The organism is Spectribacter acetivorans, assembly GCF_031846305.1.
GTDB lineage: Bacteria > Pseudomonadota > Gammaproteobacteria > Nevskiales > Salinisphaeraceae > Spectribacter > Spectribacter acetivorans.
Genome location: NZ_JAVRHY010000002.1, coordinates 56,526 through 170,794 on the forward strand (window position 1 = coordinate 56,526; position 114,269 = coordinate 170,794).

The window sequence follows — 114,269 nt, forward strand, 5'->3', positions numbered from 1 at the left end:
AGCACCGGGCCGGCCCCGACGGACCCGAATACGCCCTGCCTGCGTTATACTCGCCGCCCGTTTTTCGCGGCAGGAGAGGCAATGGTGGCACTGGGCGGGAGCATGGTTGCCCTGGTAACGCCGATGCACGCCGATGGCACCGTGGACTGGGACAGTCTTGGTGACCTGGTGGAATGGCACATCGCCGAGGGTACCGACGGCATCGTGGCCGTGGGCACGACCGGGGAATCCGCAACCCTGGGGTTTCGTGAGCACGACGAGGTGATCGAACGGGTGGTCGAACTGGTGGACGGGCGTCTGCCGGTGATCGCCGGTACCGGCGGTAACGCCACCGACGAGGCCATCCGTCTGACGCGCCACGCCAAGCGGGCGGGTGCCGATGCCTGTCTGTTGGTCTGCCCGTATTACAACAAGCCCACGCAGGAAGGGCTCTACCGGCATTTTCACGCGCTCGCCATGGCGGTGGACATTCCGCAGGTGCTCTACAACGTGCCGTCGCGCACCGGCGTGGACATGCTGCCGGAAACGGTGGAGCGGCTGGCCGCCATCGACAATATCGTGGCACTCAAGGAAGCCAAGGGCTCGCTCGAGCGCATCCACGAACTGATCCAGCGTTGCGGTGATGATCTGATGATCTTCTCCGGCGACGACGGCACCGCGATGGAGTCCATGCTGGTGGGTGGCAAGGGTGACATTTCCGTCACCGCCAATGTGGCGCCGCGGCTGATGCACGAGATGTGCACCGCTGCCATCAACGGCGAACGCGAAACCGCCGAGAAGCTGGATGCTACCCTGCAATGGCTGCATACGGCGCTGTTCCTGGAGCCCAACCCGATTCCGGTGAAGTGGGCGCTGTACGAAATGGGGCGGATCGGCCCCGGCATCCGGCTGCCGATGACGCCGTTGGAAGAGCGCTTCCACGAATCCGTGCGTGAAGCGCTGCGCAATGTGGGAGCGATAACGTGATCCGGATGTTGACTCTGACGCTGCTGCTGCCGCTGTTCGCGGCCTGCACCGGCCCGGCCTGCCTGAACGACCAGCCGTATCACACCGCCAAGGAGTTCCCGCCGCTGCGGGTGCCGGCGGGGATGCAGGCGCCCGAGCCCGACCCGAACCTGGCGATCCCGGAAGTGGCCGAGAACGGTCCCGTGGGCGCATTCCCGCCGGCCGAGGGTGAAGAAGAGTCGGTCGAAGACACCCGCCGCTGCCTGGTGTCTCCGCCCCAGATGCAGGATGCTCGTGGCTGATTCGCCTCTGTTAGAATGCGCGGCTCGCACCTGAATGTGCGAACGACGACTGGAGTAGCGATTACGCCAAAACGGAGAGGTGTCCGAGCGGTCGAAGGAGCACGCCTGGAAAGCGTGTGTGCGGTAACCCCGTACCGAGGGTTCGAATCCCTCCCTCTCCGCCATTTCCCTGATCGATCGCTTTCCATCGATCGATCGGCGGTTGGCGCACCACGGCATGCCTGCGGGCATCGCCGTTTCCGGTGCGCCCCGCGACAGGCAATGGTGGTCCGCGTCGGTCCCCCCGCGACGAGACGCCGTGAACCCCGTCAGGCCCGGAAGGGAGCAGCGGCAGCGGTGGCATCGGGCGCCGGGGTGTGGCTGGCGCGGTCCGCCGCCATTTTTGCGATTCGGCCCGGGGCGGCGGGCGCTGTGGTCATGCCGAGGCATCCGTGAGATGAGCTATCAAGCCCTGGCGCGCACCTACCGGCCCCGCCGGTTCGAGGACCTGATCGGCCAGGATCACGTGGTCCGGGCGCTGTCGCATGCCCTGACGTCCGACAAGCTGCACCATGCCCTGCTGTTTTCCGGCACCCGCGGGGTCGGCAAGACCACCCTCGGTCGGATTCTGGCCAAGTGCCTGAACTGCGAACGGGGCAGCGGGGCGAGTCCCTGCGTCGACGACCCCTGCCAGAGCTGCGCGGAAATCGACCAGGGCCGATTCGTCGACCTGATCGAGGTGGACGCGGCCTCCCGCACCGGGGTGGACGATACGCGCGAGCTGATGGAAAACGTCCAGTACGCGCCCACCCGCGGTCGGGTGAAGGTGTATCTCATCGACGAGGTGCACATGCTTTCGCGCCACGCGTTCAACGCGTTGCTGAAGACCCTGGAAGAGCCGCCGCCGCGTATCCAGTTCCTGCTGGCAACCACGGATCCGCAGAAGATACCGGTCACGATCCTGTCGCGCTGCCTGCAGTTTCCGCTCAAACGGCTAACGCTGGCCGACATTGGCGACCAACTCGAACGCATCCTCGGAATCGAGTCGATCAGCGCCGAATCGGGCGCGATTACGGCGATCGCCCGTGCCGCCGACGGCAGCATGCGCGATGCCCTGTCGCTGACCGACCAGGCCGTGGCGTTCGGCGGCGGCGCATTGCGGACTGCCGATGTCCACGAATTGCTCGGCAGCGTCGGCGTGGACCGCCTGACCGGTCTGCTCGACGCCATCGCCCGGGGTGATGCCGCCGGATTGTGGCAGGCGGTGGAGACCCTGGACGAGCGGGCGCCGGATTATGCCGGGCTGCATGATGCCCTGGCCGAGGCCTGGCATCGCATTGCCGTGCTGCAACTGGTGCCGGACAGCGGGATCGATGCCCCGGATGATTATCGAGCGCTGGCGGATCAGCTCGATCCGGCGGATGTACAGCTTTACTACGATATCTGCCTGGCCGGCCGGCGCGATCTCGACTGGGCCCCGGACCCGCGGACCGGTCTGGAAATGACCTGCCTGCGCATGCTCGCCTTTCGGCCGGCTGATACGAGGGGGCCGGAACCGACCACCGCCGGCACCGCGTCCACCCCGTCAGTAGGGCCGGTTGCCGGGCCAGCGCCCGACGCTGACTCGTCGGCGGCGCCGCCCGAGGAAACCGCCGCCCCCGAACCGATGCCGGCCGACTCAGCGCCGCCCGCAACCGACGCTGATCCCGTTTCCAACTGGGAAGGGCTGATTCCGCGCCTCGGTCTGCGCGGCATGACCGCGGAACTGGCTCGCAATTGTGTGTGCCGACAGCTGGACGGCGAGGCGCTGGTTCTCACGCTGCCGCCGGCGCTCCAGCACATGCGCACCGACCGCGCGGTCAAACAGCTGCGCGAGGGGGTTCGCCGGGAACTGGGCGAGTCGGTACGTTTCGAGCTAGGCCTCGGCGAGGGGAATGATAGCGGCGACGACTCACCGGCCCGGCGCGACAAGGTGCGTCAGACCGAGCGGCGCAGCGAAGCCGCGCGCGCACTGGCCGAAGACCCCAACGTGCATGCCCTGCAGAGCCTGCTGGGCGCGCAGCTCAACGAAGATTCCATTGAACCCCGCAACGGCGGTGGTGACGAACAAACCCCATGAATCGGAGGTGCGGCCAATGAAAGGTTCCATCGGCAAACTGATGCAGCAGGCCCAGGAAATGCAGGGCAAGGTGCAGGAGGCCCAGGAAGAGCTGGCGAACATGGAAGTCACCGGCGAGGCCGGCGCCGGGCTGGTCAAGATCGTCATGACCGGCAAGCACGAGGTGCGGTCGGTCCACATCGATGACAGCGTGTTCGAGGAAGACCGCGAACTGCTTGAAGACCTGCTCACGGCTGCCATGAATGACGCCGTGCAGAAGGTCAGTACCACCACGCAGGAACGCATGTCGGATCTGGCGGGGGGCATGAACCTGCCGCCGGGCATGAATTTCCCGGGCATGTAGGCAGGCCGGATTCGTGGCATTCGCCCCCGCACTCGATGCGTTGATCGACGCCTTCCGCGTGCTGCCCGGCGTGGGGCAGAAGACCGCCCAGCGCATGGCATTCCATCTGCTGCAAAGCGAACGGCAGGGTGGGCAGCGATTGGCCCAGGCGCTGGGCGAAGCACTGGAACGCATCGGCCACTGCCGGCAATGCCGCATGTTCGCCGAAGACGAGCTCTGCGACATCTGCCGCTCCAGCCGGCGCGATGCGCGGGTGCTCTGCGTGGTGGAGTCGCCGGCGGATGTGCTGGCGGTGGAACAGAACACCGACTTCCGCGGCCGCTATTTCGTGTTGATGGGGCACCTGTCACCCATCGACGGTATCGGGCCGGAGGAACTGGGCCTGGACCAACTGCGTGAACGCCTGCGAGACGGCGAGGTCAAGGAGCTGATACTAGCCACCGGCGCCACGGTGGAGGGCGACGCCACCGCCAGCTATATCGGCGACCTGGCGGCGCGTCACGGCGCGTCGGCAACGCGCATCGCCCACGGTGTCCCCGTGGGTGGCGAACTCGAATACGTCGATGCCGGCACGCTGGCTCAGGCCTTTTCCGGCCGCCGCCAGCTCTGAGTAGTCCGCCCGCGCGGCGTTCAGGCGCTGGCCAGATAGCGGGCCAGGTGTCGGAAACTGGCCAGCCGCCGCTTCGAAATGGTTCCGGCGGCCACGCCCTGCGCCACCGCACAGCGGGGTTCGCCATCATGCGCGCAATCGCGGAATCGGCATTGCTCGGCTGCCTGCGCCAGTTCCGGAAATCCGTGGATCAGTTCGGACGCCGCCATCGGCCAGAGGCGGATGTCGCGCACGCCGGGCGAATCCAGCACCGCGCCTCCGGCCGGCAGTGGATACAGGCGCGTCGTGGTCGTGGTGTGGCGGCCCTCGCCGCTGCCGGTGGACAGGGTCCCGGTCCGCGGCCGGGCGGCGGGAATCAGCCGGCCGGTCAGCGAGGATTTGCCGGCGCCCGACAGCCCCACGAACACCGCGGTGCCGTGGCCGATATGCGCCACCAGTTCGGTGAGCCCGGCATCCGTCTGGGCGCTGGTGGTCAGCACCGGATAGCCCAGGGCCCGGAATTCGTCGAGCCGTGCGTCCAGAGCCGAATCGGGCAGATCGGCCTTGTGACGCACGATTGACGCCGGCATGCGGTCGATTGACGCGATCGCCAGGTAACGATCCAGTTGCTCGGCACTAATCCCGGGTTTCGGTGCCGCCACCACCAGCATGCGGTCTACGTGGCTGGCCAGCAGCCGCTTGTGGCGTCGAGTGTCGTGCCGCCAGAGGCAGCCCTGGCGCGGATGGATGTGACACAGCCCGGGTGGATCGCTTTGCACCTCGATATCCACCCGGTCGCCCGCAACCGGCGTCAGCGCGCGACTGCCGATCAGTGCATCAATGCTTGGGCCGTCCGCCAGCCGCACCACCGCCCGGCGGCCGTGCACCGCCAGGACGGTCGCTTCCTGCCGGCTGTTCAGGACGCGTCGACCAGCCGGTCGATCTTGGCGGCGCAGATGAAGTCATTCTCCGACAAGCCGCCGATGGAATGGGTGCTGTAATGAATAGTGCAGTTCTTGTATCCGAAGGCGATGTCCGGATGGTGGTCGTCGGTATGCGCAATCCAGGCCACCGCATTCACGAACGCAGTGGTGTGGTAGTAATTCTTGAAGGTGAACTCGCCCCGGATGGCCTTCGCGTCATCGCTGATCGACCAGTTGGAAGACAACTCGCCGCAATGCTGCTCGGCGGTTGCGCGATCCATGGGGGCGACCCCCCCTTCGCAGGGTTGGCAGCGGCGTTGTGCCAGATCACTCATGGCAATGTCCTCGGTAGAATGCGGGGCTAAGTTAACACCCTGCGCAAGGTGGCATCAGCCCCGTCGCCGACCGTGACCGAACCGCTTCAACAAGGGACCGCATTCATGCAACCCAGTGCCGACAACCTGATCTGGATCGATCTCGAAATGACCGGCCTGGACCCGGCCAGTGACGTGATCATAGAGATTGCCACAGCCGTCACCGATGCCCAGCTCAATCTGCTCGCCGAAGGCCCGATCCTGGCCGTGCACCAGCCCGACGCGGTGCTCGACGCCATGGACGACTGGAACACCCGCCAGCACAACGGCTCCGGCCTGGTAGCGCGGGTACAGGCCAGCCGCATCGATGAGGCGGAAGCCGAGCGCCAGACGCTCGAATTTCTTGCCAAGTGGGTGCCGGCCGGCGCGTCGCCAATGTGTGGCAACAGCATCTGCCAGGATCGGCGATTTCTGGCCGGCTACATGCCCGAGCTGCAGCGCTACTTTCACTACCGCCATATCGACGTCAGCACCCTCAAAGAGCTGGCACGGCGCTGGGCGCCCGACGTGGCAGCCGGATTCACCAAGACCAGCGCGCACCTGGCGATGGATGACATCCGCGACTCCATCGCGGAGCTGGCGCACTACCGGGCAAATTTTCTGCGCGGATGAAGTTGCCAGTCAGTGACGTAGGCGAGCGGAAAGCTAACCGAATATGGTCGGGGTAGCAGAATTTGGTAAACGCGGCAGGACTGCCGCGTTGACGGCGCCGTCAGGCGCCGCCCGCAGGGTGCTCGCCAGGGATCGCGAGCATCAACCTACGACCGGGAAGCCGCGTTAGCGCTTCGGAATCGGCGTCACTCGTCTAGTAGTGACAGATTCACTGAATATGGTCGGGGTAGCAGGATTTGAACCTACGACCTCCACCTCCCGAAGATGGCGCTCTACCAAGCTGAGCTATACCCCGAAGTCTAGAAGCTGCGCCGAACAGCGAAATTGGCCAGTTCCAGAAGTGCGCGTTTGGAGGAGGAATCGGGAATCTGATCAAGGGCCGTTCTGGCCTTTGCTGCTTCATCCTCGGCGCGGGCGAGAGTGTATGCCATCGCCCGGGTTGATTCAATCGCTGATCGCACTGCTTCCAGTTGATCACAATCGCCATCCTCAATGGCGCGACGCAGGGCACTGGCATCCTCATCCGTGGCCTGGCTCAGGGCCCAGATAAGCGGCAGGGTCGCTTTGCCCTCGGCCAGATCGTCACCGACGTTCTTGCCGAAGGCATTGTCGGTGGCGTCGTAATCCAGCGCATCGTCCATGATCTGGAATGCAATGCCGAGGTGGCAGCCGTAACGGGCCAGTGCCTCCGACTGGGCCGACGATGCGTCCGCGAGCATGGCGCCGAGCCGGCAACCCGCCGAGAACAGGCTGGCGGTCTTGCGATCCACCACATCCATGTAATCGGCCTCGCTGATGTCCGCACGGTGGGCGTTCATCAGTTGCAGGACCTCGCCCTCGGCGATGCGGTTGGTGGTATCGGCCAGCACCTGCATCACCTGCGGCCGTTCCAGCGCGACCATCATCTGGAACGCGCGGGAGTAGAGGAAATCGCCCGTAAGTACGCTGGCGCTGTTGCCCCATACGGCATTGGCGGTATCCCGGCCGCGGCGCTGCCCGGATTCATCCACCACATCGTCATGCAGCAGGGTGGCGGTGTGGATGAACTCGATGATGGCCGCGAGCAGCCGGTGGTCGTCGTTGCCGCTGAAACCGGCCGCCCGTGCCGCCAGCAACACGGTTGCCGGCCGCAGCCGCTTGCCGCCGCCGGCGATGATGTAGTCGGCGAGGGTCCGGATCAGGACCACATCGGAGTCGAGATGGCGCCGGATGAGCGCATCGACGGCGCGCATGTCGGCTTCAACCGGCTTGAGTATCGGTTCGAGTTGCATGAATGGCCGTCGACGGGAACCGCGCAAACTTAGGCGCCGGGTCCGGGGCTGTCAAGAAAGCTTGCCGAGACCGCGGATTACATTGACCGACAGGCGGCTTGCGCGTAGACTTCGCGCCCTTCGATGAGCGTCATGCGCACTAGCGCCGCGCGCTCGACCCTAGATCAGGAGTTTGTTGAGATGCACGCCGTCATCAGGACCGGAGGCAAGCAGTACCGCGTCAGCGAGGGCGAGACCCTGCGCGTGGAAAAGCTGGATGTCGAGGCCGGAAAGTCTATCGATATCGACGAGGTTTTGCTGGTTTCCGACGGCGAGACTGCTCAGATCGGCACACCGCTGGTGGACGGCGGCAAGGTGACCGCGGAAGTCCAGTCGCATGGCCGCGGTGACAAGATCGACGTGATCAAGTTCAAGCGGCGCAAGAAGTATCGGCGCAAGCAGGGTCACCGTCAGGATTACACGGAACTCAAGGTCACCGGCATTGCCGGCCTGCCCGGGGGCGCCAAGAAGGCCAAGAAAAAGGCCGAGCCGGCAGCACCCAAACAGGATGACCAGGCGCAGGCATCCGACGAAGGCGCCGCCAACGCGGTGGCCAAGTCAGCCGAGCGCGCGGCGGACGACGCCAAGTCAACCGAATAGACTCACGGCATAATCTGAGGAGCCTCAGCGATGGCACATAAAAAAGCAGGCGGCAGTACTCGCAACGGTCGCGATTCCGAGTCGAAACGACTCGGGGTCAAGCGCTTCGGCGGTCAGTCGGTAGTGGCCGGCAACATCATCGTTCGCCAGCGCGGCAGCAGCTTCCATCCGGGCAGCAATGTCGGAATGGGCAAGGATTACACGCTGTTCGCCAAGACTGACGGGCGCGTTGAATTCGCCGTCAAGGGCCCGCGCAACCGCCGGTTCGTGTCCATCGTGGCGGACTGATACCGCAGCCTATGCGGATCTGAAACCCCGCCACCGGCGGGGTTTTTTGTGGGCAATGCCCGGGCAGGACTATGAAATTCGTCGATGAAGCCAATCTGCGCGTCGAAGCCGGCGACGGTGGCAACGGCTGCATGTCGTTTCGACGGGAAAAGTACGTGCCCCGGGGCGGGCCGGACGGCGGTGATGGTGGTGACGGTGGCAGTGTGTATCTGCTGGCCGAGCACAATCTCAATACGCTGTTCGATTATCGCGTCACCCGCCAGATCAAGGCCCAGCGGGGCGCCAATGGCGCCGGCGCCGAGCGCACCGGCGCGCGTGGTGACGATGTCATCCTGCCGGTACCGGTGGGCACGCTCTGTTTCGACGCCGATACCGGCGAGTTGATCGGAGATCTCACCGAACACGGCCAGCAACTCTGCGTGGCCCGAGGCGGCTTCCACGGACTCGGGAACACGCGCTACAAATCCAGCACCAACCGCGCGCCGCGTCAGACCAGCGACGGCTCCCCGGGGGAAAAGCGATCCCTGCGCCTTGAGCTCAAGCTGCTGGCCGAAGTGGGCCTTGTGGGGCTGCCCAATGCCGGCAAATCGACCCTGCTGGCTTCGGTTTCCGGCGCCCGACCGCGGATCGCGGATTATCCCTTTACCACGCTGCACCCCCAGGTGGGTGTGGTCGGGGTCGGGGAGCTGCGCAGCTTCACCATGGTGGATCTGCCTGGGCTGATCGAGGGTGCCGCCCAGGGTGTGGGTCTGGGGCACCGATTCCTGAGGCACATCCAGCGCACGCGATTGCTACTGCACCTGGTTGATCTGTGGCCGGTGGACGGCTCCTCTCCCGAGCAGGCCGTGGCCACCGTGGCCGAGGAACTCGCCGAGTTCAGTCCGGAACTGGCCGGGCGGGAGCGCTGGCTGGTCTGCAACAAGGCCGATCTGCTCGATCAGGCGGACGTCGCCGAGCGGGTCACGGCATTGACCGATGCGCTGGGCTGGACCGGGCCTGTCTACACCATTTCGGCAATCCGGCCCGACAGCGTACAACCGCTGCTGGGCGATATCATGACCTGGCTGGAAGCCCTGCGAGCGGCGGGTTTCACCGACGAGCAGGATCAGGACACGGACACGGGCGACGCGGATGACGACGACTGGATCCAGTAGCGACATGCGCCAGCGCGTGGGTGCCAGCCGGCGCTGGGTCGTCAAGGTCGGCAGTTCGCTGGTGACCAATGACGGCCGCGGGCTGGACCATGCGCGCATTGCCGACTGGGTAGCCCAGATCGCGGCGCTGGCCGAGCAGGGGTATCAGATCGTGGTGGTGTCCTCGGGTGCGGTAGCGGAAGGGCTGGTCCGCCTGGGCTGGCAGCGCCGGCCGGATACGCTCAACGGGCTACAGGCGGCCGCCTCGGTGGGACAGATGGGCCTGGTGGAAGCCTATGAACGGGAATTCCAGCGCCACGGCCTGCGTACCGCCCAGGTGTTGCTGACGCACGAGGAGGTGGCTGACCGCCGGCGTTACCTGAATGCGCGCGGCACGTTGCTGACGCTGCTGGACCTGGGTGTGATTCCGGTCGTCAACGAAAACGACGTCGTGGCCACCGATGAAATCCGGCTGGGTGATAACGACACCCTGGCCGCACTGACCGTCAATCTGGTGGATGCCGATCTGCTGGTGATCCTTACCGATCAGGCCGGCATGTTCGACGCCGATCCGCGTGGCAATCCGGACGCCAGCCTGATCGATACACAGCGGGCCGATGATCCGGCGTTGTTGCCCATGGCCGGCGGTGGCTCCGGCGCGCTGGGTCGCGGCGGCATGCGCACCAAGGTGCAGGCGGCGCAGCAGGCGGCCCGGTCGGGTGCTCACACGCTGATTGCCGACGGCCGCTCCGAGGCCGTGCTCGGGCGGATTGCAGCCGGAGAATCGCTGGGAACCCTGCTGACCGCTGGCGAGCGAAAACTGGCGGCGCGCAAACGCTGGATTGCCGGCCATCGCCAGACGCGTGGCCGCGTCCACGTGGATGCGGGCGCGGCCCGGGTTCTGCGCCAGTCCGGCCGCAGTCTGCTGCCCATCGGCATCACGCGGGTGGAGGGTGAGTTCCGTCGTGGTGATATCGTGGTGTGCGTTGACGCGGAGGGTCGCGACATCGCCCGGGGCATGGCCAACTACGATGCCGCCGAGGTGGCGCGGCTGGCCGGCCGGCCCAGTGGAAACATCATCGATATTCTCGGCTACGCCGGTGATCCGGAATTTCTGCACCGGGACAATCTGGTGCTGATCTGACCATCGCGGCAATTTTTCACTGCAATTCGAGGACTCGAGCCTGTGACCAACAGCAACAACGATCGCTCAACCAACGTGGTGTGGCACGAGCACCGGGTAGCGCACGAATCTCGCGTGCAACGCCTCGGCCAGAAGCCGGGCATTCTCTGGTTCACCGGCCTGTCGGGATCGGGCAAGTCCACGCTGGCCAACGCGCTGGAGGCCAGCCTGTTCGAACAGGGGCGTCTGACCTATGTGCTGGACGGTGACAACATCCGCCACGGACTCAACCGTGACCTGGGTTTCACCGATGAAGCGCGGGTGGAGAACATCCGGCGGATCGGGGAAGTGGCGAAGCTTTTCGTGGATGCCGGGGTGATCGTGCTGACCGCCTTCATCTCGCCGTTCCGGGCCGATCGCGAGATCGTGCGGTCACTGGTCGAGCCGGGTCAATTCATCGAGATACATGCCCGCGCGCCGCTGGATGTCTGCGAGCAGCGTGATCCCAAGGGGCTCTACAAGAAGGCACGGGCGGGGGAAATTCCGCATTTCACCGGCATCGACTCACCCTACGAGGCACCGGAGAATCCCGAACTGATCGTGGATACGGCGGATCACGGGCTCGAGGCGTGCGTGGCGCAGATCAGTGATGCCCTGCGTGAGCGGGGCATGATCTAGATAGTATCCGCGGTTGGGCAGGCTGTTGCGGGACGGCAACGAAAAAGGGCCCGCCGAAGCGGGCCCTTTCCGAGCTATTCGTGCGCGCTGCGGCTTAGCCGAGGGCGCGAATCTGTGCGTTCAGGCGAGACTTGTGCCGCGCGGCCTTGTTCGCGTGAATCCGCCCCTTCCCGGCAAAGCGGTCCAGAACCGGTTCTGCCGCTCGGAATGCAGCCATGGCCGCATCCTTGTCACCGGCGTCGATCGCCTTGCGAACCTTCTTGATGTGCGTACGGGCCAGCGAACGCTGGGCCATGTTATGGGTGCGCCGGACTTCGGACTGGCGGGCGCGCTTGCGCGCTTGCGGGGAGTTGGCCACGAAAAAAGCTCCTGAAGGCATCTGTTTCGGGCGCAGAAACCGCCCGGGAAAGCCCGCTATTATTGGTATTCGGCAGGCGCTTGTCAATGCGCGCGCCGACTTTTGCGCTGGAGGCCGGCGGAATGAAACCGCTATCATCGCGGATTCACGCCAAGGCGCTGTCTGATGTCGTCGTCCCTGCTCAAATCCACCGGCGTCGTGGGCGCCATGACGCTGCTGTCGCGCGTGCTCGGGTTCGCGCGCGACGTGGTGTTCGCCGTGGTATTTGGCGCCGGCGCGGGCATGGATGCGTTCCTGGTCGCGTTCAAGATCCCGAATTTCATGCGCCGGTTGTTTGCCGAGGGCGCGTTCGCGCAATCCTTCGTCCCGGTGCTGTCCGCTACCCGCAGCGGGGGCAGCCAGGCCGAGGTGCAGGCGCTGATCGACGTCGTCAGCGGCACCCTGGCAGTGATTCTGCTGGGAATCACCGTGGTGGGCGTGGTGGCCGCGCCCCTGTTCATCCTGATTTTCGCGCCGGGTTTCGTACTCACCGACGGGCCCGGCCCCCTGGCGGCGGAGCTGCTTCGCTGGACGTTTCCGTATCTGCTGTTCATCTCGCTGACCGCGATGGCGGGCGGCATTCTCAATACCTATGGCCGATTCGCGGTGCCGGCGTTCACGCCGGTGCTACTCAACCTGTGCCTGATCGGTGCCGCCCTGTTGTTGGCGCCGCGGCTGGCACAGCCGGAGCTCGGGCTGGCCATTGGCGTATTTCTGGCCGGGCTGGCGCAGCTGATTTTTCAGGTCCCGTTCCTGTGGCGTCTAGGTCTGCTCCCGCGCCCGCGCTGGGGCTGGCGGGATTCCCAGGTTCGCCGCATCCTGAAGCTGATGCTGCCGATCCTGTTCGGCTCTTCCGTGGCGCAGGTCAATCTGCTGCTGGATACTGCCATCGCGTCGCTGCTGGCGGCGGGCAGTGTCAGCTGGCTGTATTACTCCGATCGCCTGATGGAGTTTCCGTTGGGGGTGTTCTCGATTGCGCTGGGAACCGTCATCCTGCCGAGTCTGTCCGCCCGGCACGCGGAGGCCGAGCCGGCAAGGTTCTCGGCCACGCTGGACTGGGCGCTGAAACTGGTGATCGTGCTGGGCCTGCCGGCCATGGCCGGGCTGTTCGTGCTGGCCGGGCCGCTGATCGCCACGCTGTTCCAGTATCAATCCTTCGGCGTGCAGGACGTGCTGATGAGTCGGTACAGTCTGTGCGCTTACGCATTCGGATTCATGGGTTTTTCGTTGGTGAAAGTGCTGGTGCCGGGCTATTTTTCGCGCGAGGACACGCGCACGCCGGTCCGTTTCGGGGTGATCTCGCTGGCGGCTGCCATGGTCATGAACGTGGTCTTCGTCGGCGCCGTGGTGGCGCTTGACTGGCCCGCTCCGCATGCCGGGCTGGCGCTGGGGACGTCACTGGGGGCCTTCGTCAATGCGGGTCTGCTGTTTCGCGGGTTGCGGGCCGAAGGGGTCTACCAGGCAAGTGCCGGGTGGGTGCCGCTGCTTTCCCGGGTCATGGTGGCGACGCTGACGATGAGCGCCCTGCTGTTCTGGCTGGCCGGGGATATCGACAGCTGGCTGGCGGCGGGGGCGTCGGAGCGGGCGACGTGGTTGTTCACGCTCATCGGCGCCGGTCTGGCGGTTTATGCGGTCGTGATTGCGGTGCTCGGCCTGCGGCCGCGCCACTTGCGGGCCGCCTGATGGAGTTCGTCCGGCGCGTATCGGCGTTGCCGCCGTCGGGGCGCGGCTGCGTGCTCACCATCGGCAATTTCGATGGCGTGCATCGCGGCCATCAGGCGATCATCCAGCGGTTGACGGCGCTGGCGGCCACGCATGATCTGCCGGCGACGCTACTGACCTTCGATCCCACGCCGCTGGAATTCTTCAAGCCGGAGGCGGCGCCGGCACGGCTTTCCAGCCTGCGGGAAAAGATCGAGGATACCGCCCGCTACGGTCTGCACCGGCTGGTGCGAGCCCGGTTTGACGAGCGGTTCGCCGCCCAGTCGCCGGCGGAATTCGTGCGCTCATTGCTGGTGAGGCAGCTGGGTGTGGCGGCGGTGATGGTGGGTACGGACTTCCGTTTCGGCCGCGACCGCGCGGGTGATCTCGCCATGCTCGAGACACTGGGGCGGGAATGCGGTTTCGAGGTATTGCGGGTGCCCACGGTCTCGGTGGATGGCCGGCGCGTGAGCAGCACGCGGGTGCGCGAGGCCCTGGCCGACGGCAAACCGGATGTCGCTGAGACGCTGCTGGGGCGGCCCTACCGCGTTTGTGGGCGGGTGATCCGGGGGCAGCGGCTGGGTCGGTCGCTGGACGTGCCTACCGCCAATCTCGATTTGCGGCGCAAGGTCGCGCCCCGGCACGGGGTTTATGCGGTGCGCGTGCGGCTGACCGACGGTCGCGTGGTGGATGGGGCGGCCAGTCTGGGCACCCGTCCCACGGTCAACGGCCAGGGCTGCCTGCTCGAGGTGCATCTGCTCGATTTCAACGAGGACTTGTACGGCACCCGGATCGAGGTATTCTTCCACGCGTTTCTGCGGGGCGAGACCCGATTCGACAGCACCAGCGCATTGCGCGATGCGATGATGGCGGATATCGACCATGCCCGGGCCCTGCTGGCCCGAATCCATCCGGCCGACGAGCCTAACCCCGATACCAACCGAGGCACCCATGTCTGAGTCCGCGACCGGTCAAGCATTCCGCTATCAGAACGCCCACTGGCTCTGGATCTCGGCAATCGTGATCGTGGCCGACCAGATCACCAAGCAACTGGTGGTCCGCTCGTTCGAGCTCTACGACCGGCTGGTGATCGCGCCGTTCTTCAATCTGGTACGCCTGCACAACACCGGGGCGGCGTTCAGCATGTTTGCGGGGGCGGCGCCGCTGTTCTTCGTCGGCCTGACGGTGGTGGTGAGCATCGGCATCCTGATCTGGCTGCGCCGCAACCCGCATACGGACCGGCTGGTGGCCGCCTCGCTGGCGCTGATCCTGGGCGGGGCGCTGGGTAATGCCATCGACCGTGTCGCCCGCGGGCACGTGATCGATTTTCTCGATCTGCACGCGGCGGGCTATCACTGGCCGGCGTTCAACATCGCCGACTGCGCCATTACCGTGGGTGCCGCGCTGCTGCTGCTGGATATGTGGCGCAAGCGCGGGCCGTCCTGACGCCAGCGGTTACCAGCACTCGTCCGGCTTGTCGCCGGTGGCGCCGCGCGTGCCGGCCGCGGTGATGAACAGGGTGCCGCAGTCGTCGTCCCGCGTCTGCATGTTGGTTGGGACCGCTTCCACCCGGAAGTTGGTGTCCTGATCGAACGGCGCGGCGGACGATACCTGCAGGTGATAGACGATGTCGCTCGGATTGGGTGACGCGTCGAGATCATCCAGCGCGCCGTTGTTGCGGACACCGGTCGGGCTCGAGGGAAAGCCCAGCTCCCGAATGGTCTGGGCATAACGCTTGCGCTGGGTAAAGTAGTTTTCCTGTCTGGCGACCAGGTCACTAAGCGCCGCGTGGGCCACCGAACGGTTATTGCGCACCACTACGTTGACGTACGACGGGTAGGCCACCGCGGCCAGGATACCGACCACCGTGACCACGATCATCAGCTCGATCAGCGTCATGCCGCGTTGACAGCGGCGGAGGACGGCCGGGATGGAGCGAGGGCAGGGCATGCGACGCAATGATACGGGCCTGGCCGTACGGCCGGAAGCCGGACCCGCCGGTTACTGATCGCCGACGCGTTCGCGCCAGTAGGTGCGCCAGATGAGCCGGTGGTTGATGTCCAGTATCCCGAAGTCGCTGGCCAGGAAGGTTTCCGGCCGCAGATACTGCACTTCCGCCGGGATGCCGGCGCTGCGAAGCGGGGTGCTGCGGGCCATGGCCATTGATCCGCCAGCCGCTGCGCTGTCCCCGTCTTTCTCGAAGGCCGGCAGGGTGGGCGTGGCGTTGCGAATATCCACCGCATACAGCCGGCCCGTGCCGGTCCGCGGGGTACAGGCACTGCCGTCGGCGGCGGGCGGTACATAGCTGGTCACCAGTACCTTGCCGGCAATGGTGGTGGGGCTGGAGAGAATCTTCTCCCCGGCACTGCCCAGCACCATGTGCCAGCCGGCCGGCGAGAAGGCCGGGTCGAGCAGACTGTCGCACGTCCCGCCGGCGCAGTTGCCGGAAAAGTCGGCCAGGTCGCCCAGGGTGGCGGCGTCCGGATCGTCGGGCAGCGCCTCCCCATCCTTGATCACGAACAGGCGATTGTCGGTCGCCCGGTTGAGCGGGTCGGCGCGGTTACCCGACCCGATCACCACGGCGTAGAAACTCTGTGCGCCGGCACTCACGCGCACAACGTCGGGCGGATGGAAGAAGCGCCGGTCACCGGCGAGACCGGTACTCCCGGCATGCCGGCCCAGGCTGGCGATCGGCTCGGCCCGCCAGTCCGCGGCATCGGGGGCGCCAATGTCCGCCCGCCAGACGCGGCCGCCGGTATCGCCGACATAGAGGCGGTCCAGGTGACCGTCGCCGTCGGTGTCCAGCGCCGTCACGTCAGACGGGATGCTGTCATCCATGGCCGGGTGCTGCCAGATATCGGCGCCACCACTGGCGCTATGGCCGCGGCTGCCGTGCCGGGCCTTCCAGATCAGGGCGCCGGTTTCCGCGTCGACCACGAACAGCGCGTTGCCCTCGTCATCATCGCGGCCGATCAGCCCGCTATCGGACTGGCTCTGGGTCCCGGAGAGGCTGCCGCGGGCGGCGTCCTTGCCCAGCGGGTTGCCGGCGCTGGTGTAGCCGCCGTCATAGCCACCGGCGAAGACCAGGACCGGTCGCGAGCTGGTGTCCCCGTTGCTATCGGCCAGCCGGATGTAGCCCGCCTGCGGGGTGGAGAAGGTCAGGCCGAGTTCGGCGAAGTTGCTACCCGGAGCGCCCTTCTCGATGGACCAGAGGCCCTGGGGCGGGGCGTCGGGATTGGTGGCATCGAGCCCGTAATAGGCCTTGCCGCCACGCCGCAGTCCGAAATACAGCCAGACGCGATCACCCTGGCTGCTGCGGATGACGCCGTCACTGTCCCGGATCAGGGCAACCGGCGCGCCGTCCACGCCATAGGGTCGGCTGGCGGCGGTGGGGCTGCCGGACTGCCAGCGCTTGAAGCTGGCCATGACCGCGCGCGGGGCGAGCCGCCAGACTTCCTGCCCGGGGTACGTGGTGCCGCCGTTGCCGTCATCCCGGAACTGGTGCAGGAAGCCGCGGTTGGTGCCGGTGAATATGCGGATATCCGTGCCGATGTCGTCACTCCCGGCACTGCCACGGCCATAGTCGATGGCAAGCGGATGGCTGTGGAGCACGTCACCCATCTGCCAGTCCTGTGGTGGCGGTTCTTCCGCTGACGGGATGCTGCAGTTGAACCCCAGCACCACGCCGAGAAAGCCCAGAATCGGATTGCAGAACACGCCACTGAGCACATCCCGGACCAGATCGCGTACCAGGTTCGTCAGCCCCTGGACCTGGCTGTTCAGGAAGCCCAGCAGACCGCCATAGCCCTCGTCGCCCAGCACGGCGGGCGAGGTTTCATAACCGCGCGCCCAGGCGACCAGCTCCGAGGCATGGAGCTTGTCATCGGCGGCCAGCGCGGGCTGCGCCTCCTCGACCGTGGTGGTATCCAGGTTGAGCGGGGCCACGCCCATGCCGCTACCGGCGGTCTGGTAGAAAATCCGGGGCCCGCCGCTCCCGCTGCCGGCATTGCCGGGCGGGTTGGTCGGGCTTGGCGGGGTGGCGGGAGGCCGCAGGTACATACCGGCGCCGCCGCGCGTGACATGGCCGCCGTCGCGTCCGTTCACGGTACCGGTGACACCGGTATCGAGGTCGCTGGGTTTGGTCCAGAACGTCAGCGCGCCGTCGGCGATCTGGCCGTTCGGCCCCACCGCGGGTTGCCCGAGCGCGTCGACGACGATCGGACTGGCGCCGTCGGTTACGGCCAGCTTCTTGAGATTGCCGTTCCATGCCGGTGCCCGGTTCGGATCGGGCTGGAACAGGCCGGTGAACAGCGCGGGTTGCGCCTCGCCGGGACGGGCGCGGGAGAATACCGGTTGCGGGCCGCCCAGGGAGGCGCTGTCATTACTGACCGGCAGGAACGAGTCACGGCTGGCGAACGGGGTGGCCAGGGGATTCAGGCCGATGGGCAGGTTCATGGTGGTGCCCACGAGGTTGCTCAGCAACTGCGTGGGGCCGCCGCCCTCGATGCCGTTGATCAGGTAGTAGCTGTGCAGGCGATAGTTGCCACCGCCATGGTCGAAGCCCTGGTCGGCCAGATGGCGGGTCATTTCGGCAAAGGTAAAGCCCCCATCGCCGGGGCCATCGGCGCCTGCCATGCCGGGAAAGGCGAGGATGTCGGCATCCGACTCGTCCTGGCCGTCTGGATCGGTCAGCAGGATGTTGATGACCCGGATGTCGCCGCAGGTGGCGGCATTGAGCGGGCTGTTGTAGCTGGCGCCACTGGCGTTGGTGGCGGCCGGATCGGCCAGCAGAGGCAGGCTGTCGTCGTGGTTCAGGTCGGCGTTGTAGACCGAACCGCCGGTTAGATAGCGCAGAAGCTCGAAATAGACTTCCTTGCCCTGGAACGGATGCGGTGCAAGCTGGGGCGGGTCGCTGCAGGGGCCTATGTAGTCGCCATGAGCGAGGTGAGTGTCAACCGCATTGACGTTGATCGAGATATCGACATTGACGGTTTGTGGGTCGTCCGGATCGGTGGGTGGCTTGTGACACATCGTCACCTTGTTGCCGTTGGTGTAATCCTCGATCCGATTGCGTCGCTGTGTATCGACCTGGCCGACACGGTTGAGCAGGTTGTCGACGGTGCTGTCGAGATTGCTTTCCAGCAGTTCGGTTGCCCGCAGCAGCACCACCGCGCCGTTGCTGCAGTCATCGGTGTCGGCGCGGGGATCGTCGAAGTCCCCGGCTTCGCAGGTATTGGCGTGGCTGGCGAGCACGGCGACCCGAACCCCCACGAGCTGATGCAACACCCGGTATAGCAGCAGCCGGACGACATCCAGCTGGTCCAGGGCAACGCTAGTGCCGCTACCTTCGTCGCCGGTAATGCCGCGCAGGCCATCGGCCAGCGAACCCAGCGTGGCGCCGGTCAGGCCGCCAACCAGACCAACCAGGCCGCCGGTAACAGGATTGTTGCCGAGCAGCGTGTCCAGCAGTTCGCCTATCTGCAGGCCCAGCGCCTGTTCCAGCACCGGCAGTACGGCCACCTGCTGCAACAGTTCGCAGGCGGGTTCGCCCACCAGACTGCTCGGGTCGGCCAGCACGTTGCTGCAGACGATGTCGGTTGGATCGAGATTCAGATCGAGATTGAGTACTACCAGCGGCGGCTGGGTATCCGCGGTACCGGCCTGCTGGTAGATGTCGATGTCATCGGCCACCACCTTGGGTGCCGGCGACAGGGTCGCCACCAGCGACAGGCACATTCCGCCCAGCAGCGCGCGCCAGCGCGGGCCGGCGCGAGTGCGAATCGGTCGATTATCGCGGGTACGGCTCATCGGATCCTTTCCTGGCGGGGCACCAGTTTGATAACCCCTTGTTCTATATCGGCCGCGCCCTGGCCGGCTTGACCGCGCGAATACTGGCCGCGGACGGCAAACGCGGCACCGGAAAACCTGGCCATGCTGGTCAGCAGACCACCCGGCAACGGGGCCTGATCCGGCGGCAATCGCCGGACTTCGGCATGGATGCCTTTCTGGAACAGCGACGGCAGGGGCTGATCCGGACCGGACAGTGTTAATTGCGCCTGCTCCGGCGGGCAGAGGGCCTGGATGTCACCGCCGCCGCTGGCGAAACAATCTGGCGCGTCGAGATCCATCGTGAGCGGGAAGTTGTCGCTGTCGGCGAGTACCGTGTCGACGACGGATTGCGCGGTCTGCATGGCTTCCATGCGGACCTGTTCATTCCGAGCCAGACGCAGTTCGGTGGTACTGGTACGCATGGCCACCAGGCCCAACAGGGTGATGACCACCAGAAAGATCAGTGCCGTGGCCAGCGCAACACCGCGCTGGTTTGCCGGCATGGCCGGATTGCGGCGGATGATGCAGTGAGTCGTCATGGCGCGTTGCCCGACGCCAGCGCCGGGTTGTGAAGATTGATCGTGGTCTGCACCAGGCGCCGGTAGAAACGGTCATCCGGCGCGTAGCCGTCGCCGCTTTCATCGATCGCGCCGTCGCCATCGTCGTCGTGGCCGTGCAGGTCGTAGCGTTTGTTGTTGCGGTACGCGGGGTCTGCCGCGGTACTGCGCATCAGTAGCTGAATCCGGGCGGTAACGGCCCGGGCCAGATCCGCGGCGGCGGGGTCGGTGGCGTAGCGGTTGACGATGCCGTCGTCGTCGGTATCGATGCCGATGGCGATCTGGAAATTTTCCACCCCCTCGGCGATACACTCGGTGTCGGTCCGCGGTGTGGCCTGGTCGGCAAGGTAGCGGCGGCAAAGGGCCGGGATGCCGTCGCCTGGTGTCTGGCTGTAGTCCCGCACGAAATACAGGCGTGACTCGTATTCCCAGATGGACTTCGGCGGCAGCCGCGGCGCGTGCGATGTATCGGGGACTTCGGCATCGGCACCCGAAAAGAACAGGGAGCCGACTGTGCGGTTGGTCTGCAGGTAGAAGGTATTGGCGCGCAATGTTGCCGTGGCGCCGGTATCCAGCTCGGCTGCCGGCAGTCCGGCCACGTGGCGAACGGTGAGGACGTCGGCGTCGGGCACCACTGGTTCGTCGCCAAGGCAGGCATGGGTAGCGGTCGCACTCGTACCGGGCTGGTCGAGAACCTCGATCGGCGCATTATCCAGCGCCCAGCCGCCGCTGCCGTCGGCCCCGGGGCCGCAATCCGAGGCAATGGCGGGCAGGGTATCGCTGTCGCGAGCAATCGCGCCGACGTCAGTCATGCCACCCATGAAACCCGCCATGCCGATATCTCGCCCCAGCGCCTGCATGGCGAACCGGCTGTTGTCCTGCATTTCCGCAATCAGGGTGTTCTGACGGTAGTTGGTCTTGTTGGCGACGAACAGCGTGCCGATGGCGGCGGTCATGAGCAGGCCCAGGGTCATGGCCACCATCAGCTCGACCAGCGAGAAGCCCCGCGATTGATGATGCCGGGTGCAAATATTCATGAGGCGATGAAGGTTTCCAGCACGAGCGCGCGCTGATAGCTCTCGTCAGCCGCGCCGCCGGCGGTGTCGCTGGGGGCGCCGTACAGGCCACGGCCGGTACCGCAGGGAGTGACGCCGGCGGGGTCCAGCTGGGTGACACCGCGCCACGCAATCACGATGGTATAGAAGCCGCTGCCACCGCCGGCCGGTCCGGTGATGCAGGCGCTGGCGCGGCTCAAGCCCCCGGTTCGCGTGGTTTCGCCATCGGCGGTGACTGTCTCGCCGGCGCCATCCAGCGCCTTTTCCCATTGCCAAAGGTCGAATGCCGCCAGTTCGCCGGGCGAGCAATCGGTCTGGTAGCAGTCATTATCCGGCGTCGTGAGCTGTGCACGACTGCCCCGCGGGGTGCTCTGGCTGACAAGATAGTCGTCCAGCGCCGCGGGGTTGGAGCGCATGCTGGAGACGATAAAGCCAGCCAGGTTCGCGGCTTCCGTGCGCTGCAGGGCGTCGAAGTTGTTCTTCTTGGAAATGGCCTGCAGGCCGGCGACGGCGAGAATGCCGATGGAGAACACCAGCAGTGTGATCAGGATCTCGATCAGCCCGAAGCCGCGTTGTCTTGATGATATTGTGACCGCCACGTCATTCCCCGCAATCGAGATTCGCAATACGCGGCCGCCCGGTCGAGGTGATAGCCACCGCACGGCCCTTGAGGTCGGGGTCATCGGGGCAAAGCTCGAAGCGGCCCTGGCTGCGGCTGCGGCCGGAGGGCAGGAACAGGATCGGCGTGGTCATCCCGCTGCCGGTCAGGGAGAACTGGCCTTCGATCTCACCGTGGCTGGCGAGAATCGGTTCATCTGCATCCGGTTCACCACCGCTCGTACTGTTATCGGTATTGGCGTAAATCAACCAGCCGCTGCGCCAGTCGTTGCCGTCGGCGCAGCTGGCGCCATCCTCGCTGGGACATACCCCCACCTGCAGGTTGCGCGAAATGGCTTCTGCCCGGGCGAAAGCAAGGTCGCTGTACAGATCGGCGCTGTTAGCGCTGCGCTGATTACCCGCAATCATCTGCATGAAGGCCGGGATGCCGATCACCAGCAGGATGGTGGATACGGTGATGGCAACCAGCAGTTCCAACAACGTGAAGCCCCTCGAGAAGATAGGTCCGGACATGGCTGGCCTTGTTAACGGCAATTTCGGGTTGCCGCCCGGGGCAATTCCGACGAATGGTGGCAACTGGCCGACCAGCGTGCGGGCGTTAGAATGGCAGGCTCATGGCACGCCCCGATCACATCCTCATTGCCGGCGGCGGCCTGATCGGCCTTATGACGGCATGGTACGCCAGGCGCGCCGGATACGCGGTGACCCTGTTCGAGGCCGATCGCGTGGCCCGCGGTGCCTCCTGGGCCGGTGGGGGCGTCCTCTGGCCGATCTACCCCTGGCGCTATCCTGCATCGGTTCAGACCGCTGCTGCCGCGGGCGCCGCACTGTACCCGGCGCTCTGCCGGGAATTGCATGCCGCCACGGGCATTGAATGCGAACTGCGCCGGACTGGCGCGGTCATCCTGGATGCCGAGGAACAGCAACGAGCCCGGGACTGGGCGGCCGAGGCCGGTCATGCCGGCTCGGCCTGGCGGGCGGCGGATATCGCCCGCCATCTGCCCGGCAGCCAGCATCGGCAGGGCTTCTGGCTGCCCGACGTGGCTCAGGTCCGTAACCCGAGATTGGGCCGGGCGCTGGCGACGGCAGCGGCGATGGCGGGTGTCGATATTCGCGACCATTGCGCGGTTACGCGGGTGCAAGCCGGTGCCGACGGATTTGAGGGCTTCGAGACCACGCATGGCTGTTTCCGGGGCGATGCTGGCGTGGTTGCGACCGGTGCCTGGGCTGGCGGAATGCCGGGTACGCACGGGTACGCCGAGATTCGGCCGGTCAAGGGACAGATGCTGTTGCTTCGCAGCCGGCCCGGCGCCTTGCCGCACATACTGGTGCATGACGGTTGTTACGCGATTCCCCGGGCGGATGGTCGCATCCTGATCGGTAGCACAGTGGAAGAAAGTGGCTTCGATGCCCATCCAACCGAGGCAGGCCGCCGGATACTTCTGGCCGCTGCCGCCGCGTTGCATGCGCCGCTTGCGGACCTTCCGATCGAGGCGCAGTGGGCCGGACTCAGGCCGGCCGCCCCGGACGGCGAACCGATTGTCGGCCCTCTGCCGGGATGCCCCGGCGTGTTCGTCAACACCGGTCACTTCCGCAATGGTGTGGCCTGCGCGCCGGCGGCGGGTCAGGCGCTGGTCCAGGCCATCGACGAAGCTGCGGGAGCATCGCGTTCTACCAGCATTCCGCGCTGACATCCTTGCCGTCCTGGACCGCATTCGAGGCGGTACGTTGCCCGAGGTGATCGAGCCGCAGGACGACGCAGTCATCTTTGCGCTGGTCTTCGAGCGCCGTGGCTTCTAGCGTAAAGCCCTCATTGATGCCATCCGCATTGGTGTCAGTGCCATTCGCGACAATCTGATACCAGCCGCCTTCCGTCTCTAATTGGTCATTGGGATAATTTAGCCCCCCGGAGCCCATGTTGTCCGCATAGCTGTTCGGGCTCGACGTGGTATAGACCCGCTCCTGTCGATTCGCCGCCTCCAGCAAGAGCCGCTGCGCATCAGTGCGGCGCGACTCCCGCACCTGATTGACGTAACTCGGGTAGGCGATCGCCGCCAGGATGCCGACAATGGCGACCGCGATAACCAGCTCGATCAGGCTGAATCCGGCGCTATCGCGTACCCGGGATGTCATCGTCGCAACTCCCGCCAGCTACGGCGGCCGTCGGCTTCGTAGCCGGGGTTGATAGCTTGGCTGAACGTGGTGCCATCATTGAGTGGAATGATGGCGTTGTCGAACGCCGGAACATTCGCATTCGAGGCCGCCTCTCCCCGCACTATGCCCGAAGACAGCTCACCTGGCACGGCATTCAGCACGATGGCGGACGGTCGAATGAGATCCCCGTTGAGGGTGACCCGGTCCGCCCTGGTGAACAGGAAATCGCCGTTCACATCCAGCGCGGAAAATGGGGTTCTGCCGCCCGTCGCCGCGTCAATGAGGAAGACGGAGCCGTTGCCACCGGCGGCGCAGACGTCGTCTTCCGGGATATGTGTGGAGAACGTTAGCACCCGCCCCAACAGCCCAGGTTTGTCTTTGATCAGTTCACCGCTTGCCGTCGGCAGGTCCAATACCCAGCCGCGCCTGTCGGAACCGCCTTGCGTAGACTCGGCGTCATCGTTGCCATCCTGGTATTGAACGACAGCCTGGGTGACGCCGCGAAAGGACTGTCCGCCATCACCTAAGGCGGTTCCTTCCAGCACGCTTTGTCGGGTCAGACGGGTCCGTCCCGGAATTCTCTTCGTATTGGTCGTGAAAGGCGGATCGTCCGTGAACGCGAAAACGTCCAGATCCCAGAGGCCGTAGACGCTGTGAGTAATTGACGTGTTTGCGGCTTTATCGCCAAATTCCAGATATTTGCCGGTGCCGACATACACCATCACGCCGTAACCTCGCCCGTACGGGTGAATACCTACCTGCGGCTCCGTGGTGATGGGTTGGCGCTGGCCGGCGGAGTCGCGCGCCGTAAACAGGGGGTCACCGGAAAACCCGATGGCCCAACTGGCCGCGTCACTGGCCGTCAGATCGAACTTCCAGACATTGCCGTACAAGTCTCCTGCATAGAAGTAGTCGGTGACGAAATCGCCATCGAGATCGACCGGGAAAACGCTGCTTAGCCCGTTGCCGAAGTCAGGGGTCTCGTCACTGGGTGTGGCGCCGGTGTCGATTTTCCGGATCAGGCTGCCATCGGACAGATCCACTACGAACAGCACTGCTGATTCTTGCGCGCTGTTGTAACCGTTGCCGAATACGGCAGCCCAGCGGCCGTTGTGCAGCCGGACGATGCTGGGCTCGCTGAAGCTCTTGCCAAGGTCCGGATCCCGGAATTCCCACAACAACACATCCGACGCATTGCTTTCGGTGAGAGCGGAGGGATCGGTGACATCAAGTGCGAAGACACTGCGCCCGCCATTGCGCATGCCGGACACCAGAACCGTGCGCCACGCATTGGCGCCATTCCGCGTGATAACGGCATCAACCACGATCGGGTTACCGTCGACAAAGTACCGGTGCCTCTGGTCATAACCGGGTCGGCTCAGATCGAGAATGCTCGACTTGTCGTCGTCAGATGGATCGGGCAGCAGCTCTCCCGGAATAAACGCGAATTGCTCAACGCCATCAGCGGCCCGGAAGCCATGCAGCATGCCATCGTTGGCACCCACGTAGACCATGGGTGTACGGTTTGCGTAGGTCTGCACAAAATCGTTGTTAGTCAGGTGTCGGTAGGGCAGGGTAAGCTGGTCCTCTATCGTGTTCTCATTCCCGTCCTGTCGCAGATCATCCCAATCCAGCGGGTACCGAAGCCGGTTCGGCGCCCCAACATAGCTGGGGCTGGAATGGACGATATCGCCAAGCAGGGCTGAGCGGTTGCGGAATGGCCCGTTATTTTTTCGTTCGTTGTTCCGGTCCCCGCGCAAATACGCGAGTTCCTCCGGGGTCATGATAGCGTCTTCACCGGTCCCGACTTCCAGGCTCGAAGCGCGGAACGGCACCCCCTGGCCGGCGCCGTCGGAGGTCAAAATCTGGCGGGCGTTGGGCGCCAGCGTTTCCAGTTGCGCCGACGCGGACCAAGCATCCGGGCAGACCTGACCGATCGTGTCGTCAACGCTGCACGATCCATTTCCGGTGCCGTCGGAGATCGAGGCCGCAATCAGATCGCCCGTCCATAGCCCGGGGACGAAAGTCGCCCGGAATAATCGCGTATCTCCGGATACATTGCGGGAGGTTTGCGCCAGGGAAGAGGCTGCACCGCGGCGGCCGGAAATTTCGTTTAGCGTGCTGGCGAAATTGTCGGCGACCTCCTGTGGAGTGTTGGCGTTGAGCAGGGTGCCGCGGCCGTTGATGGTGGCGTGCCAGAGATCGTCTACCTGTCCCGGGCCGTAGGTGCTCAGTGACAGATCGTCCCAATTCGGGGGATTGGCATAGGGATCGTCAGTGGCTTGTTCGTCGGTGCCGAAGATGGTGCCCTGCTGTCCCAGCGTAACGGCAAATGTCACCATGTGCAGGTCGGCATTGCAGTCCAGCCAAGGGTCGGGATCCGGTTGGTCACAGCCGGGGGCTACGGCGACCTTTCCCGTCTCGAACCTACCCGCCAGCCGGTCCGCCAGTTCGCGGTAATAATACATTGCTGTATCGCCGAGTGTGTTCGACTTGCTGTCGGCAAATGGACTGCCTTGGCCACCATCGGCGTTATCGACACCTGCGGTGTAGTTGCGGTCACCGGTATAGCCGTCAGTGAACAGGATGCCGAAATTCTGCTGGCAGGCTTCAGTGATTACCTGCTCGTTACGCGCGAACTGTTCGCCCAGAAAGTGCAGGGCATGCCGGTTCGGCGTCCCCTGGGGTTGCGAAAAATCGATATCCAGAATTGAATCGATAAAAGTGCCGCGCTCACTGTCCAGATCCCGAATGGTGACGTCGAAATAATTCAGCGACCCGCTGTCCTGGCTACCGGTCTGATTAATGGTACAGGCCCCCACATTGAAGCCGCTGACCTGATCGAAGGCGCCCGCGATGCCACCGCGAGTGGCGAGATGACGCTTGCGGTAGTACGAGAACCAGTTGGCGAAATTCTGGATCATGGCCTCGTAATGAGCTCCGGTAGCGAAGTTTCCGGGACGGATTGCATAGCCATACATGTCGCTGCCGTCCGGTGCTTCGCCCGTCAACGGATCGGCGGAATAGCCGAAGTCAGCCGGAAGCGGCGATTCGAGATAGAACGTGGCCGGGAAGTACTCGATCGCGAGGTAGCGGTAGTTGTCGACCGTCGCATTACCGTTAAGGCGATACCAGCCGCCGCCGGCATCAATGATGAGACCAGCGGGCAGAAGCATATTTGGACCGATCACGAAGCTTTCGTAAGTATCGTTCTCACGGACGTCGTCGGTCAGATCGAAACGATCGCCGGCACGGGCCGGGTCCGCGTAAGCATCATCGGGATCCGCGTCGTCGTAGCCGACCCAGGGTTTGTAGGTGACGGATGGGTCGAAGTAGGACTGGTTGAAATCCGGCGATCGAGCGAACGCGAACTGCGGAATGGGGGGAATGGCGAAATAGTCGCTGTTGCTACAATACGCACGCCGGTCCCGGGCCCCGTTGCCGTTGCAGTTGTTCGGAAACAGATAGGTGTAGTTGTAATAGCTGCCTTGCTGGTCTCGGGGCGGTGAGTACAGATTGCCGTTGCTATCCGAGAAGCTACGCGTATTCCGGTTCCACCAGAGGGTGCCGCCATCGGTGCCGAATAGCAGTTCGAAGTCCATCGAACCGGAGTCGTCCACTGCCAAGATCACGTTCGGCTTGGCGCTATTGGTCACGAACAAAGGTTGATCAGCGATATCCAGCGGTGCCGCCAGCGCTGATGCCGTAGGCAGCAGGGTTGTGATACCGAACAAGATCCGGGCTAGCAAGCAGGACACGCGTTCGATCTGTGCAGTTTTCATGCTCAATATCGCTTCTGGTAGATACTCTGGGTAACCGCTGTTGCCGAAGGGTTGCCGCCCCTGGCGCGCCCGGTCACCCGGTAATGCGTGGACCCTTCGGCCCTGGCCGCGGTTTCAGGGTCGAGATCATCGGGACGGAAGGCTACTTCCTCGATATATAGGCGTGGCAACTCCGCCAGACCCAGAGTGCTGGCGTTGACGGTTTCGCCGGCTTTATAGAACTGGAACAGAATTGGCTCCGGCTCGTCGGATTTCGTGGCGCGGTCCCAGGGTTCAGCGGCAAGAAAACCGCCGGCATCCTGTGCCACGCCAGTTAGCGGGACATCCTCGAACCACAGTCGCCACGACTCGGTGTCGTCGGTCTCCTGTTCGGCTGGCGTCGGGTCGTACTCGTGATTCCTGCCGACCTCTGGGTAGTTGACCAGTTGGGCGAGACGCCGCTCGCCGTCACGCAGGGCGGCATCCGAGGCTTGCAGGGCGCGGAACTGCTCGCGCTGATTGGAGGTCATGCGTTCCTGCAACGTGGTGGAGCCCATGGTGGACAGGGCCAGCAGGGTGATGACGATCAGGAAAATCATGCCGGTGATCAGCACGAATCCCTGTTGCGGGTTTTGGCGGTATTGGTATCGCATCATGGCAGCCGGTTCTTGAGGGCGATTACACGATCGACCAGCACGCGCTGGCGCCGGTCGCTGGGCAGTTCCAGGTCGTCATCAAACAGTGTCTGCTTGAACTGCGGATCCTCGTTGGCATCGCGCGCGGTGGTCAGCACCTCGCCCTCGCTGGCGAGTACAACCTGTATGTGCACGCTGTGGACCCGATCAAAGTCGGAAACGGCCTTGACGCTGGCGGCATCGCCATAGCGATCCACGGACCCGTCTTCGTCCGTATCCATGCCGTAGCGAATCGAAAGCGCTGAAACATTCTCGATCAGGGGCAGAAAGCTGTCGCCCACGGTGCTGCCGTCGGCACGCTTTACCGCGCTGCCGTCGGCCTGTTGCAGCGACCGCTGGCACAGCAGGGTGGCGTTGCCATCGTCATCGGTGTCGGATACGTAGAAGCGGTTGGTGGAAATGACGTCTTCGTCAACCAGGCCACCGCCGCAATCGTTCAGGGCGCCATCAGACTGGAACCGGATGGTGACTTCGTCGAAATTGCCGTCTTCGCCCCGGAGCGGATCGCCGCCATTGCGAAATACCCGCTCGGTATCCAGAAACGTGTCCGGGTAATAGCCGGCGTGCGCCACGATGGTATCGAGAAAATAGGAGACCACACGGGCGTTCTGTTGCAGCGCCGCCTGCTGCTGCTGGACCTGGAAGCTTTCCCGGTTGCCGAGCAGGATCTCGAGAATGCCGGCCAGCAACAGCAGGCCGATGACCATGCCGATCATCAACTCGGTCAGCGTAAAGCCGGACTGGCGCCGCCGAGTGGTCATGGCACGAATTCCAGCTGGAAGCAGCGCTGGTCGATTTCGTCGGCCGCATCGTCGCAGGCGTCAAAGTCCTGGATATTCTGGCGTTCCACCTGCCGGTTGCGTTCTCGCCAGATCACCGTCACGCGGTGCGGAGACTTCCGGCTGCAGGCGTCGCCATCGGCCGGGTCGTTGTCGAGGCAATCCACCTGGCCACGTCCATTGGGTAGCCGCGCACTGATGGATTGATCCCAGGTATAGGCATCGACGGCCGCCATCTGCTCAGCGGAACATCGGTTAGTCACGCAGTCGACGCCCGGGGCCTTGCCGGCCGACGGGTTATCGATACTGGCGTAATGATTGGCGTCCACCCCCGCCAGATTACTGCGCATGCGCTCGGCAATATCCTCGGCCGCGTCATTGGCGGTCGTGCGGGTGGCCGACACATGCGTGTTGGACAGGCTTACGGCCTGCAATCCCAGCAAACCGAGCAGGCCGATCGACACCACCACCAGCGCAATCAACGCCTCCAGCAGCGTGAACCCCTGTTGTCGGATCATGACTTGCATGGGCTGGCCGGGCCGCATTTCTCGGTGCGCATGTTGCCGCTGAACAGAACCGTGATATCGGTGCGCTCGTCCGCGTTATCCGGACGCGCCACGCTGAGCGTGCCGACGGTTCCTTCAGCGAAACCGTTGGGGTCAAAGGTCACGCGCTCATCCAGCGTGCCGGTGCCGGAAATCGCCAGCCCCTGGTGCGCCTGGTTGTTGACCCGCAGAAGTGGCTCGTCGGCCGCTTTGCGGACGCCGCTGTTGGTCGGATCAACGAAGATGATCCAGCCCTGCTGCCAACCGCCATCGGCGGTGCAGGACTGGCCGTCGCCACTCTTGCAAACGGTCACGTCCCGGCCGCGGGTGACGGCTTCGCTGCGGGCGAAATGCAGGTCGGCGAGCAGGCTGTTGGCCTGGGACGCAACCAGATTGCGTTCGATCATGGCGCGATAGGCGGGTACGGCCACAACCAGAAGAACCGCCGCAACCGCCAGACCGACCAGCAGTTCGATCAGCGTGAATCCCGCCCGGCGGCAGGCTACGCTAGTCCCCATGGTGCTTCCCTCGACGCTTATATCCATTAGCATGAAACGGCATCAGCCTTCGCGAACAGGTCTTCGGTCCGACGAACGTGCCCGAATGTCCGATGAATGGTCACATCTACCCGGATTCCCACGCAGTCAGGCCGGCTTCAGCCTGCTCGAAGCTCTGATTCTGCTGCTCCTGGCGGGTGCGATCTGCCTGGCGCTCTGGCCGCATTATGCGAACTGGCAACGCGCACAGCACCGGGAACCCGCACGCCAAGCCCTGCAAGAACTGGCTCGGGCGCTGGAAGATCATCATCAGCGGACCGATACCTATGCCGGTGCCGCCGGGACCGACGGCGAGCCGCGGGACACCGGTGCGCCACGACTGGCGCCGACGGAGGTCGTGGATGACGGCACAACGTATTACCGACTGTCGATCGTGACCGCCAATCGGCGGGGTTTCGAAATCCGGGCTGCGCCAGTGGCGTCTCAGACTGCCGATACCTGCGGGACGCTGACGCTCACGGCATCAGGTCAGCGCGGGATGGTCGGCGCCGCGCCGGAAGCGCGCCGTGAGAACTGCTGGCCTCGGGCGCAATGAAACGGCGACAAGCCACCCCTGATGAAATTGTGGCCGCGAGGCGGTTTCTCTATAATCGCGCCGAGTTTGCGATCGACGTCGCTCCACCTCCGAATCTACAGCGGTTTTTACGTGCCGGCATGGCGTGATCAGGAGTATCGACACCGTCAAGTCATGTGGTATCGCACCAGGTAAGCGCCTGGCGAGGGCAGCACGCCCGAGCGACGACTGATGATCGACAATTTGATTAGCCGGGATAGCTCAGTTGGTAGAGCAGGGCATTCGTAATGCCAAGGTCGCAGGTTCGACTCCTGTTCCCGGCACCATTTAAAAGCCAGACCGTGCGCCGGCAAGGACGCCCGAGCGACGCCAAACCGCACCACGACTTAAAACGGAGAGGTGGCAGAGTGGGCGAGCCGGAGACAGACGAATCACGGATTCGTCCCGGCGAGCGCAGGGCAGGAGCCCGGCCGGAGAGCGCCGGATACCAGCGAGGGCAGGACGCCCGAGCGACGCCAAACCGCACCACGACTTAAAACGGAGAGGTGGCAGAGTGGTCGAATGCACCGGTCTTGAAAACCGGCAGGGGTTTTGCCCCTCGTGGGTTCGAATCCCACCCTCTCCGCCAATTTCCGTCAATCATTTGTGAAAAAAGAATGCCGCCCGATCCGGCGGCGCGAGACATGAGGAAGAAGAGCATGCAGCAGCAGTTGATTGATACCGCGCGGGCGCTGGTGGCGCCGGGCAAGGGTATTCTCGCCGCCGATGAATCGACCGGCACCATCACCAAGCGCCTGGACAGTATCGGTGTGGAGTCCACCGAGGCCAATCGACAGGCTTATCGGGACCTGCTGTTCACCACCGAGGGTGCCGAAGCCTTCGTCAGCGGTGTGATCCTGTTCGAAGAAACGCTGTTCCAGTCGGGCCTGGACGGTACCCCGTTCACCGATCTGCTGACCGGTAAGGGCGTGATCCCGGGTATCAAGGTGGACAAGGGCGCCAAGCCGCTGGCGGGCAGCCCCGACGAGAAGATTACCGAGGGTCTGGACGGGCTGCGCGAGCGACTGGCCGACTATGCCAAAGCCGGTGCGCGATTTGCCAAGTGGCGTGCGGTGATCACCATTGGTGACGGCATACCCACGGACTACTGCATCGATACCAACGCGCACGCGCTGGCGCGCTATGCCGCGCTCTGCCAGGAAGCGGGGATCGTGCCGATCGTCGAACCGGAAGTTCTGATGGATGGTCCGCATGACATCCACCGCTGCGAGGCAGTCACCGAACGCACGCTCGCGCGCGTATTCGACGAGTTGCTGGCCCAGCAAGTGCTGCTCGAGGGCATGCTGCTCAAGCCCAACATGGTCATTTCCGGCACGGAGTGTCCGCAGCAGGCCGGGGTGGACGAGGTTGCGGCCACCACGCTGCGCTGTCTGCGCCGCCATGTGCCGGCCGCAGTGCCCGGCATTGTCTTCCTGTCGGGCGGACAGAGCGACGAGCTGGCGACCCGTCATCTGAACGCGATGAACCAGCATGGTGACGCCCCCTGGACGTTGTCGTTCTCCTACGGTCGGGCCCTGCAGGCCCCGGCGCTGGCGGCCTGGTCCGGCAAGTCGGACAACGTACCGGCCGCCCAGCAGGCCTACTATCGCCGTGCCCGGTGCAATGGCGCGGCGGCGCGAGGTCAGTACACCGACGCGATGGAACAGGACGCCGCCTGAGCAATCCGGTTGCGGGCCGGTGAACATCGGCGGCAGGTGCGCTAGCGCATGAAGGCTGTCGCGGCCCTCAAGGTGAGCCCGCTGTTCCGGGCCCTGGACCGGCGGTCGCTGCGCGCGCTGGGCGACGCCGCCGAATGGTGTGACTACCGCGGTGGCGAGTATCTGTTTCGGCGGGGTCAGCCCGGTGATGCGCTGTTTCTCGTCGTCCACGGCCGGATGCGGGTCAGCCATTCAGCGGATCGCGGTGCCGATGCGGCCGTGGTGGAAGCCGGGCTCGGGCAGACCGTGGGCGAGGTTGCCCTGGTGACCGGCGAGCCGCGCGTCGCGGATGCGCTGGCACTGCGGGATTCGCGTGTGCTGCGCATCAGCCAGGCGGCTTTCGAGACCGTCGTCCAACGGCACCCGGCGGCAATGCTGGCACTGGTACGGCAGCTGCTGGAGCGCCAGCGTCACGATGTGCGCCCTCACCCGCGTGATCGCCGACGCAGTGCGCGCACCTATGCGCTGATACCGGCCCACGACGGGATTGATATCCGCGGCATCGGCAGTGCGTTCAGCCGAACGCTGGCGGGATTCGATTCCCTCATGCGGCTGGATCCGTCCCGGGTGGATCAGGCGCTGGGCGAGGGGGCCGCGGCCACTGATTTCGAGGCCGAGGGCAACGCCCGCGTGGCCGGCTGGCTCAACCGCCTCGAGGATGCCTATCGCTATCTGGTCTACCAGGCCACCGGGGAACTGGACGCCTGGACACGTCGCTGCGTGCGGCAGGCGGACCGGATCGTGGTCATCGCCCATCGTGACCGTGATCCCGCCGGCAGCCGGGTGCTTGCCTGGCTGCGCGAGGCGGAACTTCGGGCTCCGGTGGAGCTGCTGCTGATCGGTCGGGACGGTGAGGACGTCCCGACTGCAGGGCCGGACTGGCAGTCGGCATTACCGGTGGAGCATCAGCATCGCATCGACGCCTCGCTGCCGGCGGCGGCACTGGGCCGGGCGGTACGGCTGATATCGGGTCAGGCGCTTTGTGTCGTGCTGGGCGGCGGTGGTGCCCGGGGCTTTGCGCATGTGGGTCTGCTGCGGGCGCTGGAGGATCGCGGACTGGCCGTGGACGCGGTCGGCGGCACCAGCATGGGCGCGTTCGTGGCCGGGTTGGTGGCCTGCGGTCATGATTCCGACACGGTGCTGGATACGCTGCGGGATACCTTCGTGGCTCACAATCACCTCAACGATTACTCCTTCTCCCGGGTATCGCTGATCTCCGGTCAGAAATTCCGTCGACAGCTGTTGAGCATTTTCGGGGAACGCCGCATCGAGGATCTGCCGATGCCGTTCTTCTGCGAAAGTACCAACCTCACCCGGGGGCTGCCGGTGATTCACAATCGTGGGCGCCTGGCGGACTGGATCGGCACGAGCATGGCGGTGCCAGGCATTGCGCCGCCCACCGTCTATCAGGGCGACCTGCTGGTGGACGGCGGCCTGATGCGCAGCATTCCGTTTGAAACCATGCACGCCATGGGGCTGGGCCCGGTGCTGGTGTCGGACGTCAGCCGCAACGCCGATCTGCGCGTGGAGCAGGCCCAGGGCGATCTCCCCGAACTGCTGAGCAGCGTCGACGGCGCTCCCCGGCACCTGAATATCTTCAAGATACTGTTCCAGTCAGCCACGCTCACCAGCGAACGGGAGACCCGGGAACTGGATCGTCAGGCCGATCTGGTACTGCACATGCCGGTGGGGAAGTCGGGGATGTTCGATTGGGATGATATCGATGACATTGTCTACCGCGCCTATCACCATGCGGACGAGCAGCTCGACCGCTGGACCGGCGGCGCACCGGCCTGATCCGGCGTCAGGCCGCGGGACCCAGCAGGCGTCGCATGACGTCTTCGAATATCTGCGAGAGGGTGGTCAGGTCCGCGGCCGAGACCCATTCGTTCGCCTGGTGAATGGTGGCATTGACCGGGCCCAGCTCCACCACCTGCGCGCCGGTGGGCGCGATGAACCGGCCGTCCGAAGTGCCACCACCGGTGGAGCGGACGGGCCGACTCCCGAGGCAGGCCTCACACGCGTCGCTGACGGCGTCGAGCAGGGCCCCGTCACGCGTGATGAAGGGTTCGCCGGACAGGTGCCAGTCGATATCGCAGGCCAGCGCGTGCCGCCGGCATACGGCGTCCACGGTGGCCTTGATCGCGTCCGGCGTCAGCGCGGGCGAAAAACGCAGATTGAATCGCGCCTCGGCGCGGCCCGGAATCACGTTGTCGGCGCCGGTGCCGGCCTGGAGATTGGAAATCTGGAAACTGGTGGGCGGGAAATCGGCATCACCGGCGTCCCAGGTTTGGCCGGCCAGTTCGGTGAGCACCGGCATCAGGCGGTGCAGGGCGTTGTCGGCGGCATCGGGATAGGCCACGTGGCCCTGGCGGCCATGGGCCCGGATGTGACCCGTCATGCTGCCGCGACGACCGTGCCGGATGGTGTCGCCCAGTGCCGTGTTGCTCGAGGGCTCGCCGACGACGCACCAGTCGATGGCGTCACCCCTCTCGGTGAGTGTTTCGATCACCCGGCGTGTGCCGTCGCGGGCCGGACCCTCTTCGTCGCTGGTCAGCAGCAACGCCAGTCGCCCCGTCTGACGTGTCCCGATCTCCGCCCGGAACCGTTCGGCCGCAGTCACCATGGCAGCGACGCTGCCCTTCATGTCGGCAGCGCCGCGGCCGGTCAGGCGGTCGCTGTCCAGGTGCGGGTCGAACGGATCGGTGTGCCAGTCGTCGGCAGGGCCGGGCGGCACCACGTCGGTATGACCGGCAAAGCACAGCAGGGGCCCGCGGTTGCCAGCCACGGCCCAGAGGTTATCGACGTTCCCGAATCGAAGGTTTTCCACCCGGAATCCGGCCGCCTGCAGGCGGCCGGCAATGAGCGGCTGACACCCGGCATCGTCGGGGGTCACGGACGGCCGCGCAATCAGCTCGCGGGCCAGTGCCAGCGTGCTGTCCATCAGTCCGCGCCGGCCAGAGTCGCCTCGTAACGGGCGGCGGAAAAGCCCACGAGCAGGTCGCTGCCGTGTTCCAGCACCGGCCGCTTGATCAGGGTCGGGTGACGCGCAAGCAGCTCGTGTGCGCGCGTTGCGTCGATGGCCTGCTTGTCCGCGTCCGGCAGTTCGCGCCAGGTCGTGCTGCGTTTGTTGAGCAGGGCTTCCCAGCCCAGCGCCTCCAGCCAGCGGCCGAGCCGCTCGGCCGCAATGCCTTCGTCGCGCAGGTCGACGAACGCATGGTCGATACCGGCCGTGGCCAGCCACTGACCCGCCTTGCGGGTGGTGTCACAGTTCTTCAGACCGTAAAGGATGACATTCACTGCAGGCGCTTTTCCCAATTTGAAATACGAAACCTAAAACTCGAAACGCGGACGCGCATGCGCGCCCGCTCAATCCGCGCTGCGCAGCAGTTCGTTGATCCCGACCTTGGCGCGGGTGGCGGCATCGACGCGCTTGACGATCACGGCACAGTTCAGACTATAGCGGCCGCCGTCCCGGGGAAGGCTGCCGGCAACCACGACGGCGCCGGCCGGAACTTCCCCGCGGGTAATCTCGCCGCTTTCGCGATCGTAGATCGGCGTGCTCTGACCGATGAACACGCCCATGGAAATCACGGCGCCTTCACGCACGATCACGCCTTCGACGATCTCCGAGCGGGCGCCGATGAAGCAGTTGTCCTCAATGATGGTGGGGTTGGCCTGTAGCGGTTCGAGCACGCCACCGATGCCGACACCTCCGGACAGGTGCACGCCCTCACCGATCTGGGCGCAGGAGCCGACCGTGGCCCAGGTGTCGACCATGGTGCCGCGGCCCACGAACGCGCCGATGTTCACGTAGGAGGGCATCAGCACGACGTCGGGGGCGATGTGGGCGCCCTTGCGCACGGTGGCCGGCGGCACCACGCGGGCGCCCTGCGCGCGGAAGGCGGCGTCATCGAAATCCGCGTACTTGCTCGGCACCTTGTCGAAGTAGCGGGTTTCGGCGCCGTCCACGACTTCGTTGTCGCGCAGCCGGAAGGACAGCAGCACCGCCTTCTTGAGCCACTGGTTGACCACCCATTGGCCATCGCGCGGCTCGGCTACCCGGACCTGGCCACGGTCGATCTGTTCGATCGCCTCGAACACGGCCTCGCGTACGGCGGCGTCGGCGCTGTCGGGGCGGATGGTGTCGCGCTGCTCGAACGCCTGTTCAATGGTGGTCTGCAGATCGGCCATGGGGTTGTCTGATTGCGAGTGAAGGACGCGGATTCTACCAGCGGGCCGGTCTGCTGCCAGCCATTACCGCTCAGTCCCCGAGCCGTTCCGCCACCCGGACGATGCGGTGGGCGGCTTCGACGCATTCGGGAACGCCGGCCACCAGCGACAGCCGCAGACGGCCGTTGCCGGGATTGCCGCCGCCGGCATCACGGCCGAGATAGCGGCCCGGCACGGCGCGCAGGTGCTGCTGCTCGAACAGGGCGCGCACGAAGGTTTCGTCGTCGCCGCCGGCCACCGCATCCGGGAGCGCCGGCCATAGATAGAAGCTGCCGGCCGGGCGGGCCACGTCCAGCATCGGGGCCAGAATGGGCAGGACCGCGTCGAACTTCGCGCGATAGGCATCGCGGTTGGCCAGGACATGCGCCTCGTCCGACCAGGCCGCGCGACTGGCTGCCTGCACCGGCGGGCCCAGCGTGGCCCCGTGATAGGTGCGGTAGCGCAGGAACTGGCGCAGCACCTCGGCGTCACCGGCCACGAAACCCGAACGCAGGCCGGGCAGGTTGGAGCGCTTGGACAGGCTGTGGAACACCACGCAGCGCTGGAAGCGGTCGTTGCCCTGACCCGCGGCGACTTCGAGCAGGCCCGGGGGCGGCGCCTGCTCGTCGAGATAGATTTCGCTGTAGCACTCGTCGGCCGCGAGGATGAAGTCGTGGCGCTCGGCCAGTGCCAGGGCCCGGGCCAGATAGTCGGCATCCAGTACCGCGCCGGTCGGATTGCCCGGTGAGCATAGGTAGACCAGTTCGCATTGCCGCCACTGCGCCGGCGTCACCGCATCGAGATCGGGCCGGAAACCGTTGTCGGCACGGCAGGGCAGGTACAGAGGTTCGGCGCCGGCCAGCAGGGCCGCGCCCTCGTAGATCTGATAACCCGGATTGGGCAGGGCGACCCGGGCATTCGGACTGGCCACCACCGCCTGGGCGAAGGCGAACAGGGCTTCGCGGGTTCCGGCGACGGGCAGAATCTGGGTGTCGGGGTCGGGCGGGCAGCGGTCGAGCCCGAAACGTCGCGTCAGCCAGTCGGCGATTGCCTCACGCAACGCGGCTTCACCACGGGTGGCGGGATAGCGGGAAAAGCCGTCCAGGTGGTCGATGAGGGCCTGCCGGGCGCAGTCCGGGGCGGGATGCTGGGGCTCGCCCACCCCCAGGGAAATCGGCGCCACATCAGCGGGCGGAACCGCGCCCGCGAGCAACTCGGCCAGACGCTCGAAGGGATAGGGCTGCAGGCGATCCAGACGGGGATTCATGGTTCGTCCCGGGTCCGGTCGAGCACCCGCATCAGCATCTGGCGCAGCTGATAGAAGATGGCCGGATCGGTAATGGGCGCGCCGTTGCGGTCGGTGATGTGGAAAACGTCTTCCGCCCGCTCGCCGATGGTGGCGATCTTCGCGGTATCGACCAGGATTCCCCGCTTGCGAAAGATCTGCCCGACCGTGGACAGCAAGCCGGGGCGGTCGGCCGTGGTCAGTTCCATCACCGTGTGCTGGTGGCGGTGATCGACCGTGAAATACACCTGAGTGGGCACCGAGAATGCCCGGCTGCGACGCGAACTGCGACGGGTGACGCGGATCTCGGAGACCTCCGGGTTGGCGATGGCCTGGGCCAGCGCGGTTTCGATCTCGGCACCGCGGCGAGCGTCGGTGATCGGGCGGCCATCGCTTTCGGTGACCACGTAACTGTCCATGGTGCAGTCGTCCACCGTGGTGTTGATTCGCGCATCCAGGATCGATAACCCCAGCTGGGCCAGGATGCCGGTGGTCAGGCCGAACAGGTAATCCCGGTCGCGGGTGTAGACGAATACGGTGGTGCCCTGATCCCCGACGCTGTCGACGATTACAAGCGGCTGATCGGCGTCCGCCTGCTGCTGATGGCGGGCGATGGCCGCAGTGTGCCAAGCGATCTCTTCGGCACTGTGGCGCAGGAAGTAGTCGTCATCCAGACGGGCCCAGACCTGCTTGAATGCCGGCGTGCGCACCTTGCGGCGGGTGAGCAAGGCGGCGGCGGCGCTGCGGTTCTCGGCCACCAGCTCGGCCTGTTCCAGCGGGTTGTCCAGCCCCCGCTCCAGGTTTCGCCGGGTGTTGGTATAGAGCTCGGTGAGCAGGCTTTCCTTCCAGGAATTCCAAAGGTTGGGATTGGTGGCGCGGATGTCGCATACCGTAAAGATATAGAGCCGGTCCAGCCGTTCCACCGTGCCCACCGCCTGGGCGAATTCGTGGACCACGTCGGGGTCGTTGATGTCCTTGCGCTGGGCCGTCATCGACATCAGCAGATGCTGTCGGATGAGCCAGCAGATCATTTCGCGATCCTCGCTTGCCATGCCGTGTTCGCGGCAGAACAGGTCGGCGTCCTCGGCCCCAAGTTCGGCATGATCGCCGCCGCGCCCCTTGGCGATGTCGTGGAACAGCCCGGTGATATAGAGCAGGTCATGTTTGTCCAGGCTTTGCATCACCCGGCTGATTGCCGGCAGTTCGTGATCGAAGCGGGGCAGGGCCAGCCTGCGCAAGTTGCGGATCACGAACAGCGTGTGTTCGTCCACGGTCAGGGTGTGGAACAGATCGAACTGCATGCGGCCGATGATGTCGCCGAAGGCCGGCAGATAGCGGCCTAGTACGCCATAGCGGTTCATCCGCCGCAGCGCGCGGGTAACGCCGTTGCGCTGGCGCATGATTTCTGTGAACAGGCGCCGGCTGCGGACGTCGCCGCGCAGCTTGTCGTCGATCAGGTGGCGGTCGCGGCGCATCAGCCGCAACGTATGGGCGCGGATGCCCACCAGCCGCGGGCGGGTCTGCATCAGGTAGAAAATTTCCAGCAGGGCCCGCGGCGACCGGCGGAAGACCTCGTCGTCGCGCACCTCGATGAAACCCAGCCGGGCCTGAAAACGTCCGTTGATCGGGCGTGGCTCGGCATCCTCGCTGGCATGCAGAATCGCTTCACTGAAAAGCTGAAGCAGAATGTCATTAAGTGCAGACAGCGCCTTGATATTCCGATAATAACGCTGCATGAACTGTTCAACCGCCAGATTGTGGCTGGCGTCCTGGTAGCCCAGCATTTCGGCCACCCGTACCTGATGGTCGAACAGCAGGCGGTCCTCGCAACGATCGGTCACCATGTGCAGGGCAAAGCGCACCCGCCACAGGAACGATTGCCCCCGGCGCAGTTCGCGGTATTCCCGTTCGGTGAGGAAGCCGTGTTCGACCAGGCCGTAGAGCGTGTCGGTATCGAAATGGCGCTTGGCCACCCAGGCGATGGTCTGGATATCCCGCAGGCCGCCGGGTGATTCCTTGGTGTTGGGTTCGAGCTTGTAGGCGGTCTCGTCGTAGTGGGCGTGGCGGGCCTGCTGTTCCTCCAGCTTGGCCTGGAAAAAAGCAGGGGTTGGCCACACCTGATCCGGCTGCAGCCGCGTTCCCATGTCGGCCACCAGCCCGGCGTCGCCGGCCAGCCGGCGCGCCTCCATCAGATTGGTGATGACGGTGACGTCCTCGGCCGCGGCGTCGGTGCATTCGGCCGGCGAACGCACGCTGTGGCCGATCTGCAGGCCGATATCCCAGATGAAGGTGACGAACTGCTCCAGGCCATCGCGGATCTCGTCCAGACAGCCATCGCGGTAGAGAATCAGCAGGTCGATATCGGAATTGGGCAGCAGTTCGCCGCGGCCGTAGCCCCCCACGGCCACCAGGGCGGTGCGGGTGTCGGCATCACCCATCAGCTCCTGCCAGGCGCGCACCAGGATGCGGTCCGTGCAGACGGCACGAAGCCGGACCAGCTCGTCGATGGGGGCGCCGGCCCCGAAGGCTTCGCCGAGCGCCTCCCGCACCGCCTTGAGCGCCGCGCGTACCGGCTTGATCGCCAGTGGCGCGACGCCATCGGTATGGGCGAACAGTTCGGCCTGCAGGTCGGCCGTCTTCAGCGCGCGATCCGGCGCGGAACTCAAGAGTCGTCCCGGCCCAGCGTCAGCACCTCGACCCCGTCAGCGGTGACCAGCAGCGTGTGTTCCCATTGCGCCGACAGGGTGTGGTCCTTGGTCACGACCGTCCAGCCGTCGCGCAGCACCTTCACGTGACGTTTTCCGGCGTTGACCATGGGTTCGATAGTGAAGGTCATGCCGGCTTCCAGGGACAGACCGGTGCCGGCCTGGCCGTAATGCAGCACCTGCGGATCCTCGTGAAAATCCCGCCCGATGCCGTGGCCGCAGTATTCGCGCACCACCGAGAAATTGCTGCCTTCCACATGGCGCTGGATCACGGCGCCGATATCACCCAGGGTAGTGCCGGGGCGCACGATGTCGATGCCCTGCCACAGGGCCTCGAAGGCCACGTCGGACAGGCGCGCGGCCTGCACGCCGGGGTCGCCGGCAAAGAACATGCGGGAGGTGTCGCCGTGGTAGCCGTCCTTGATTACGGTGACGTCGATGTTCACCGCGTCGCCTTTCTTCAATTTCTTGTCGCCCGGGATGCCGTGGCAGACCACGTGATTCACCGAGGTGCACACGGACTTGGGGAAGCCGTGATAATTCAGCGGGGCGGGAATCGCGTCCAGCTCGCCGACGATGTATTCGTGGCACAGGCGATCGAGCTCGCCGGTGGTGACGCCGGGCTGTACGTATTCCCCGATCATGTCGAGCACGCTGGCGGCCATGCGGCCGGCCGTGCGCATCCGGTCCTGTTCCTCGGCGGTCTTGATGGTGGCAGTCATATGTCTCGTGTGTTGGCGGGGCGGATGCCGCGGGGCCGGTCGGGGCGCGCCGCGAGCGAGCGCCGGCGGGATTTCCCGCCGACGATGTGCTGGTCGGGCAAAGCGCAGTATGGTATAAAGCGCCGCCGCTCGCGGCAACGCGGGCGTTATTCGTAACGCAGCCGGCTTGCCGGCACTTTGTAAAAATTCTCACGCCCACCGGCACATGTGGCCGGGTGTCCTGTTTGCAACTGCAAGCCGGGATTGCCGCATGGGGTGGCGCGGAGGCTCAACCCGGAGACAACTCATGACCGACGTCAGCATGCGCGAATTGCTGGAAGCGGGTGTGCATTTTGGCCATCGCACGCGCTACTGGAACCCGAAGATGGAACCCTACATCTTCGGTCATCGCAACAAGATTCATATCATCAACCTCGAGGAGACCCTGCCGCTCCTCAAGGATGCGTACAACTACGTCAGCCGGCTGGCCGCCAACGGCGGCAAGCTGATGTTCGTGGGCACCAAGCGCGCGGCCCGCGATGCCATCGGCACCCAGGCGGCCCGCTGCGGCATGCCCTACGTCAACCACCGCTGGCTGGGCGGCATGCTCACCAACTTCAAGACGGTGAAGAACTCGATCCAGCGCCTGCATGACCTGGAGCAGATGATCGAGGACGGCTCGATCCGCAAGGTTTCCAAGAAGGAAGGGCTGGAACTGTCCCGCGAGCGGGACAAGCTCGAGCGCGGCATCGGCGGCATCAAGGACATGACCAGTCTGCCCGACGCGTTGTTCGTGGTCGACGTTGGCTTCGAGAATATTGCCGTGGACGAGGCCCGCAAGCTGGGCATTCCGGTCGTGGCAGTGGTCGATTCCAACTGCTCCCCGGACAAGATCGATATGGTGATTCCGGGCAACGACGACGCGATTCGCGCCATCCGCATCTACAGCCAGGTCATGGCCGACGCGGTCATTGCCGGCCGCGGTATCTCGGTGCGTCCGGACGACAGCGGCGATTACGTCGAGGTCGACGACACCGAAGCGGCAGCGCCGGCCAAGGCCGAAGCCCAGCCCGAGCCCCAGGCGGAAGCGCCCAAGGTGACCCAGAACACCGTCCTGCAGGAATCCGAAGCCGAGGCCGAACCGGCCGCGACGGCGTCGCTCGAGGATGTGGCCGCGGTGGATGCAGAGGCCAAGCCGGAAGGCGACGAGGACACTGCGGACAAGAGCTGAAGTCTGCTGCGCAACATCCAGAATCGAAAGGAATATCCATGACGATCAGTGCATCTCAGGTCAAGGCCCTGCGGGAGCGTACCGGCGCGGGCATGATGGAATGCAAGAAGGCATTGCAGGCCGCGGATGGCGATATTGACGCCGCGGCGGAAAACATGCGCCGTGATGGCCTGGCCAAGGCCGACAAGAAGGCCGGTCGCGTGGCCGCGGAAGGCCGTGTGGTCACCGCGGTCAGCGATGATGGCAGCCGCGCGCTGTTGCTGGAAGTGAACTCGGAAACCGATTTCGTGGCCAGCAACGCCGATTTCGTGGCCTTCGCCGAGCAGGTGGCCGGCGCGGCGCTGGCGGCCGGGGTCGAACAGGCCGACGCGCTGTCCGAGCTGGATGTGGACGGCGAGACCGTCGACGCCCGGCGGCGGGCCCTGGTGGCCAAGCTGGGCGAGAACATCTCCGTACGCCGGGTGCACGCCATCACGGCGGACAACGGGGTGATCGGCGCCTATCTGCATGGCAGCCGGATCGGCTGTCTGGTGGCGCTGGAAGGTGGCGACGAGGCGCTGGCACGGGATGTGGCCATGCATGTGGCCGCCACCAATCCGGAATACGCCTCGCCCGAGCACGTGCCGGCGGATGTACGTCAGCGCGAAAAGGCCTTCCTGATCGAGCAGGCGCAGGACAGCGGCAAGCCGGACGACATCATCGAGAAGATGGTCGAGGGTCGCCTTCGCAAGTACTTCGCCGAGATCACCCTGCTGGGCCAGCCCTTCGTCAAGGATCCCGACCAGACGGTGGAAAAGCTGCTGAAAGCCGCCGGTGCCACCCTGCTGGCCTACGCCCGATTCGAAGTGGGCGAGGGGATCGAGAAGGTCGAAGAAGACTTTGCCGCCGAGGTGCGGGCCCAGGCCCAGGGCTCGGCCTGAAAAACCGGGATGTTGCCCGCCATTGGCGGGCGCGCCCGCCGGTGCCGCCGCATGGCTGCGTGATTCTGGTCAAGCAATAAGAGGACTGCATGTCCGACAAGCCGGTCCACCGTCGCATTCTGCTCAAACTCAGTGGCGAAGCCCTGATGGGCGAATCCGACTACGGCATCAGTCCGGCGGTGATTCACCGTCTGGCCGGTGAAATCGGCGACCAGATAGCCCTTGGCGTGCAGATCGCGGTGGTGGTCGGCGGCGGCAATATCTTCCGCGGCGCCGGCCTGGCCGGGGCCGGCATGGACCGGGTAACCGGGGACCAGATGGGCATGCTGGCCACCGTGATCAACGCCCTGGCCCTGCAGGACGCGGTGGAACGTGCCGGCATGACGGCCCGGGTGATGTCGGCGATCCGCGTGAACCAGGTGTGCGAGGACTACATCCGCCGCCGGGCGATCCGGCATCTGGACAAGGGCCGGGTGGTGATCTTCGCTGCCGGCACGGGCAATCCCTTCTTCACCACCGACTCGGCAGCCAGCCTGAGGGCGATCGAGATCGGCGCCGACCTGTTGCTCAAGGCCACCAAGGTGGACGGCATCTACAGCGCCGATCCCAACAAGGACGCCAGCGCCACCCGCCACGAGCACCTCAGTTACGACGAAGTCATCGACGGCCGCCTGGCGGTAATGGATACCACCGCCATCGTGCTCTGCCGGGACAATGGTCTGCCGCTACGGGTATTCGACATTCATCGGGCCGGCGACCTCGGCCGCATCGTGCGTGGTGACACCACGGTCGGTACGCTGGTCGACAACCGCCCCGGTTCCACGGAGGCCTAGCCGCCATGATCGACGAGATTCTCAAGGATGCACAGCAGCGGATGGACAAGTCCATCGGCGTGCTCCAGGACAACTTCAGCAAGATCCGCACCGGTCGCGCCAGCGCCAACCTGCTGGATCACGTCGAGGTGGACTATTACGGCGCCAAGGTGCCGATTCATCAGGCCGCCAGCGTGAGCGTCGAGGACGCACGCACCATTACCGTCAGCCCCTGGGAGAAGTCCATGGTGCCGGTGGTGGAGAAGGCGATCATGACCTCGGATCTGGGCCTGAATCCTTCGACCAGCGGGCAGGTCATCCGGGTGATGCTGCCGCCGCTGACCGAGGAGCGTCGCCGCGACCTGGTCAAGATCCTGCGCCAGGAAGCCGAGGATACGCGGGTCGCCGTACGCAACATCCGACGGGATGCCAACCAGGACTTCAAGGAACTGGTCAACGACAAGGACATCACCGAGGATGAGGCCCGCGGGGCGGAGAACCGCATCCAGACCCTGACCGACGAGCACGTTGGCCGGATCGATTCGCTGCTCGATAACAAAGAGCAGGAAGTGATGACGGTCTGAGCGGGGCGGTTGCTGCCATGCCGGTGGAATCTGGCGGGCCACGCCACGTCGCCATCATCATGGACGGCAATGGCCGCTGGGCCTGTGCTCGCGGCTATCCCCGGGCCCACGGCCACAAGGCCGGCGCGGAAGCCACTCGCGCGGTGGTCCGGGCGGCCCCCGATCTGGGTATCCGCACCCTGACGCTGTTCGCCTTTTCCAGCGAGAACTGGCGCCGACCGGGCGCCGAAGTGTCCCTGCTGATGGCGCTGTTCAAGCGGACGATCCGCCGCGAGATCCATGAACTGCGCGCCCGTGGCGTCCGGCTGCGCTTCATCGGCGCCCGTGAACGGCTCTCGCCCGCATTGCAGGCGGACATGCGCCGGGCCGAACGTCTCACCGAGGCCAATGATCGGCTGAATCTTCTGATCGCGGTGGATTTCGGCGGGCGCTGGGACCTGGTCCGCGCGGCGCGGAAACTGGCGCGGGCCTGTGTCGATGGCGAGCAGGCGCCCGACGCCATTGACGAAGCCGCCCTGGGCGGCGCCACCAGTCTCGCGGACCATGGCGGACCGGACCTGTTCATCCGCACCGGCGGCGAACGGCGAATCAGCAATTTTCTGCTGTGGGATCTGGCCTATACCGAACTCTACTTCGCCGATACCCTGTGGCCGGATTTCGATGGGGCCGCCCTGGCCGAGGCGGTGCATTGGTTCGCTGGCCGCGAGCGGCGCTTCGGTGCCGTAGACGAGGCACGGCAATGCTGAAAACCCGCATCCTGACCGCACTGGTGGCATTGCCGCTGGTCATTGCCGCCATCCTCTGGCTGCCCACCACGGGTGTTGCGCTGATTGTCGGCGCGTTGCTGACGCTGGGTGCCTGGGAATGGAGTCGCCTGGGCGGCATTCACGAGACCGGCCCGCGCGTGGTCGGTGCGGGCGTTGCGGCATTGTTGATGCTCGGCGGCTGGTACGGACTGGTGCACCCGGGTCTGGTTCTGACCTGGCTCGGGGCCGCGCTGGTCTGGTGGGCCGCGGCCGTCCGATGGATTCCGGCCTTTCCTCGTGGCTGGGATGCCAGTCTCGGACGCCCGGCTCTGACGCTGGCCAGCGGCCTGCTTGTGCTCAGCGCCTGTTTCGTCGCCCTGGTCGACCTGCATGCCCACCGGGGCGGCCCCACGCTGCTTCTGCTTCTGCTGGTGCTGATCTGGGCCGCCGACACCGGCGCCTACTTTGCCGGCCGGGCGCTGGGTCGGCACAAGCTGGCGCCCAACGTCAGCCCGGGCAAGACGATGGAGGGCGCCATCGGCGGTCTGGCATTGACCGCGCTCGCCGGGGCCCTGGCCGCGTGGTGGCTGGATCTTGCCGGCGGGGCGGCCCTGGCGTTCATTCTGCTGGCGGTTCTCACCGGGGCGATTTCCATCGTCGGGGATCTGACCCAGAGCATGTTCAAGCGCCACGCCGGGGTGAAGGACAGCGGCAATCTGTTTCCGGGACACGGCGGGGTGCTGGATCGCATCGACAGTTTGCTGGCAGCGGCGCCGCTGTTCGTGCTTGGACTGCAATGGCTGCCGCTGTGATTATTCGCTTGAATCGGGATCGAAACGGCACCGCTGCGGTCCAACGCCCGTTCATGGATTGCCTTCAACCAGGGGATTGTCATGCCTGAATGGCTGATGTCGGTACCGGCGTTCATCGTCGCGATCGGCGTGCTGGTGGCGGTACACGAATTCGGGCATTTCTGGGTTGCCCGGCGGCTGGGCGTTCAGGTGCTGCGCTATTCGGTGGGCTTCGGCCCTCGTCTGCTGGGCCGGACCGGCCGCGACGGTACCGAATACTGGCTTTCCGCGGTGCCGCTCGGCGGCTACGTGAAAATGCTCGACGAGCGCGAGGGCGAGGTACCCGCCGATCAGGTCCATCGCGCCTTCAATCGTCAGCCGGTGGCCAGCCGCATTGCCATTGTTGCAGCGGGACCCGGTATCAATTTTCTTTTTGCCATCCTGGCTTACTGGGTAGTGTTCATGCTGGGCGTGGGCGGTATCAAGCCCGTGATCGGCGACGTGCCGGCCGAGACCCGCGCCGCCGCGGCAGGTCTCGAGCAGCGTGACCAGGTGGTGGCGGTTGATGGCAAGGACACGCCGACCTGGCAGGAACTGCGACTGACATTGCTGCAACGTACGCTTGACGGCGACGCGGTGTCGCTGACGGTGAATGCCGCCGATGGCGGCCAGCGCCGCGTGGCGCTGGATCTGAGTGGTATGTCCGCGGAACCGGAGACACTGTTCACCGAACTGGGGATACAGCCGTTTCAGCCGGGCGGCGTGCCGATAATCGCCGACGTGCTGGATGGCAGCGCCGCGGCCGCGGCCGGCATGCAGGCCGGCGACCGGGTGCTGGCGGCGGGGGGCGAATCGCTTGACGGTCCGCAGGCGCTGGTCGACTGGGTGCAGGCGCGACCCGGCGAAACGATTGACTTGAAGATCGAACGTAACGGCCAGCCGATGACCCTGCCGGTCACCCTGGCCCGGACCGAGGGCGAGGACGGCCCGGTGGGCCGCCTGGGCGCACAGATATCCGTCGATGCCAGCCAGTGGGAGGCATTGCGTACCGTCACCCGTCTGGACCCGCTGTCCGCCATCCCGGCCGCAGCGGCCGAGACCTGGTCGATCACCGCACTGACGGTGCGCCTGCTCTGGCGCATGGTGATCGGCGACGTTTCCTGGAAGAACATCAGCGGTCCGATCCAGATTGCCGACTACGCGGGTAAGACGGCCACCATCGGGCTGGAGGCGTTCCTGGGGTTCCTGGCTCTGGTCAGCGTCAGTCTGGCGGTGCTGAACCTGCTGCCGGTGCCTGTGTTAGACGGCGGACATCTTATGTATTATGCCGTTGAAATTATTCGCGGTCGGCCGCTCTCCGAGCACGCCCAGATCATCGGCCAGCAGGCCGGGATGCTGGCGCTTCTCATGCTGATGAGTCTGGCCTTCTACAACGACATCATGCGACTGCTCGGCTGACGGCCGGGCACTACGTGAGCCTTTGATCTTCGGGAGCATCTTCATGCGCTGCCTGCTGGCTTCTGTTTGCCGTCACAGCATCCGGTTTCCCTCGTGATTGCGGCCGCCAGCCGTCGTCTTGTCCTGCTCGCTGGGCTGATGCTGTTCGCGGGGCAGGGAGCCTGGGCATTCACGGCCTTCACCGCCGAGGACATCCGCGTCGAGGGTGTGCAGCGGCTCGAGTCCGGCACCGTGCTGACCTACCTGCCGTTGTCGGTGGGAGACCGCGTGGACCAGGCCCGCAGCGCCCAGGCGATCCGCGCGCTCTACGACACCGGCCTGTTCGAGGATGTCTCCCTCGGTCGCGACGGCAACACGCTGGTGGTCGACGTCCGTGAACGGCCGGAAATCGCCTCGTTCACCATCGAGGGCAACAAGCAGATCGGCGGGGACGAGCTCAAGGAAAGCCTGCGCCAGCAGGGCATGGCAGAGGGCGAGCTCTACAAGCGGGCCCTGCTGGATCAGCTGCGGCTGGAACTGCAGCGTCAGTACTACGCCAACGGCTTCTATGCGGTCAGCGTGGACACCGAGGTGACCGAGCTCGACGGCAATCGCGTGGACATCGCGATCAACGTCGAGGAAGGGCAGGTCGCCAAGATTGCGGATATCAATATCGTCGGCAACGAGGACTTCACCGACGAGGAACTGCTCGACGTCATCTCGCTGGAATCGGTCAAGCCCTTCTACGCCCACCCGCTGACCTTCTGGCGCAGTCGTGCCAATTACTCCCGCGAGAAGCTGCTCGGGGACATGGAAACCCTGAACTCGTTCTATCAGGATCAGGGCTATCTGCGGTTCAACGTCACCTCCATCCAGGTATCGCTGTCGCCGGACAAGCGCGACATCTTCCTCACCATCAACGTCGACGAGGGCGATGCCTACACCATCAGCAACATCGAGTTCGCCGGTGATCTGATCGTCCCGGAGTCCAATCTGCGCGCCCTGGTCAGCGCCCGCGAGGGGCAGACCTTCTCGCGCCAGCTGGTGACCGACACCTCCAATCGCATCAGTTCCGGGCTGGCCGATTTCGGCTACGCCTTCTCCGAAGTGGATCCGCTCACGCGTCCGGATGACGAGGAAAAGACCGTCGAGGTGACCTTCTTCGTGGAGCCCGGCAAACGCGCCTATGTGCGCCGAATCCAGTTTTCCGGCAACCAGAAGACCAACGACGAGACCCTGCGCCGCGAGATGCGCCAGTTCGAGGGCGCCACCTTTGCCCGGCGTGCGGTGGAACGCTCGCGGGTGCGCCTGGCGCGGCTGCAGTTCATCGAGCAGGCCACCGTCGAAACCGAACCGGTGCCGGGCTCCGAAGATCTGGTCGACGTCGATTTCAGTGTTTCCGAGCGGCCCGCCGGCACGCTGCAGTTCGGTGTCGGTTTCTCGGATGCCCAGGGCTTCCTGATCAACGGCAGCGTCAGCCACAGCAACTTCCGTGGCACCGGTAACCGCCTGCGTCTGCAGGCAGAAACCAACAGCTTCGCGCGCACCCTGTCCGGCAGCTGGACCGACCCGTACTACACCGAAGACGGCATCTCCCGCACCCTCTCGGCGTTCTATCGCGACACCGAGGAGATCATCCGCTTCGGTTCCGGGTTTGACCTGAATTCCATCGGCGCGGCGATGACCTTCGGCATCCCGATTTCCGAGTATTCCAGTTTCCGATTCGGTTTCGGGGTCGAGACCAACGAGATTTCCACCCGCGTTGATCCCATCACCCTGGGCGGTCAGCCGACGTTCCTGACCTCGGCGGAACTGCGTCAGTTCATCCGCCAGAACGGCCGGGAATTCTTCACCTATGAGCTGCGTACCGGCTGGAACCGGGACACCCGCAACCGCTCGTTCTTCGCCACTCGTGGCGCGAATACCTCGGTGAACTTCGACTTCAAGCTGCCGGGTTCGGATGTCGAGTATTACAACGCCAGCTTCACGCACGAACAGTTCTTTCCCGTCGGCACCTGGAGCGATTGGCTGTCGGATGACTTCGTATTCGAGACCAATCTGCGGGTGGCCGATACCGGCGTCTGGGGCGAAGGCCGCGACGTGCCGCCGTATGACAACTACTTTGCCGGCGGCGCGCGTTCCGTGCGCGGTTACCAGGACGGGTTCCTCGGCCCGCGGGACAGTTTCAACAATCCCTTCGGCGGCCAGTTCCTGACCACCATGCAGAACGAACTGGTGATTCCGACGTTCCTGGAAAGCGATAACAAGTCCACCCGGCTCAGCCTGTTCTATGACGTCGGCAACGTTTTCAGCGGCGCCGACGAGTTCGAATATGACGACCTGCGCAGTTCCGCGGGGGCGGCGTTCTACTGGTTTACGCCATTCTTCGGGCTGCTCCGGGTAAGCTATGCCGTGTACGTGGACGAGCGGCCGAATGACCGTGTGGACCGGTTTCAGTTCTCGTTCGGCGTCGGGCTCTAGCAGGCTGCCGCAGCGGTTGGCAGGCAAGGGCACCCGGGGACCGGACGCAATCAAACCATTGAGAGGTTAAATCGTGAGAGGAACAAAATTTCTGACGGCATTCGCGGCGGCGATGCTGCTGGCCGGTGGCGTAGCCCATGCGCAGGAGTCGCTCAAGATCGCGGTGGTCAATCTGCCGCAGCTGGTCAGCCAGTCCCCGCAGGCCCAGCGCGCCCGCGCCGAGATGGAAGAGGAATTTACCAGCCGCCGGGATGATCTCCAGTCCCGCCAGGAAAAGCTGCGCGAGGACGTGCAGCGCCTGCAGCGTGACGGCTCGGTGATGAGCGCGGAAGCCCGCGATCAACTGGAGCAGAGCATCCGCGACCAGCAGCGCCGCCTGCAGCTGGCCCAGTCGGAGTTCAACGAAGACGTCCAGCGCGCCGAACAGAAGGCGATGGAAGGCCTGCGCGAGGACGTGCGCGCGGTGATCCAGGAATTCGCCGAATCCGGCAATTACGACCTTATCCTCGGCGATGGCGTGCTGTTCGCCACGGAGCAGGTGGACATTACCGGACAGGTGCTCGAGCGCCTCAAATCCCGGTAAGGGAAAAAGCCACGCCGGTGGCGTTTTCACTCCGCGACATCGCCGATCGTTTCGGGCTGACCCTGCAGGGTGACGGGGCGGGCTTGATCGAGGGTGTCTGTTCGCTGCAGCCGGGTATGCCGGGGCGGCTGAGTTTTCTCGCCGATCCCAAGCAGGACGGTTTTCTGGCACAAACGGTCGCGGGGGCGGTGATCCTGGCGCCCGATATGGCTGACCGCTGCCCGGCGCCGGCGCTGATCGCCGACAATCCGCAGCTGGCTTATGCCCGGGTTGCGGCGCTGTTTTTGCCGCCACCGCCAGCCGCCGGCGTGCATCCGTCCGCGATCATCGACCCTGCCGCGCAGGTAGATGAGGGGGCTGCCGTCGGCCCGCGCGTCGTGATCGAGGCGGGTGTCAGCGTTGCCACGGGTACCGTGCTTTCGCCCGGTTGCGTTCTGGAAGCGGGCTGCAAGGTCGGGCCGGATTGCCGCATCGGCGCCAATGCCGTGCTGGGCCGGGACGTGCGCCTGGGTGCCCGCGTGAGGGTCGAGGCCGGAGCGGTGATCGGCGGCCGCGGATTCGGGCTGGCTCGTGACCGGGATGGCTGGGTAGAGATTCCCCAGCTGGGCGGCGTGCGCCTTGAGGATGACGTGGAAGTCGGTGCAGGCTGCACCATCGATCGAGGCACCATCGGCGATACGCTGCTCGAGCGGGGCGTCAAACTGGACGACCAGGTGCACATTGCGCACAACTGCCGCATCGGCGCCCTGACGGTGATCGCCGGCTGCACAGGCGTTGCCGGGAGCACGCAGATTGGCGCCCGCTGTATGATTGGGGGCGGTGTGGGTATCGGCGATCATCTGCGCATCGTTGATGACGTGATACTGACCGGCGCCACGCAGGTGCCGTCGGACATCACGGAGCCGGGGGTTTATTCCTCCACGCTCAAGGCGATGCCGGCCGGGGACTGGCGTCGGCGGCTGGCATTGATCCGCAAGCTGGACCGCCTGGAACAGCGCCTGCGGGCGCTGGAAAAACCGGATAACGACAAGGGAGACAGGGCTTGAACCACCGCGACGACATCATCGGGATTCTGCGGCAGATACCGCACCGGTTTCCCTTTCTTCTGGTTGATCGGGTGCTGGAGTGTATTCCGGGCGAGCGCATCACGGCGCTGAAGAACGTCTCGATGAATGAACCCTTCTTCCCGGGGCATTTCCCCGACCAGCCGGTGATGCCGGGGGTACTGATCCTGGAAGCCCTGGCCCAGGCCGGGCTGTTGCTGGGAATGCGCACCGCCAATACTCGCGACGAGGGCACGCTGGTGTACTTCGCCGGCATCGACAAAGCGCGATTCAAGCGCCAGGTCATGCCCGGGGATCAACTGCGGCTGGAAGTGCAGATCATCTCGGCCAAGCGCCGGCTGTGGAAATTCCGCGGCGAAGCCTGGGTGGAAGACAAGCTGGCATGCGCGGCGGACCTGATGGCCACGCCCGCGCGCCCCAACGGAGACAGCGATGCCGGTGATTGACCCCAGCGCCAGGGTCGATCCGGGGGCGCAGCTGGCAGACGACGTGGAGGTCGGCGCGTTCAGCGTGATCGGGCCGGACGTCGAGATCGGAGCCGGAACGCGCATCGGCCCGCATGTGGTGATCAGCGGCCACACCCGCATCGGCCGCGACAACCGGATCTTCCAGTTCTGCTCGGTAGGCGAGGAGCCCCAGCACCGCGGCTACAAGGGCGAGCCCACCCGCGTCGACATCGGCGACGGCAACACCATTCGCGAGTTCTGCAGTATCCACCGGGGCACGCTCTTCGACGAAGGCGTCACCCGCATCGGCAATCACAATCTGCTGATGGCCTACGTCCACATCGCCCATGACTGCGTGCTGGGCGACGGGATCACCATGGCCAATGGTGCCAGTCTCGCGGGCCACGTGAACCTGGCCGACCACTGCATTCTTGCCGGCTTCGCGATGGTCCACCAGTTCACCCAGGTGGGCACGCTGGCCTATCTCGGCTACAGCACCGGAGTGACCCGCGACGTACCCGCCTTCGTGCGCTGCTCCGGCTACACCGCCCAGCCCCATGGCATCAATTCCGTGGGCATGCGGCGGCGTGGCTACACCGAGGAAGACGTGCGGTCGGTCAAGCAGGCTTATCGCACGGTCTATCGTGCCAAGCTGCTGTTCGACACCGCCCGCGAAACGCTCGCGCCGCTGGCCGAGGCCAATCCCGCGGCGGATATCTTCCTGGCGTCACTGAACCGCTCCAAACGCGGCATTATCCGGTAGCAGCCATGCACGATGCCGGCCCGCGGATCGCTGTCGTGGCGGGCGAGCTTTCGGGTGATACGCTCGGGGGCGGCCTCCTCGAGGCACTCAAGGCCCGTTATCCCGACGCCCGGTTTCTCGGGGTGCCCGGTCCGGCCATGGCCGACGCCGGTTGCGAGGCGCTGGCTAGTATCGATGATCTGTCCCTGTTCGGCCTTGGCGAAGTGCTGCGGGAGATCCCCCGGCTGATCCGCCTGCGCCGCCATCTGATCGAGCGCATCACGGCCTGGCGGCCGGATGTGTTCATCGGCATCGATGCACCCTCGTTCAACACCGGCCTCGAGCGCCGGCTCCGGCTGGCGGGCATCCCGACCGTCCACTATGTCTGCCCCACAGCCTGGGCCTGGCGGGAACGGCGGGTCTATCACCTGCGCGAGGCCGCCGACATGATGCTGTCGATCTTCCCGTTCGAGGAAGCCTTCTTCCGGCGGCATCACGTGCCGGTTCGCTTCGTCGGCCATCCGCTGGCCGATGAACTGCCTCTGCATCCTGATGCGGATAGCGCCCGGCGTGCCCTGGGGCTGGCGTTGGATGCCACCTGGGTGGGCCTTCTGCCGGGCAGCCGCAATGCGGAAGTCGATCGTCTCGGGCCGCGCTTTCTGGCCACCGCACGCTGGCTGCATGCACGCCTGCCCGGGATTCGATTCGTGATTCCGGTGGCCAAGCCGTCGCTGCGCGAGAAGCTTGAAACCCAGTGCCGGGACCTGGCGCCGGAACTGGCCATCACGCTGATCGACGGCCGGGCGCGGGAGGTAATGCGAGCCGCCAGCGTGGTGCTGACCGCCTCGGGTACGGCCACCCTCGAAGCGCTGCTGGCCAAGACCCCGATGGTGGTGGCCTACGCGGTGTCGCCGATCAGCTACCACATCGCCAAGACCCTGGATCTGATCAAGGTGCCCTGGGTGAGCATGCCCAATCTGCTCGCCGACCGGATGCTGGTGCCCGAAGTGCTGCAGAACGAGGCACGGCCGGAGGTGCTCGGGCCCTGGCTGTACCGCCTGCTCACCTCGGAGGACGCGCGTACTGAGCAGATCGAGGCGTTCGAGAGTCTGCACGAGCAGCTGCGCCGCGGCGCCAGCCAGGGTGCCGCCCGGGCCGTGGCCGAAATCATCGAATCGCCGCCGTGGCACGCACAGCCGGCGTAGATGAAGCCGGCCGCGGTCCGCTGGCCGGGCCGGTGGTGGCGGCCGCCGTGATCCTGCCGGAGGGCGAGTTCAGCGGCCTGGCGGACTCCAAGACCCTGAGCGAAACCGCCCGCCGCCGGCTGGCCGGGGAAATTCGCGCCCGCGCCGTGGCCTGGGGGCTGGCCGTGGTGTCGCCCGCGGACATCGATCATTTCAACATTCTCGAGGCCACCATGCGGGGCATGCAGCAGGCGGTGGCCCGGCTGGCGCCGCAGCCAGAGCTGGTGCTGGTGGATGGCAACCGTTGTCCGTCGCTGGCTATGCCGGCGCGCGCGATTGTCGGCGGCGATGCCACGGAACCGGCCATCAGCGCGGCATCGATTCTCGCCAAGGTGGCCCGCGATCAGCTCATGGTGGCGCTCGATCAGACCCACCCGGGCTACGGATTCGCGCAACACAAGGGGTATCCCACCGCAGCACATCGGGCGGCGCTCGAGCGGCTCGGCCCCTGCATCGCACACCGGCAAAGCTTTGCGCCGGTACGCCGGGCCATGGCCGCGCGGGCGGCGCTGACCGGGGACGAGACGCTGCGTTAACATCCGGCCCATGCCGGCCGAATTCGTCCATCTGCGACTGCACACCGAATACTCGCTATCGGACGGGCTGGTGCGGATCAAGCCGCTGCTGGAGGCCGCGCGCAACGCCGACATGCCGGCGGTGGCGATCACCGACAACGCCAACCTGTTCGGCATGGTGAAGTTCTACCGCGCGGCCCTGGCCGCCGGCATCAAGCCGATCATCGGGGCCGACCTGTGGCTGCGTGAGCGCGCCGACGAGGCCCCGGCCCGGGCCACGCTGCTGTGCCAGGACGGCCGCGGCTACCGCAATCTCTGTGAAATCCTCACCCACACTTATCTGCATGGGCAGCAGCGGGGACAGGCCATCACCCATCCGGACTGGCTGGATGGCCGTACCGACGGGCTGATCGCCCTGTCCGGTGCCGATCACGGTGAGATCGGCCGGCTGCTCGCGGCCGGCAAGCCGGAACTGGCGCAAGCGGCTGCCAGACGCTGGCAGGCGCGTTTCCCCGACCGTTTCTACCTCGAGCTGACCCGTACCGGCCGGGCGGGCGAGGAAGCCAGCGTGGCCGCCAGCCTGGAACTGGGGCTGGCGCAGGATATCCCGGTGGTGGCCACCAACGACGTGCGCTTCCTTGATGGCGACGACTTCGAGGCCCACGAGGCCCGAGTGTGCATCCATCAGGGGACCACGCTGGCCGACCCCCGCCGAACCCGTCACTACACCGCCGAGCAGTACCTGAAGACGGCCGAGGAAATGGCCGCGGCCTTTTCCGATCTGCCCGAGGCCCTGACCAACACGGTGGAGGTGGCCCGGCGCTGCAACCTGACGCTGTCGCTGGGGGAGAATTTCCTGCCGGATTTCCCGGTCCCCGAGGGGCATACCGCGGCGTCCCACCTGCGTTCGGAATCGGAAGCCGGTCTGGTCGAGCGGATGGCGGACCTGTTCCCGGACGCCGATGCCCGCAGCGCGGCCGAGCCGGGTTACCGAAAGCGGCTGGATCACGAACTCGACGTGATCGAGTCGATGGGCTTTCCCGGTTACTTCCTGATCGTGGCGGATTTCATCGCCTGGGCCCGTGCCAATGCGGTGCCGGTGGGGCCGGGGCGCGGCTCCGGCGCCGGCTCGCTGGTGGCCTATGCGCTCGGTATTACCGACCTTGATCCATTGAGTTACGACCTCCTGTTCGAGCGGTTTCTAAATCCCGAACGAGTGTCCATGCCGGATTTCGATATCGATTTCTGCATGGACGGCCGCGACCGGGTCATCGAGTACGTGGCCCAGCGCTACGGCGAGGACCGGGTCTCCCAGATCATCACCTACGGCACCATGGCCGCCCGCGCGGTGGTACGCGACGTGGGGCGGGTGCTGGGGCATCCCTACGGCTATGTCGACCGCATCGCCAAGCAGGTGCCCTTTGCCGTGGACATGACCCTGGAGCGGGCGCTGGGCGAGTCCGACGAGCTGCGCGAGGGCTACGACAACGACGACGAGGTCCGCTACCTGATCGATCTGTGTCTCAAGCTCGAGGGGCTAACCCGCAATCCCGGCAAGCACGCCGGCGGGGTGGTGATCGCCCCCAGCGACCTGATCGATTTCACCCCGCTGTACTGCGAACCCAACGGCGGCAACCGGGTGACCCAGTTCGACAAGGACGATGTCGAGGCGGTGGGTCTGGTCAAGTTCGATTTTCTCGGCCTACGCACGCTCACCATCATCGACCGCGCGGTGGCGATCGCGAATCGGCGCCTCGAGGCCCAGGGCGGCGAGGCCATCGATATCCGCCACGTGCCGATGCACGACGCGCCCACCTACAAGCTGCTCAAGTCCGGTCATACCACCGCGGTGTTCCAGCTGGAATCCGCCGGCATGCGGCGGCTGATCAAGCGCCTGCTGCCCGATCAGTTCGAGGACATCGTGGCGCTGGTGGCCCTCTACCGGCCGGGGCCGCTGGAATCTGGGATGGTGGAGGATTTCATCATCCGCAAGCACGGGCGGGCCAAGATCCAGTACCCGCACCCCCGGCTGGAAGCGGTGCTCGAGCCCACCTACGGCGTGATCCTGTACCAGGAGCAGGTGATGCAGATCGCCCGCGAGCTGGCCGGCTACAGCCTGGGTGGCGCGGATCTTCTGCGCCGGGCGATGGGCAAGAAAAAGCCCGAGGAAATGGCCAAGCAGCGGGCGGTGTTCGTCGAAGGTGCCGAAGCCCAGGGCGTGGCCGGCGACACCGCCGCTTACATCTTCGACCTGATCGAGAAGTTTGCCGGCTACGGCTTCAACAAGTCGCACTCGGCGGCCTACGCGCTGGTGTCCTACCAGACCGCCTGGCTCAAGACCCATTACCCGGCCGCGTTCATGTGCGCGGTGCTGTCCGCCGACATGGATCACACCGACAAGGTGGTGACCCTGATCGACGAGTGCCAGCGCATGGACATCGAGGTGCTGGGCCCGGACGTGAATGCCTCGGCCTACGATTTCTCGGTGGTCGACGACGGCACCATCCGCTACGGTCTGGGGGCGATCAAGGGTGTCGGGCGCGGCGCGATCGAGGCCATGATCGGCCAGCGCGAAGCGGGCGGCACCTTCGCCGATCTGCACGATTTCTGTCGCCGCATCGACACCGGCAAACTCAATCGACGCACGCTCGAGGCCCTGATCCGCGCCGGCGCGCTGGACCCGCTGGGCCCCAACCGCGCGAGCCTGATGGCCGGGCTGGGCGATGCCCTGGCCGCGGCGGTGCAACACCGCAGTGCCGCCACCGTGGGCCAGAACGACATGTTCGGTCTGGACGCGGGCCCCGACGAGGCCGCCGGCCCGGGTCTGGCTACATTGCCGGAGTGGCCGGAAGAAGAGCGCCTCAAGGCCGAGCGCGACACCCTGGGCTTGTACCTGACCGGCCATCCCATCAACGCCTGGGAACACGAGCTGCGGCATTTCACCAGCGGCCGCATCAGCGACCTGGTGGGCGATGGCGAACGGCCCAGCGAACGCAACGGCCGGCGCGAGGTCGTCATCGCCGGGCTGGTGGTGGAGCTGCGTCGCGTGCGCCGTGCCCGGCGGCTGATCATCACCCTGGATGACCGCAGCGGCCGCATCGAATGCCCGCTGTTCGAGGAGAAGGCCGCCCGCTTCGAGCACCTGCTGGCGCAGGATCAGTTGCTGGTGGTGCGGGGTCAGTTGCAGTGGGATGATTACACCGAGGCCTACCGCGTCCAGCCCGACGAGATCATGGATGTGGACGCCGCCCGGGAACGCTTTGCCAGCCGCTTGCTGTTACAGTTGTCGGCGTCGTCGTCGCCGGACCTGCAGCAACTGGTGGGCTGTCTCGACCGGTATGGCGCGGAGGGCGGATGCCGGATCGTCGTGCGGTACGAGAACGCCGTAGGTCGGGGGGTTCTGACCATTCCGGACCGGCGCGTCCGGGCCTGCGAAGCTCTGTTACAGGACCTGCGCGGCCTGCTCGGGCCGGAGTCGGTGGATATCCGCTACCGCCGCCGCGGCGACGCATCCGCCGCCTGACGGCGATCGATCAGAACAACCGGGAACGGCATGGCAACCAAAGACCTCGAGTATCTGGATTTCGAGAAACCGATTGCGGAACTGCAGGCCAAGATCGAGGAACTGCGGTTCGTGGCCGACGGCAGCGAGGTCAATCTGAACGAGGAGATCGGCCGCCTCGAAAGCAAGAGCCGCAGTCTCACCGAGGAAATCTTCGGCAAGCTGTCGCCCTGGCAGATCACCCAGCTGGCCCGGCACCCGCAGCGGCCCTACACCCGCGACTACATCGACGCGATCTTCAGCGATTTCGAGGAACTGCACGGCGACCGTCATTTCGCCGATGATCCCGCCATCATCGCCGGCCCGGCGCGCCTGGGTGGGCGGCCGGTGATGGTCATCGGCCACCAGAAGGGCCGTGACACAAAGGAAAAGATCCACCGCAACTTCGGCATGCCCAAGCCCGAGGGCTATCGCAAGGCGCTGCGGCTGATGCAGATGGCCGAGCGTTTCCGCATGCCGGTGCTCACCTTCATCGATACGCCCGGCGCCTATCCCGGCATCGGCGCCGAGGAACGCAATCAGAGCGAGGCCATCGCCCGCAACCTGCTGGAAATGTCGCGCCTGCGCACGCCCATCGTCTGCACCGTGATCGGGGAGGGCGGCTCCGGCGGGGCGCTCGCCATCGGCGTAGGGGATCACGTGGCGATGCTGCAATACAGCGTCTATTCGGTGATTTCCCCGGAAGGCTGCGCCTCGATTCTCTGGAAAAGCTCGGGCAAGGCCCAGGAGGCCGCCGACGCGATGAAGCTCACCGCCCGAAGCCTGTACGAACACCGGCTGATCGACGAGATCATCCCCGAGCCGCTGGGCGGCGCCCACCGGGATTTCGACGTCATGGCCAACCGCCTCGGCGAGCGCCTGGACGCGGCGGTCAATCAGTTGCTGGGCACCGGCGGCACTGACCTGGTCAACGGCCGGCACGAACGCCTGATGCGTTTCGGCGACTTCAAGGCCTGAACCGGACCCCGCGGTGGCGTCGCCGCGCGAGCGAATCCGGGCCGCCCTGACCGATCTGGTCGACCCGGCCAACGATGGCCACTGGCTGGTGGCATTCAGCGGCGGCGTGGATTCCTCGGTCCTGCTGCACGAACTCGCCGCCATCGCCCCGGGCCGTGTGCGGGCCGTCCATGTCTGCCACGGCATGCATCCCGATTGCGGACGCTGGGCCGACCACTGCCGGACGGTCTGCGAAGGGCTGGGGCTGACGCTCGAGCGGCGCGACGTGACGGTGGCGACGGGGCAGGGTGAGAGCCCCGAGGCAGCGGCCCGCGATGCCCGCTACCGGGCGCTGGCTGTGGCGCTGCAGCCGGATGAACGGCTGGTCACCGCCCATCATGCGGATGATCAGGCCGAGACCTTCCTGCTGCAGGCATTGCGCGGCAGCGGCGTAGCCGGGCTAGCCGCCATGCCCCAGGCCCCCACGGGTGCGCGACCGGCGCGGCCGTTTCTGAGTCTTACCCGGGCCGATCTTCTGGCCCGGGCCCGGGAGCTGGGGCTGACCTGGATCGAGGACCCCAGCAATCAGGATGATGCGGTGGACCGCGCCTATCTGCGTGGACGGGTCTGGCCGTCGCTGGCGGCACGCTGGCCGGCGGCGGCGACATCGCTGTCCCGCGCCGCCGCCAGTGCCGCGGAAGCCCGCCGTCTGCTCGACGAGCTGGCGGCGGCGGATCTGGCCGGGAGCGCCCGGGGCGAGACCCTCGATGTCGAGGCCCTGCGCCAGCTTGGCGTCGACCGGCAGCGCAACCTGCTGCGGTACTGGCTGCGCGGGCTGGGCCTCGACTGCCCGGATCAACGCCATCTGGCCCAGATCCGGCAACAGGCGCTGGGGGCCGCGGCCTCGCGTCAGCCTCGAGTGACCTGGCCGGGGACCGAGCTGCGCCGCTTCAACGGCCGGTTGTTCGCGTTCACCCAGCTATCGCCGGCGCCGGCCGGCTGGCAGGTGGACTGGGATGGCAGTGTTCCGCTGGATCTGCCGGGCGGCCTGGGGCAGCTCGATGCCGAGGCACCATGCCCGGTCCCGTTGCAGGTGCGATTGCGGCGCGGCGGTGAACGCCTGCGGCTGCCGGGACGCGCCCATCACGCATCCCTGGGCGAACTCTGCCGGCAGGCGGGCGTCCCGCCGTGGGTGCGCGAGCGGCTGCCGCTGGTGTTTGCCGACGAGCGCCTGGTAGCGGTGGCCGACTGGCTTGTTGCCGACCCCGCCGAACTGCCGGCTGGCGCCGTTCTGCCGCCGTTGCACTGGTCCACCCGCCTGCCCGGATGGCCGCCCGCAACGTTGTGAGCCCGGGGGGATTGGGCTAGCATGCGCGCTGACGCGTTCGCGCCCGTCTAGTCCGCTTACCTTCTCGCTTCCGGGATCCGCATGACCTCCGAATCGTCGGCGACTCGCTATATCTTCGTGACCGGCGGGGTGGTGTCTTCGCTGGGCAAGGGCATTGCCGCCGCATCGCTGGGATCGCTGCTGGAATCGCGCGGGCTCGAAGTCTCCATGATCAAGCTCGACCCGTATCTGAACGTGGATGCGGGCACCATGAGCCCGTTCCAGCACGGCGAGGTCTACGTCACCCGCGACGGGGCGGAAACCGACCTGGATCTCGGGCATTACGAGCGCTTTCTGAAACACCGCACCTCGCGGCTTTCCAACTTCACCACCGGCCAGATCTACAACAACGTGATCAGTCGGGAGCGCCGTGGCGACTATCTGGGCGGCACGGTGCAGGTGATTCCGCACATCACCGACGAGATCAAGCGCTGCATCCTGGAAGGGGCCGAAGGCGCCCAGGTCTGCCTGGTGGAGATCGGCGGCACGGTCGGTGACATCGAAAGCCTGCCGTTTCTCGAGGCCATTCGTCAGCTCGGGGTGGAACTGGGCCGTGACCGGGTGCTGTTCATGCACCTCACGCTGGTGCCCTACATCTCCTCCAGCGGCGAGATGAAGACCAAGCCCACCCAGCATTCGGTGAAGGAACTGCGCTCCATCGGCATCCAGCCGGACGTGCTGGTGTGCCGGGTGGATCGGCCGCTGCCCGACGGCGAGCGGCGCAAGATCGCGCTGTTCACCAACGTCAACGAGCGCCACGTCATCGCCGCCGAGGACGTGGATGACATCTACAAGATTCCCTCGCTGCTGCAGGCGCAGCACCTCGATGGCCTGGTGATCGAACACTTCGGTCTCAGCGCCGGCCCGGCCGACCTGTCCGGCTGGGGCGAGCTGGTGGCCGCCCGCGCCCGGCAGGACGTGGACGTCAACGTCGCGATGGTCGGCAAGTACGTGGATCTGGCCGACGCCTACAAGTCGGTCAACGAAGCGCTGGCCCACGCCGGGCTGCATACCCGTACGCGGGTCAACATCCGTTACGTGGATTCCGAACAGATCGAAACCGAGGGTCCGGGCGTGCTGGACGGCTGTGACGCCGTGCTGGTCCCCGGCGGTTTCGGCGAGCGCGGCATCGAGGGCAAGATTCTCGCCGCCCGCCATGCCCGCGAGTCGGGCATCCCGTATCTGGGCATCTGCCTGGGCATGCAGGTGGCCGCCATCGAGTTCGCCCGCCACGTGGCCGGCCTGACCGGCGCCCACAGCACCGAATTCCAGCCCTACGCCACCGAGCCGGTGATCGCGCTGGTCACCGAGTGGCACGACGTCGCCGGCGGGGTGGAGCGGCGCAGCGAAAGTTCGGACCTGGGCGGCACCATGCGCCTGGGCGAGCAGCGCTGCGATCTCGTGGCCGGCAGTCTGGCCGCGCGGCTCTACGGCCGCGAGCAGGTGCTCGAGCGCCACCGGCACCGCTACGAATTCAACAACCAGTACCGGCAGGTGCTCAGCGACCACGGGCTGACGTTTTCCGGCTTCTCGGTCGAGGACGATCTGGTGGAAATTCTGGAGCTGGCCGACCATCCCTGGTTTCTGGGCTGCCAGTTCCATCCCGAATTCACCTCCACGCCGCGCGACGGGCATCCGCTGTTCATCGGATTCGTCACCGCGGCGCGTGAACGCCGGACCGCATGAATCTCTGCGGGTTCGAAGTGGGGCCGCGGGCGCCGCTGTTTGTCATTGCCGGCCCGGATACGCTGGAATCCCCCCAGCTAGCGCTGGATGTGGCCGGCCACCTGGCCGAGGTCACCCGGGAGCTGGGCATCCCCTACGTGTTCAAGGGCTCCTTCGACAAGGCCAATCGCAGTTCGCATGACAGTTATCGCGGGCCGGGCCTGGACGCGGGGCTGAAGATTCTCCAGTCCGTACGCGAGCAGATCGGCGTACCGGTGCTCACCGACGTCCACACCGAGGAACAGATTGCCCCGGTGGCCGAGGTGGTGGACGTGCTGCAGACTCCGGCCTTTCTCTGCCGCCAGACCGATTTCATCCAGCGGGTGGCGGCCTGCGGCCGGCCGGTCAACCTGAAGAAGGGGCAGTTCGTGTCGCCCTGGGACATGGCCCGCATCGTGGAAAAGGCGGTGGCCGCCGGCGGCGGCGATCGGCTGATGCTGTGCGAACGCGGCTTCTGCTTCGGCTACAACAACCTCGTAGTGGACATGCGTGGCCTGGCCGCCATGCGCGACCACGGCTGCCCGGTGGTGTTCGACGCCACCCATTCGGTGCAGCTGCCGGGCGGGCAGGGGACGGTGTCCGGGGGCCAGCGGGAATACATTCCGGTCCTGGCGCGGGCCGCGGTGGCGGCCGGCGTGGCCGGCGTGTTCATGGAAACCCACCCGCGGCCCGATGAAGCGCTGTGCGACGGGCCGAACTCGCTACCCCTGAACCGCGTACGGGAACTGCTCGAGACATTGCAGGCGCTGGACAGTGTCGCCAAACGTCATCCTTATCTCGAAGAATCGTTTTAATCTAGTTAGTTGGTAAAAAGCGTTTATGTCGAAAATCAAGTCGATCAAGGGTCTTCAGGTCATCGATTCCCGCGGGCATCCCACGGTAGCCGCCGAGGTGATGCTCGAATCCGGCGCGGTGGGCCGGGCGATGGTGCCGTCCGGCGCCTCCACGGGTTCGCTCGAGGCGGTTGAACTCCGCGACGACGACAAGGACCGGTTCCTGGGCCGCGGCGTGACCAAGGCCGTGGCCAACGTCAACGGCGAGATCGGCCGCGCGCTCAAGGGCTTCGACGCCGATGACCAGGCTGGTCTGGACCAGCGCATGATCGATCTCGACGGCACCGACAACAAGGGCAAGCTCGGCGCCAACGCCATTCTCGGGGTCTCGCTGGCCACCGCGCACGCGGCCGCCGCGGACGCCGGCGAGATGCTCTACCAGCACCTCGGCGGGGATGACGCCCGCGAGCTGCCGGTACCCATGATGAACGTGATCAATGGCGGCGCCCACGCCGACAACAACGTCGATCTGCAGGAATTCATGATCCTGCCCACCGGCGCCAAATCCTTTTCCGATGCAGTACGTTGCGGCGCGGAGATCTTCCAGCACCTGAAAAAGCTTCTGGCCGAACGGGGCCAGAATACCGCAGTGGGCGACGAGGGCGGTTTCGCCCCGGATCTGCCCTCCAACGCCGCGGCGCTGGAAACGCTCGTCACCGCGATCGAGCGTGCGGGTTACAAGCCGGGCGAGGATGTCTGGCTGGGGCTGGACGTAGCCAGCACCGAGTTCTACCGCGATGGCCGTTACTATCTGGCCTCCGAAAACAAGGACTTCCACGCCCCCGGTTTCGTCGATTATCTGGCCGGGCTGGTGGACGAGTATCCGATCCTCACCATCGAGGACGGCATGGCCGAGGACGACTGGGACGGCTGGAAACTGCTTACCGATCGCCTGGGCGACAAGGTGCAGCTGGTGGGCGATGACCTGTTCGTCACCAACACCCGCATCCTGCGCCAGGGCATCGACGCCGGGGTGGCCAACGCCATTCTGGTCAAGCCCAACCAGATCGGCACCCTCACGGAAACTCTGCGGGCGATTGATCTGGCCACCCGCTCCGATTACGCCGCGGTGGTCTCGCACCGCTCCGGGGAGACCGAGGACGCCACCATCGCCGACCTGGCCGTGGCCACCCGCGCCACCCAGATCAAGACCGGGTCGATGTCCCGTTCCGACCGGGTGGCCAAGTACAACCGGCTGCTGGCCATCGAGGCGGCGCTGGGCGATCGGGCGAAATACCCCGGCCGCGAGGCGTTCCCGGTCTAGTCAGTCGGCGAGGGAACACACCTCGCCGCTTGTGCATTTGCGTCGGTGGAGCGCTACACTCCGCCCATGGACCGCATTGCCATCATTGCGCTGTGCCTGCTCATCGCCGGATTGCAGTTCCGGCTGTGGGTGGGTGACGGCGGGTATGCCGATACCCACCGATTGAGCCAGGAGATCGAAACCCTGGCCGGCGAGAACGAGGTGCTGCGCGCCCGGAACGACGCGATGGCCGCCGAAATCGCCGAGCTCGACGACGGCGGCAAGGCGATGGAAGGTCGCGCCCGGTCCGATCTGGGCATGATCAAGCAAGGCGAGCAGTTCTACCTGGTCATCGATCGCCGTTGACCGGCGCTCCCGCCCCCAGACCCGATCCCGTTATCTTGCTGCCCACCGCTGGGCCGGCTCCGGCTGCCCGCGCGCTGATGCGGGCCGAGGATGCGGATTTTCGGGTCGAGGAACTGATGCCCGTCACCCTGACCGGGCAGGGTGAGCACCTCTGGCTGCAGGCCCGCAAGACCGGCTGGAACACCGCTGCCGTGGCAGACCGGCTGGCCGACCATTACGGCCTGCGTTCCCGCGACATCGGCATGGCCGGCCTCAAGGACCGGCACGCGGTCACCACTCAGTGGTTCTCCCTGCCGGTGCCGATCAAGCAGGTAGCCCCGGACCCGCCGGATCTGGATGGCGTCGAGTGGCTGACGATGACCCGCCACGACCGCAAGCTGCGCCGCGGCACCCATCGGGGCAACCGGTTCGAGTTGTGTCTGCGTTCGGTCGAGGGTGATCGCGACCGGATGGAACAGGCACTCGTCCGCGTACGCGAGGCCGGTGTTCCCAACTACTTCGGCGCCCAGCGCTTCGGCAACGGGGCCCGCAATCTGGATCTGGCGGACCAGCTGTTCGCCGGCCGGCGAATGAAGCCCGCCGGGCGCAGCTTCGCGCTGTCGGCCGCGCGTTCCCACCTGTTCAACCAGGTACTGGCGCGGCGGGTCGAGCAGGGCGACTGGAACCGGTTGCTGCCCGGCGAATTCGTCTGTCTGGCCGGCAGCCAGAGCGGCTTTCAGCCGCCGGATGACGAAATCGCCGGCGACACCCTGCAGCGCCGCCTGGCGGAATTCGACATCCATCCCAGCGGCCCGCTGCCCGGCCGTGGCCGGCCGGAGGTCGCGGGCGAGGTGCTGGCACTGGAAAACGACGTGACCGCGCCCTTCGAGGCCTGGCTGGCCGGTCTGGTCAAGCACAAGGTGGATGCCGCCCGCCGGCCGCTGCGGGCGGTGGTGCCGGATCTGGCCTGGGACTGGCCGGACGCGGATTCCCTGCGAATGCGCTTTTCGCTGCCGTCCGGCAGTTTTGCCACCATGCTGGTACGCGAGATCATCGACGTGACCGAGCCCGCAAGAGAGCGACCCGCCGAGTCGGCATGACCGACGCCAGCCTGCTCTACATCGCCGACCCGATGTGTTCCTGGTGCTACGGATTCGGCCCGGAGATGCGCCGGCTGGTGGCCGCCTACGGCGACCGGATCGGGGTGGAGCTGATTGCCGGCGGCCTGTATCCGGGCAACGCGATGGTGTTGCCGCCGGGCCAGCGCCGCTGGGTGCTGCATCACTGGGCAGAAGTCCAGGCGCATACCGGGCTGACCTTCGACTTCGACGCCGCCATGCCCGAGGGCTTTGTCTATGACACCGAGCCGGCCTGCCGGGCGGTGGTGGCCATGCGCCGGCTGGCCCCGGACATGGCGCTGGCCTACTTCGACCGGCTACAGGGGGCCTTCTATCGTCAGGCCCGCGACCTGACCGATGACGCCGTGCTGATCGAGCTGGCCGGGAACCTGGCGCCGGACGCTGACGCGTTCGCGGCCTGCCTGAACGACCCGGATACCCGCGAGGCCACCCAGGAGGATTTTCATCGACGGCACCAGTTCGGGGTGCGAGGCATGCCCGCCGTAATCATCAGCGATGCGCGCGGCTACAAGCGTCTCACCGAGGGTTATCAGCCGTTCGACACGCTGCGCAAGCGCCTGGAAAAGCGGCTCACGCGCGTTTGAGCAGAACGTAGACGGCCCCGGTGCCGCCGTCCACCCGGCGGGCCGAGCAGTAGGCCAGCACCTCGTTGCGCTGGCGCAGCCAGCCGGCCACCTTCTGACGCAGTACCGGGCCGCGGTTGCCCGAACGCAGCCCCTTGCCGTGGATGATGCGCACGCAGCGGTGATCGCGTTCGCGGGCCTCCGCCAGGAACACCGCGAGCGCATGGCGGGCGGTGTTCACGAACTGGCCGTGCAGGTCCAGCTCGGCATCGCAGCGGTACTGGCCGCGGCGCAGGCGGCGCAGGGTGGCTAACTGGATGCCGGGACGGCGGAACATGAATTCCTCGCCGGTTTCCACGTCCTCCGGGTCCTGATCGAGCAGGGAGGCGATTACCGCGGCCTCGTCGGCCTCGCGCGACAGTGGGCGGGTTGACGGCGTAGCCGGTTCCGGGCGGCGCCGCTGACTGCCGCTCAGGGGCGCGGCGTCGGCGGCTTCGCGCCGGAACAGGTCGCGTTCCTCCGGGGTCAGTGTCCTGGTCGGCTTTCGATCCATGGCGATCAGCGGTTGGCGGCCCGATGCGCTACCATAACGGCTGCTGCCGCGCCGGTATCCGGCGCCACTTTATAACCATTATCAGCACCCTGCATGCGCATTCTGCTCTCCAATGACGACGGGTGCCACGCACCCGGCCTGACCTGCCTGCGCCAGACCCTGGCCGCAGCCGGCCATGAGCTGGTCACCGTGGCGCCGGACCGCAACCGCAGCGGCGCCAGCAATTCCCTGACGCTGGAACAGCCGCTGCGGGTGCGTTCCCACGAGGACTCGGTGTACTGCGTGGACGGCACCCCCACCGATTGTGTGCACATCGCGCTCACCGGCCTGCTGGACTGGGAGCCCGACATGGTGGTCTCCGGCATCAACGCCGGCGCCAATCTGGGCGACGACGTGCTCTACTCGGGCACCGTGGCGGCGGCCACCGAGGGTCGGTTTCTCGGCCTGCCGGCGGTGGCGGTGTCGCTGCACGGCGAGTCGCCGTCCCACTATGACACCGCCGCACAGGTCGCGGTTTCCATTGTCGATCTGCTCCAGCGCGACCCGCTGCCGGCCGATACCATTCTCAACGTGAATGTCCCGGACTGTCCGCTGTACGAACTGGCCGGCCACGAGGCCACGCGCCTGGGCAACCGCCACCGCGCCGAGCGGGTGGTGCGCCAGAACGATCCGCGCGGCAATCCCATCTACTGGATCGGCCCGGCCGGGGCCGAGTCCGACTCCGGCGCCGGTACCGATTTCCATGCGGTGGCCAACAAGCGGGTATCGGTGACGCCGATCCAGACCGATGTCACCCGGTTCGCCGCGCTGGACCAGATCGCGGGGTGGGTACAGGGGCTGTGATTGTGGAACCTCTGATTTATGCCCACGCGGATCACGTTTGTGTCCCAAAAGCTTCGAATGCAAGGCGCCCGGCGCCGCGCCGTGGCAGGCCCCACGGTCAAGCCGGGCAACGCCGCAGTCGAAGCTTTTGGGCCAAACCCCGAAGGGGCCGGGCCTTTGCGCGCTCCTGGACGGCGTCATTCGTCGCTTATTTGCAATCAGCAAACCGCACTCCTCATTCCTTGCCAGAAACGCGCAAAGACTCCGGCGTGACCGTGTCGGCATGAATCAGAGGTTCCCTAGCCGACATCCGCACGCCCGCGGCCTGGGCGTGACCTCGCAGCGGGCGCGCGATCGGCTGGTGGCCGGCCTGCGCCAGGCAGGGGTCACCCACGAGGCGGTGCTCGAGGCAATGGCCCGCGTGCCGCGCCATGCCTTCATCGACGAGGCCCTGTCCTACAAGGCCTACGAGGACACGGCCCTGCCCATCGGCCACGCCCAGACCATTTCCCAGCCATTCGTGGTGGCGCACATGACCGCGCTGCTGCTGGGCGAGGGCGACCCGCCGGATACGGTGCTGGAAATCGGCACCGGCAGCGGTTATCAGGCCGCGGTGCTGGGCGAACTGGTGCGCTCGGTCTATAGCCTGGAGCGGATTCCGCCGCTGTATCAGCGGGCCCGGGCCTGCCTGCGGGAGCTGGGCTATATCAACGTGCGGGTGCGGCTGTCCGACGGCACGCTGGGCCTGCCGGATTACGGGCCGTTCGACGGCATCCTGATCACCGCCGCCGGCGAGGAAGTGCCCGCGGCGCTGCTGGATCAGCTCGCCGACGGCGGCCGGCTGGTGGCGCCGGTGGGCGCGCCGGGTAATCAGCGGCTGATGGTGATGCAGCGCCAGGGCCGCGACGTCACCACCCGCGAGCTGGACCCGGTGAGTTTCGTGCCGCTGGTCGCCGGGCTGGAATGACGCGAATCTGGCGACGGCTCTACGATGCCGTATTGCGGGCGTCGGCCCATCCCCGCGCCAACTGGTGGCTGGCGGGGCTGAGTTTTTCCGAATCCTCCTTCTTTCCCATTCCGCCGGACGTGATGCTCGCGCCCATGTGCCTGGCGCGGCCGGAACGGGCCTGGCGCTTTGCCCTGATCACCACGCTGGCCTCGGTAGTGGGCGGGGTGGCCGGGTATGTCATCGGCGTATTCCTGCTCGACGCGGCCACCGTCTGGATGCAGACCATGGGCTACTGGACCGGCTACCTGCGGGTGCGCGACTGGTTTGCCGACTGGGGCTTCCTGGCAGTGCTGGTGGCAGGTTTCTCGCCCATTCCCTACAAGGTGTTTACGATTGCAGCAGGTGCCGGCGCCATGCCGCTGCTGCCGTTCGTCGCCGCCTCGGCCATCGGCCGGGGCGGGCGGTTCTTTCTGGTGGCGGCGCTGGTGCGCTGGTTCGGCCCGGCGCTGGAGCGTCAACTGTTGCGGTACGTCGATTGGATCGGATGGACAATGGTGCTGCTCATCGCCGTCGGAGTGCTCTGGTACCAGTTATAGCGCTGCTGGTGGCAGCGCTCCTGGCGGGCTGCTCCCTGCGGCAGACGTTCCGGCCCGAACTGCACACGGTGGCGCGGGGCGAGACGCTGTACTCGATCGCCTGGGATTACGGCGTCAAGTGGCAGAACCTGGCCCGCTGGAACGATATCGATCCGCCGTACACGATCTATCCCGGCCAGGAACTCACGCTGGACCCCTACGGCCCGGTGCGGGCCGAGTCGCCGTCATCCGACAAGGCCGAGGAAACCACCCGCACCACTCGCCGTCAGCCCGCCGCCAGTCCCACCCCGGCGCCGACGCCGACGCCGCCTGCCAGCCGCCCGCGGCCGGAAGGCTGGCGCTGGCCGGCGGGCGGCGCGGTGCTGCGGGCCTATACCGGCGGCGAATCGCTCAGCGGCATCGACATCGGCGGCAAGACGGGCGACACGGTGCACGCCGCCCAGGCCGGACGGGTGGTCTACAGTGGGACCGGGCTGAAGGGCTATGGGAATCTGGTGATCATCAAGCACGACGAACAATTCCTGTCCGCCTATGGCTACAACCGCAAGCTGCTGGTCGAGCAGGGCCGGCAGGTCGAGGTGGGCGAGGCGATCGCGGAAATGGGTGTCGGCCCCAACCAGCAGCCGGCGCTGCACTTCGAGGTCCGCCGCGATGGCGCGCCGATCAACCCGCGCGAGGTGCTGCCGCCGCGTTGATCTGGTTGCGGGGCGGGCTTTCTGGCAAAATTCCGCTATTGCGTCGCAGGTGCGGCGCGGGGATGGGCCGCCCTCGGGGCGGCTCATTCATTCGTGATCAGCCCGTTGCCGGAGCCCACGCGTTTGTCCTCCTCGAAAGCCAGCTTCCCCCGTATCGAACGGCTGCCGCCGTACGTGTTCAGCATCGTCAATGATCTGAAGAAGGCGGCGCGAGCGCGCGGGGAAGACATCATCGACCTGGGCATGGGCAATCCGGATCAGCCCACGCCGCAGCACATCGTCGACAAGATGGTGGAAGTGACCCAGCGCGGCGACACCCATCGCTATTCGGTTTCCAAGGGCATTCCGCGGCTGCGGCTGGCGATCTGCGATTGGTACAAGCGCCGCTATGACGTCGAACTGGACCCGGACAGCGAGGCCATCGTCACCATCGGCTCCAAGGAGGGCCTGGCCCATCTGATGCTGGCCACGCTGGAACGCGGCGACCAGGTGCTGGTGCCCAATCCGGCCTATCCGATTCATCCCTACGGCGCGGTGATTGCCGGCGCCGACGTGCGCCATGTGCAGCTCACGCCGGACTCCGACTTCTTCGAGGAGCTGGAAAAGGCCATTAAGGAGTCCTGGCCGCGTCCGAAGATGATGCTGCTGAACTTCCCCTGCAACCCGACCACGGAATGCGCCACGCTCGAGTTCTTCGAAAAGGCGGTGGCGATGGCGCGGGAATACGATCTGTGGATCGTGCAGGACCTGGCCTATGCCGACCTGGTGTTCGACGGCCACGAGGCGCCGTCGATCCTGCAGGTGCCCGGCGCCAAGGAAGTGGCGGTGGAGTCGTTCTCGCTGTCCAAGAGCTACAACATGCCCGGCTGGCGGGTGGGCTTCCTGTGCGGCAATCCCACGCTGATCGCGGCCCTGGCCAAGATGAAGTCGTACCTGGATTACGGCATGTTCACGCCGGTGCAGGTGGCGGCCATCGCCGCCCTCAACGGTCCGCAGGAATGCGTGACCGAAATCCGCGAAATGTACCGGGCCCGGCGCGACGTGTTCTGCGATGGGCTCAACGAAATCGGCTGGACGGTGGAAAAGCCCAAGGCGACGATGTTCGTCTGGGCGCCGGTGCCGGAAATGTACCGCGCGGAAGGGTCGCTGGAATTCTCCAAGCGGCTGCTGCGGGATGCCGAGGTGGCGGTGTCGCCGGGCGTGGGTTTCGGCCAGTACGGTGATGATCACGTCCGCATCGGGCTGATCGAGAACGAACAGCGAACCCGCCAGGCGCTGCGCAACATCAAGCGTATGCTGCGGCGGGATTCGGCCATTGCATGACGGCCTGAAACGGCCATTTCCGGCGCCGCCGTTCGGGGCGGCGCCGCGAGTCAAACGAAGGGAGACATCAGCGTGAAACCGGTCAATGTCGGTCTGTTGGGCCTGGGCACCGTGGGTGCGGGCACCGTCAATCTGCTGGCGAACAACGCGAAGGAGATCGGGCGGCGCGCCGGACGCGTGGTGCGTATTACCCACGCGGCGGTACAGAACCTCGACAAGCCGCGGGAGTGCCCCACCGACGGCATCACGCTCACCACCGACCCGTTCGCGGTGGTCAACGACCCGGATATCGACGTGGTGCTGGAGCTGATCGGCGGCGAGGATGACGCCTACAAGCTGGTGATGGCCGCGATCGAGCAGGGCAAGCACGTGGTCACCGCCAACAAGCACCTGATCGCGCTGCACGGCAACGAAATCTTCGCTGCCGCCGACAAGCACGACGTGGTGGTGACGTTCGAGGCCGCCGTGGCCGGTGGCATCCCCATCATCAAGGCGATCCGGGAGGGCCTGGCCGCCAATCACATCGAATGGCTGGCCGGCATCATCAATGGCACCGGCAACTTCATCCTCAGCCAGATGAAGTTCGAGGGCGCAGATTTCGCCGAGGCCCTGGCCGAGGCCCAGGCGCTGGGCTATGCCGAAGCCGATCCCACCTTCGACGTGGACGGCATCGACGCCGCCCACAAGCTGGCGATCCTGGGTTCCATCGCCTTCGGTATTCCGCTGTCGTTCGACCGCATCTACACCCAGGGCATCCGCGGCATTCACGCCGACGACATCGCCTATGCCGAGGAAATGGGCTACCGGATCAAGCATCTGGGCATCGCCCGGCGCAACGACGGCAGCATCGAACTTCGCGTGCATCCCACGCTGGTGTCGGAAAAGGCGCTGCTGGCCAACGTGGAAGGCGAGAAGAACGCGGTGATGGTCTACGGTGACGCCGTGGGGCCGACCGTCTACTACGGCGCCGGCGCCGGCGCCGGACCCACCGCCTCGGCGGTGGTGGCCGACCTGATCGACACCGTGCGCATGATGAGTGTCGACCCCACCGGCCGGGTACCGCATCTGGCCTTCCAGCCGGACCAGATCACCGACACGCCGATCCTGGGCAACGAGGGCTTCTTCTGCGGCCACTACTTCCGTGTGCAGGTGGCCGACGAGCCGGGCGTGATGTCCAGGATCACCGGCCTGCTGGCCCAGCACGAGATCAGCATCGAGGCGATCCTGCAGAAGGATCCGGAAACCGCCGGCGACGACGCCCTGATCATCATCGTCACCAAGCCGGTGATCGAGGGCCAGGTAATGAAGTTCTTCGATAGCCTGGATGATCTGCCCGAGACGCGACCGGGGCTGGTGCACATGCGCGTGGCGCAGTTCGAGGACTAGGCGTTGCCGTTTCGAGTTTCAGGTTTCGAGTTTCAAGTTGAGTTCGGTTCGGCCCGGGTGCCGCGGAGACTGTCCAGATGAGCCAACGCTATACGGGTTTGATCGAACGCTACCGGGATCGCCTCCCGGTCGCGGATGACGCCCGCCTGATCAGCCTGGGGGAGGGCGCCACGCCGCTCATCCGCCTGCACAACATCCCGCGCGACATCGGGTTCGGCGGCGAGCTGTACGTCAAGTACGAGGGGCTCAATCCCACCGGCTCGTTCAAGGATCGCGGCATGACCATGGCCGTGACCCAGGCGGTGGCGGAAGGCGCCAAGGCCATCATCTGCGCGTCCACCGGGAATACCTCGGCCGCGGCGGCGGCCTATGCGGCGCGGGCTGGGATCACGGCCTTCGTGCTGATTCCGGACGGCAAGATCGCCATGGGCAAGCTCGCCCAGGCGATGATGCACGGCGCCCGCATCATCCAGATCGCGGGCAATTTCGACGCCGGCATGCGGCTGGTGCGCGAAGTGGCCGCGCAGACGCCGGTGACCATCGTCAACTCGATCAACCCCTACCGCCTGCAGGGGCAGAAGACCGCCGCGTTCGAGATTGTCGAGGACCTCGGCCGCGCGCCGGACTACCACTGTCTGCCGGTGGGTAATGCCGGCAACATCACCGCGCACTGGATCGGCTACAGCGAATGCGCCGCCACGCATCACGACGCGGTCACCAATGCCTGCAGCTACTGCGGCGGACGCTGTGCCTACGCCGGCGGCGGCAACGGCGAGCGCCCCACCATGGTGGGCTATCAGGCCAACGGCAGCGCCCCGTTCCTGCGCGGTTCGATGGTGGATGATCCCGATACCGTGGCCACCGCCATCCGCATCGGTCATCCGCAGAGCTGGGATGCCGCCTGGGTGGTGCGCGAGGAATCCGGCGGCTGGTTCGATGAACTCACCGACGAGGAAATCCTGGCCACCCAGAAGCAGCTGGCCGCCCGCGAGGGCGTTTTCTGCGAGCCGGCGTCGGCGGCCTCCCTGGCCGGGGCCCTGCGTGACATCGGCCGCGGCCGCATTGCCGACGGGACCAGCGTGGTGTGCACCCTCACCGGCCACGGTCTGAAGGACCCGGACATCGCCATCAGCCAGGGCAGCGAGATCGAGACCGTGCCGGCCACGCTGGATGCGGTCAGCGCGGTGATCGGCGAAGCGGTCTGACGCCGGGGTTGGTGGTCGACGCCGAACTCCACCGCATCCCGGCCCGGGACGGGGCCGGGCTGGTGCTGCGCCGCCGCCCGCCTCAGGCTGCCATCGACGCACTGCCGGCCTCGCTGCCGACGCTGCTGCGTCGCGTCTACGCCGCCCGCGGGGTTGGTGACGCCGACACGCTGTCGCTGGACCTCGCCCGTCTGCCGGACTTCCGCCAGCTTGCCGATATCGACGCCGCCTGCGGCCTGATCGAGCAGGCCCTCACCGACGATCAGCGAATCCTGGTGGTGGGGGATTTCGACGCCGACGGTGCTACCGCCACCGCCCTGGCGGTGCACCTGCTGCGGGCCTTCGGCGGCCGGCAGGTGGATTACCTGGTGCCGGACCGGGCCCGACACGGCTACGGTCTGAGCCCGTCCGTGGTCGAAGCGGCCAGGGAGTTGCGCCCGCAGCTGATCATCACCGTGGACAACGGCATCGCCAGCCACGACGGCGTCACCGCCGCCCATGCACTGGGCTGCCGGGTGCTGGTCACCGATCACCATCTGCCCCCGCCCGAGCTGCCGGCCGCCGATGCCATCGTCAATCCCAACCGCGTGGATTGCCCCTTTCCGGACAAGGCGCTGGCCGGGGTCGGGGTGATCTTCTACGTCATGCTTGCGCTCCGGGCCCGGCTGCGCGAACGCGGCTGGTTCCGCGACCAGCCGGAACCGGTGCTGGCGGATTATCTCGATCTGGTGGCCCTGGGCACGGTGGCCGACGTGGTGCCGCTGACCCACACCAACCGCGTGCTCGTGGGCCAGGGTCTCAAGCGCATTCGCCGCGGCCGCACCCGGCCGGGCATCGCCGCCCTGGCGCAGGTGGCCGGACGCGAGCTGAACCGGCTGGTGGCCACCGACATCGGCTTCGGCCTGGCCCCGCGCCTGAACGCGGCCGGACGGCTCGACAACATGGCGTTGGGGGTGGAATGCCTGCTGGCGGCACACGCCCATGGTGCCGATTCCGCAGCACTGGTGCTGGAACAGCTCAACGCCGAGCGCCGCGAACGTCAGTCGCAGATGCAGGACGAGGCGCTGGCCTCGCTGGCCGCCCTGGACCTGGGCGACGCCGGCCTGCCGTCCGGGCTGTGCCTGCACGAAGAGGACTGGCACGAGGGCATCGTGGGGTTGGTGGCCGGCCGCATCCGCGAACGCTACCACCGGCCGGTCGTCGCCTTCGCCCGGGCCGGGGCGGGCGGCCTGAAGGGGTCGGCCCGATCGGTGCCGGGTGTGCACATCCGCGACGTGCTGGCCAACGTGGCCACCGCCCATCCCGGGCTGGTGGACAAGTTCGGCGGCCACGGCATGGCCGCCGGTCTGAGCCTGGCGGAACACGAGCTGGACCGTTTCCGAGATGCCTTCGCCCTTGAGGTGGACCGCTGGGTCACTCCGGCCATGCTCGACGGCATCATCGATACCGACGGCGCCCTGACCGGCGACGACTTCAGCCTGGACACCGCCCGGGCCCTGCGCGAGGGCGGCCCCTGGGGCGCCGGGTTCCCGGAACCGGCGTTCGACGGCGAATTCCGCGTGCTGGATCAGCGCATCGTCGGGGAACGGCATCTCAAGCTGACCCTGATGCCGGCCGAGGGCGGCGCCGCCCTGTCCGCCATCGCCTTCAATCAGGAGCACAAGGTTGGCGAAGGCATCTATGCCGTCTACCGGCTGGACGTCAACCGCTATCAGGCGATGGACAACCTGCAACTGGTGATCACCGCCATCGCCTGAAACCCCCGCGGGCCCTTGTGTTATCGTCGCCGGCCGATACTACAGGCGGACTTCATCGCGGACCGGCGCTCAGCCGGCCGCCGCTTTTCATGGCAACTCCCGACCCGCACAACGCGCCTCCACCGGCCAACGACCGGCAGATCGGTCACTTCGAGCGCATGCTCGACAACCTGGCCGCTGCCCGAAGCTTTGGCAAGGGCATGCACCAGACCCGCCTGCTGGCGCTGGTACCCCGGCTGCTGGACAGCGATGACGGGGTGGCCGCGCTCTACCGCCTGGCGCCGCGCTTCGACAGCGCCGGCGTGTTCCTGGGCGGGGACTGGGCCGAGCCGGCCAACCTGCAACCCCGGCTGGTGCGGGTCACGCTGCTCAGCGGCGGCATGATGCCGGCGCTGGAGTGCCTGAATCAGCTGCGTCTGCTGGCCATCGCCACCGGCGAGGCCGAGCCCGCACCGGATTTCGATGCCGGCGCCGCCCGGCGTTTTCTGGACGAAGTACTGGCCAGCAATCTCGACCTGCTGTTTCCCACCGCCACCGAGGCCGACCGCGAACAGCTCAACCCCATGCGGCCGCGGCTGCAGCGGCTGTTCGCATTTCTGGTCCGCACGCTGGGCCTGAGCGGCCTGCTGGCCGCGCTGGTGGACGAGGCCGAGCGCGTGCTGCAGCAACGCCCGATCATGGTCCAGCGCATCGAACAGCTGCTGCATGCGGCTCACCGGGCGCTGGATGAAACCGATGCCGTCACCGACGACGACAGCGAAGCCCGCGCCCGCCGGCTGATCGACGCCCTGCACGGGCCCACCGAACTGGCCCGCGAACACGCCGGTGACGACTACACCGCCGCGCTGACCGCGCTGGACCCGGAAACGCTGGCGGTGGAAGCCCGCGTGTTCGGGGAATCCATGGCCGGCACCGGGCTGGTTGCCCCGCAGCATGCGCTGTTGCTGCGCTATCTCGCCGAGAATGCCCCCGAGCGCCTGCCCGACGCGCTGGCCCTGGGGCCGGTGGGCCGGGTCGTGCTGGTAACGCACGGCGACCTGGTCAGCGAGATCATCGGTTACGCCATCTTCCCGGAGACCGCCCGCTGCATCTATGGCCTGTGCCGGCTGCTGGAGCAGGGCACGCTGTTCTTCGATCCGGTACCGCCGGGCCTGCGCCGGCTGATGGTGCTGCCCATGAACGAAGACGTGGCCCAGCAGCTCCGTGCCACCAGCGAATGGCCGACCCCGCCCACCGCCAACGTGCTGCTGGTGGCCGGGACGCTGTCCGTGCTGGGTCAGCCGCGCGGGGTGGATCAGGGCCACAACCCCACCTGTCAGGCCGCCCGCGCCATCAGCATGTGGGCGCAGAACGACGCCGGGTATCTGCTGGAACTGATCGCCCGCGCCGCCCGCGACGGCGAGCTGTTGATGCATTTCGAGGGCGACGCCATCGCCTCGGCCGGTCTGGACGCCGGCCTGGCCAAGTCGCTGCACACCGAACTGGACCCGGTATCGCTGGTGCTCACACCGCACCTGGACCGCGTCTACATGGAAATGAGCCGTCGCACCATTGATCGGCCGGGTGACGGCCACCGCTGGGTGAATCCCGAATTCCACGGCTGGTGGGTCAAGCGCGGCTTCGCCGAGGTGCTGGACGACGACCAGGCCGTCAGCGGCTGCGACGACTTCATCCGCCTGTTCCACGCCGCCTACCACCCGGTCTACAACGGCGGGCGGCAACTGGTATACGTCCAGCCCTGCGGCGTGGCGGTCACCGACTACCGCGGCGAATTCGTGGGCTGGCACGCGATTGCCATCGAGCGCATCGAACGCGGTCCCGAGGGCGAGTGGCGGGTGTACTTCTACAACCCCAACCGCGACCGCGGCCAGGACTGGGGGCAGGGCGTGGTTACCACCACCCGCGGCCATGACGAACTGGAAGGCGAGTCATCGCTGCCCTTCGGCCAGTTCGTGTCACGGCTGTACGTATTCCATTACGAGGCCCGCGAAGTCGGCGACCCGGCCGCCGTGCCGGATGCCGATGTCGCCGCCATCCGCGAGGCAATCGCGGTGAGCTGGGCCGCGAATATTCCCTGGACAGACTGAACGACTACTGCTCGGTCCCGAGAAACCATCCCCTCTCCCGCCAAGCGGGAGAGGGTCAGGGATGGGGTTCTTCCAGGAAGCACCAAAGCTTCGCCGCCCCTCATCCTGACCTTCTCCCTCAGGGAGAAGGGACGGCGAGCCGCAGGGCCGAATTCATTCGGCCTTTTCGTCATCGCCGCGAGAAAGGCCCATGCTAGCGGGGCTGACGCGGCGATCTCTCTGCCCGGATAACGCTCTGGAACAGATCAGGCCGATGAGATAGCCCGCGGCGATCTCCTGGCCAGATCACACCACCACGCAAGCGGAAAGCCATCCCCTCTCCCGCGAGCGGGAGAGGGCCAGGGAGAGGGTTCCTCCGCGAAGCACCACAGCTTCGCCATCCCTCATCCTGACCTTCCCCCTCAGGGAGAAGGAACGGTTGGATAGCGGGATGGCAGCCAAGAAGATCCGCCGAGCGGTAGGTCCGAATGCATTCGGCCTTTTCGTCAGCGCGAGGAGGGCCCGTGTCAGCGGGCCTACCGCGGCGATCTCCCAGCCGGGTCAACCACCACGCAAGCGAAAACCCATCCCCTCTCCCGCGAAGCGGGAGAGGGCCAGGGAGAGGGTGACGATGAGCGCGCGGGGGCAAACGCCCCCGCCAACCACCCCTACACGTAGTAGTCCAGCTCTTCCTGTGCCTTGAGCAGGTCCCGCAGCGTGTGCGGATCCTCCCCGAAGAAGAACACCAGCCCCCAGTGTGTGCCGAAGGCCGTACGCTTGGTGACGGTCTCCTCCAGCGGCTCGGCGAGTTCGTGGAACTCGTAGTAGGGGTGATTAGAGGTCTCCTCGGGAATCTCCAGCTTGCTGACCACGCGCCGCCGCGGGTACACGCCGAAGCACCCCGCATGGCCGGTGGCCCCGGTCACCGCATCCGGGAAGAACGCGTCGACTTCTTCCTGAGTGGTCTTGGGGTCGAACACCAGGATATTGGCCTGATAGGCGTTGAAGCCGTAAGCCCGCTCGATCAGCTCGAAGGCCTTGAAGCCCGGCGGGCGGTAGGCCACCTCGCCGAAGTACATGGTGCCGTCCGAGGTCACGAAGTACTCCGGGTGAATCTGCCCGAACTTGATGTCGAACGTCTTGATCAGCTTCTCGATCTGCTCGGTAATCAGCGCCCGCCAGCTTTCCAGCTCCGGCGTGGCCGGCACGAACACTGAATAACCCAGCGTCACGTACTCCGAGATGTTCAGGAACTGGATCTTGCCGTCCCACACCCAGGCTTCCACCGCGAATTCCCAGCCGTCCAGATGGCTTTCCATCAGCAGCGGGTACTCGCTTTCCGGAATGGTGTCGATTTCCTCCGCCGTGCGGATCATCCGGTGGCCCAGGCACCCGGCCTTGTCGAAGGCCTTCAGATGGATCGGGTCATCCGGGTCACCGTCCAGCTTCAGCAGTGTCTGGTTCACCCGGCGGAAGAAGCGGTACACGTCGTCCTTCTCGTGCGCTTCCTCGAAGATGCCCACCCGGATGCCGCCGAGCTGCGCCCGGCGCTTCATCAGCGCCTTGTCGCGGAACAGCACCGCCTGACCATGCAGGCGCGGGTTCTCCATCAGTACCGAGTTGATCGCCCCGGCCCATTCCACCGTTTCCTCGAACAGCGGGATGGCCACGTCCACGCCCTCGTCGCGCAGCCGCTCGGCAATCTCCATCGACTTGTCGTTCAGGCGCTCGAAATTCCACGGGATGTAGGGAATCTCGTGTTTCTTGCAGTAGTCCTCGGCCCAGTCCGGGGCCACCACCACGTACCGCCGGTCGAAGCGATCCGCTGCCTCGATGGCGCCCAGGCTCCAGCCGAGCAGGGCGACGTAGCCTTTGTCCGGATTCTTATCCATGAATACTCCGTTGCGTTGCATGAGACCGCCGGCGAGCACCGCCTGCGGCCAATCTCACCAATCAGCGTGCCGCGAAACAGGCCCGAACCAGGTCAGGCTTCGCGCACCGCCGGATCAGCGACGATATCCACAGGGTAACAGGGAGAGGTGGTTGCCTTCTTGCCTCGGCGGGGGCAACGTGGTTGGAACGACGTTCACGCCAGCGGGAAACGGGACTTCGTTTGGGGTCGGACGAAGTTGGTAATTGCGTCGGCCAAAGTTGTTGGCATAGCAATACCCAAGAGTCTGAAAACAGCAGGTTAGACGCTACATGAATTTGTTATGCGACATGCTGCTTAAAAGCTATATCGACATCGGGTCGTATAGCTAGGCGTTATGCAGTAAGAAGGAGTTAGCAACCGTTGGAAATCATTGACGTCTTTTTGTCTAGACCAAACTGGGTCGCAGATCATGTCGAAAAGCACTTTCATGAGTTCTATCCGCTCTTGGAGCAGCAGGGTTTCAGACCGCGAACAATTGGCAAGGACGTTGTTCCCTTGTCGACGCCATTCGATCACGTAGTGAAGGTGATGCAGCAGTGTCAGTGCACTATCGTCCTTGGACTCCCGCAAATTAGGGTTGAAACGGGAAGAGTCAAAGGGAAAGAAATCGAAGAGAGCTTCTCCCTTCCGACCGAATGGAATCAAATCGAAGCAGCCATGTCGATCATGCTGAATAAGCCGACGCTGATGATGGTTCACAAAGGCGTGGCCGCCAGGGGGTTGTTTGATCGCGGAGCGGCCAATGTGTTCGTTCACGAGTTCCATACGCTTGGACGAAAGTGGGTGAAGGACTTTGAGCCAAAGCTTGCGGCACTTAGACACGCTGTTTTGCATAACTAAGCCATGGAGCCGACCGGGTAAAGCGCTGACGCGCTTCACCCATCGGTTCATGGCTAGCGTTAGGTATTAAGGAGCAGATTTGGTGGCAATCGACGAGGAACGCCTTTACGAACTACGTGACGATGCCACAACCAAAGAAAAACTTGTGCTCGCTATATACGCGGGTGCCGGCGGGTTTGCCGTCGCTTGCTTAATTAGTGTCGTTGCGTTGCCGCGCTACTCTTGGTTGGTCGTGGCAGCGGCATGTTTGTTTGCTATTGGAGCAATCTCGTTAGCTTTTGTGGTTCTATCGATGTATCACGTGCTCCACAAGACGAATGACCTCCACATAGGTCACGTAATAATTTCAGAAAATTTTGGCAAAAAGCCAAAAGAAATTGCGTTCGCTTCAATCCCGCTTGGTTTCCTATTATTGATGCTGCATATTTCCTATCTGACGTTTATTGTTAGCTTAGTATCGGTGATCTTAGCGTCACGGCATTTTTTAAGGTTTAAAAAAGAGCTAGATAGCCTGACAAATCTTCGCGAATTCGTTAAGCGAGAACGCGATGCCTAACATAACGCTGCAGTTGACCGCCCAAAGCGCTGCCGCGCTTCGGCCGGCAGCTGAGCGTCGGCGTTATGCAATAAGAATTGACCTATGATCTTTGAACAAGCCTTTATGGCATTGCCTGAATTTTTGTCTGGGACACCTTTTGAGCGGTATCAGTTCGAAGGAACTATCGTTACTGCATTCTCAATGGCTGTCTTGCAAGAGTTAAATTCGAGACATATCCAAAATCCAGTTTCACTCCTTCGCGCTGAAGTAAACTACCCGATAGATGAACGAAAGCGCGCCGATTTACATATAGACCTTCGAAGGTTACAGCTATTCAATGACGAGCTACGATCCTATGGATTCTATGAAAACAACTGGTTGGAGGCTAAATTCTGCCGTCTAGGAAATTCTAGAAAGCCAGTAACCATACCTCTTGCATCTACTTTTTTACTATTAAAAGATTTCATTAGGCTTTGCTCGTTGGTTCCCGATAATCAGCTTCAGGACGACCCCTCTATCGGTGGACGATACCTTCTCCATGCATACCAAGGTGACCCATCACAATATTTCGTTTTTAAAAGAAATCAGAATAAGTCACGCGCCTCTAGGGAATGGATAAGCCCACTTTTGCATTCAGGAAAACAAGTTGTAGAAATAAACGATCTAAATCGAGAAAAGACTCAGGAATTCAAAAAATGCGTAGGCAAAAAGGCGGGTTTCATTAGCCTAAAAGCAGGGGTTACCAATTTTGTCCATGAACCTAGAGAATACAATGACGGTGTTTATCATATAGTATTAACTAGAATTGACGACTTTGAGTTGTTTTTAGGCCGGAGATCGTTCGGTAGAAAGCATGGAAAGATTCTTGAAAGTGGTAATGGTTATGGGTTGCATGGACCTAAAATCGTTAACCATATCCTGACAGACTAATGCATAACAAATGTAGGCTGTCGGACAAGTTACTCGCTGCGCTCGCAACTTGCCGCAGCTACAAGCGTTGTGTTGAACCGAAATGGGGTTGTGGCGCAACGGTTGCTGTAGATGAATAGCGGAAATAACCAGGAATCCCGGTTGCGCAAGCTGAAGATCCGCGCCCTGATGTGGTGGTATGGAGGTGTGTCGAAACGTCAGGCGCTACGCAAAAAAACGGGCGTGCTCCGGTCTGATGAGCCATTTGAACCGCCGGAGCATCCGAACCGACATTGGACGGCGATAGTCGTAGTCTCAGTCGTGCGATTCATGCGCAATAATCTTGCGGGGTTTATCGTGGCCGTGGCCGTGGGAATTGTAGTGCTTGCGATCGGACAGGAGTTCTTCGGCGGTAGTTCGCCATAACACGTCGCTCGAGGGGACGCTCGCAAAGCTCGCGCCCCTCAGCTATGCGTTAGAGGGAAGGCAAATGAGAGTGTGGTGCTGGCTGGTCGCCAACGCGGAGGTGGTGGCTGCCCTGTCAACAGTCTTGTTGGCTGCGCTGACGGCGGTTTATGTGATCTTTACCGGGCGTCTAGCAAGAGCCGCGCTTGCCGGCCATCAGCCAGCTATATGGGCCGATTTGGAGCTTGTGGGAGGCAGCAGTGTGCGGTTTGTTCTCGGAAATGACGGACCCGGGGGCGCGAGAAACCTAAAATTTGATGTCACGGATTCGTTCGATTGGCAGCGGGCTGGCAGTTCGACGCAAGGCGTCGGGAATCTCCAAATACTGACCTCAGGTGTACCCTATATACCTCCAGGACGAACATTAAAGTATGACGTCGGCGAAACGAAGCTGCCCGCTGACCAAGCGCAGGACGCATCACATGTCATAGACATCACGCTAACCTTCGATACTGATATCGAGAAGGGAGTCAAGAGACGTTTTACATTCAACCTCTCGAATTACAGAGGAGTTTTGCTTCACTCATTCAGGTCCGGGTGATGAAATTGAGCTCTAACAACAGCGTGAGCGCGGACCGGATTCTCCGTTGGCGCTCCGAGCGCGGCTGGTTACGCTGGGAGTTAGGTTCACTGTGCCTATGGTGACGAATACATTCTCTGCATATCTGTTCTCTTTTCCGTTTTGGTTGTTTGTTGATCAACGCAATCCGCCTGCATTAACGATGGCGAAAGTCGGGTTGCAAGAAGTTCGGGTATATCCGCCTTTCAGAAGTGCGGAGGCGAATGCTATGCCTATGCCAGCGATCCGTAGCGGCGCAGTGCCATTCTTGCCGGGTCGCCGTCCAAAACATGTTAAGGACGGCGATTCGTCAACCCTCATGTGCCTTGCGACAATGCCGCAACTTAAGATTGCAGGCTTACAAGATTCTGGAAATACTATTGTGTGGGGTGAATCGTGGGAGCGGGATAACATTCCAATTGCCTTTCCCATGGACTCTCTGAGAATCGATTGGCTTGCGGATACTGATGGACAGCGAGACTTTCAGCCGAGCGAATTCGTAAGACGGCTGATTTTAAATCTTAGATATATTAGCCGCCAATGGTGGTTATCAGCTTCTACGGCTCCGCTACTCGGCTGGCTTAGAAATGAGTTTCCCATTGATAGATTCGGAAAGCCCGAAGGTGATCTGTACGCTGGCGGAAAAGCGAGATCTCCTCGCGGCACAGAGCGGCCGATCAATTTGTCGATGTCGCAAAGAGCTATTACTCTCATTCAGGAAAATTATACGCCACCGCTCGCTGATCAGCTGCTCATGGATGCAGAATACAATGGTTCGGCTGGCGAATATCTTATTATCGAATCAATTCCTATGTTCGATCAGCCGAATTAGAATTCTAAAGCTACGACCTTTTTGATGCGTGGAGAATAAAGTGAGCAAAGTTAAATTGTTTTTTGTTGTAGCAGGTGTTTTTTTTATTGTTGCCTGCGAAGCAGTGCCTGGCGGTAAAATGACTCCGCTAAAACAAGCGGAGTCTCGTCTCGGGGTGGACATTAAGCCATCGGAATACAGAGAATTAGATGGGTCCGGAGAAACTTATGCAATATTTAAGTCTGGTGAGCATAAAACGTTAAGTCGTCCTGATGTTTTTGCCCCTGAAGTTGGTAGACTGTACGTGTCTGAGGCCGCTCCTGCTCCAATTAAAATAATAAAACACTCGAACGATATTTTTTGGAAGGTGGAGGCGGAGCCAATCAATGGCCGTACTAGACAGAACGGTGGTGGGACTAGTTGGGTAATGTCTCTATCGGAGCCATACCTGATAGGTGAAAGTAATGTAGAAATGGTCGATGATACTGAGCCGCGCAGCGGGGAAAGGCCCCTGATCACCAGTATAGTATCAAGCATTCCTGATTCATCCGGTGGGGTGGATTTAATAGTAATGATGAAAAATCCTCAAAACAGTAAAGCTATTAAATATCTCTCTTTTGATTTAACATCTTACAATGCGGTTGGCGATCCGGTGAGTGGACGTATTGGCGATGCGGATCGGTTTGGCTTGAAGTTGACTGGTCCAATCAAGCCAGATGGTAAAGAGAAAAAATACACAAGCCAGAATGTTCTCTATAACAGTGATGTAACCTGTTTTAAATTAAATGCAGTAAAAGTAGTATTTATGGATGATCGAGAACGTATTTTCTCCGGCCATGATTTGAGCACCATCCTTCACGGAGATTTGCCGAATTCTTGCGCGTATGAGGGTTAGTGACTAGGGGAGGGGGTTATTCTTGCGCCTGTCCGCAAGCTGCAAACTATTCTCGTACATCTGCCATTGATTGGATGAATTCCACGATCGCCCTCTGATAAACCCCCTCATTCCGCACCAGCGTCTGATTGTGCCCGCCACGTAGTGCCACCAGCCGGGCGTCCGCGGCCTTCGCCAGCCGTTCCCCGTGGTGAAACCCGATGATGTCGTCCTCCCGTGAATGCAGTACCAGTATTGGCGCGTCGATGTCGGGGGTTCGATCCAGCGTGTTGTAGCCGAGCCTTGCGAGTTGCCGAACCGGCAGCCAGGGATACACCTCGCCGGCGATGTCCGGCACCGATGTGAAGGTGGAATCCAGAATCAGGCCGGCGGGCTCCACTTTTGTGGCCAGCCAGGTGGCCACGGCGCCGCCCAGCGACTGGCCATGCAGGATGATGCGATCCGGCGGCGTTTCCCGGCTTTCCACCAGATGCGACCAGGCGGCTTCGGCATCGCGGTAGGTTCCTGATTCGCTTGGCTGGCCGGTGGACTGGCCATAGCCGCGGTAGTCGATGATCAGAACGGACAGCCCGATGTGGTGGAACAGGGCGAGCAGGTCGACGCGATCGCCGATGTTGCCGGCGTTGCCGTGGAAGTGCAGCAGGGTGGCCTTGGCATCCGAGGCCGGGACGTACCAGCCGTGCAGGGTTTCGCCGTCGGCGGTTTCCAGGTGAACGTCTTCGTAAGCCAGCCCGAAATCAGCCGGGGTGGCCCGCAGGTCGCGGCCCGGGGTGTTGGGCATGAACAGCAGGCGTTCCTGGAACACGAACATGCAGCCGGCCAGCAGCAGGAATGCGGCGCCGCCGGCGAGCAGCAGAGTGAGGATCATGCGGGGCACGGTGGACCGGTCACGAGTCATCAACCGTATACCGGCTCGCCGGCCGGTTCCGTCTGCGCGGGAACGTCGCCGGCGTTACGCGTGACCGGGTAGGCCATGAGCCAGTTGTCGGGGCAGGGGGCGAGCAGCTCGCGGGCTTCGTCGGTGTCGCCGAACAACCAGCGGTTGCCGCGCGCCCAGTCCAGGATCACGGGCATGCGGTGCTTGTTCCCGCCCGTGTTGTGCAGCGGCCGCATGAAGGGGTTGGCGTCGCAGGTGATCAGGCCGCAGCTGTGGTCGGCCTCGCTGCCGTCGCGGGACTGGTACGGGTTCCACAGACCGGCGAAGAAGAACAGGCCGGCCTCGGCCGGGCGGATGCAGTGGCGGGTCTTGCGGCCGTCGATCTCGGGCCATTCGTAGAAGCCGGCGGCGGGCAGCAGGCAGCGCCGTAGCCGGAACGGCGTGGCGTACATGCGGCTTTCGTCCAGGCGCTCGGCCCGCAGGTTGAAGGTGGGCAGGCGCCAGGCCTTTTTCGAGTCGTAGCGCGGCGGCAGCAGGGTCCAGTACATGGCCTCGCCGATGTAGCCGCCGTCCGGCGCGGGGCGAATGACTGGGACGTGATTGGTGATGCGCACGTCAAAGTGCGACTCGAAGTCCTTCCAGAACGGCGGGATGTGCGATATGGCCTGCTCGTAGGCGCGCTGGTCCGGGGTGAGGTAGCGGGTGCACATCAGTGGTCTGGCCGGATCATCCGCCTGGTATGCCGGTTGCAGGGTTCGTCGCGTGCCAGGCGTCAGGCAGTACGCTTCTTCAGCCGGCCGCTGTCGATCAGTTGGGCGAAGAAGTCGTTCATGGATTCGTCCAGCGGGCGGTAGGTGACGCCCAGGATGTTGCGGCTGCGGCTGTTATCGGCCCGCCAGGGCAGGTCGACATTGCGGCTGATGAACTCACGCGTGAGGCCCTTGGTGGTCAGTGGGCCCACCAGCCACACCAGCCACTTGGGCAGCTTGCGGCGGGGGATGGGGTAGGCATCGCCGTAGCGATCCAGCAGGGTGCGGGCCATTTCCAGAAAGCCGGTGTTGTGGCCGGAAACGATGAAGCGGCCCTCGGCTTCCGGCACGAAGGCGGCGCGGAAGTGCGCCTCGGCCACGTCGCGCACGTCCACCGCGCCGAAGCCGATGTCCGGAATGCCCATCTTCATGGTGCCGTCGCCGATCTGCTTGACGATGTTGAAGCTCTCGGATGTTGCCTTGGCGTTGGTGCCCGGGCCGATCACCAGCGACGGGTTCACCGTGACCAGCCGCCAGCGGGACTGGGCGTCGGCGAGCTTCCAGGCTTCCTTCTCCGCCAGCAGCTTGGAGTAGGAATAGGCCTGGTGATCCACGGAGGAGCTGGTGTTCCAGATTTCCTCGGTGAACACGCCATTCGGGGTGTCGGCCAGGTCGGCGTTGTCGCCGTAGATGGCGGCACAGCTGCTGGTGAGCACCACGCGTTCCACCGAGGGTGTGTCGTTGACCGATTCCAGCACGTTGCGGGTGCCCAGCTGGGCGGGTTCGATCAGGTCCTTCTGCGGGTCCTTCACGGCGATGGTGAACGGCGAGGCGGTGTGGAAGACGATCGAGCAGCCGGCCATGGCTTCCTTGTACGAGCCGGGCGTGAGCAGATCAGCCCCGAAGTAGCGGATGCTGCCGGGGGCGTCCTCGGCCATGGCATCCAGGTGGCGGCGCTTGTCGGCGTTGTCCGGGTCACGCACGGCGGCGTGCACGGTGAGGCCGGCATCCAGCAGACGCTTGACCAGCCAGCCGGCGACATAGCCGGTGGCGCCGGTGACCATGACGGGTTTCGAGGTGTCGATGTTCATGCAACGGGGTTCCGCGTTGGTTCAGGCGAAATGATGGCAGCTTTTGCGGCCGTTCGCACGGGCTGAAAATAGCCCTGAATGCCGTTGTGGCGGCCGGTGCGGGCCTTCTGGTTGGCTTCTGACGACGGGCGTAATATCCGGATCAGGCGGTGGACGAGGCTTCCGTTTTCTCCCAGGAGTGAATGACATGAACTACGTGGATGGATTCGTGGCCGCGGTACCAGCGGCCAGCAAGCAGGCATACACGGATTTCGCGCAGGCCGCGTTGCCGCTGTTCAAGGAGTTCGGCGCCACTAGGGTGGTGGAGTGCTGGGGTGACGACGTGCCGGATGGCAAGGTCACCGATTTCCGCGGCGCGGTGAAGGCGCAGGATGACGAGGTGGTGGTGTTTTCCTGGATCGAGTGGCCGTCGCGGGACGTGCGGGATGCCGGGATGAAGAAGATGATGGAGGATCCCCGCATGCAGGCGCTGGGCGAGATGCCGTTTGACGGCAAGCGGCTGATTTACGGGGGCTTCGCGCCGATTCTGGACGCATGACCGGCGCCGGCGACGCCGGTCATGCATCGTTGTGTCGAGCCAGCGCGGCCGGGTGCGGCGTCAGGCCTTGCCGGTCTGCAGCATCGACTGCGCCATCTTGGTGACCTCTTCGCCGCCGTCGTCCAGCACCAGGGGTTCCGGGATGACGATGCCGCGCTGCACGGCCGGGCGTTCGCCGATCGCCTTCAGCCAGCGTGAGAGGTTGGGCAGGTCGTCGGTTTCCACACCCGCCCAGAAGCCCACGGATACCCAGGACCAGTTGGCGATGTCGGCGATGGAGTACTCGTCGCAGAGATAGTCGCGGCCTTCCAGACGCCCCTCCAGCACTTCGTACAGGCGGCGGGTTTCGGACTGGTAGCGCTCGATGGCGAAGGGAATCTTTTCCGGGGCGTAGCGGTAGAACACGTTGGCCTGGCCCTGCATGGGGCCGACCCCGCCCATCTGGAACATCAGCCACTGGATCACCCGGGAGCGATCGGCCGTGCCCTCGGGCAGGAAGCGGCCGAACTTCTCGGCCAGGTAGATCAGGATGGCGCCCGACTCGAACACGGCCAGGTCGTTCTCGTCTGTATCGACGATGGTGGGGATGCGGCCGTTGGGGTTCAGCTTCAGGTAGTCGGGCTGTTTCTGGTCCCCGTTGGACAGGGAGATCGGGTGCAGCTCGTAGGGTACGCCCAGTTCCTCGAGCATGATCGAGGCCTTCCAGCCGTTGGGGGTGGACGCGGTATAGAGATGAATCATTGAGTGGATCCTTGTCGTGGTTGACTTGGGTTAGCCGGCGGCGTGGCGGTCGAGCACGTCGAAATACTGGGCTGGTTCCGGACGCACGCGATAGTTCTCGGACAGGTCGACGTGAATCACCGTGCCCCCGGCAGCGGTGATGAACACCGTGGGGCGGGGCACATCCGAGTCGTAGCCCAGCACCTGCATGCCGGCGGGCAGGCCGTTCCTTTCCAGAATGCCCAGTGTGTCGGCGGCCCGGTTCTCGGTGTCGGTCAGGAAACGCATCGGAGCATCGAACTTCCGGGCCAGGCTGGCGGTATTGGCTTCCGGCTGCGGGCTGACCAGATGGACGGCGACCCCCCGCTGTTCCAGCTCGCGGTACTGGGCCGCGATTTCGCGCACCTGGGCCATGCACAGCGGGCACCAGTTGCCGCGATAGAAGATCCACAGCGCCGGGGTGCGGGTCAGCTCTGCCGTGGTCAGCGGCTGGCCGTTTTCCGCCAGGGTCAGGTCGGGCAGGGGCTGGCCCTCGCTCAGACGGGTTGTCGCCGACGGGAAGCGCGAGTACCAGAACACGTAGGCCAGATTGGCGATCACGCCCACGGCGAGGGCGATGAATGCGGGTATGCCACCGCCCAGGACGAACGCCAGCACCGTGCCGACGACACCGCCGGCGAGCACCAGATAGAGGTTCTCGCTGGTCCGGGGTGTGGCGACGGCGAACAGGCGAGCGAACAGCAGCGTGGGCGCGCCGCAGGCCAGTGCGGTGCCCAGCCAGGGCGACAGCAGGCCCACGGTCGCAAGCTGGTACAGCGAATACACGGTGCCAAGCAGGCCCGCCGTGATGAACGCGGAGACGAAGATCGATTTGAGCAGATTCATGGTTTTACTCCGTGTGGGCAACGGCGGGTGCCGGGGCCAGGGCATCGAGGGTTACCCGGACGATGTCGTGCAGGCGCTCATGTGATGCCCCGGCGCGGGCCGCGAGGTTGAGGCCGGACAGGGTGTTGAACAGGAAGCGGGCGAGCACCGCCGGGGATTCCGGATTGGTAATCTCGCCGCGTGCCTGAGCCGTCGCCACGGCGGCGGCAAAGCCGGATTCGATGCGTTCCACGATTGCACCGGTGGCGGCACTGACAGCGGCGTCCCGGCCGCCCAGCTCCCCGATGCAGGTATTGGCCAGGCAACCACGACGTCCGGCCGGGGTGGCCGCGTGCGCCAGGATGCGCGTGAATACTTCCCGGATATCGTCGAAGGCCGCATCGACGCGAAGCAGGGGCTCGATGGGGCCCGCGAAAAGCTGCCGGCCGTAGGCATCCAGGCATTCCAGCAACAGGGCCTGCTTGCCCCCGAAGGTGTCGTAGAGGCTGCTCTTGCTCAGGCCCGTGGCCGCCAGCAGATGATCAAGCGACGTGGCGCGATAGCCGCCCTCCCAGAAGGCGTGCATGGCCTTGTCGAGCACGGCGGTGCGGTCGAACTCGCGGGTGCGGGGCATGGATGGAGTCGGGCGACCTGATTTCGGACTGGTCAGTCCAATATCGATCAGCGGACCGAGTCTGTCAACTCATGAGGTTGAGGGTAGATCGGCGAGGTCAGGGGGCGACGGGCGTGGTGCCCGGCGGCAGGCCCGGCCGGTCATCCAACCGGCCGGGCCTCAGCGGGGTTCTTGTCTATCGTGTGCGGCGGAAGTTCTTGCCGGGCGGACCGAAGCGATGCTGTTCGCGCTCAACGGCTTCGACTTCCTCAAAGCGGGCGAAATCGGTCACGTTGGACTGATCGATTTCCACCACCTGGCGCCGGTACGGCGGCCGGTCGCGATAGTCCACCACCGTGAGGGTCTCGCCCACGGCGGGCGCCGGCCGGGCATAGGTGCGCGCCTCGGCTTCATCACGGGTCTGGAATTCGCGATCGTAGGGCGGCCGGCCGGAAAAATCGGTCACCATTATGCGATGCATGCCGGCTTCGCGGTCGGCGGCGACAACGGCCGGTGCCAGGGATGCGCCAAGCACTGCCGAAGCGGTGATGGTCATCAGTTTCTTTCCTCGATTCATGGGCAATTCCTTTCCTTTCATGATTGTTGGTTGCCTCTATTGAGGCGCTGCCTTGCGGGCAGTCGTCATCTGTTATGCGCTAAAGCAGTGCAAATCCACCGGAAAGGCACCAAACGGGTGCATATTGCGGCGGCGTCTCGTCCTTTTACAAGCTCCAACTCTTTGATTATATGCCGAACAGAAAGTTCGGCACGAGTGTTGCTCTGTTATGCAACATGAATGTTCGCCCGTACAACCTGGCCCTCCTGATCGTGGCCATGATGCTTCCCGGCGCCAGTGCCGCCGCTGCGGAGCGCTTCGGCTATTCGGCCGCGATGCAGGAAGTGGATTCCGGAAACTACTATGTCCACGGTGACTTCGGCCATGGCGTGGAAACCGATTTTCTGGTGGATACCGGTTCCGGCTACGTGGCGTTGTCCCGTCAGACCTTCGAGCGGCTCGAGCGCGATACGACGGTGAGCTATCTGCGCGAGATCACCGGCCGGATGGCCAACGGCAAGCTGTTGCGGGTGCCGGTTTATCGCGTGGCGTCGCTGAAGCTGGGGGATAGCTGCACGCTGACCGATATCGAGGTCACGGTGATGCCGGGTGGGGACCGCAACATTCTCGGCCTGAGCGCCCTGCGCAAGGCGCAGCCCTTCGCCATGCAGTTGAGCCCGCCGGTGCTGCTGCTGTCGAACTGCGGGGCGGAGCCGGTTACCTAGCCGAAGATTCGGGCCACGCTCGCCAGGCCCTCGATCAGCGCATCCACGTCGCTGTCGTCGTTGTAGGCGGCGAACGAGGCGCGGGCGGTGCCTTCCAGCCCGAAACGGGCCATGCCGGGCATGGCGCAGTGGTGCCCGGCGCGGACCGCCACCCCGGCGGAATCCAGAATGGTGGCGATGTCCTGCGGGTGGGCCTCGCCCATCACGAAGGACAGGATGGCAGCCTTGTGGCTGGCCGTGCCGATCAGGCGCAGGCCGTCGATCTGCGCCAGGGCGGCGGTGGCCCGGGCGCGCAGCTGTTCCTCGTGGGCGGCGATGGCGTCCAGGTCGAAACCTTCCAGAAAGCGGATTGCCGCCCCCAGACCGATGGCGCCGGCGATATTCGGGGTGCCGGCTTCGAACTTGGCGGGCAGTTCGTTCCAGGTGCTGCCCTCCAGGGTGACCGTCTCGATCATGTCGCCGCCGCCCTGGTACGGGGGCATGGCGTCGAGCAGGGATTCGCGGCCGTAGAGCACGCCGATGCCGGTGGGGCCGAACAGCTTGTGGCCGGAGAAGGCGTAGAAGTCGGCGTCCAGAGCCTGCACGTCAACCGGCATGTGGGCGGTGGCCTGGGCGCCGTCGATCAGTACCGGTACGTCGTGCTGGTGGGCCACGCCGATCAGCTCGTTCACCGCATGGATGGTGCCGAAGGCGTTGGACACCTGACTGATGGCGACCAGCCGGGTGCGTTCGCCCAGCTTGGCGGCGAAGTCGTCCCGGTCGATCTCGGCGGCATCGTTGACGCGCGCCACGCGCAGGGTGGCGCCGGTGGCCTCGCACACCAGTTGCCAGGGCACGATATTCGAGTGGTGCTCGATCTCGGTGATCAGGATTTCGTCGCCGGGCTGCAGGCGAGGGCGGGCGTAACTCTGGGCCACCAGGTTGATGGCTTCGGTGGTACCGCGGGTGAACACGATCTGGTGTTCCCGCTCGGCATTGATGAAGCGGGCCACCGCCTCGCGGGCGCCTTCATAAGCCTCGGTGGAACGCTGCGACAGCACGTGCACGCCGCGATGGACGTTGGCGTTGTCGTGTCGGTAGTAATTGGCCACCGCGTCGATCACCGCCGCCGGCTTCTGGGTGGTGGCGGCGTTGTCCAGATACACCAGCGGCTTGTCGTGCACCCGCTGGTCCAGCACCGGGAACGCGCTGCGCAGGGCGGCCACGTCCAGATGCGTTTCCGGCAGCCTGGTGGCGGTGTCGCTGGCCACGATCAGGATCAGGCCAGGCCGGCGAAGCGGCTGCCGGCGGGGAGCTTTTCCAGCACCGCGCGCTCAAGGAATACCCGGATCGGCTCGAGGTCGATCTGGCCGATGATCTCGTCGACGAAGCTGTAGGTGAGCACGGCGCGGGCACCGTCCTGGTCCAGGCCGCGGCTCATCAGGTAGAACACAGCGCTCTCGTCGAGCTGACCGACGGTGGAGCCGTGGGCGCACTTGACGTCGTCGGCGTAGATTTCCAGTTCCGGCTTGGCGTCGACCACCGCCTGCTTGGACAGCAAGAGCGAATCCGAGGACTGCTCGGAATCGGTCTTCTGCGCGTCCTTGTGGACGATGACCTTGCCGTTGAACACGCCCCGGCTCTTGCCCGAGAGCACGCCCTTGTAAGCCTCGCGACTGGTGCCGTGGGGCTTGGCGTGATCCACGCGGGTGTGATTGTCCACGTGCTGGTCGCCGGTTGGGGCGTAGACGCCGTACAGGTGAATTTCGGCGCCGGTGTCGTCCAGCCGGCTGTTGGTGTCGATGCGGGCCAGTCGGCCACCCAGGTCGATGCCGTAGTTGATGATGCGGCTGTCGCGCTGCTGGCGGGCGTGGAAGCTGGCCACGTGGTAACCGTTTTCCGGGTGCTCCTGCTGGATGCGGATGCGCTCCAGCCGGGCGCCCGGCGCCGCATGCACCTCGGTGACGGCATTGGTGAAATAGCTGTGCTCGCCCAGGCCGACATAGTGCTCGATCACGCGGATGTCGCTGTTGTCGCCCAGTTCCATCACGTTGCGGACCTGGGCCATGACGCGATCCTGACGGCCGCTGGCCACGATCAGGACGTGCAGCGGCTTGTCGGCCACCGCGCCGGCATCTGCCTGCAGATGCAGGCCGTCGGCGGCGAAGGCGGCGTTCATGTCGGTGAAGGCACTGCCGTGGCCGTCGACCGTGGTGCCCAGGACCGGGGCGCTGCCATCGGCCAGGCTCTCGGCCAGGGCGCGCACACGGATGCCGGTGGGCAGGGCGTCCAGATCCGACAGATGCGGCTGGAAGTGGCCGTCCACGATCACCGCGCGGTGGCAGTCCAGGTCGGTCGGGCACCAGTCGGCGAGATCGCCGCTGGGCACATCGGCGGCCGAGGTCGCCATTTCGAAGCGGGCGGCCTCGATGGCGCTGACGTCGGTGTACTTCCAGTCCTCGATCTTCTTGTGCGGGAAGCCGCCGTCGGCAAAGGCCCGCAGACGCTCATGGCGTTCGCGGGTCAGATCGCCGGGCAGGTCGCGCTCGATGCGCGCGAATTCCGCCAGATAGTGGTCGATGCTGGGGCTGATGTCCTGGCGCTGTCCGGTCATGATGCCTGCGCTTGCGTGTCGGCCTGTTCGATGCCGGCGTAGCCGGACTCTTCCAGCGTGTCCGCCAGTTCGATGCCGCCGGTGCGCACGATGCGACCGCCGGCCAGCACGTGCACCTTGTCCGGCACCACGTGCTCGAGCAGGCGCTTGTAGTGGGTGACCAGCACGGTGGCCCGCTCGGGCGAACGCAGGGCGTTGATGCCGTTAGCCACCGTCTTGAGGGCGTCGATGTCCAGCCCGGAGTCGGTCTCGTCCAGAATCGCCAGCTTCGGTTCCAGCATCAGCATCTGGAACACTTCGTTGCGCTTCTTCTCGCCGCCGGAAAAGCCTTCGTTGACGCCGCGCTTGGCCATGTCGGGATTCATGTCGACGTGGGCGATCTTCTCGTTGACCTGCTGCATGAACTCCATGGCGTCGATCTCACCCTCGCCGCGGGCGTTGCGGCGGGCGTTGATGGCGGCGCGCAGCATGTACAGGTTGGATACACCGGGAATTTCCACCGGGTACTGGAAACCCAGGAACAGCCCGGCGCAGGCGCGTTCGGCCACGTCCATGTCCAGCAGGTCGGCCCCGTCGAAGGTGACCTTGCCCTGAGTGACCTCGTAATCCTCGCGGCCGGCCAGCACGCTGGCCAGGGTGGACTTGCCGGAGCCGTTCGGGCCCATGATGGCGTGGATCTCGCCGGCTTTAACCTCGAGGTCGATGCCGCGCAGGATTTCGGTGCCGTCGACGTTGGCGTGCAGATTCTCGATCTTGAGCATAGTTGAAACTTGTTAGCGTGAACCGCGAAGAGCGCAAAGGACGCAATGCGTCAGATAAGGGTCATTTCACCAATCTTTGCGCGCTTTGCGACCTTTGCGGTTAGTGTGAATGCTGATCAGGGGGTGTTAACCCACCGCGCCCTCGAGCGTGACGTTGAGCAGCGCCTGGGCCTCCACCGCGAACTCCATCGGCAGCTTGCGGAACACGTCCTTGCAGAAGCCGTTGACGATCATGTTGACCGCGTCTTCCTCGGACAAGCCGCGCTGCATGCAGTAGAACAGCTGGTCCTCGCCGATCTTGGAGGTGGTGGCCTCGTGTTCCAGCTTGGCGGTGGGGTTGCTGGCTTCCACGTAGGGGAAGGTGTGGGCGCCGCACTTGTCCCCGATCAGCAGGGAGTCGCACTGGGTGAAGTTCCGAGCGTTGTCGGCCCGCGGCATGATGCGAACCAGGCCGCGATAGGCCTGCTCGCCCCGGGCGGCGGAAATGCCCTTGGCGATGATGGTGGACTTGGTGTTCTTGCCCACGTGGATCATCTTGGTGCCGGTGTCGGCCTGCTGCATGCCGCGGGTGACGGCCACCGAGTAGAACTCGCCCACCGAATCGTCACCACGCAGGATGCAGCTGGGGTACTTCCAGGTGATGGCCGAGCCGGTTTCCACCTGGGTCCAGGAAATCTTCGAGCGGGCGCCGCGGCAGTCGCCGCGCTTGGTGACGAAGTTGTAGATGCCGCCCTTGCCGTCTTCGTCGCCCGGGTACCAGTTCTGCACCGTGGAATACTTGATGTCGGCGTCGTCCAGGGCGATCAGCTCGACTACCGCGGCATGCAGCTGGTTCTCGTCGCGCTGCGGCGCGGTGCAGCCTTCCAGGTACGACACCTGGCTGCCGGCCTCGGCCACGATCAGCGTGCGCTCGAACTGGCCGGTGTTCTCGGCATTGATACGGAAGTAGGTGGACAGCTCCATCGGGCATTTCACGCCCTCCGGGATGAATACGAAGCTGCCGTCGGTGAACACCGCCGAATTCAGCGCGGCGAAGAAGTTGTCCTTGCGCGGTACGACCGAGCCCAGGTACTTCTTCACCAGTTCCGGATACTCGCGGATGGCTTCCGAAATGGAGCAGAAGATGACGCCCGCGTCGTGCAGCTTGTCCTTGAAGGTCGTGGCCACCGACACGCTGTCGAACACCGCGTCCACGGCGACGTTGGCGGCGCCTTCCACGCCGGCCAGCACTTCCTGTTCCTTCAGCGGGATGCCGAGCTTGTTGTAGGTCTCGAGCAGCTTCGGGTCCACCTCGTCCAGGCTCTTCGGCTTGTCCTTGGAAGACTTGGGCGCCGAAAAGTAGGAAATGGACTGGAAGTCGATCGGCGGGTGGTGCACGTGCGCCCAGTTAGGCAGCGGCATCTTCTTCCAGTGATGGAAGGCTTCCAGCCGCCAGTCGGTCATCCACTCGGGTTCGTCCTTCTTGGCCGAAATGAATCGGATTACGTCTTCATTCAGACCCGGCGCGATGGTGTCCGACTCGATGTCGGTGACGAAGCCGGCTTCGTATTCGCGGCTTTCGACGAGTGTATCGATGTCCTGTTCGCGTGCTGCCATGATTGCACCGTTGACGAAAAGTTAGGAACCCGGGCTCGACGCGATGCCGGGCGCGGGCTGCAGCGGCATGCTGAGTGCCGGGCGATTCATGTCCGCCACGGACACATCGGCCAGCGCGCCGCGTATCGCGTCGTTGATCACCCGCCAGTGCCCGCGCAGCCGGCAGACCGACTCCATGCCGCAGAGCCCGTCATGGGCTGCGCACTCGGTCAGGGAAACCGGGCCCTCCAGGGCCGCGATGACATCGGCGATACTGATGTCTTCGGCGGGCCGGGCCAGCCGGTAACCGCCCCGGGCGCCACGTGCCGAGTTTACCAGACCGCTGCGGTTCAGCCGCTTGAGCAGCTTGCGCACGGTGGGCAGCGCCACGCCGGTGGCGGTGGCCAGATCCGCGGCATTGCGGGTGTCGTCTTCCGCGTCGGCCAGCGCGGCCATTACCACCATGCCGTAGTCGGTCAGTTTGCTCAGTCGCAGCATGCCGGATACCGGACCATTTCAGTCCTAAATAGGGATGAGATGCTACGTTATCAACCGGTCGGCGGCAAGCGGAATCCGATTGACCGCGACCGCCCAACCCGATTCCAGTCATAACAAGGAGCCTTACATGCCCGCCCCAAGCCTGATTCGTGCCACTACGACGGCATGTTCCGCCCATGAGTGACGTCAACCACCTCGGCTGGGATTTTCCGGCTCCGTTCACACTGGACATTACGGTGCAGCCGGGGGATATCGATGCACTGCAACACGTGAACAACGTCACCTACCTCGGCTGGCTGGAAGCGGTGTCCTGGGCCCACTCGAAATCGCTCGACCTGGACTGGGATACCTACGAACGGCTTGGCGTGGCCTGTGTGGTACGCCGCCACGAGCTGGATTATCTGGCGCCCACCCACCTGGGAGACGAGCTGGTGGCGGCCACCTGGGTCAGCCGCAATGACGGCCGGCTGTCGCTGTGGCGGCGGTTTCAGATCATCCGCCCGGCCGATGAGGTGACGGTGCTGCGCGGCCATTCCCATTTCGTGTCGGTGCGGCTGGACAACGGGCGGCCCTGCCGGATGCCGAAGGAATTCAGTGAGGGGTATCGGGTGATGATCGAAGAGACATGATCGGGTGCACTGGTCACGTCATCGTGAGGCAGGCGAGGCGATCTCGAGTTAACTATTGCGCCGTACTACGCAAACGCCGACGCGTACACCAGCCGGATCACGATGATGGTGGTCACGCCGATCGCCAGATTCATGGGCAGTCCCGCGCGCAGAAACTCGTTGAAGCGATAGCCACCGGCGCTGAAGACCATCAGGTTGGTCTGGTAGCCCAGCGGGGTGGCGAAGGTGGCTGAGGCGGCCATCATCACTGCGATGACGAAGGGCATGGCGGGTAGCTGCGCGGTTTCAGTCACGGACAGGACGATGGGCAGCATCACCAGCGCAGCGGCGTTGTTGGTGATCATCTCGGTCATCAGCATCACCGCGATGTAAACCAGAATCAGCAGCAGCAACGGATGGCCGCCGCTGGTATTGACGATGCCTTCGCCGATTGCGCTGGCGGCGCCGGAGACCTGCAGGGCTGTTCCCAGGCTGAAGGAGCTGGCGATGACCAGCAGCACCGGCAGGTCCACGCTCTTGCCGGCCTGACCCGTCGTGCAGCAGCCAGTGAGGACCATGGCGGCGGCGCCGACCAGGGCGGCGTTGAGCATGCTGCTGAGCCCGGTTGCGGCGCTGACAACCAGCCCGCCCAGGATCAGCCATGACAGCCAGGCTCGTTCGTGCCGCGGAGTTTCGGTGTCGAGGTCGTTGATCAGCAGGAAATCCTTGTTGTAGCGCTGCCGGGTCACGAACGCCGGCCGGGCCTCGAGCAACAGCACGTCACCCGAGCGCAATTCGATGCGTCCCGGGTTGCCCTGCACCCGTTCACCGCCGCGGGCTACGGCCAGCACGACCGCGCCGTAGCGGTCCCGGAAGCGGGCATCGCGGATGGTCTGGCCGATTACTTCGGAGTGTGGGGACAGCGCCGCTTCCACCAGACGGCGTTCAGCGCGGGACTTGCCCAGGGCCGGGCCGTCGCCGGAGGTGGAGGGCAGCAGGCCGTTGATGCGCAGCAGGTCGGACACCGCCTGGGTGTCGCCCACGAACACCAGCCGGTCGCCGCCACGCAGTTGCTCCTCCGAGGGCACGGCGGTGACCACGCTGTCCTGGCGAATGATCTCGACCAGATACATGTTTCCGAGATTGCGCAGCCCGGCCTGGGCCACCGTCTGGCCGACCAGCGGGCCGTTTTCCTCGACCATGACCTCCAGCGAGAACTCGCGCAGCTCGCCGAATTTCTGTTCGTCACGCCGATCCGGCAGCAGCCGTGGCAGGACCAGCAGCATCAGGGCCAGACCGAACAACGCGACCGGCAGTCCGACCGTGGTGATGGAGAACAGTGACAGGTCATCGGCACCGGTGAGCGCCTGGTACTGACTGTTGACCACGAGGTTGGTGCTGGTGCCTATCAGGGTCAACGTGCCGCCGAGGATGGCCGCGTAACTCAGCGGGATCATCAACTTGGAGGGCGCCATGCCGATGCGGCGGGACCAGGCATTCACCGCCGGAATCATGGTGGCGACCACGGGGGTGTTGTTGAGAAAGCCGCTGAGCATGGCCACCGGCAGCATCAGCCGCGCCTGGGCGCGGCGAACCGAACGGGGATGCCCGAGCAGATAGCGGACCACGAGATCCACCCCGCCCGAGTGGTGGACGCCGGCGGCCACCACGAACAGCGCGGCAACGGTCATCAGACCGCTGTTGCTGAATCCGGCCAGGGCCTGGTTGGCCGTCAGAATGCCGCTGGCGCTGAGTACGATCAGTACGCCCAGCATCACCAGATGCGGTGGCTGGCGTCCGGCGCTCATCAGCCCGAGGGCGGCGACAGCCAGCCCCAGTACAAACCAGGCCTCGAATCCCATTCAGTTGTCTCGTCCGCCAGCGCAACAATGGAGCGTGACCATACCGGCTTGCAGGGTTGCTGGGAATGGTAATAGCTAAAAGTGATAAGGCTAGGGAGAGAGCAGGCGCAAAAAAGCCCGGGCATCGCTGCCCGGGCTCAAGGGTCTCGTCACGGTCGCTGGATCAGGCCACGCGGGCTTCCTGCACCTTGTCCTGATGACCACCGTTCTGACGGTTGAGCAGGTAATCCGGCTCGAACGCGTCGGTAAGGATGGCGTCATAGCGCAGCTGGTCGTAGGCGGCCACTTCGTCGGCCTCCGCCTGCGACAGGATGCCGGCTTCCACACAGCCGGCGAGCTGGTCGGCCACTGTCAGCCCGCGGGTCTGGCCCTTGGCCACGGCCTTGGCGAACTTGTTGTAGAGCGGCTCGACCTTCACCAGCGTCTGGAACGCCTGCTCCATGCGGCCGGTGACGTCATCCGCCGACTTGCCGACGTAGGTGTCGGCGGTCATGCGCTCGCGGAAGGCGCCGGGCTCCAGCATGGCGTCGGCCAGCTGTCCGCCCAGGTCGTCGCTGGCGCCGTGATACGGGCGTCCCAGCGGGAACACCATGACGCGCAGGGCCTTTCCGACGAACCGGTTGGGGAAGTTGCGGAAGAAGCCGTCGAAGGCGTCCGCGATTTCCCGCAGGCTGTCGTCCATCACCCACTGCATGTGGGGCAGGTCGGCTTCCTGTTGGCCCTCATCGATGAAGTACTTGAGCGTGGCCGAGGCGAAGTAGAGCTGCGACAGCACATCGCCCAGACGGGCCGACAGACGCTCCTTGCGCTTCAGGTCACCGCCGAGCATGCCCATGGTGACGTCAGAGACGAACGCTAGGGCGGCACTCATGCGGGCCAGCTCGCGGAAGTAGGGGGCGGTCGGGCCGCTGATCGGGGCGCCGGCCAGCCGCGAGCCGGTCAGGCCCAGGGTCAGGGCGCGGGCGCCGCGGTTGACGGAATAGCCCACGTGGCCCCACAGGAGCTTGTCGAAGGCCTTGAGGTCATCCTCGCGAGCCGCCTCCATCTCCGGGAAGACGTAGGGATGGCAGCGGATCGCCCCCTGGCCGAAGATCATCAGGCTACGGGTGAGGATGTTGGCGCCTTCCACCGTGATCGCGATCGGAATCGCCTGGTAGGAGGGCGCCAGATAGTTGCGGGGGCCCTGCTGCACACCGCGGCCGCCGTGGATGTCCATGGCATCGTTCACCGATTGCCGCATCCACTCGGTCATGTGGTACTTGGCGATGGCCGTGACCACGGACGGGGCGCAGGTGTCCACGCCGCTGGCGGTGAGCACGCGGGCGGCTTCCATCTTGTAGTTGAGGCCGGCAATGCGGGCCGAGGCCTCCTGCACGCCCTCGAACTTGCCGATGGGCATCTTGAACTGGCGACGCACACGGCCGAAGGCGCCGGTCATGCGGTAGCTCATCTTGGAAGCCGCCGAGGACAGGGCGGGCAGTGAGATGCCGCGGCCCGCCGACAGGCACTCGACCAGCATGCGCCAGCCGCCGCCGATCTGTTCGCGGCCGCCAATCACCCATTCCAGCGGAATGAACACGTCCTTGCCGTAGATCGGCCCGTTCATGAAGGCGCCGGGGTAGTGGCGCTTGCCGACTTCCACGCCGGGATGGTCGGCCGGCACCAGGGCACAGGTGATGCCCAGCTCCCTGTCGTCGCCCAGCAGGCCGTCCGGGTCATAAGCCTTGAAGGCCAGACCCACGACGGTGGCTACCGGCGCCAGTGTGATCCAGCGCTTGGAGAAGGTCAGCTTGAGGCCGACCACTTCCTTGCCCTCGAACTCGCCCTTGCAGACGATACCGGTGTCGGGGATCGAACCGGCGTCGGAGCCGGCTTCCGGACCGGTGAGGCCGAAGCAGGGGATTTCCGTGCCCTGGGCCAGACCCGGCAGCCAGCGCTTCTGCTGGTCCTCGGTGCCGTAGTGCACGAGCAGCTCGCCCGGGCCGAGCGAGTTGGGCACCATCACCGTGACCGCGGCGGTCAGGCTGCGCGACGCGATCTTGGCCACGATGGTCGACTGCGCCAGCGCGGAAAAGCCGAGGCCGCCGTGCGCCTTCGGAATCAGCATGGCGAAGAAGCGGTTGTCGCGAATGAACTGCCACACCTCGTCGGGCAGATCCATCAGCTCCTGGGTGATCTGCCATTCGTCGAGCATTTCACAGAGCTGCTCGGTCTCGTTGTCGAGGAACGACTGTTCCTCGTCGGTGAGCCGGGTGCGCTGGAAGTTCATCAGATAGGTCCAGTCGGGCTTGCCGCGGAACATTTCCGCTTCCCACCAGACATCACCGGCCTCGAGGGCCTCGCGCTCGGTGTCCGACATCGGCGGCAGCACGGCCTTGAAGCCCTTGAAGATGGGCTTGGTCAGCAGGCTGCGGCGCAATGGCACCACGTTGAACAGCACCGCCAGCGGGATGCCGATTACCGCGGCGATCACGATGCCGGTGGTGCCGATGACGCCCAGGCCGTACAGCGCGCCGAAATACACCACCGCGGCGGCGGTCCAGGCCAGCAGCGGGGCGCCGATGTAGGCCAGGGCCCACACGGCGGCCAGGGCAGCGATCAGGGACAGGATGACAGTCATGATGACCTCCTATGACTTGGTGGCCGTATTGGCGGCCAGGGTGCCGGTCAACGCGGCGCCGGTATGGGCAGGCGCCGCGAGGTCCGGATTCATCGCGTCATCGTCGGGCAGTAACGCCTGCTCGAGGAACGCGATGTATTGCGAGAATTCGGTCGAGTCGGTATGCGGCCATTCGGCCGGCATGTCCCGACGGATCTGCAGCGTGCCGAGAAACACCGAGTACGTCAGCCGGGCCCAGCGCGATGCGTTGTCCGGCGACAGGCCCACCGCTTCGTAGTAGTGCCGCAGCGTTTCGATACGCCGGGTGGAAACGCGCGTGACGAACGCCGCAATCAGCGGATCGTCGGCCGCTGCCGACAGGGCCTGGTAGATGCGACTGGTGCGCAGCGAGGTGTTGACCTCGCGGATTACCCGCTGCAGGCGCCGGCGGGGGTCGGTCTCGTTTTCCAGGCTCTGGAAGGGGACGCCGGTTTCCTGTTCTTCCCAGCGTTCCAGGGCGCGCTTGAGCAGCGCCTCGCGATTGCTGAAATGCCAGTAGAAACTGCCCTTGGTCACGCCCAGGCGGCGGGCCAGCGGCTCCACGGCGACGCCCGCGATACCCTGGTCGGCGATCGCATCGAGCGCAGCCTGCGCCCAGGCGTCGGCCGACAGCCGGGTCTTGTCGTTGATCGTGTCGCGGGTCGCGCTCATTGGTATTCCATACGCAGGCGTATTGAGAGTATGCTGCACTGCCGCGCCGCTGTCAATACGCCACCGTATGGAGGCGATGGCGGCCATCCGTGATCCCGATGGAGTGCCTGCCGACATGACCGATCCCGTCCGTGCCGATTTCACCCATGGCCTGCCGCTGACCGTGCGCTGGGGCGAAATGGATTCCCTGGGCCACGTGAACAACACGGTGTACTACCGTTATTCCGAGGACGGCCGGATCGATTATTTCTCGCAGTTGCTGGCCACCGGCGAACCGTTCCACGAGACCGGGCCGATCCTGGCCGAGCTGGGCTGTCAGTTCCGGCAGCAGTTGCGCTTTCCCGCCGAGATCGAGATCACCACCCGTACCCACCGCATCGGCCGCAGCAGCATGGGCGTCCAGCAGGCGCTCTGGCATCGGGACAGCGGCGACCTGGTGGCGCTGATGGAGGCGGTGCTGGTCTGGTTCGATTACCGCGCCCAGACATCCGTGGTGGTGCCCGATGCGTTGCGGGAGCGCATCCGGACGTTCGAGGTGGTGCCGCCCGCGATGTAACCACCGCTGGCGGCAGTCAGCCGCCCAGGTACAGCCGACGCAGGTCGCTGGCCGGCAGTGCGGCCTGCCAGCGGGTGTCGAACTCGCCGGCGCGTGTGCGTGCCTCCGGTGGGCTTAGAGTTTGTGGTGGCGTCATGGCACGCCGCTCGCGCTGGGTCAGACCGCTGGCGGCGTCGGCGATCAGACATTCCGCAAACCAGGACGTCGCGTTGGGTGCCGGCGTGCGAAATTCGATGGCGCTGGACAGCGTCTGCCCGAGGGTCACCAGCGCGTGACCGCGGGCCGCCGGACGGGTATCGGCAACCAGGATACGAACCCGGGCATGGCGGGGCGCGCCGATCACCAGTTGCTTGACCGCCTCACAGAACGCCTCGGTGGCGTACACATCCGCCGGCAGCTCGTGGCTGTAAAGGTCGAGGTGCCGGCGGGTGCGGCCGACCAGTTCGGCTGCATCGCAGGCGAGTCGGGCCACCGGGGACTTGCCCGGCTCAGACCTGTCGGGCCTGCTCGACGGCATTGCCGATGTAATCCCCGGGCTGCAGATCACGCAGCCGCGCTTTGTCGGACTCGGGCAGATCGAGGCCGTCGACGAAGGTGCGGATGGCCGCCTCGTCGATGGTCTGGCCGCGGGTCAGGGTCTTGAGTTGCTCGTAGGCCTGGTCGATGCCGCGTACCCGCATGACGGTCTGGATCGCCTCGGCCAGTACCGGCCAGTTAGCGTCGAGATCGGCGGCCAGCCGGGCCGGATCGGCCGCCAGCTTGCCGATGCCCTTCTGCAATGCCTTACAGGCGATCAGCGTGTGCGCCAGTCCGCTGCCGGTGTTGCGCAGGGCGGTGGAATCGCTCAGGTCCCGCTGCCAGCGGGATACCGGCAGCTTGGCCGCCAGGTGGTCCAGCACCGCATTGGCCATGCCCAGGTTGCCCTCGGCATTCTCGAAATCGATCGGGTTGACCTTGTGCGGCATGGTCGAGGAACCCACCTCGCCGGCCACCGCTGCCTGCTTGAAGTAGCCCAGCGACACGTAGCCCCAGATATCCCGCGAGAAATCGAGCAGGATCGTGTTCACCCGCATCAAGGCGTGATAGGTCTCGGCCATCCAGTCATGCGGCTCTATCTGGGTGGTGCAGGGGCTGGGAGCCAGCCCCAGGTCGGCCAGGAAGGCCGCGCTCAGCGCCGGCCAGTCGACATCCGGATAGGCCACCAGATGCGCGTTGTAGTTGCCCACGGCACCGTTCATCTTGCCGAGGATGGCCACATCGGCCAGCGCCTGGCGCTGGCGGCGCAGCCGGTGGACGAACACGCCCATCTCCTTGCCCAGGGTGGTGGGGGAGGCCGACTGGCCGTGGGTGCGGGCCAGCATCGGCAGGTTGGCGTAGGTGTGGGCAAGGTCGGCGATGGCGGCCGTGATGCCGTCAATCGCCGGCAGCAGTACCGTATCCCGCGCCTCGCGCAGCATCAGCGCATAGGCCAGATTGTTGATGTCCTCGGAGGTGCAGGCGAAATGAATGAAGGGACTGTATTCAGAGAATTGCGGCAATTCGTTCAGGCGGTTTCTCAGAAAGTACTCGACCGCCTTCACATCGTGATTGGTGGTGGCCTCGATGTCCTTCACGGCCTGGGCATCGGTTGCGTCGAAGTCCGCGATCAGGGCTCGGAACGCCTCGGCGGTGTCCGCCTCCGGCGCACCGAGTTCGCGAATGCCGGGGTGCCGGGCCAGCGCTTCCAGCCAGCGGATTTCCACCGTCAGGCGAAATCGGATCAGCCCCATTTCGCTGCAGATCGGCCGTAGATCTGCGGTTTTCGACGCGTATCGGCCATCGATCGGCGTCACGGCAGTCAGCGGGGAGAGGTCGGCATCCAGGGACATGGGCGCGATCGGAGGCGGTGATAGAATCCGCCCATGATACCTGATGCGCCGGCGATGCCGGGTCCGTAAGGGCCGCCTCGCAACGGCCATCATCCTCATCAAACCAGGAGCCAGACATGCCGCAGCCGCACGGCGACGCCGCCGAATTCCGTACCGAAAAGGACAGCATGGGGGAACTCCAGGTGCCGGTATCGGCGCTCTGGGGCGCGCAGACCCAGCGGGCGGTCGAGAACTTTCCGATCTCGGACCTGCGGGCACCGCGGGCTTTTATCGAAGCGCTGGGGCGGATCAAGGGCGCGGCGGCGCAGGTGAACTGCGATCTGGGACTGCTCGATCAGGATCTGGCCACCGCCATTCGTCAGGCCGCCGACGCGGTGGCGGCGGGTGATCACGATGCCGAGTTCCCGGTGGATATCTTCCAGACCGGCTCCGGTACCTCGAGCAACATGAACGCCAACGAGGTGATTGCGCGGCTGGCCACCGACAACGCCGGCAAGACGGTGCATCCCAACGACCACGTCAACATGGGGCAGAGCTCCAACGACGTGATCCCGACGGCGATCCACGTCAGTGCGGCGCTGCAGTGCGAAAAGCGGCTGCTGCCGGCGCTGCGGCACTTGCGCGACACGTTGCGGCGCAAGGGCGCCGAGCTGTCGGACGTGATCAAGACCGGCCGCACGCATTTGATGGATGCGATGCCGGTCAGCCTGGAACAGGAACTGGGGGGCTGGGCGGCCCAGATCGATTCCGGGATCGCGCGGATCGAGGCGGCGCTGCCGCGCGTCCGGCGTCTGGCGCAGGGCGGCACTGCGGTGGGTACCGGTATCAATGCCCATCACGAATTCGGGGCGCGCTTCGCGCAGAATCTGGCCGCCGCCACGGATGTGGCCTTCGAGGCTAGCCCGGATTACTTCGAGAGCCTGTCCAGCCAGGACGCGGCGGTGGAGTTGTCAGGCCAGCTCAAGACCGTGGCGGTGTCGGTGATGAAGATCAGCAACGACCTGCGCTGGATGAACAGCGGCCCGCTGGCGGGGCTGGGCGAGATTGCGCTGCCGGCGCTGCAGCCGGGTAGTTCGATCATGCCGGGCAAGGTCAATCCGGTGATCCCCGAGGCCGCTGCCATGGTGGCCGCCCAGGTGATCGGCAACGACACCACCATCACCGTGGCCGGCCAGAGCGGCAATTTCCAACTCAACGTGATGTTGCCGGTAGTGGCCTACAACCTGCTGCAGAGCATCGATCTGTTGGGCAATACCGCCACGGTGCTGGCGGACAAGGCGATTGCCGGTTTCACCGTCAATCAGGCCACCCTGGATCGGGCGCTGGCGAAGAACCCGATTCTGGTGACTGCCCTGAACGCGGTAATCGGCTATGAAAAGGGTGCGGCCATCGCGAAGAAGGCCTACGCCGAGGGCAAGCCGATCAAGGAAGTCGCCCTGGCCGAAACCGACCTGAGCGAAAGCGAACTGGATCGGCTGCTGGATCCCGCCGATCTGGCGAAGGGTGGCATCAAGACCTGAGACGCGCGCGGCGCCGCAGGCACGATTCGTTTCGCAGGCAGGGCTGGTCTTCCGGCGGGCTATCGGACCGGCGCCATGAATGGCGCCGTACGGACGGGCGAGCCGGTTCTCCGTTGACTCCGAGTAGGGCCGAATTCATTCGGCCTGCCCGGCTGATCGGCGGCTCGGCTTAGCCCGGTATCAACAGACTGGCCCCCGTGGTCTTGCGTGCCTCCAGCGCACGGTGGGCGCGGGCAGCCTGCTTCAGGGGATATTCCTGATCGATGCGCGCTGACAGGGTGCCGGCTGATAAGGCCTCGAACAGCGCGCTGGCGCCTGCCAGCAGATCCGATCGTTCCCGGGTGTAATCGAGCAGGCTGGGGCGGGTAAAGAACAGTGAGCCGCGGCGGGCGAGTTCGGACGGCTCGAACGCGGGAACCGCGCCGGACGCATTGCCGAAGCTGACCATCATCCCCAGCGGCGCCAGGCTGTCGAGCGAATCCTGGAAGGTGGCGGCACCCACGCCGTCGTAGACCACATCAACCCCGCGCTTTCCGGCCGCCCGGCGGACCTGTGTGGCCACGTTGCCGTCGCGGTACTGGATCACCTCGGCACAACCGGCTTCGCGGGCGATGGCCGCCTTGTCCCGCGAGCCCGCGGTGCCGATCACCGTGGCGCCCAGATGGGTTGCCCAGCGGCATAGCAGGTAGCCGACCCCGCCTGCGGCCGCATGAACCAGCACGCGCTGACCCGGCTGGACCGCGAACGTGCGGAAGAGCAGGAAGTGCGCGGTGAGTCCTTTTAGCATCAGCGCGGCGGCGCTGCGGGCATCGACCGTGTCAGGCAGGGGGACGACCCGATCTGCCGGCATCAGGCGCTCTTCGGCATACGCGCCCAGCGGCGCGCTGGCGTAGGCCACCCGGTCGCCAACCGCCAGATCACTAACCCCGTCGCCGATCGCGGTGATTTCCCCGGCGGCTTCCAGCCCGATACCGCTGGGTAGCGGCAGCGGATACAGCCCGGTCCGGTGGTAGACGTCGATGTAGTTCAGCCCGACCGCATGGTGGCGGATACGGACTTCGCCGGGGCCAGGGTCGCCCGGGTCTGTCTCGATCCATTCCAGGACATCGGGCCCGCCGTTGCGGCGAATCTCGCAGGTCAGCGTCATACCGGCTGTTTGTCGTGTGTGGCGTGGCCGAGCCTAGCAAACGCAGCCGGCCGCTTGCCGCCTCGGTGGGGGCATGCAAGCATTGCGCGATGACATCAAGGCTCGTCCTGACACTCACGCTGCTGGCCGCCGTAGGCGCCATTGCATTCGCCTACCTGCTGGAGTTCGGTTTCGGCCTGGAACCCTGCCCGCTGTGTATCTTCCAGCGCGTGGCAATGGCCGGCGTTGCCGTGGTCTGTCTGGTGGGCGCACTGCACGGCTCCGCGGGCTGGGGGCGTCACGTCTATTTCCTGCTGGCGAGCGTCTCCGCCGGTGCCGGGGCAGCGATCGCCGGTCGCCACGTATGGCTGCAGTCGCTGCCGGCCGACCAGGTGCCCGCCTGCGGCCCGGATCTGAACTATCTGCTGGACGTGATGCCCTGGGCCGAGGTGCTGGCAATGGTATTGCGCGGCGATGCCAGCTGTGCCGACATCGACGCCGCCTTCCTGGGATTGTCGCTGCCGGCCTGGACGCTGATCGGATTCGTCCTGCTGCTGGCCGGCCTGCTGTGGGGGTGGCTGGCGGCCCGTCGCGCCTGATGTCACGTCCTTCATTCCATCGATTCGAGAGCCGTATTCCATGACCGACACGTTGCCGACCACCGATCTCTGCGACCGCTACTCCGACCAGCTGCAGATTGCCGAACCGCTGTTCGGTGACTTCGGCGGCCGTCTGGTCTTTGCCGGGCCGATCAGTACGGTGAAGTGCTTCGAGGACAACTCCCTGGTGAGAGCAGCGCTCGAAGAGCCGGGCCAGGGCCGGGTGCTGGTGGTCGACGGCGGCGCCTCGGATCGCTGTGCCTTGCTGGGCGACAATCTTGCCCAGCTGGCCATCGATAACGACTGGGCCGGCATCGTGGTGTACGGCTGCATCCGGGATTCGGCCGACATCGGGGAAATGGACGTGGCGGTCAAGGCACTGGCCACGCATCCGTTGAAGTCCAACAAGCGGGACCTGGGGGATCGCGACGTGCTGGTTCGCTTTGCCGGTGTGGCGTTCCGCCCTGGTGCGTGGATCTACGGCGATGCCGACGGCATGGTCGTGGCGGCCAAAGAGTTGTCTTTGTAGGAAAAATTCCGCCGCCGGCGGCGGCGCTGACACCGGCCTGTAAAAATTATTTTCAACCGGTATAATGCGCGGCCGTGAAATCGGATGCTGCACCGCAATAACCGGTTTCGCATTCGCGGACAACACCAATCTCCGAGCGAGTGAATCCGGGTGTGGATCATTCGGCACGCACCTCCTGGCGGCCGGTGGCCCGTGAACAGCACCCATCGACAGACCCCTTGAAGAGGCATAGATCGGACATGAACAGAACCGAGCAGATCCAGGCGATCGAAAAGGAGTGGGCGGAAAGCCCGCGCTGGAAGAATGTGAAGCGCACCTACAGCGCCGAGGACGTGGTGCGGCTGCGTGGCTCCGTGGTGCCCGAAGCCACCTACGCGCGCAACGGGGCGGAAAAGCTCTGGAAGCTCGTGAATGAGGAAGACTACGTCAACTGCCTCGGCGCCCTGACGGGCGGCCAGGCGCTGCAGCAGGTCAAGGCCGGCGTCAAGGCGATCTACCTGTCCGGCTGGCAGGTTGCCGCCGACGCCAACACCGGTGAGACCATGTATCCGGACCAGTCGCTGTACCCGGTCAACTCGGTGCCGACGGTGGTCAGCCGCATCAACAACGCCTTCGCCCGCGCGGACCAGATCCAGTGGGGCAAGGGCGTGAACCCGGGTGATGCCGAGTTCATCGACTACTTCGCGCCGGTCGTGGCCGACGCCGAGGCCGGTTTCGGCGGCGTGCTCAACGCCTACGAACTGATGAAGGGCATGATCGAGGCGGGCGCCGCCGGCGTGCACTTCGAGGACCAGCTGGCCTCCGTGAAGAAGTGCGGCCATATGGGCGGCAAGGTGCTGGTGCCGAGCCAGGAAGCCGTGCAGAAGCTGGTTGCCGCACGTCTGGCCGCCGACGTGATGGGTACGCCCACCATCGTGCTGGCCCGCACCGACGCCAATGCCGCCGATCTGCTGACCTCCGATGTCGACGATTACGACAAGGAGTTCATCACCGGCGAGCGCACCGCGGAAGGCTTCTACCGCACCCGCGCTGGCATCGATCAGGCCATCAGCCGCGGTCTGGCCTACGCGCCGTTCGCCGACATGGTGTGGTGTGAAACCGCTGTGCCGGATCTGGACGAGGCCAAGAAGTTCGCCGAGGCCCTGCATGCCGAGTACCCCGAACAGCTGCTGGCCTACAACTGTTCGCCGTCGTTCAACTGGAAGAAGAACCTGGACGACGCCACCATCGCCAAGTTCCAGCGCGAGCTGGGTGCGATGGGCTACAAGTACCAGTTCATCACCCTCGCCGGTATTCACAACATGTGGTACAACATGTTCGATCTGGCGCAGAACTACGTGAAGGACGGCATGACCGCCTACGTGAACATGGTTCAGGAGCCGGAATTCGCCGCCAAGGATCGCGGCTACACCTTCTCCAGCCATCAGCAGGAAGTGGGCACGGGCTACTTCGACGACGTCACCAACGTGATCCAGGGCGGCGTGTCCAGCGTGACCGCCCTGACCGGTTCGACCGAGGAAGCCCAGTTCTAGGCAACCCGCGTCCAACCGCGTGACATCGAGGCCCGGCGGCAACCCCGTCGGGCCTTTTTCGTTTGGTTTCGGCGGGCACGCATTTGCCAGGGCGGGCTGGGCAATTTCGTGTTCCGGTCGATAACCGGTCGGACCGACCGGGTCATCCGGTTTACAATGCGACGAGAGGTTTCGTCGGGGACACGCCATGATTCGATTGCTGCTCGTGGACGACCACCACCTGGTAAGGGGCGGGATGCTGAGCCTGCTGTCCGAGGAATCGGATTTCGAGGTGGTCGGGGAGGCCGGCAACGGGGAAGACGCGCTGCGCCTGGCCCGTGAACTGGCCCCGGACGTGGTGCTCATGGATATCAACATGCCGGGCATGGGGGGTATCGAGGCCACCCGTCGGCTGCTGTCGTCGCACCCGGCGATGAAGGTCATCGCGGTATCGATGTACCAGGACGAACCCTATCCCTCGCGCCTGCTCGAGGCGGGTGCCATGGGCTATCTGTCCAAGGATAGTGCCGCCGCCGAGGTGGTGGCGGCCGTGCGCCAGGTTCACGCGGGCAAGAGCTATGTGGCCCCCAGCATCGCCAGTCAGCTGGCGGTATCGCTGATCAAGGGCAGCGGCGGATCGCCGTTCGACCAGCTCTCCCAGCGCGAAATGCAGGTGGTACTGATGGTCACGCGGGGTACCAGTACCCAGGCCATCTCCGACAGCCTGTGCCTGTCGCCGAAGACGGTCAGCACCTATCGCTACCGCGTGTTCGAAAAGCTCGGCGTGTCGAACGATGTTGAACTCACGCGCATGGCCATGCGGTACGGCCTGCTCGAGGACCGTTCCGACGCCGCCAGCGCCTGAACGCCGGGTGTGCGCCGCGTTATCGAGCAGTCCTCGCCGCCGGTAAGCCGGCGTGCGCAGTCCTGACGGCCGCATGGCGGCACCCGCGCCGGATTGCCCGCATTGCCCGCGGCTGGTCGACCTGCGTCGGGAGGTCGCCGGCCGTTATCCCGACTATCACGCCGCGCCGGTGCCGGCTTTCGGGGCGACGGACGCACGTCTGCTGATTGTGGGTCTGGCGCCGGGTATGCACGGGGCCAACGCCACCGGGCGTCCGTTTACCGGTGACTACGCCGGCGAACTGCTGTACCGGACGCTGCATGATTTCGGCTTCGCCGACCGGCCGCAGTCCCGCCATCGCAACGACGGTCTGACCCTGCTGGACTGCCGCATTACCAACGCCGTGAAGTGTCTGCCCCCGGGTAACAAGCCCACTGGCGGCGAGGTGAATGCCTGCAACCCGTTCCTGGCCGCCGAGCTGCGGGCCCCGACGCTGCTGCTGGCGCTGGGCGGGGTGGCGCACCGGGCGGTGGTACGGGCGCTGGCCCTGCGGCAGAAGGACTGGCCGTTCGGCCACGCCGCCGAGCACCGGTTGCCCGACGACCGGGTACTGCTCGACAGCTATCACTGCAGCCGCTACAACACCCAGACCCGCCGGCTGACCGAGCCCATGTTCCGTGCGGTTTTCGCGCGGGCACGTGCCATCCTCGAGTCGTGAACGCCGAGACCTTCGATCCTCGCCGCTATGCCGGTCAGCTGACCGCGCGCCCGGGCGTCTACCGGATGATCGATGCCGATGGCGAGGTACTCTACGTCGGCAAGGCCAAGAATCTGCGCAAGCGGGTGTCCAGCTACTTCCTGCGGGCCAGCGGCAATCCGCGCATCGAATCGATGCTGGATCAGGTGGCCGATATCGAGGTCACCGTCACCCATACCGAAGACGAGGCCCTGCTGCTCGAGTCCACGCTGATCAAGCAGATCCGGCCGCGCTACAACGTCTATCTGCGCGACGACAAGAGTTATCCCTACCTGCGAATCACCGGCGATCACAGCTTCCCGCGGGTGACCTTCCATCGGGGGTCGCGCAAGGTCTCCGGACGCCTGTTCGGGCCGTTTCCCAGTGGTTCCGCCGTGCGCCAGACGATGACCACCATCCACAAGCTGTTCCGGCTGCGTAACTGCGACGATACCTATTTCGCCAATCGCTCCCGGCCCTGCCTGCAGTATCAGATCAAGCGCTGCTCCGCGCCCTGTGTCGGCTACATCGACGAGGCCAGCTACGCCCGTGACGTCGCCGACGCCGCCGATCTGCTGGAGGGCCGCAACGAGCGCCTGGTGGCCCGCCTGGTCAAGCAGATGGAAGCCGCGTCCAGCCGGCTGGAATTCGAGCAGGCGGCCGCCACCCGCGAGAAGATTGCGGCGGTACGGCGGCTGCAGGAGCAGTCCCACGTGGTGGGCGGGAAGGGCGATTTCGACATCATCGTCTGCGCCAGCGGCGGGGGCATCGCCTGCGCTGTGGTGGTGAGCGTGCGCGGCGGTATGCATCTGGGCCATCAGAGCTTCTACCCGACGCTGCCGGAAGGCACCGAGCCCGCCGAGCTGAGTGAAGCATTCATCGGCCAGTACTACCTGGAGCGCAAGCCGCCGCCGGAAATCCTGGTGGGCGTGGAGCCGGTGGATCGGGAGTGGCTGGAACAGAGCCTGGGCGAACGGGCCGGCCGAAAGGTGTCGGTGCGCTACCGGCTGCGCGGGCGCCGGGCGCGGCTGCGGGACAATGCCAGCGCCACGCTGGAACAGGCGCTGGAATCGCGGCTGGCCACGCGGGCCGGGGTTCGCGATCGCCTTATGGCGCTGCAGGAGGCGCTGGCCCTGGCGGCGCCGCCGATGCGCATGGAGTGTTTCGACATCAGCCATACCGGCGGCGAACGCACGGTGGCCTCGTGCGTGGTGTTCGAGGGCGGGGCGGCAAAGAAAGCGGCCTACCGGCGGTTTAATATCGAGGACATCGAACCCGGGGATGATTACGCCGCCATGCGCCAGGCACTGGAACGGCGGTTTCGCCGGCTCAAGCGTGGCGAGGCGCCGATGCCGGATCTGCTGCTGATCGATGGGGGCAAGGGACAATTGACACAGGCGGAAACGGTTCTGCAGGAACTTGAACTGGCGGATGTGCCGGTGGTGGCGGTGGCCAAGGGCAGCGAACGCAAGGCCGGGCGGGAACAGCTGTTTTTGCCGCGGCAGAGCCAGCCTCATATACTCCCGCCCAACTCCCCGGCCCTCCATCTGATTCAGCAGATTCGCGATGAAGCGCATCGCTTCGCCGTGGCCGGCCATCGCGGCCGCCGCGACAAGGCGCGCCAGCAGTCGCCGCTGGATCATATCGACGGGCTGGGCCCGGTCCGTCGCAAGCGGTTGCTGCGTGCCTTCGGCGGGTCGCGCCAGATTGCGCGCGCCGGGGTACGCGACCTGGAGCGCGTGGACGGCATCAGTCGGGCGATGGCACAGCGGATCTACGAGCATTTTCATCAGTCGGGATAACGGCGTTTTCGCATGCAACTCAATCTGCCCACATGGCTGACGCTGTTCCGGCTGGTAATGATTCCGGTGGTGGTCATCGTTCTCTGCCTCAGCTTTCCCGGCCGCGATTACCTGGCCGCCGGCGGTTTTGCCGCGGCGCTGATCACTGACTGGTTCGACGGCTGGCTGGCCCGGCGCTGGGATCAGGCCTCCGCGTTTGGTGCATTTCTGGACCCGGTGGCGGACAAGCTGCTGGTCTGCGCGCTGCTGGTGATGCTGGTGTTTCACGATCCGCGTGTGGTGGTAGCGATTCCGGCAGTAATCATCGTGGGGCGCGAGATCACCGTATCCGCGCTTCGCGAGTGGATGGCCGAACTGGGCAAGCGCCAGTCGGTGGCGGTCGGGTCGCTGGGCAAGTACAAGACCGCAATCCAGATGACGGCGATCCTGGTCATGCTGCTGGATCTGAGCCAGCCGCGGGGGACGCT

At 65.2% G+C, this 114,269-nt stretch carries 110 protein-coding genes, 4 tRNA genes, 1 other RNA gene and 1 pseudogene (1 of these 116 only partly in view); 73 read left to right on the forward strand and 43 right to left on the reverse strand.

Features of this window, described 5'->3' with window-relative positions:
- The first annotated feature begins 81 nt into the window (after positions 1-81).
- The 7 genes from dapA (at position 82) to recR (ending at position 4,298) form a co-directional block, all read left to right on the forward strand.
- Positions 82-966, forward strand: a complete 885-nt coding sequence (gene dapA / locus RM531_RS02220) for a 4-hydroxy-tetrahydrodipicolinate synthase (protein ID WP_311656970.1) — start codon at positions 82-84, stop codon at positions 964-966.
- 5 nt (positions 967-971) lie between these two features.
- Positions 972-1,247 (forward strand): hypothetical protein, encoded by a 276-nt coding sequence (locus RM531_RS02225; protein WP_311656971.1) that lies wholly within the window; start codon positions 972-974, stop codon positions 1,245-1,247.
- A 73-nt stretch (positions 1,248-1,320) separates the two neighbouring features.
- Positions 1,321-1,411 (forward strand) — tRNA-Ser (locus tag RM531_RS02230).
- 108 nt (positions 1,412-1,519) lie between these two features.
- An RNA gene (gene ffs, locus RM531_RS02235) (signal recognition particle sRNA small type) lies at positions 1,520-1,610 on the forward strand.
- 73 nt (positions 1,611-1,683) lie between these two features.
- Entirely contained in the window at positions 1,684-3,345 is a 1,662-nt protein-coding gene (gene dnaX, locus RM531_RS02240; RefSeq protein WP_311656972.1) for a DNA polymerase III subunit gamma/tau, read from the forward strand.
- Positions 3,346-3,361: 16 nt separating this feature from the next.
- Positions 3,362-3,688 (forward strand): YbaB/EbfC family nucleoid-associated protein, encoded by a 327-nt coding sequence (locus RM531_RS02245; protein WP_349255378.1) that lies wholly within the window; start codon positions 3,362-3,364, stop codon positions 3,686-3,688.
- 13 nt (positions 3,689-3,701) lie between these two features.
- The gene (recR, locus tag RM531_RS02250) at positions 3,702-4,298 is read left to right on the forward strand and encodes a recombination mediator RecR (RefSeq protein WP_311656975.1); all 597 of its coding nucleotides are present in this window, start codon (positions 3,702-3,704) and stop codon (positions 4,296-4,298) included.
- 20 nt (positions 4,299-4,318) lie between these two features.
- On the opposite strand, the gene rsgA is transcribed toward recR, so the two are convergent.
- Both rsgA and RM531_RS02260 read right to left on the reverse strand, forming a co-directional pair.
- Positions 4,319-5,164, reverse strand: coding sequence for a ribosome small subunit-dependent GTPase A (gene rsgA, locus RM531_RS02255; RefSeq protein ID WP_311656977.1), 846 nt, complete (start codon positions 5,162-5,164; stop codon positions 4,319-4,321).
- Between the two features lie 29 nt (positions 5,165-5,193).
- Positions 5,194-5,535: a 4a-hydroxytetrahydrobiopterin dehydratase gene (locus RM531_RS02260; RefSeq protein WP_311653322.1), complete on the reverse strand. Its 342-nt coding sequence runs from the start codon at positions 5,533-5,535 to the stop codon at positions 5,194-5,196.
- A gap of 105 nt (positions 5,536-5,640) precedes the next feature.
- On the opposite strand from RM531_RS02260, the gene orn reads away from it, so the two are divergent.
- Positions 5,641-6,186: an oligoribonuclease gene (gene orn, locus RM531_RS02265; RefSeq protein WP_311656979.1), complete on the forward strand. Its 546-nt coding sequence runs from the start codon at positions 5,641-5,643 to the stop codon at positions 6,184-6,186.
- Between the two features lie 218 nt (positions 6,187-6,404).
- Here the strand turns inward: orn and RM531_RS02270 are convergent.
- Positions 6,405-6,481 (reverse strand) — tRNA-Pro (locus RM531_RS02270).
- 4 nt (positions 6,482-6,485) lie between these two features.
- Entirely contained in the window at positions 6,486-7,457 is a 972-nt protein-coding gene (locus tag RM531_RS02275; protein WP_311656980.1) for a polyprenyl synthetase family protein, read from the reverse strand.
- 180 nt (positions 7,458-7,637) lie between these two features.
- Here RM531_RS02275 and rplU point away from each other — a divergent pair.
- The 5 genes and pseudogenes from rplU to cysC all read left to right on the forward strand — a co-directional run.
- A pseudogene (rplU, locus tag RM531_RS02280) lies at positions 7,638-7,940 on the forward strand (50S ribosomal protein L21); the annotation flags it as partial.
- A 186-nt stretch (positions 7,941-8,126) separates the two neighbouring features.
- A complete protein-coding gene (gene rpmA / locus RM531_RS02285) occupies positions 8,127-8,384 on the forward strand; it encodes a 50S ribosomal protein L27 (RefSeq protein WP_311653319.1) in 258 nt (85 codons plus the stop codon).
- Between the two features lie 71 nt (positions 8,385-8,455).
- On the forward strand, positions 8,456-9,538 hold the full coding sequence (gene cgtA, locus RM531_RS02290; protein WP_311656981.1) for an Obg family GTPase CgtA: 1,083 nt from the start codon (positions 8,456-8,458) through the stop codon (positions 9,536-9,538).
- Positions 9,539-9,542: 4 nt separating this feature from the next.
- Positions 9,543-10,661, forward strand: coding sequence for a glutamate 5-kinase (gene proB / locus RM531_RS02295; RefSeq protein ID WP_349255380.1), 1,119 nt, complete (start codon positions 9,543-9,545; stop codon positions 10,659-10,661).
- A 42-nt stretch (positions 10,662-10,703) separates the two neighbouring features.
- Positions 10,704-11,318 (forward strand): adenylyl-sulfate kinase, encoded by a 615-nt coding sequence (cysC, locus tag RM531_RS02300; protein WP_311656984.1) that lies wholly within the window; start codon positions 10,704-10,706, stop codon positions 11,316-11,318.
- Positions 11,319-11,412: 94 nt separating this feature from the next.
- Here the strand turns inward: cysC and rpsT are convergent, their stop codons facing one another.
- Positions 11,413-11,676 (reverse strand): 30S ribosomal protein S20, encoded by a 264-nt coding sequence (rpsT, locus tag RM531_RS02305; protein ID WP_311656985.1) that lies wholly within the window; start codon positions 11,674-11,676, stop codon positions 11,413-11,415.
- Between the two features lie 165 nt (positions 11,677-11,841).
- Here rpsT and murJ point away from each other — a divergent pair, with 165 nt between their 5' ends.
- Genes murJ through lspA form a run of 3 tightly spaced genes read left to right on the forward strand, consistent with a single transcriptional unit; the run spans position 11,842 to position 14,862 of the window.
- Positions 11,842-13,398 (forward strand): murein biosynthesis integral membrane protein MurJ, encoded by a 1,557-nt coding sequence (gene murJ, locus RM531_RS02310; RefSeq protein ID WP_311656987.1) that lies wholly within the window; start codon positions 11,842-11,844, stop codon positions 13,396-13,398.
- On the forward strand, positions 13,398-14,375 hold the full coding sequence (gene ribF / locus RM531_RS02315) for a bifunctional riboflavin kinase/FAD synthetase (protein WP_311656988.1): 978 nt from the start codon (positions 13,398-13,400) through the stop codon (positions 14,373-14,375). The genes murJ and ribF overlap by 1 nt, the downstream gene beginning before the upstream one ends.
- Complete coding sequence (gene lspA / locus RM531_RS02320; RefSeq protein ID WP_311656989.1) at positions 14,368-14,862, forward strand: signal peptidase II; 495 nt, start codon at positions 14,368-14,370, stop codon at positions 14,860-14,862. Before ribF ends, lspA begins: the two co-directional genes overlap by 8 nt.
- 9 nt (positions 14,863-14,871) lie before the next feature.
- Here the strand turns inward: lspA and RM531_RS02325 are convergent, their stop codons facing one another.
- The 6 genes from RM531_RS02325 to RM531_RS02350 are packed head-to-tail and all read right to left on the reverse strand — an operon-like array spanning position 14,872 to position 21,988.
- On the reverse strand, positions 14,872-15,366 hold the full coding sequence (locus tag RM531_RS02325; protein ID WP_311656990.1) for a type IV pilin protein: 495 nt from the start codon (positions 15,364-15,366) through the stop codon (positions 14,872-14,874).
- A gap of 51 nt (positions 15,367-15,417) precedes the next feature.
- A complete protein-coding gene (locus RM531_RS02330; protein ID WP_311656991.1) occupies positions 15,418-19,224 on the reverse strand; it encodes a pilus assembly protein in 3,807 nt (1,268 codons plus the stop codon).
- Positions 19,221-19,784 (reverse strand): pilus assembly PilX family protein, encoded by a 564-nt coding sequence (locus RM531_RS02335; protein WP_311656992.1) that lies wholly within the window; start codon positions 19,782-19,784, stop codon positions 19,221-19,223. The genes RM531_RS02330 and RM531_RS02335 overlap by 4 nt, the downstream gene beginning before the upstream one ends.
- Positions 19,781-20,839, reverse strand: coding sequence for a PilW family protein (locus RM531_RS02340; protein ID WP_311656993.1), 1,059 nt, complete (start codon positions 20,837-20,839; stop codon positions 19,781-19,783). Before RM531_RS02340 ends, RM531_RS02335 begins: the two co-directional genes overlap by 4 nt.
- Positions 20,836-21,456 carry a type IV pilus modification protein PilV gene (gene pilV, locus RM531_RS02345; protein WP_311656994.1) on the reverse strand — a complete coding sequence of 207 codons (621 nt, stop codon included), beginning with the start codon at positions 21,454-21,456 and terminating at the stop codon, positions 20,836-20,838. The genes RM531_RS02340 and pilV (RM531_RS02345) overlap by 4 nt, the downstream gene beginning before the upstream one ends.
- A gap of 1 nt (position 21,457) precedes the next feature.
- The gene (locus RM531_RS02350; RefSeq protein ID WP_311656995.1) at positions 21,458-21,988 is read right to left on the reverse strand and encodes a GspH/FimT family pseudopilin; all 531 of its coding nucleotides are present in this window, start codon (positions 21,986-21,988) and stop codon (positions 21,458-21,460) included.
- 101 nt (positions 21,989-22,089) lie between these two features.
- On the opposite strand from RM531_RS02350, the gene RM531_RS02355 reads away from it, so the two are divergent.
- Positions 22,090-23,166, forward strand: a complete 1,077-nt coding sequence (locus RM531_RS02355; RefSeq protein WP_311656997.1) for an NAD(P)/FAD-dependent oxidoreductase — start codon at positions 22,090-22,092, stop codon at positions 23,164-23,166.
- On the opposite strand, the gene RM531_RS02360 is transcribed toward RM531_RS02355, so the two are convergent.
- The 6 genes from RM531_RS02360 to RM531_RS02385 are packed head-to-tail and all read right to left on the reverse strand — an operon-like array spanning position 23,147 to position 29,927.
- Positions 23,147-23,608: a type IV pilin protein gene (locus RM531_RS02360; RefSeq protein ID WP_311656999.1), complete on the reverse strand. Its 462-nt coding sequence runs from the start codon at positions 23,606-23,608 to the stop codon at positions 23,147-23,149. The two genes, RM531_RS02355 and RM531_RS02360, sit on opposite strands and share 20 nt — an antisense overlap.
- Positions 23,605-27,411, reverse strand: coding sequence for a pilus assembly protein (locus tag RM531_RS02365; protein ID WP_311657001.1), 3,807 nt, complete (start codon positions 27,409-27,411; stop codon positions 23,605-23,607). The genes RM531_RS02360 and RM531_RS02365 overlap by 4 nt, the downstream gene beginning before the upstream one ends.
- Before the next feature lie 2 nt (positions 27,412-27,413).
- On the reverse strand, positions 27,414-28,046 hold the full coding sequence (locus tag RM531_RS02370) for a pilus assembly PilX family protein (protein ID WP_311657003.1): 633 nt from the start codon (positions 28,044-28,046) through the stop codon (positions 27,414-27,416).
- Positions 28,043-28,846, reverse strand: coding sequence for a PilW family protein (locus tag RM531_RS02375; protein ID WP_311657005.1), 804 nt, complete (start codon positions 28,844-28,846; stop codon positions 28,043-28,045). Before RM531_RS02375 ends, RM531_RS02370 begins: the two co-directional genes overlap by 4 nt.
- Positions 28,843-29,382, reverse strand: a complete 540-nt coding sequence (gene pilV, locus RM531_RS02380; RefSeq protein WP_311657007.1) for a type IV pilus modification protein PilV — start codon at positions 29,380-29,382, stop codon at positions 28,843-28,845. The genes RM531_RS02375 and pilV (RM531_RS02380) overlap by 4 nt, the downstream gene beginning before the upstream one ends.
- Entirely contained in the window at positions 29,379-29,927 is a 549-nt protein-coding gene (locus RM531_RS02385) for a GspH/FimT family pseudopilin (protein WP_311657009.1), read from the reverse strand. The genes pilV (RM531_RS02380) and RM531_RS02385 overlap by 4 nt, the downstream gene beginning before the upstream one ends.
- 253 nt (positions 29,928-30,180) lie before the next feature.
- Here RM531_RS02385 and RM531_RS02390 point away from each other — a divergent pair, with 253 nt between their 5' ends.
- The 5 genes from RM531_RS02390 to RM531_RS02410 all read left to right on the forward strand — a co-directional run bounded on the left by RM531_RS02390 (position 30,181) and on the right by RM531_RS02410 (position 34,034).
- Positions 30,181-30,501 (forward strand): type IV pilin protein, encoded by a 321-nt coding sequence (locus RM531_RS02390; protein ID WP_432280495.1) that lies wholly within the window; start codon positions 30,181-30,183, stop codon positions 30,499-30,501.
- A gap of 229 nt (positions 30,502-30,730) precedes the next feature.
- Positions 30,731-30,806, forward strand: a tRNA-Thr gene (locus RM531_RS02395).
- Between the two features lie 213 nt (positions 30,807-31,019).
- Positions 31,020-31,108: transfer RNA gene (locus tag RM531_RS02400), tRNA-Ser, on the forward strand.
- Positions 31,109-31,163: 55 nt separating this feature from the next.
- On the forward strand, positions 31,164-32,198 hold the full coding sequence (locus tag RM531_RS02405) for a class I fructose-bisphosphate aldolase (protein WP_311657013.1): 1,035 nt from the start codon (positions 31,164-31,166) through the stop codon (positions 32,196-32,198).
- A gap of 48 nt (positions 32,199-32,246) precedes the next feature.
- The gene (locus RM531_RS02410; RefSeq protein ID WP_311657015.1) at positions 32,247-34,034 is read left to right on the forward strand and encodes a patatin-like phospholipase family protein; all 1,788 of its coding nucleotides are present in this window, start codon (positions 32,247-32,249) and stop codon (positions 34,032-34,034) included.
- A gap of 7 nt (positions 34,035-34,041) precedes the next feature.
- Here the strand turns inward: RM531_RS02410 and dapE are convergent, their stop codons facing one another.
- The 6 genes from dapE to map form a co-directional block, all read right to left on the reverse strand.
- The gene (dapE, locus tag RM531_RS02415; protein ID WP_311657017.1) at positions 34,042-35,181 is read right to left on the reverse strand and encodes a succinyl-diaminopimelate desuccinylase; all 1,140 of its coding nucleotides are present in this window, start codon (positions 35,179-35,181) and stop codon (positions 34,042-34,044) included.
- Complete coding sequence (locus tag RM531_RS02420) at positions 35,181-35,537, reverse strand: arsenate reductase (protein WP_311657019.1); 357 nt, start codon at positions 35,535-35,537, stop codon at positions 35,181-35,183. The genes dapE and RM531_RS02420 overlap by 1 nt, the downstream gene beginning before the upstream one ends.
- Before the next feature lie 69 nt (positions 35,538-35,606).
- Entirely contained in the window at positions 35,607-36,431 is an 825-nt protein-coding gene (gene dapD / locus RM531_RS02425; protein ID WP_311657021.1) for a 2,3,4,5-tetrahydropyridine-2,6-dicarboxylate N-succinyltransferase, read from the reverse strand.
- Positions 36,432-36,501: 70 nt separating this feature from the next.
- Entirely contained in the window at positions 36,502-37,716 is a 1,215-nt protein-coding gene (dapC, locus tag RM531_RS02430; RefSeq protein ID WP_311657023.1) for a succinyldiaminopimelate transaminase, read from the reverse strand.
- Positions 37,713-40,400: a [protein-PII] uridylyltransferase gene (gene glnD / locus RM531_RS02435; RefSeq protein ID WP_311657025.1), complete on the reverse strand. Its 2,688-nt coding sequence runs from the start codon at positions 40,398-40,400 to the stop codon at positions 37,713-37,715. The genes dapC and glnD overlap by 4 nt, the downstream gene beginning before the upstream one ends.
- On the reverse strand, positions 40,397-41,161 hold the full coding sequence (gene map, locus RM531_RS02440; protein ID WP_311657027.1) for a type I methionyl aminopeptidase: 765 nt from the start codon (positions 41,159-41,161) through the stop codon (positions 40,397-40,399). Before map ends, glnD begins: the two co-directional genes overlap by 4 nt.
- Before the next feature lie 286 nt (positions 41,162-41,447).
- Here map and rpsB point away from each other — a divergent pair, with 286 nt between their 5' ends.
- The 23 genes from rpsB (at position 41,448) to RM531_RS02555 (ending at position 66,490) form a co-directional block, all read left to right on the forward strand.
- Complete coding sequence (gene rpsB / locus RM531_RS02445; RefSeq protein ID WP_349255379.1) at positions 41,448-42,371, forward strand: 30S ribosomal protein S2; 924 nt, start codon at positions 41,448-41,450, stop codon at positions 42,369-42,371.
- A 38-nt stretch (positions 42,372-42,409) separates the two neighbouring features.
- On the forward strand, positions 42,410-43,291 hold the full coding sequence (gene tsf, locus RM531_RS02450; protein WP_311657029.1) for a translation elongation factor Ts: 882 nt from the start codon (positions 42,410-42,412) through the stop codon (positions 43,289-43,291).
- An 89-nt stretch (positions 43,292-43,380) separates the two neighbouring features.
- Positions 43,381-44,124, forward strand: a complete 744-nt coding sequence (pyrH, locus tag RM531_RS02455) for a UMP kinase (RefSeq protein WP_311657031.1) — start codon at positions 43,381-43,383, stop codon at positions 44,122-44,124.
- A gap of 5 nt (positions 44,125-44,129) precedes the next feature.
- A complete protein-coding gene (frr, locus tag RM531_RS02460; RefSeq protein ID WP_311657033.1) occupies positions 44,130-44,687 on the forward strand; it encodes a ribosome recycling factor in 558 nt (185 codons plus the stop codon).
- 17 nt (positions 44,688-44,704) lie between these two features.
- The gene (gene uppS / locus RM531_RS02465; RefSeq protein ID WP_311657035.1) at positions 44,705-45,433 is read left to right on the forward strand and encodes a polyprenyl diphosphate synthase; all 729 of its coding nucleotides are present in this window, start codon (positions 44,705-44,707) and stop codon (positions 45,431-45,433) included.
- Positions 45,427-46,245 carry a phosphatidate cytidylyltransferase gene (locus RM531_RS02470; RefSeq protein WP_311657037.1) on the forward strand — a complete coding sequence of 273 codons (819 nt, stop codon included), beginning with the start codon at positions 45,427-45,429 and terminating at the stop codon, positions 46,243-46,245. The genes uppS and RM531_RS02470 overlap by 7 nt, the downstream gene beginning before the upstream one ends.
- An 81-nt stretch (positions 46,246-46,326) precedes the next feature.
- Positions 46,327-47,682, forward strand: a complete 1,356-nt coding sequence (gene rseP, locus RM531_RS02475) for an RIP metalloprotease RseP (RefSeq protein WP_311657039.1) — start codon at positions 46,327-46,329, stop codon at positions 47,680-47,682.
- Positions 47,683-47,775: 93 nt separating this feature from the next.
- Positions 47,776-50,142 (forward strand): outer membrane protein assembly factor BamA, encoded by a 2,367-nt coding sequence (gene bamA, locus RM531_RS02480; protein ID WP_311657040.1) that lies wholly within the window; start codon positions 47,776-47,778, stop codon positions 50,140-50,142.
- 73 nt (positions 50,143-50,215) lie between these two features.
- A complete protein-coding gene (locus RM531_RS02485) occupies positions 50,216-50,725 on the forward strand; it encodes an OmpH/Skp family outer membrane protein (protein ID WP_311657042.1) in 510 nt (169 codons plus the stop codon).
- Between the two features lie 17 nt (positions 50,726-50,742).
- Complete coding sequence (gene lpxD / locus RM531_RS02490; RefSeq protein WP_311657045.1) at positions 50,743-51,771, forward strand: UDP-3-O-(3-hydroxymyristoyl)glucosamine N-acyltransferase; 1,029 nt, start codon at positions 50,743-50,745, stop codon at positions 51,769-51,771.
- Entirely contained in the window at positions 51,768-52,235 is a 468-nt protein-coding gene (gene fabZ / locus RM531_RS02495; RefSeq protein WP_311657047.1) for a 3-hydroxyacyl-ACP dehydratase FabZ, read from the forward strand. The genes lpxD and fabZ overlap by 4 nt, the downstream gene beginning before the upstream one ends.
- Positions 52,222-52,998, forward strand: coding sequence for an acyl-ACP--UDP-N-acetylglucosamine O-acyltransferase (gene lpxA, locus RM531_RS02500; RefSeq protein ID WP_311657048.1), 777 nt, complete (start codon positions 52,222-52,224; stop codon positions 52,996-52,998). The genes fabZ and lpxA overlap by 14 nt, the downstream gene beginning before the upstream one ends.
- Before the next feature lie 5 nt (positions 52,999-53,003).
- Entirely contained in the window at positions 53,004-54,182 is a 1,179-nt protein-coding gene (lpxB, locus tag RM531_RS02505) for a lipid-A-disaccharide synthase (protein WP_311657050.1), read from the forward strand.
- Positions 54,152-54,757: a ribonuclease HII gene (rnhB, locus tag RM531_RS02510; protein ID WP_349255381.1), complete on the forward strand. Its 606-nt coding sequence runs from the start codon at positions 54,152-54,154 to the stop codon at positions 54,755-54,757. Before lpxB ends, rnhB begins: the two co-directional genes overlap by 31 nt.
- Positions 54,758-54,767: 10 nt before the next feature.
- Complete coding sequence (gene dnaE, locus RM531_RS02515) at positions 54,768-58,259, forward strand: DNA polymerase III subunit alpha (RefSeq protein ID WP_311657054.1); 3,492 nt, start codon at positions 54,768-54,770, stop codon at positions 58,257-58,259.
- Between the two features lie 30 nt (positions 58,260-58,289).
- Positions 58,290-59,255 (forward strand): acetyl-CoA carboxylase carboxyltransferase subunit alpha, encoded by a 966-nt coding sequence (locus RM531_RS02520; protein WP_311657056.1) that lies wholly within the window; start codon positions 58,290-58,292, stop codon positions 59,253-59,255.
- 13 nt (positions 59,256-59,268) lie between these two features.
- Entirely contained in the window at positions 59,269-60,582 is a 1,314-nt protein-coding gene (tilS, locus tag RM531_RS02525) for a tRNA lysidine(34) synthetase TilS (RefSeq protein WP_311657058.1), read from the forward strand.
- An 81-nt stretch (positions 60,583-60,663) separates the two neighbouring features.
- A complete protein-coding gene (gene pyrG, locus RM531_RS02530) occupies positions 60,664-62,307 on the forward strand; it encodes a CTP synthase (protein WP_311657060.1) in 1,644 nt (547 codons plus the stop codon).
- Positions 62,304-63,140 (forward strand): 3-deoxy-8-phosphooctulonate synthase, encoded by an 837-nt coding sequence (gene kdsA / locus RM531_RS02535; protein ID WP_311657061.1) that lies wholly within the window; start codon positions 62,304-62,306, stop codon positions 63,138-63,140. Before pyrG ends, kdsA begins: the two co-directional genes overlap by 4 nt.
- Before the next feature lie 25 nt (positions 63,141-63,165).
- Positions 63,166-64,443, forward strand: coding sequence for a phosphopyruvate hydratase (eno, locus tag RM531_RS02540; RefSeq protein WP_311657062.1), 1,278 nt, complete (start codon positions 63,166-63,168; stop codon positions 64,441-64,443).
- A gap of 66 nt (positions 64,444-64,509) precedes the next feature.
- Positions 64,510-64,788 (forward strand): septum formation initiator family protein, encoded by a 279-nt coding sequence (locus RM531_RS02545; protein WP_311653270.1) that lies wholly within the window; start codon positions 64,510-64,512, stop codon positions 64,786-64,788.
- A gap of 35 nt (positions 64,789-64,823) precedes the next feature.
- Positions 64,824-65,867 carry a tRNA pseudouridine(13) synthase TruD gene (gene truD / locus RM531_RS02550; protein ID WP_311657063.1) on the forward strand — a complete coding sequence of 348 codons (1,044 nt, stop codon included), beginning with the start codon at positions 64,824-64,826 and terminating at the stop codon, positions 65,865-65,867.
- On the forward strand, positions 65,864-66,490 hold the full coding sequence (locus RM531_RS02555) for a DsbA family protein (protein ID WP_311657064.1): 627 nt from the start codon (positions 65,864-65,866) through the stop codon (positions 66,488-66,490). Before truD ends, RM531_RS02555 begins: the two co-directional genes overlap by 4 nt.
- Here RM531_RS02555 and RM531_RS02560 read toward each other — a convergent pair.
- On the reverse strand, positions 66,477-67,022 hold the full coding sequence (locus tag RM531_RS02560) for a Smr/MutS family protein (RefSeq protein ID WP_311657066.1): 546 nt from the start codon (positions 67,020-67,022) through the stop codon (positions 66,477-66,479). The two genes, RM531_RS02555 and RM531_RS02560, sit on opposite strands and share 14 nt — an antisense overlap.
- Positions 67,023-67,115: 93 nt before the next feature.
- Between RM531_RS02560 and surE the strand changes: the two genes are divergently transcribed.
- From surE to RM531_RS02605, 9 genes are all read left to right on the forward strand, one after another.
- Positions 67,116-67,865, forward strand: coding sequence for a 5'/3'-nucleotidase SurE (surE, locus tag RM531_RS02565; protein WP_311657068.1), 750 nt, complete (start codon positions 67,116-67,118; stop codon positions 67,863-67,865).
- Between the two features lie 262 nt (positions 67,866-68,127).
- Positions 68,128-68,811 (forward strand): protein-L-isoaspartate(D-aspartate) O-methyltransferase, encoded by a 684-nt coding sequence (locus tag RM531_RS02570; RefSeq protein WP_311657070.1) that lies wholly within the window; start codon positions 68,128-68,130, stop codon positions 68,809-68,811.
- Positions 68,808-69,389: a YqaA family protein gene (locus tag RM531_RS02575; RefSeq protein WP_311657072.1), complete on the forward strand. Its 582-nt coding sequence runs from the start codon at positions 68,808-68,810 to the stop codon at positions 69,387-69,389. The genes RM531_RS02570 and RM531_RS02575 overlap by 4 nt, the downstream gene beginning before the upstream one ends.
- A gap of 8 nt (positions 69,390-69,397) precedes the next feature.
- Entirely contained in the window at positions 69,398-70,084 is a 687-nt protein-coding gene (locus RM531_RS02580) for a peptidoglycan DD-metalloendopeptidase family protein (protein ID WP_311657074.1), read from the forward strand.
- A 123-nt stretch (positions 70,085-70,207) separates the two neighbouring features.
- On the forward strand, positions 70,208-71,407 hold the full coding sequence (gene alaC, locus RM531_RS02585; protein WP_311657076.1) for an alanine transaminase: 1,200 nt from the start codon (positions 70,208-70,210) through the stop codon (positions 71,405-71,407).
- A gap of 72 nt (positions 71,408-71,479) precedes the next feature.
- Positions 71,480-72,793, forward strand: coding sequence for a homoserine dehydrogenase (locus RM531_RS02590; RefSeq protein ID WP_311657078.1), 1,314 nt, complete (start codon positions 71,480-71,482; stop codon positions 72,791-72,793).
- A 77-nt stretch (positions 72,794-72,870) separates the two neighbouring features.
- The gene (thrC, locus tag RM531_RS02595; RefSeq protein ID WP_311657080.1) at positions 72,871-73,998 is read left to right on the forward strand and encodes a threonine synthase; all 1,128 of its coding nucleotides are present in this window, start codon (positions 72,871-72,873) and stop codon (positions 73,996-73,998) included.
- 59 nt (positions 73,999-74,057) lie between these two features.
- Positions 74,058-75,755, forward strand: a complete 1,698-nt coding sequence (recJ, locus tag RM531_RS02600) for a single-stranded-DNA-specific exonuclease RecJ (protein WP_349255382.1) — start codon at positions 74,058-74,060, stop codon at positions 75,753-75,755.
- Between the two features lie 89 nt (positions 75,756-75,844).
- Positions 75,845-77,842, forward strand: coding sequence for a hypothetical protein (locus RM531_RS02605; protein WP_311657084.1), 1,998 nt, complete (start codon positions 75,845-75,847; stop codon positions 77,840-77,842).
- Positions 77,843-78,489: 647 nt separating this feature from the next.
- Here RM531_RS02605 and RM531_RS02610 read toward each other — a convergent pair.
- Positions 78,490-79,713, reverse strand: a complete 1,224-nt coding sequence (locus RM531_RS02610) for an ATP-grasp domain-containing protein (RefSeq protein ID WP_311657086.1) — start codon at positions 79,711-79,713, stop codon at positions 78,490-78,492.
- Between the two features lie 401 nt (positions 79,714-80,114).
- On the opposite strand from RM531_RS02610, the gene RM531_RS02615 reads away from it, so the two are divergent.
- The 7 genes from RM531_RS02615 (at position 80,115) to RM531_RS02640 (ending at position 84,771) form a co-directional block, all read left to right on the forward strand.
- A complete protein-coding gene (locus RM531_RS02615) occupies positions 80,115-80,594 on the forward strand; it encodes a hypothetical protein (RefSeq protein WP_311657088.1) in 480 nt (159 codons plus the stop codon).
- An 82-nt stretch (positions 80,595-80,676) separates the two neighbouring features.
- Positions 80,677-81,150 (forward strand): hypothetical protein, encoded by a 474-nt coding sequence (locus tag RM531_RS02620; RefSeq protein WP_311657089.1) that lies wholly within the window; start codon positions 80,677-80,679, stop codon positions 81,148-81,150.
- 84 nt (positions 81,151-81,234) lie between these two features.
- Positions 81,235-82,062 carry a hypothetical protein gene (locus RM531_RS02625; protein ID WP_311657091.1) on the forward strand — a complete coding sequence of 276 codons (828 nt, stop codon included), beginning with the start codon at positions 81,235-81,237 and terminating at the stop codon, positions 82,060-82,062.
- 111 nt (positions 82,063-82,173) lie between these two features.
- Positions 82,174-82,467, forward strand: coding sequence for a hypothetical protein (locus RM531_RS02630; protein WP_311657093.1), 294 nt, complete (start codon positions 82,174-82,176; stop codon positions 82,465-82,467).
- A gap of 64 nt (positions 82,468-82,531) precedes the next feature.
- Positions 82,532-83,047, forward strand: a complete 516-nt coding sequence (locus tag RM531_RS16170) for a DUF8453 domain-containing protein (RefSeq protein ID WP_489753837.1) — start codon at positions 82,532-82,534, stop codon at positions 83,045-83,047.
- A 97-nt stretch (positions 83,048-83,144) separates the two neighbouring features.
- On the forward strand, positions 83,145-83,897 hold the full coding sequence (locus RM531_RS02635; protein ID WP_311657095.1) for a hypothetical protein: 753 nt from the start codon (positions 83,145-83,147) through the stop codon (positions 83,895-83,897).
- A gap of 40 nt (positions 83,898-83,937) precedes the next feature.
- Positions 83,938-84,771, forward strand: a complete 834-nt coding sequence (locus tag RM531_RS02640) for a hypothetical protein (protein WP_311657097.1) — start codon at positions 83,938-83,940, stop codon at positions 84,769-84,771.
- Between the two features lie 46 nt (positions 84,772-84,817).
- Here the strand turns inward: RM531_RS02640 and RM531_RS02645 are convergent, their stop codons facing one another.
- The 3 genes from RM531_RS02645 to RM531_RS02655 all read right to left on the reverse strand — a co-directional run bounded on the left by RM531_RS02645 (position 84,818) and on the right by RM531_RS02655 (position 87,488).
- The gene (locus tag RM531_RS02645) at positions 84,818-85,669 is read right to left on the reverse strand and encodes an alpha/beta hydrolase (RefSeq protein ID WP_311657098.1); all 852 of its coding nucleotides are present in this window, start codon (positions 85,667-85,669) and stop codon (positions 84,818-84,820) included.
- Complete coding sequence (locus RM531_RS02650) at positions 85,669-86,358, reverse strand: SOS response-associated peptidase (RefSeq protein WP_311657099.1); 690 nt, start codon at positions 86,356-86,358, stop codon at positions 85,669-85,671. The genes RM531_RS02645 and RM531_RS02650 overlap by 1 nt, the downstream gene beginning before the upstream one ends.
- Positions 86,359-86,420: 62 nt before the next feature.
- Positions 86,421-87,488 (reverse strand): NAD-dependent epimerase/dehydratase family protein, encoded by a 1,068-nt coding sequence (locus RM531_RS02655; protein ID WP_311657101.1) that lies wholly within the window; start codon positions 87,486-87,488, stop codon positions 86,421-86,423.
- A gap of 187 nt (positions 87,489-87,675) precedes the next feature.
- On the opposite strand from RM531_RS02655, the gene RM531_RS02660 reads away from it, so the two are divergent.
- The gene (locus tag RM531_RS02660; RefSeq protein ID WP_311657102.1) at positions 87,676-88,026 is read left to right on the forward strand and encodes a DUF1428 domain-containing protein; all 351 of its coding nucleotides are present in this window, start codon (positions 87,676-87,678) and stop codon (positions 88,024-88,026) included.
- Positions 88,027-88,086: 60 nt separating this feature from the next.
- Here the strand turns inward: RM531_RS02660 and RM531_RS02665 are convergent, their stop codons facing one another.
- The 4 genes from RM531_RS02665 to RM531_RS02680 all read right to left on the reverse strand — a co-directional run bounded on the left by RM531_RS02665 (position 88,087) and on the right by RM531_RS02680 (position 90,779).
- Positions 88,087-88,767: a glutathione S-transferase family protein gene (locus RM531_RS02665; RefSeq protein WP_311657103.1), complete on the reverse strand. Its 681-nt coding sequence runs from the start codon at positions 88,765-88,767 to the stop codon at positions 88,087-88,089.
- A 30-nt stretch (positions 88,768-88,797) separates the two neighbouring features.
- On the reverse strand, positions 88,798-89,631 hold the full coding sequence (locus RM531_RS02670; protein WP_311657105.1) for a redoxin domain-containing protein: 834 nt from the start codon (positions 89,629-89,631) through the stop codon (positions 88,798-88,800).
- Between the two features lie 4 nt (positions 89,632-89,635).
- Positions 89,636-90,244 (reverse strand): TetR/AcrR family transcriptional regulator, encoded by a 609-nt coding sequence (locus RM531_RS02675; RefSeq protein WP_311657106.1) that lies wholly within the window; start codon positions 90,242-90,244, stop codon positions 89,636-89,638.
- 175 nt (positions 90,245-90,419) lie between these two features.
- Entirely contained in the window at positions 90,420-90,779 is a 360-nt protein-coding gene (locus RM531_RS02680; protein WP_311657107.1) for a hypothetical protein, read from the reverse strand.
- A gap of 236 nt (positions 90,780-91,015) precedes the next feature.
- Between RM531_RS02680 and RM531_RS02685 the strand changes: the two genes are divergently transcribed.
- On the forward strand, positions 91,016-91,504 hold the full coding sequence (locus tag RM531_RS02685; RefSeq protein ID WP_311657108.1) for a retropepsin-like aspartic protease family protein: 489 nt from the start codon (positions 91,016-91,018) through the stop codon (positions 91,502-91,504).
- Here RM531_RS02685 and RM531_RS02690 read toward each other — a convergent pair.
- The 5 genes from RM531_RS02690 to RM531_RS02710 form a co-directional block, all read right to left on the reverse strand.
- Complete coding sequence (locus tag RM531_RS02690; RefSeq protein WP_432280496.1) at positions 91,501-92,757, reverse strand: cysteine desulfurase; 1,257 nt, start codon at positions 92,755-92,757, stop codon at positions 91,501-91,503. The genes RM531_RS02685 and RM531_RS02690 overlap by 4 nt on opposite strands.
- 5 nt (positions 92,758-92,762) lie before the next feature.
- Positions 92,763-94,097, reverse strand: a complete 1,335-nt coding sequence (gene sufD / locus RM531_RS02695) for a Fe-S cluster assembly protein SufD (protein WP_311657110.1) — start codon at positions 94,095-94,097, stop codon at positions 92,763-92,765.
- Positions 94,094-94,858 carry a Fe-S cluster assembly ATPase SufC gene (gene sufC, locus RM531_RS02700; protein WP_311657112.1) on the reverse strand — a complete coding sequence of 255 codons (765 nt, stop codon included), beginning with the start codon at positions 94,856-94,858 and terminating at the stop codon, positions 94,094-94,096. The genes sufD and sufC overlap by 4 nt, the downstream gene beginning before the upstream one ends.
- Positions 94,859-94,984: 126 nt before the next feature.
- Positions 94,985-96,454, reverse strand: coding sequence for a Fe-S cluster assembly protein SufB (gene sufB, locus RM531_RS02705; protein ID WP_311657113.1), 1,470 nt, complete (start codon positions 96,452-96,454; stop codon positions 94,985-94,987).
- 21 nt (positions 96,455-96,475) lie between these two features.
- Complete coding sequence (locus RM531_RS02710) at positions 96,476-96,931, reverse strand: SUF system Fe-S cluster assembly regulator (RefSeq protein WP_311657114.1); 456 nt, start codon at positions 96,929-96,931, stop codon at positions 96,476-96,478.
- 176 nt (positions 96,932-97,107) lie between these two features.
- Between RM531_RS02710 and RM531_RS02715 the strand changes: the two genes are divergently transcribed.
- A complete protein-coding gene (locus RM531_RS02715) occupies positions 97,108-97,560 on the forward strand; it encodes an acyl-CoA thioesterase (protein WP_311657115.1) in 453 nt (150 codons plus the stop codon).
- A gap of 65 nt (positions 97,561-97,625) precedes the next feature.
- On the opposite strand, the gene RM531_RS02720 is transcribed toward RM531_RS02715, so the two are convergent.
- The 3 genes from RM531_RS02720 to RM531_RS02730 form a co-directional block, all read right to left on the reverse strand.
- Complete coding sequence (locus RM531_RS02720) at positions 97,626-99,401, reverse strand: SLC13 family permease (protein WP_311657116.1); 1,776 nt, start codon at positions 99,399-99,401, stop codon at positions 97,626-97,628.
- A 163-nt stretch (positions 99,402-99,564) separates the two neighbouring features.
- Positions 99,565-102,021: an acyl-CoA dehydrogenase gene (locus RM531_RS02725; RefSeq protein ID WP_311657118.1), complete on the reverse strand. Its 2,457-nt coding sequence runs from the start codon at positions 102,019-102,021 to the stop codon at positions 99,565-99,567.
- 9 nt (positions 102,022-102,030) lie between these two features.
- Positions 102,031-102,711 carry a TetR/AcrR family transcriptional regulator gene (locus tag RM531_RS02730; protein WP_311657119.1) on the reverse strand — a complete coding sequence of 227 codons (681 nt, stop codon included), beginning with the start codon at positions 102,709-102,711 and terminating at the stop codon, positions 102,031-102,033.
- A 115-nt stretch (positions 102,712-102,826) separates the two neighbouring features.
- Here RM531_RS02730 and RM531_RS02735 point away from each other — a divergent pair, with 115 nt between their 5' ends.
- The gene (locus tag RM531_RS02735; RefSeq protein WP_311657121.1) at positions 102,827-103,267 is read left to right on the forward strand and encodes an acyl-CoA thioesterase; all 441 of its coding nucleotides are present in this window, start codon (positions 102,827-102,829) and stop codon (positions 103,265-103,267) included.
- Positions 103,268-103,283: 16 nt separating this feature from the next.
- On the opposite strand, the gene RM531_RS02740 is transcribed toward RM531_RS02735, so the two are convergent.
- Together RM531_RS02740 and purB are read right to left on the reverse strand one after the other, a co-directional pair.
- On the reverse strand, positions 103,284-103,739 hold the full coding sequence (locus RM531_RS02740; RefSeq protein ID WP_311657123.1) for a DUF7931 domain-containing protein: 456 nt from the start codon (positions 103,737-103,739) through the stop codon (positions 103,284-103,286).
- A 16-nt stretch (positions 103,740-103,755) separates the two neighbouring features.
- Positions 103,756-105,135, reverse strand: a complete 1,380-nt coding sequence (gene purB, locus RM531_RS02745; protein WP_311657124.1) for an adenylosuccinate lyase — start codon at positions 105,133-105,135, stop codon at positions 103,756-103,758.
- A 116-nt stretch (positions 105,136-105,251) separates the two neighbouring features.
- Here purB and RM531_RS02750 point away from each other — a divergent pair, with 116 nt between their 5' ends.
- Complete coding sequence (locus RM531_RS02750) at positions 105,252-106,655, forward strand: class II fumarate hydratase (protein WP_311657126.1); 1,404 nt, start codon at positions 105,252-105,254, stop codon at positions 106,653-106,655.
- 169 nt (positions 106,656-106,824) lie between these two features.
- Here the strand turns inward: RM531_RS02750 and RM531_RS02755 are convergent, their stop codons facing one another.
- Positions 106,825-107,802, reverse strand: coding sequence for a quinone oxidoreductase family protein (locus RM531_RS02755; protein WP_311657128.1), 978 nt, complete (start codon positions 107,800-107,802; stop codon positions 106,825-106,827).
- A gap of 89 nt (positions 107,803-107,891) precedes the next feature.
- On the opposite strand from RM531_RS02755, the gene RM531_RS02760 reads away from it, so the two are divergent.
- The 7 genes from RM531_RS02760 to pgsA form a co-directional block, all read left to right on the forward strand.
- The gene (locus RM531_RS02760; protein WP_311657129.1) at positions 107,892-108,380 is read left to right on the forward strand and encodes a disulfide bond formation protein B; all 489 of its coding nucleotides are present in this window, start codon (positions 107,892-107,894) and stop codon (positions 108,378-108,380) included.
- 40 nt (positions 108,381-108,420) lie between these two features.
- Positions 108,421-108,909 carry a ribonuclease E activity regulator RraA gene (gene rraA / locus RM531_RS02765; RefSeq protein WP_311657130.1) on the forward strand — a complete coding sequence of 163 codons (489 nt, stop codon included), beginning with the start codon at positions 108,421-108,423 and terminating at the stop codon, positions 108,907-108,909.
- Positions 108,910-109,148: 239 nt separating this feature from the next.
- Positions 109,149-110,441 carry an isocitrate lyase gene (aceA, locus tag RM531_RS02770; RefSeq protein ID WP_311657131.1) on the forward strand — a complete coding sequence of 431 codons (1,293 nt, stop codon included), beginning with the start codon at positions 109,149-109,151 and terminating at the stop codon, positions 110,439-110,441.
- 187 nt (positions 110,442-110,628) lie between these two features.
- On the forward strand, positions 110,629-111,285 hold the full coding sequence (locus RM531_RS02775) for a response regulator (protein WP_311657132.1): 657 nt from the start codon (positions 110,629-110,631) through the stop codon (positions 111,283-111,285).
- Positions 111,286-111,358: 73 nt separating this feature from the next.
- Entirely contained in the window at positions 111,359-111,982 is a 624-nt protein-coding gene (locus tag RM531_RS02780; RefSeq protein WP_349255383.1) for a uracil-DNA glycosylase, read from the forward strand.
- The gene (gene uvrC, locus RM531_RS02785; protein ID WP_311657136.1) at positions 111,979-113,802 is read left to right on the forward strand and encodes an excinuclease ABC subunit UvrC; all 1,824 of its coding nucleotides are present in this window, start codon (positions 111,979-111,981) and stop codon (positions 113,800-113,802) included. The genes RM531_RS02780 and uvrC overlap by 4 nt, the downstream gene beginning before the upstream one ends.
- 12 nt (positions 113,803-113,814) lie before the next feature.
- Positions 113,815-114,269, forward strand: partial view of a CDP-diacylglycerol--glycerol-3-phosphate 3-phosphatidyltransferase gene (gene pgsA / locus RM531_RS02790; RefSeq protein ID WP_311657137.1) — the 5' portion only. Its footprint extends 100 nt past the window's final position; the window shows 455 of its 555 coding nt (coding positions 1-455); its start codon is at positions 113,815-113,817; its stop codon lies off the right edge, out of view.

Coding starts and splice junctions, on each gene's coding strand:
- RM531_RS02660 (WP_311657102.1), top strand. CDS start 87,676: ATGAACTACGTGGATGGATTCGTGGCCGCGGTACCAGCGGCCAGCAAG.
- RM531_RS02410 (WP_311657015.1), top strand. CDS start 32,247: ATGAAGGCTGTCGCGGCCCTCAAGGTGAGCCCGCTGTTCCGGGCCCTG.
- eno (WP_311657062.1), top strand. CDS start 63,166: ATGTCGAAAATCAAGTCGATCAAGGGTCTTCAGGTCATCGATTCCCGC.
- RM531_RS02685 (WP_311657108.1), top strand. CDS start 91,016: ATGAATGTTCGCCCGTACAACCTGGCCCTCCTGATCGTGGCCATGATG.
- RM531_RS02760 (WP_311657129.1), top strand. CDS start 107,892: ATGACATCAAGGCTCGTCCTGACACTCACGCTGCTGGCCGCCGTAGGC.
- aceA (WP_311657131.1), top strand. CDS start 109,149: ATGAACAGAACCGAGCAGATCCAGGCGATCGAAAAGGAGTGGGCGGAA.
- RM531_RS02605 (WP_311657084.1), top strand. CDS start 75,845: ATGGCAACTCCCGACCCGCACAACGCGCCTCCACCGGCCAACGACCGG.
- RM531_RS02330 (WP_311656991.1), bottom strand. CDS start 19,224: ATGAGCCGTACCCGCGATAATCGACCGATTCGCACTCGCGCCGGCCCG.
- lspA (WP_311656989.1), top strand. CDS start 14,368: ATGTCTGAGTCCGCGACCGGTCAAGCATTCCGCTATCAGAACGCCCAC.
- RM531_RS02570 (WP_311657070.1), top strand. CDS start 68,128: ATGAATCAGAGGTTCCCTAGCCGACATCCGCACGCCCGCGGCCTGGGC.
- RM531_RS02405 (WP_311657013.1), top strand. CDS start 31,164: ATGAGGAAGAAGAGCATGCAGCAGCAGTTGATTGATACCGCGCGGGCG.
- RM531_RS02665 (WP_311657103.1), bottom strand. CDS start 88,767: ATGATTCATCTCTATACCGCGTCCACCCCCAACGGCTGGAAGGCCTCG.
- purB (WP_311657124.1), bottom strand. CDS start 105,135: ATGTCCCTGGATGCCGACCTCTCCCCGCTGACTGCCGTGACGCCGATC.
- sufB (WP_311657113.1), bottom strand. CDS start 96,454: ATGGCAGCACGCGAACAGGACATCGATACACTCGTCGAAAGCCGCGAA.
- RM531_RS02610 (WP_311657086.1), bottom strand. CDS start 79,713: ATGGATAAGAATCCGGACAAAGGCTACGTCGCCCTGCTCGGCTGGAGC.
- sufD (WP_311657110.1), bottom strand. CDS start 94,097: ATGACCGGACAGCGCCAGGACATCAGCCCCAGCATCGACCACTATCTG.
- RM531_RS02775 (WP_311657132.1), top strand. CDS start 110,629: ATGATTCGATTGCTGCTCGTGGACGACCACCACCTGGTAAGGGGCGGG.
- orn (WP_311656979.1), top strand. CDS start 5,641: ATGCAACCCAGTGCCGACAACCTGATCTGGATCGATCTCGAAATGACC.
- rpsB (WP_349255379.1), top strand. CDS start 41,448: ATGACCGACGTCAGCATGCGCGAATTGCTGGAAGCGGGTGTGCATTTT.
- RM531_RS02645 (WP_311657098.1), bottom strand. CDS start 85,669: ATGACTCGTGACCGGTCCACCGTGCCCCGCATGATCCTCACTCTGCTG.
- pyrH (WP_311657031.1), top strand. CDS start 43,381: ATGTCCGACAAGCCGGTCCACCGTCGCATTCTGCTCAAACTCAGTGGC.
- RM531_RS02675 (WP_311657106.1), bottom strand. CDS start 90,244: ATGCCCCGCACCCGCGAGTTCGACCGCACCGCCGTGCTCGACAAGGCC.
- RM531_RS02710 (WP_311657114.1), bottom strand. CDS start 96,931: ATGCTGCGACTGAGCAAACTGACCGACTACGGCATGGTGGTAATGGCC.
- pilV (WP_311657007.1), bottom strand. CDS start 29,382: ATGATCCGACAACAGGGGTTCACGCTGCTGGAGGCGTTGATTGCGCTG.
- RM531_RS02350 (WP_311656995.1), bottom strand. CDS start 21,988: ATGTCCGGACCTATCTTCTCGAGGGGCTTCACGTTGTTGGAACTGCTG.
- RM531_RS02545 (WP_311653270.1), top strand. CDS start 64,510: ATGGACCGCATTGCCATCATTGCGCTGTGCCTGCTCATCGCCGGATTG.
- RM531_RS02635 (WP_311657095.1), top strand. CDS start 83,145: ATGGTGACGAATACATTCTCTGCATATCTGTTCTCTTTTCCGTTTTGG.
- RM531_RS02625 (WP_311657091.1), top strand. CDS start 81,235: ATGATCTTTGAACAAGCCTTTATGGCATTGCCTGAATTTTTGTCTGGG.
- proB (WP_349255380.1), top strand. CDS start 9,543: ATGCGCCAGCGCGTGGGTGCCAGCCGGCGCTGGGTCGTCAAGGTCGGC.
- rseP (WP_311657039.1), top strand. CDS start 46,327: ATGCCTGAATGGCTGATGTCGGTACCGGCGTTCATCGTCGCGATCGGC.
- RM531_RS02520 (WP_311657056.1), top strand. CDS start 58,290: ATGGCAACCAAAGACCTCGAGTATCTGGATTTCGAGAAACCGATTGCG.
- RM531_RS02655 (WP_311657101.1), bottom strand. CDS start 87,488: ATGAACATCGACACCTCGAAACCCGTCATGGTCACCGGCGCCACCGGC.
- rpmA (WP_311653319.1), top strand. CDS start 8,127: ATGGCACATAAAAAAGCAGGCGGCAGTACTCGCAACGGTCGCGATTCC.
- RM531_RS02370 (WP_311657003.1), bottom strand. CDS start 28,046: ATGATGCGATACCAATACCGCCAAAACCCGCAACAGGGATTCGTGCTG.
- RM531_RS02780 (WP_349255383.1), top strand. CDS start 111,359: ATGGCGGCACCCGCGCCGGATTGCCCGCATTGCCCGCGGCTGGTCGAC.
- RM531_RS02260 (WP_311653322.1), bottom strand. CDS start 5,535: ATGAGTGATCTGGCACAACGCCGCTGCCAACCCTGCGAAGGGGGGGTC.
- RM531_RS02365 (WP_311657001.1), bottom strand. CDS start 27,411: ATGAAAACTGCACAGATCGAACGCGTGTCCTGCTTGCTAGCCCGGATC.
- dnaE (WP_311657054.1), top strand. CDS start 54,768: ATGCCGGCCGAATTCGTCCATCTGCGACTGCACACCGAATACTCGCTA.
- RM531_RS02735 (WP_311657121.1), top strand. CDS start 102,827: ATGACCGATCCCGTCCGTGCCGATTTCACCCATGGCCTGCCGCTGACC.
- RM531_RS02560 (WP_311657066.1), bottom strand. CDS start 67,022: ATGGATCGAAAGCCGACCAGGACACTGACCCCGGAGGAACGCGACCTG.
- ribF (WP_311656988.1), top strand. CDS start 13,398: ATGGAGTTCGTCCGGCGCGTATCGGCGTTGCCGCCGTCGGGGCGCGGC.
- RM531_RS02630 (WP_311657093.1), top strand. CDS start 82,174: ATGAATAGCGGAAATAACCAGGAATCCCGGTTGCGCAAGCTGAAGATC.
- RM531_RS02470 (WP_311657037.1), top strand. CDS start 45,427: ATGCTGAAAACCCGCATCCTGACCGCACTGGTGGCATTGCCGCTGGTC.
- dnaX (WP_311656972.1), top strand. CDS start 1,684: ATGAGCTATCAAGCCCTGGCGCGCACCTACCGGCCCCGCCGGTTCGAG.
- dapC (WP_311657023.1), bottom strand. CDS start 37,716: ATGAATCCCCGTCTGGATCGCCTGCAGCCCTATCCCTTCGAGCGTCTG.
- RM531_RS02575 (WP_311657072.1), top strand. CDS start 68,808: ATGACGCGAATCTGGCGACGGCTCTACGATGCCGTATTGCGGGCGTCG.
- RM531_RS02325 (WP_311656990.1), bottom strand. CDS start 15,366: ATGCCCTGCCCTCGCTCCATCCCGGCCGTCCTCCGCCGCTGTCAACGC.
- RM531_RS02335 (WP_311656992.1), bottom strand. CDS start 19,784: ATGACGACTCACTGCATCATCCGCCGCAATCCGGCCATGCCGGCAAAC.
- RM531_RS02385 (WP_311657009.1), bottom strand. CDS start 29,927: ATGGGGACTAGCGTAGCCTGCCGCCGGGCGGGATTCACGCTGATCGAA.
- RM531_RS02715 (WP_311657115.1), top strand. CDS start 97,108: ATGAGTGACGTCAACCACCTCGGCTGGGATTTTCCGGCTCCGTTCACA.
- tsf (WP_311657029.1), top strand. CDS start 42,410: ATGACGATCAGTGCATCTCAGGTCAAGGCCCTGCGGGAGCGTACCGGC.
- sufC (WP_311657112.1), bottom strand. CDS start 94,858: ATGCTCAAGATCGAGAATCTGCACGCCAACGTCGACGGCACCGAAATC.
- RM531_RS02555 (WP_311657064.1), top strand. CDS start 65,864: ATGACCGACGCCAGCCTGCTCTACATCGCCGACCCGATGTGTTCCTGG.
- dapA (WP_311656970.1), top strand. CDS start 82: ATGGTGGCACTGGGCGGGAGCATGGTTGCCCTGGTAACGCCGATGCAC.
- RM531_RS16170 (WP_489753837.1), top strand. CDS start 82,532: ATGAGAGTGTGGTGCTGGCTGGTCGCCAACGCGGAGGTGGTGGCTGCC.
- dapE (WP_311657017.1), bottom strand. CDS start 35,181: ATGGACAGCACGCTGGCACTGGCCCGCGAGCTGATTGCGCGGCCGTCC.
- RM531_RS02680 (WP_311657107.1), bottom strand. CDS start 90,779: ATGACCATCACCGCTTCGGCAGTGCTTGGCGCATCCCTGGCACCGGCC.
- lpxB (WP_311657050.1), top strand. CDS start 53,004: ATGCACGATGCCGGCCCGCGGATCGCTGTCGTGGCGGGCGAGCTTTCG.
- RM531_RS02650 (WP_311657099.1), bottom strand. CDS start 86,358: ATGTGCACCCGCTACCTCACCCCGGACCAGCGCGCCTACGAGCAGGCC.
- surE (WP_311657068.1), top strand. CDS start 67,116: ATGCGCATTCTGCTCTCCAATGACGACGGGTGCCACGCACCCGGCCTG.
- thrC (WP_311657080.1), top strand. CDS start 72,871: ATGAGCCAACGCTATACGGGTTTGATCGAACGCTACCGGGATCGCCTC.
- RM531_RS02670 (WP_311657105.1), bottom strand. CDS start 89,631: ATGAATCTGCTCAAATCGATCTTCGTCTCCGCGTTCATCACGGCGGGC.
- RM531_RS02340 (WP_311656993.1), bottom strand. CDS start 20,839: ATGAATATTTGCACCCGGCATCATCAATCGCGGGGCTTCTCGCTGGTC.
- RM531_RS02360 (WP_311656999.1), bottom strand. CDS start 23,608: ATGACATCCCGGGTACGCGATAGCGCCGGATTCAGCCTGATCGAGCTG.
- RM531_RS02275 (WP_311656980.1), bottom strand. CDS start 7,457: ATGCAACTCGAACCGATACTCAAGCCGGTTGAAGCCGACATGCGCGCC.
- frr (WP_311657033.1), top strand. CDS start 44,130: ATGATCGACGAGATTCTCAAGGATGCACAGCAGCGGATGGACAAGTCC.
- kdsA (WP_311657061.1), top strand. CDS start 62,304: ATGAATCTCTGCGGGTTCGAAGTGGGGCCGCGGGCGCCGCTGTTTGTC.
- dapD (WP_311657021.1), bottom strand. CDS start 36,431: ATGGCCGATCTGCAGACCACCATTGAACAGGCGTTCGAGCAGCGCGAC.
- RM531_RS02725 (WP_311657118.1), bottom strand. CDS start 102,021: ATGACTGTCATCCTGTCCCTGATCGCTGCCCTGGCCGCCGTGTGGGCC.
- murJ (WP_311656987.1), top strand. CDS start 11,842: ATGTCGTCGTCCCTGCTCAAATCCACCGGCGTCGTGGGCGCCATGACG.
- rraA (WP_311657130.1), top strand. CDS start 108,421: ATGACCGACACGTTGCCGACCACCGATCTCTGCGACCGCTACTCCGAC.
- RM531_RS02730 (WP_311657119.1), bottom strand. CDS start 102,711: ATGAGCGCGACCCGCGACACGATCAACGACAAGACCCGGCTGTCGGCC.
- RM531_RS02375 (WP_311657005.1), bottom strand. CDS start 28,846: ATGACCACTCGGCGGCGCCAGTCCGGCTTTACGCTGACCGAGTTGATG.
- pyrG (WP_311657060.1), top strand. CDS start 60,664: ATGACCTCCGAATCGTCGGCGACTCGCTATATCTTCGTGACCGGCGGG.
- RM531_RS02755 (WP_311657128.1), bottom strand. CDS start 107,802: ATGACGCTGACCTGCGAGATTCGCCGCAACGGCGGGCCCGATGTCCTG.
- uppS (WP_311657035.1), top strand. CDS start 44,705: ATGCCGGTGGAATCTGGCGGGCCACGCCACGTCGCCATCATCATGGAC.
- RM531_RS02245 (WP_349255378.1), top strand. CDS start 3,362: ATGAAAGGTTCCATCGGCAAACTGATGCAGCAGGCCCAGGAAATGCAG.
- cgtA (WP_311656981.1), top strand. CDS start 8,456: ATGAAATTCGTCGATGAAGCCAATCTGCGCGTCGAAGCCGGCGACGGT.
- RM531_RS02720 (WP_311657116.1), bottom strand. CDS start 99,401: ATGGGATTCGAGGCCTGGTTTGTACTGGGGCTGGCTGTCGCCGCCCTC.
- RM531_RS02355 (WP_311656997.1), top strand. CDS start 22,090: ATGGCACGCCCCGATCACATCCTCATTGCCGGCGGCGGCCTGATCGGC.
- RM531_RS02750 (WP_311657126.1), top strand. CDS start 105,252: ATGCCGCAGCCGCACGGCGACGCCGCCGAATTCCGTACCGAAAAGGAC.
- RM531_RS02225 (WP_311656971.1), top strand. CDS start 972: ATGTTGACTCTGACGCTGCTGCTGCCGCTGTTCGCGGCCTGCACCGGC.
- map (WP_311657027.1), bottom strand. CDS start 41,161: ATGACTGCCACCATCAAGACCGCCGAGGAACAGGACCGGATGCGCACG.
- lpxA (WP_311657048.1), top strand. CDS start 52,222: ATGCCGGTGATTGACCCCAGCGCCAGGGTCGATCCGGGGGCGCAGCTG.